This window comes from Micromonospora sp. RTGN7, from assembly GCF_033804645.1.
Taxonomy (GTDB): Bacteria; Actinomycetota; Actinomycetes; order Mycobacteriales; family Micromonosporaceae; genus Micromonospora.
Genome location: NZ_JAPZLF010000003.1, coordinates 1 through 114,674 on the forward strand (window position 1 = coordinate 1; position 114,674 = coordinate 114,674).

General features: G+C 72.6%; 96 protein-coding genes and 1 pseudogene (1 of these 97 running past the window's edge). 57 read left to right on the plus strand and 40 right to left on the minus strand.

Features of this window, described 5'->3' with window-relative positions:
* Window positions 1–255: 255 nt before the first annotated feature.
* The 3 genes from SNR22_RS05540 to glgA form a co-directional block, all read right to left on the minus strand.
* Entirely contained in the window at window positions 256–1,086 is an 831-nt protein-coding gene (locus SNR22_RS05540) for an MBL fold metallo-hydrolase (protein ID WP_320065372.1), read from the minus strand.
* A complete protein-coding gene (locus tag SNR22_RS05545) occupies window positions 1,083–1,535 on the minus strand; it encodes a thioesterase family protein (RefSeq protein ID WP_320065373.1) in 453 nt (150 codons plus the stop codon). The genes SNR22_RS05540 and SNR22_RS05545 overlap by 4 nt, the downstream gene beginning before the upstream one ends.
* Window positions 1,536–1,825: 290 nt before the next feature.
* Complete coding sequence (gene glgA / locus SNR22_RS05550) at window positions 1,826–3,076, minus strand: glycogen synthase (RefSeq protein ID WP_320065374.1); 1,251 nt, start codon at window positions 3,074–3,076, stop codon at window positions 1,826–1,828.
* 70 nt (window positions 3,077–3,146) lie between these two features.
* Between glgA and glgC the strand changes: the two genes are divergently transcribed.
* The gene (glgC, locus tag SNR22_RS05555; protein WP_320065375.1) at window positions 3,147–4,379 is read left to right on the plus strand and encodes a glucose-1-phosphate adenylyltransferase; all 1,233 of its coding nucleotides are present in this window, start codon (window positions 3,147–3,149) and stop codon (window positions 4,377–4,379) included.
* A 29-nt stretch (window positions 4,380–4,408) separates the two neighbouring features.
* Window positions 4,409–6,091 carry a phosphoglucomutase (alpha-D-glucose-1,6-bisphosphate-dependent) gene (gene pgm, locus SNR22_RS05560; RefSeq protein WP_413775595.1) on the plus strand — a complete coding sequence of 561 codons (1,683 nt, stop codon included), beginning with the start codon at window positions 4,409–4,411 and terminating at the stop codon, window positions 6,089–6,091.
* 36 nt (window positions 6,092–6,127) lie between these two features.
* Here the strand turns inward: pgm and SNR22_RS05565 are convergent, their stop codons facing one another.
* The gene (locus tag SNR22_RS05565) at window positions 6,128–7,057 is read right to left on the minus strand and encodes an NAD(+)/NADH kinase (protein WP_320065377.1); all 930 of its coding nucleotides are present in this window, start codon (window positions 7,055–7,057) and stop codon (window positions 6,128–6,130) included.
* Window positions 7,058–7,203: 146 nt separating this feature from the next.
* A complete protein-coding gene (locus SNR22_RS05570; protein WP_320065378.1) occupies window positions 7,204–7,701 on the minus strand; it encodes an acyltransferase in 498 nt (165 codons plus the stop codon).
* A gap of 342 nt (window positions 7,702–8,043) precedes the next feature.
* On the opposite strand from SNR22_RS05570, the gene SNR22_RS05575 reads away from it, so the two are divergent.
* The 5 genes from SNR22_RS05575 to SNR22_RS05595 are packed head-to-tail and all read left to right on the plus strand — an operon-like array spanning window position 8,044 to window position 13,598.
* Complete coding sequence (locus SNR22_RS05575) at window positions 8,044–9,084, plus strand: polysaccharide biosynthesis protein (RefSeq protein ID WP_320065379.1); 1,041 nt, start codon at window positions 8,044–8,046, stop codon at window positions 9,082–9,084.
* Window positions 9,078–10,208, plus strand: a complete 1,131-nt coding sequence (locus SNR22_RS05580) for an NAD-dependent epimerase/dehydratase family protein (protein WP_320065380.1) — start codon at window positions 9,078–9,080, stop codon at window positions 10,206–10,208. The genes SNR22_RS05575 and SNR22_RS05580 overlap by 7 nt, the downstream gene beginning before the upstream one ends.
* Window positions 10,205–11,443 carry a glycosyltransferase family 4 protein gene (locus tag SNR22_RS05585; RefSeq protein ID WP_320065381.1) on the plus strand — a complete coding sequence of 413 codons (1,239 nt, stop codon included), beginning with the start codon at window positions 10,205–10,207 and terminating at the stop codon, window positions 11,441–11,443. The genes SNR22_RS05580 and SNR22_RS05585 overlap by 4 nt, the downstream gene beginning before the upstream one ends.
* Window positions 11,440–12,564, plus strand: coding sequence for a non-hydrolyzing UDP-N-acetylglucosamine 2-epimerase (gene wecB, locus SNR22_RS05590; protein WP_320065382.1), 1,125 nt, complete (start codon window positions 11,440–11,442; stop codon window positions 12,562–12,564). Before SNR22_RS05585 ends, wecB begins: the two co-directional genes overlap by 4 nt.
* A gap of 44 nt (window positions 12,565–12,608) precedes the next feature.
* The gene (locus SNR22_RS05595) at window positions 12,609–13,598 is read left to right on the plus strand and encodes a glycosyltransferase (RefSeq protein ID WP_320065383.1); all 990 of its coding nucleotides are present in this window, start codon (window positions 12,609–12,611) and stop codon (window positions 13,596–13,598) included.
* Here SNR22_RS05595 and SNR22_RS05600 read toward each other — a convergent pair.
* A complete protein-coding gene (locus SNR22_RS05600) occupies window positions 13,582–14,937 on the minus strand; it encodes a hypothetical protein (protein WP_320065384.1) in 1,356 nt (451 codons plus the stop codon). The genes SNR22_RS05595 and SNR22_RS05600 overlap by 17 nt on opposite strands.
* Window positions 14,938–15,356: 419 nt before the next feature.
* On the opposite strand from SNR22_RS05600, the gene SNR22_RS05605 reads away from it, so the two are divergent.
* Entirely contained in the window at window positions 15,357–16,469 is a 1,113-nt protein-coding gene (locus tag SNR22_RS05605) for a glycosyltransferase family 4 protein (protein ID WP_320065385.1), read from the plus strand.
* 73 nt (window positions 16,470–16,542) lie between these two features.
* On the opposite strand, the gene SNR22_RS05610 is transcribed toward SNR22_RS05605, so the two are convergent.
* The 4 genes from SNR22_RS05610 to SNR22_RS05625 all read right to left on the minus strand — a co-directional run bounded on the left by SNR22_RS05610 (window position 16,543) and on the right by SNR22_RS05625 (window position 20,753).
* Complete coding sequence (locus SNR22_RS05610; protein WP_320065386.1) at window positions 16,543–17,169, minus strand: sugar transferase; 627 nt, start codon at window positions 17,167–17,169, stop codon at window positions 16,543–16,545.
* Window positions 17,166–18,221, minus strand: coding sequence for a GNAT family N-acetyltransferase (locus SNR22_RS05615; protein WP_320065387.1), 1,056 nt, complete (start codon window positions 18,219–18,221; stop codon window positions 17,166–17,168). Before SNR22_RS05615 ends, SNR22_RS05610 begins: the two co-directional genes overlap by 4 nt.
* Window positions 18,218–19,426, minus strand: coding sequence for a DegT/DnrJ/EryC1/StrS family aminotransferase (locus SNR22_RS05620; RefSeq protein ID WP_320065388.1), 1,209 nt, complete (start codon window positions 19,424–19,426; stop codon window positions 18,218–18,220). The genes SNR22_RS05615 and SNR22_RS05620 overlap by 4 nt, the downstream gene beginning before the upstream one ends.
* A gap of 121 nt (window positions 19,427–19,547) precedes the next feature.
* Window positions 19,548–20,753, minus strand: coding sequence for a hypothetical protein (locus tag SNR22_RS05625; protein ID WP_320065389.1), 1,206 nt, complete (start codon window positions 20,751–20,753; stop codon window positions 19,548–19,550).
* 306 nt (window positions 20,754–21,059) lie between these two features.
* On the opposite strand from SNR22_RS05625, the gene SNR22_RS05630 reads away from it, so the two are divergent.
* Window positions 21,060–22,046 carry a DUF389 domain-containing protein gene (locus tag SNR22_RS05630; protein WP_320065390.1) on the plus strand — a complete coding sequence of 329 codons (987 nt, stop codon included), beginning with the start codon at window positions 21,060–21,062 and terminating at the stop codon, window positions 22,044–22,046.
* Window positions 22,047–22,052: 6 nt separating this feature from the next.
* Here the strand turns inward: SNR22_RS05630 and SNR22_RS05635 are convergent, their stop codons facing one another.
* On the minus strand, window positions 22,053–22,481 hold the full coding sequence (locus SNR22_RS05635; protein ID WP_320065391.1) for a hypothetical protein: 429 nt from the start codon (window positions 22,479–22,481) through the stop codon (window positions 22,053–22,055).
* Between the two features lie 84 nt (window positions 22,482–22,565).
* The gene (locus SNR22_RS05640; protein ID WP_320065392.1) at window positions 22,566–25,034 is read right to left on the minus strand and encodes a Tex family protein; all 2,469 of its coding nucleotides are present in this window, start codon (window positions 25,032–25,034) and stop codon (window positions 22,566–22,568) included.
* Window positions 25,035–25,169: 135 nt separating this feature from the next.
* Here SNR22_RS05640 and SNR22_RS05645 point away from each other — a divergent pair, with 135 nt between their 5' ends.
* Window positions 25,170–26,681, plus strand: coding sequence for a dGTP triphosphohydrolase (locus SNR22_RS05645; protein WP_320065393.1), 1,512 nt, complete (start codon window positions 25,170–25,172; stop codon window positions 26,679–26,681).
* Here the strand turns inward: SNR22_RS05645 and SNR22_RS05650 are convergent.
* The 3 genes from SNR22_RS05650 to SNR22_RS05660 all read right to left on the minus strand — a co-directional run bounded on the left by SNR22_RS05650 (window position 26,609) and on the right by SNR22_RS05660 (window position 29,933).
* The gene (locus tag SNR22_RS05650; protein WP_320065394.1) at window positions 26,609–27,277 is read right to left on the minus strand and encodes a GNAT family protein; all 669 of its coding nucleotides are present in this window, start codon (window positions 27,275–27,277) and stop codon (window positions 26,609–26,611) included. The genes SNR22_RS05645 and SNR22_RS05650 overlap by 73 nt on opposite strands.
* Before the next feature lie 195 nt (window positions 27,278–27,472).
* Entirely contained in the window at window positions 27,473–28,612 is a 1,140-nt protein-coding gene (locus tag SNR22_RS05655; RefSeq protein WP_320065395.1) for an MBL fold metallo-hydrolase, read from the minus strand.
* A 136-nt stretch (window positions 28,613–28,748) separates the two neighbouring features.
* On the minus strand, window positions 28,749–29,933 hold the full coding sequence (locus SNR22_RS05660) for a zinc-dependent alcohol dehydrogenase (RefSeq protein WP_320065396.1): 1,185 nt from the start codon (window positions 29,931–29,933) through the stop codon (window positions 28,749–28,751).
* Window positions 29,934–30,142: 209 nt separating this feature from the next.
* Here SNR22_RS05660 and SNR22_RS05665 point away from each other — a divergent pair, with 209 nt between their 5' ends.
* Complete coding sequence (locus SNR22_RS05665; protein WP_320065397.1) at window positions 30,143–31,111, plus strand: peptidoglycan DD-metalloendopeptidase family protein; 969 nt, start codon at window positions 30,143–30,145, stop codon at window positions 31,109–31,111.
* Window positions 31,112–31,150: 39 nt separating this feature from the next.
* Here the strand turns inward: SNR22_RS05665 and SNR22_RS05670 are convergent, their stop codons facing one another.
* Genes SNR22_RS05670 through SNR22_RS05680 form a run of 3 tightly spaced genes read right to left on the minus strand, consistent with a single transcriptional unit; the run spans window position 31,151 to window position 34,538 of the window.
* Entirely contained in the window at window positions 31,151–31,912 is a 762-nt protein-coding gene (locus tag SNR22_RS05670; RefSeq protein ID WP_320065398.1) for a succinate dehydrogenase/fumarate reductase iron-sulfur subunit, read from the minus strand.
* On the minus strand, window positions 31,909–33,846 hold the full coding sequence (locus SNR22_RS05675) for a fumarate reductase/succinate dehydrogenase flavoprotein subunit (protein ID WP_320065399.1): 1,938 nt from the start codon (window positions 33,844–33,846) through the stop codon (window positions 31,909–31,911). Before SNR22_RS05675 ends, SNR22_RS05670 begins: the two co-directional genes overlap by 4 nt.
* A gap of 2 nt (window positions 33,847–33,848) precedes the next feature.
* Window positions 33,849–34,538 carry a succinate dehydrogenase cytochrome b subunit gene (locus SNR22_RS05680; protein ID WP_320065400.1) on the minus strand — a complete coding sequence of 230 codons (690 nt, stop codon included), beginning with the start codon at window positions 34,536–34,538 and terminating at the stop codon, window positions 33,849–33,851.
* A gap of 71 nt (window positions 34,539–34,609) precedes the next feature.
* Between SNR22_RS05680 and SNR22_RS05685 the strand changes: the two genes are divergently transcribed.
* Both SNR22_RS05685 and rfbB read left to right on the plus strand, forming a co-directional pair.
* Window positions 34,610–35,542: a LysR family transcriptional regulator gene (locus SNR22_RS05685; protein ID WP_320065401.1), complete on the plus strand. Its 933-nt coding sequence runs from the start codon at window positions 34,610–34,612 to the stop codon at window positions 35,540–35,542.
* 236 nt (window positions 35,543–35,778) lie between these two features.
* A complete protein-coding gene (gene rfbB / locus SNR22_RS05690) occupies window positions 35,779–36,819 on the plus strand; it encodes a dTDP-glucose 4,6-dehydratase (RefSeq protein WP_320065402.1) in 1,041 nt (346 codons plus the stop codon).
* Window positions 36,820–36,883: 64 nt separating this feature from the next.
* Here the strand turns inward: rfbB and hrpA are convergent, their stop codons facing one another.
* Complete coding sequence (gene hrpA / locus SNR22_RS05695) at window positions 36,884–40,978, minus strand: ATP-dependent RNA helicase HrpA (RefSeq protein WP_320065403.1); 4,095 nt, start codon at window positions 40,976–40,978, stop codon at window positions 36,884–36,886.
* 99 nt (window positions 40,979–41,077) lie between these two features.
* Here hrpA and SNR22_RS05700 point away from each other — a divergent pair, with 99 nt between their 5' ends.
* From SNR22_RS05700 to SNR22_RS05720, 5 genes are all read left to right on the plus strand, one after another.
* Window positions 41,078–41,521: a cytidine deaminase gene (locus SNR22_RS05700; protein WP_320065404.1), complete on the plus strand. Its 444-nt coding sequence runs from the start codon at window positions 41,078–41,080 to the stop codon at window positions 41,519–41,521.
* A gap of 173 nt (window positions 41,522–41,694) precedes the next feature.
* Complete coding sequence (locus SNR22_RS05705; RefSeq protein ID WP_320065405.1) at window positions 41,695–42,741, plus strand: iron ABC transporter permease; 1,047 nt, start codon at window positions 41,695–41,697, stop codon at window positions 42,739–42,741.
* The gene (locus SNR22_RS05710) at window positions 42,738–43,802 is read left to right on the plus strand and encodes an iron ABC transporter permease (protein WP_320065406.1); all 1,065 of its coding nucleotides are present in this window, start codon (window positions 42,738–42,740) and stop codon (window positions 43,800–43,802) included. Before SNR22_RS05705 ends, SNR22_RS05710 begins: the two co-directional genes overlap by 4 nt.
* 176 nt (window positions 43,803–43,978) lie before the next feature.
* Complete coding sequence (locus SNR22_RS05715; RefSeq protein WP_320065407.1) at window positions 43,979–44,830, plus strand: ABC transporter ATP-binding protein; 852 nt, start codon at window positions 43,979–43,981, stop codon at window positions 44,828–44,830.
* An 11-nt stretch (window positions 44,831–44,841) separates the two neighbouring features.
* Window positions 44,842–45,783, plus strand: coding sequence for an iron-siderophore ABC transporter substrate-binding protein (locus SNR22_RS05720; protein WP_320065408.1), 942 nt, complete (start codon window positions 44,842–44,844; stop codon window positions 45,781–45,783).
* A 118-nt stretch (window positions 45,784–45,901) separates the two neighbouring features.
* Here the strand turns inward: SNR22_RS05720 and SNR22_RS05725 are convergent, their stop codons facing one another.
* From SNR22_RS05725 to trmB, 4 genes are all read right to left on the minus strand, one after another.
* Window positions 45,902–46,216: a hypothetical protein gene (locus SNR22_RS05725; protein WP_320065409.1), complete on the minus strand. Its 315-nt coding sequence runs from the start codon at window positions 46,214–46,216 to the stop codon at window positions 45,902–45,904.
* Between the two features lie 222 nt (window positions 46,217–46,438).
* Complete coding sequence (locus SNR22_RS05730; protein WP_320065410.1) at window positions 46,439–47,086, minus strand: hypothetical protein; 648 nt, start codon at window positions 47,084–47,086, stop codon at window positions 46,439–46,441.
* A gap of 120 nt (window positions 47,087–47,206) precedes the next feature.
* Window positions 47,207–49,720, minus strand: a complete 2,514-nt coding sequence (locus tag SNR22_RS05735) for a DEAD/DEAH box helicase (protein ID WP_320065411.1) — start codon at window positions 49,718–49,720, stop codon at window positions 47,207–47,209.
* A 123-nt stretch (window positions 49,721–49,843) separates the two neighbouring features.
* The gene (gene trmB, locus SNR22_RS05740; protein WP_320065636.1) at window positions 49,844–50,476 is read right to left on the minus strand and encodes a tRNA (guanosine(46)-N7)-methyltransferase TrmB; all 633 of its coding nucleotides are present in this window, start codon (window positions 50,474–50,476) and stop codon (window positions 49,844–49,846) included.
* A 216-nt stretch (window positions 50,477–50,692) separates the two neighbouring features.
* Here trmB and SNR22_RS05745 point away from each other — a divergent pair, with 216 nt between their 5' ends.
* The 3 genes from SNR22_RS05745 (at window position 50,693) to SNR22_RS05755 (ending at window position 52,493) form a co-directional block, all read left to right on the plus strand.
* Window positions 50,693–51,382 carry a hypothetical protein gene (locus tag SNR22_RS05745; protein ID WP_320065412.1) on the plus strand — a complete coding sequence of 230 codons (690 nt, stop codon included), beginning with the start codon at window positions 50,693–50,695 and terminating at the stop codon, window positions 51,380–51,382.
* 68 nt (window positions 51,383–51,450) lie between these two features.
* Window positions 51,451–52,140 carry a class F sortase gene (locus tag SNR22_RS05750; protein ID WP_413775603.1) on the plus strand — a complete coding sequence of 230 codons (690 nt, stop codon included), beginning with the start codon at window positions 51,451–51,453 and terminating at the stop codon, window positions 52,138–52,140.
* 167 nt (window positions 52,141–52,307) lie between these two features.
* On the plus strand, window positions 52,308–52,493 hold the full coding sequence (locus tag SNR22_RS05755; protein WP_320065638.1) for a DUF397 domain-containing protein: 186 nt from the start codon (window positions 52,308–52,310) through the stop codon (window positions 52,491–52,493).
* 244 nt (window positions 52,494–52,737) lie between these two features.
* Here the strand turns inward: SNR22_RS05755 and SNR22_RS05760 are convergent, their stop codons facing one another.
* From SNR22_RS05760 to SNR22_RS05770, 3 genes are read right to left on the minus strand one after another with little or no spacing between them, the layout of a single operon-like run.
* Window positions 52,738–53,058, minus strand: a complete 321-nt coding sequence (locus SNR22_RS05760) for an antibiotic biosynthesis monooxygenase (protein WP_320065413.1) — start codon at window positions 53,056–53,058, stop codon at window positions 52,738–52,740.
* 39 nt (window positions 53,059–53,097) lie between these two features.
* On the minus strand, window positions 53,098–53,895 hold the full coding sequence (locus SNR22_RS05765; protein ID WP_320065414.1) for an exodeoxyribonuclease III: 798 nt from the start codon (window positions 53,893–53,895) through the stop codon (window positions 53,098–53,100).
* A gap of 38 nt (window positions 53,896–53,933) precedes the next feature.
* Window positions 53,934–54,854, minus strand: coding sequence for a PAC2 family protein (locus SNR22_RS05770; RefSeq protein WP_320065415.1), 921 nt, complete (start codon window positions 54,852–54,854; stop codon window positions 53,934–53,936).
* A 426-nt stretch (window positions 54,855–55,280) separates the two neighbouring features.
* Between SNR22_RS05770 and SNR22_RS05775 the strand changes: the two genes are divergently transcribed.
* The 3 genes from SNR22_RS05775 (at window position 55,281) to SNR22_RS05785 (ending at window position 57,346) form a co-directional block, all read left to right on the plus strand.
* On the plus strand, window positions 55,281–56,273 hold the full coding sequence (locus SNR22_RS05775; RefSeq protein ID WP_320065416.1) for a peptidase M23: 993 nt from the start codon (window positions 55,281–55,283) through the stop codon (window positions 56,271–56,273).
* Between the two features lie 100 nt (window positions 56,274–56,373).
* Entirely contained in the window at window positions 56,374–56,520 is a 147-nt protein-coding gene (locus tag SNR22_RS05780) for a hypothetical protein (RefSeq protein ID WP_320065417.1), read from the plus strand.
* 46 nt (window positions 56,521–56,566) lie between these two features.
* Entirely contained in the window at window positions 56,567–57,346 is a 780-nt protein-coding gene (locus tag SNR22_RS05785; protein ID WP_320065418.1) for an EcsC family protein, read from the plus strand.
* Window positions 57,347–57,372: 26 nt separating this feature from the next.
* Here the strand turns inward: SNR22_RS05785 and SNR22_RS05790 are convergent, their stop codons facing one another.
* Window positions 57,373–58,221 (minus strand): GDSL-type esterase/lipase family protein, encoded by an 849-nt coding sequence (locus SNR22_RS05790; RefSeq protein ID WP_320065419.1) that lies wholly within the window; start codon window positions 58,219–58,221, stop codon window positions 57,373–57,375.
* Window positions 58,222–58,455: 234 nt separating this feature from the next.
* Between SNR22_RS05790 and SNR22_RS05795 the strand changes: the two genes are divergently transcribed.
* From SNR22_RS05795 to SNR22_RS05820, 6 genes are all read left to right on the plus strand, one after another.
* Complete coding sequence (locus tag SNR22_RS05795; RefSeq protein WP_320065420.1) at window positions 58,456–58,719, plus strand: DUF6343 family protein; 264 nt, start codon at window positions 58,456–58,458, stop codon at window positions 58,717–58,719.
* Between the two features lie 12 nt (window positions 58,720–58,731).
* Window positions 58,732–60,147 (plus strand): NADP-dependent succinic semialdehyde dehydrogenase, encoded by a 1,416-nt coding sequence (locus SNR22_RS05800; protein ID WP_320065421.1) that lies wholly within the window; start codon window positions 58,732–58,734, stop codon window positions 60,145–60,147.
* A 40-nt stretch (window positions 60,148–60,187) separates the two neighbouring features.
* On the plus strand, window positions 60,188–61,165 hold the full coding sequence (locus SNR22_RS05805) for a TIGR03885 family FMN-dependent LLM class oxidoreductase (RefSeq protein ID WP_320065422.1): 978 nt from the start codon (window positions 60,188–60,190) through the stop codon (window positions 61,163–61,165).
* Window positions 61,166–61,176: 11 nt separating this feature from the next.
* The gene (locus tag SNR22_RS05810) at window positions 61,177–62,748 is read left to right on the plus strand and encodes a Na+/H+ antiporter (RefSeq protein ID WP_320065423.1); all 1,572 of its coding nucleotides are present in this window, start codon (window positions 61,177–61,179) and stop codon (window positions 62,746–62,748) included.
* Window positions 62,748–63,005 carry a UBP-type zinc finger domain-containing protein gene (locus tag SNR22_RS05815; RefSeq protein ID WP_320065424.1) on the plus strand — a complete coding sequence of 86 codons (258 nt, stop codon included), beginning with the start codon at window positions 62,748–62,750 and terminating at the stop codon, window positions 63,003–63,005. The genes SNR22_RS05810 and SNR22_RS05815 overlap by 1 nt, the downstream gene beginning before the upstream one ends.
* A 144-nt stretch (window positions 63,006–63,149) precedes the next feature.
* On the plus strand, window positions 63,150–64,346 hold the full coding sequence (locus tag SNR22_RS05820) for a snapalysin family zinc-dependent metalloprotease (RefSeq protein ID WP_413775596.1): 1,197 nt from the start codon (window positions 63,150–63,152) through the stop codon (window positions 64,344–64,346).
* A 183-nt stretch (window positions 64,347–64,529) separates the two neighbouring features.
* Here SNR22_RS05820 and SNR22_RS05825 read toward each other — a convergent pair whose 3' ends face one another.
* The gene (locus tag SNR22_RS05825) at window positions 64,530–66,365 is read right to left on the minus strand and encodes a thiamine pyrophosphate-requiring protein (protein WP_320065425.1); all 1,836 of its coding nucleotides are present in this window, start codon (window positions 66,363–66,365) and stop codon (window positions 64,530–64,532) included.
* A 61-nt stretch (window positions 66,366–66,426) separates the two neighbouring features.
* Between SNR22_RS05825 and SNR22_RS05830 the strand changes: the two genes are divergently transcribed.
* Window positions 66,427–67,305, plus strand: coding sequence for an RNA methyltransferase (locus tag SNR22_RS05830; RefSeq protein ID WP_320065640.1), 879 nt, complete (start codon window positions 66,427–66,429; stop codon window positions 67,303–67,305).
* Window positions 67,306–67,443: 138 nt separating this feature from the next.
* Here SNR22_RS05830 and SNR22_RS05835 read toward each other — a convergent pair whose 3' ends face one another.
* Window positions 67,444–68,556, minus strand: coding sequence for a hypothetical protein (locus SNR22_RS05835; RefSeq protein ID WP_320065426.1), 1,113 nt, complete (start codon window positions 68,554–68,556; stop codon window positions 67,444–67,446).
* A gap of 300 nt (window positions 68,557–68,856) precedes the next feature.
* On the opposite strand from SNR22_RS05835, the gene SNR22_RS05840 reads away from it, so the two are divergent.
* Window positions 68,857–70,749, plus strand: a complete 1,893-nt coding sequence (locus tag SNR22_RS05840; RefSeq protein ID WP_320065427.1) for a PucR family transcriptional regulator — start codon at window positions 68,857–68,859, stop codon at window positions 70,747–70,749.
* A gap of 233 nt (window positions 70,750–70,982) precedes the next feature.
* On the opposite strand, the gene SNR22_RS05845 is transcribed toward SNR22_RS05840, so the two are convergent.
* Complete coding sequence (locus SNR22_RS05845; RefSeq protein ID WP_320065428.1) at window positions 70,983–72,332, minus strand: hypothetical protein; 1,350 nt, start codon at window positions 72,330–72,332, stop codon at window positions 70,983–70,985.
* A gap of 89 nt (window positions 72,333–72,421) precedes the next feature.
* Here SNR22_RS05845 and murD point away from each other — a divergent pair, with 89 nt between their 5' ends.
* Window positions 72,422–73,789 (plus strand): UDP-N-acetylmuramoyl-L-alanine--D-glutamate ligase, encoded by a 1,368-nt coding sequence (murD, locus tag SNR22_RS05850; protein WP_320065429.1) that lies wholly within the window; start codon window positions 72,422–72,424, stop codon window positions 73,787–73,789.
* 292 nt (window positions 73,790–74,081) lie between these two features.
* Here the strand turns inward: murD and SNR22_RS05855 are convergent, their stop codons facing one another.
* Complete coding sequence (locus SNR22_RS05855; protein ID WP_320065430.1) at window positions 74,082–74,255, minus strand: winged helix-turn-helix domain-containing protein; 174 nt, start codon at window positions 74,253–74,255, stop codon at window positions 74,082–74,084.
* A 641-nt stretch (window positions 74,256–74,896) separates the two neighbouring features.
* Between SNR22_RS05855 and tmk the strand changes: the two genes are divergently transcribed.
* Complete coding sequence (gene tmk / locus SNR22_RS05860; protein ID WP_320065431.1) at window positions 74,897–76,993, plus strand: dTMP kinase; 2,097 nt, start codon at window positions 74,897–74,899, stop codon at window positions 76,991–76,993.
* A 370-nt stretch (window positions 76,994–77,363) separates the two neighbouring features.
* On the opposite strand, the pseudogene SNR22_RS05865 reads toward tmk, so the two are convergent.
* From SNR22_RS05865 to SNR22_RS05880, 4 genes and pseudogenes are all read right to left on the minus strand, one after another.
* Window positions 77,364–77,957: pseudogene (locus SNR22_RS05865) on the minus strand (IS256 family transposase); the annotation flags it as partial.
* Between the two features lie 53 nt (window positions 77,958–78,010).
* Window positions 78,011–78,790: a DUF6114 domain-containing protein gene (locus SNR22_RS05870; RefSeq protein ID WP_320065432.1), complete on the minus strand. Its 780-nt coding sequence runs from the start codon at window positions 78,788–78,790 to the stop codon at window positions 78,011–78,013.
* Window position 78,791: 1 nt separating this feature from the next.
* Window positions 78,792–79,421, minus strand: a complete 630-nt coding sequence (locus tag SNR22_RS05875; RefSeq protein ID WP_320065433.1) for a DUF6230 family protein — start codon at window positions 79,419–79,421, stop codon at window positions 78,792–78,794.
* A gap of 226 nt (window positions 79,422–79,647) precedes the next feature.
* Window positions 79,648–80,430 carry a TetR/AcrR family transcriptional regulator gene (locus tag SNR22_RS05880; protein WP_320065434.1) on the minus strand — a complete coding sequence of 261 codons (783 nt, stop codon included), beginning with the start codon at window positions 80,428–80,430 and terminating at the stop codon, window positions 79,648–79,650.
* Between the two features lie 537 nt (window positions 80,431–80,967).
* Between SNR22_RS05880 and SNR22_RS05885 the strand changes: the two genes are divergently transcribed.
* Window positions 80,968–81,627, plus strand: a complete 660-nt coding sequence (locus SNR22_RS05885) for a Tat pathway signal sequence domain protein (protein WP_320065435.1) — start codon at window positions 80,968–80,970, stop codon at window positions 81,625–81,627.
* Window positions 81,628–81,685: 58 nt separating this feature from the next.
* Here the strand turns inward: SNR22_RS05885 and SNR22_RS05890 are convergent, their stop codons facing one another.
* Window positions 81,686–82,666, minus strand: a complete 981-nt coding sequence (locus SNR22_RS05890; RefSeq protein WP_320065436.1) for a hypothetical protein — start codon at window positions 82,664–82,666, stop codon at window positions 81,686–81,688.
* A 269-nt stretch (window positions 82,667–82,935) separates the two neighbouring features.
* On the opposite strand from SNR22_RS05890, the gene SNR22_RS05895 reads away from it, so the two are divergent.
* Entirely contained in the window at window positions 82,936–84,264 is a 1,329-nt protein-coding gene (locus tag SNR22_RS05895; protein ID WP_320065437.1) for an aspartate aminotransferase family protein, read from the plus strand.
* Between the two features lie 20 nt (window positions 84,265–84,284).
* Window positions 84,285–85,769 carry a CoA-acylating methylmalonate-semialdehyde dehydrogenase gene (locus SNR22_RS05900; RefSeq protein ID WP_320065641.1) on the plus strand — a complete coding sequence of 495 codons (1,485 nt, stop codon included), beginning with the start codon at window positions 84,285–84,287 and terminating at the stop codon, window positions 85,767–85,769.
* On the opposite strand, the gene SNR22_RS05905 is transcribed toward SNR22_RS05900, so the two are convergent.
* On the minus strand, window positions 85,741–87,117 hold the full coding sequence (locus SNR22_RS05905; RefSeq protein ID WP_320065438.1) for an acyltransferase: 1,377 nt from the start codon (window positions 87,115–87,117) through the stop codon (window positions 85,741–85,743). The genes SNR22_RS05900 and SNR22_RS05905 overlap by 29 nt on opposite strands.
* Before the next feature lie 204 nt (window positions 87,118–87,321).
* Here SNR22_RS05905 and ngcE (SNR22_RS05910) point away from each other — a divergent pair, with 204 nt between their 5' ends.
* From ngcE (SNR22_RS05910) to SNR22_RS05920, 3 genes are read left to right on the plus strand one after another with little or no spacing between them, the layout of a single operon-like run.
* The gene (gene ngcE / locus SNR22_RS05910) at window positions 87,322–88,737 is read left to right on the plus strand and encodes an N-acetylglucosamine/diacetylchitobiose ABC transporter substrate-binding protein (protein WP_320065439.1); all 1,416 of its coding nucleotides are present in this window, start codon (window positions 87,322–87,324) and stop codon (window positions 88,735–88,737) included.
* Window positions 88,734–89,642, plus strand: a complete 909-nt coding sequence (locus tag SNR22_RS05915; protein WP_320065440.1) for a sugar ABC transporter permease — start codon at window positions 88,734–88,736, stop codon at window positions 89,640–89,642. Before ngcE (SNR22_RS05910) ends, SNR22_RS05915 begins: the two co-directional genes overlap by 4 nt.
* Window positions 89,639–90,544: a carbohydrate ABC transporter permease gene (locus SNR22_RS05920; RefSeq protein ID WP_413775597.1), complete on the plus strand. Its 906-nt coding sequence runs from the start codon at window positions 89,639–89,641 to the stop codon at window positions 90,542–90,544. Before SNR22_RS05915 ends, SNR22_RS05920 begins: the two co-directional genes overlap by 4 nt.
* 426 nt (window positions 90,545–90,970) lie before the next feature.
* Here SNR22_RS05920 and SNR22_RS05925 read toward each other — a convergent pair whose 3' ends face one another.
* A complete protein-coding gene (locus SNR22_RS05925; RefSeq protein ID WP_320065441.1) occupies window positions 90,971–91,960 on the minus strand; it encodes an N-acetylglucosamine kinase in 990 nt (329 codons plus the stop codon).
* A 199-nt stretch (window positions 91,961–92,159) separates the two neighbouring features.
* Here SNR22_RS05925 and SNR22_RS05930 point away from each other — a divergent pair, with 199 nt between their 5' ends.
* From SNR22_RS05930 to SNR22_RS05960, 7 genes are all read left to right on the plus strand, one after another.
* Entirely contained in the window at window positions 92,160–93,113 is a 954-nt protein-coding gene (locus SNR22_RS05930) for a MurR/RpiR family transcriptional regulator (RefSeq protein ID WP_320065442.1), read from the plus strand.
* Window positions 93,110–93,859: an SIS domain-containing protein gene (locus SNR22_RS05935; protein ID WP_320065443.1), complete on the plus strand. Its 750-nt coding sequence runs from the start codon at window positions 93,110–93,112 to the stop codon at window positions 93,857–93,859. Before SNR22_RS05930 ends, SNR22_RS05935 begins: the two co-directional genes overlap by 4 nt.
* 25 nt (window positions 93,860–93,884) lie before the next feature.
* Complete coding sequence (gene ngcE / locus SNR22_RS05940; RefSeq protein ID WP_320065444.1) at window positions 93,885–95,321, plus strand: N-acetylglucosamine/diacetylchitobiose ABC transporter substrate-binding protein; 1,437 nt, start codon at window positions 93,885–93,887, stop codon at window positions 95,319–95,321.
* A 13-nt stretch (window positions 95,322–95,334) separates the two neighbouring features.
* Window positions 95,335–96,243, plus strand: coding sequence for a sugar ABC transporter permease (locus tag SNR22_RS05945; protein ID WP_320065445.1), 909 nt, complete (start codon window positions 95,335–95,337; stop codon window positions 96,241–96,243).
* 2 nt (window positions 96,244–96,245) lie between these two features.
* Complete coding sequence (locus tag SNR22_RS05950; RefSeq protein WP_320065446.1) at window positions 96,246–97,166, plus strand: carbohydrate ABC transporter permease; 921 nt, start codon at window positions 96,246–96,248, stop codon at window positions 97,164–97,166.
* A 176-nt stretch (window positions 97,167–97,342) separates the two neighbouring features.
* Window positions 97,343–99,022, plus strand: coding sequence for a bifunctional 3'-5' exonuclease/DNA polymerase (locus tag SNR22_RS05955; RefSeq protein ID WP_413775598.1), 1,680 nt, complete (start codon window positions 97,343–97,345; stop codon window positions 99,020–99,022).
* A 161-nt stretch (window positions 99,023–99,183) separates the two neighbouring features.
* Window positions 99,184–99,777, plus strand: coding sequence for an NTP transferase domain-containing protein (locus SNR22_RS05960; protein ID WP_320065644.1), 594 nt, complete (start codon window positions 99,184–99,186; stop codon window positions 99,775–99,777).
* 72 nt (window positions 99,778–99,849) lie between these two features.
* Here the strand turns inward: SNR22_RS05960 and SNR22_RS05965 are convergent, their stop codons facing one another.
* Window positions 99,850–100,545 (minus strand): methyltransferase, encoded by a 696-nt coding sequence (locus SNR22_RS05965; protein WP_320065447.1) that lies wholly within the window; start codon window positions 100,543–100,545, stop codon window positions 99,850–99,852.
* A gap of 731 nt (window positions 100,546–101,276) precedes the next feature.
* Here SNR22_RS05965 and SNR22_RS05970 point away from each other — a divergent pair.
* From SNR22_RS05970 to SNR22_RS06015, 10 genes are all read left to right on the plus strand, one after another.
* Window positions 101,277–102,410 carry a glycine amidinotransferase gene (locus SNR22_RS05970; RefSeq protein ID WP_320065448.1) on the plus strand — a complete coding sequence of 378 codons (1,134 nt, stop codon included), beginning with the start codon at window positions 101,277–101,279 and terminating at the stop codon, window positions 102,408–102,410.
* 186 nt (window positions 102,411–102,596) lie between these two features.
* The gene (locus SNR22_RS05975; RefSeq protein ID WP_320065449.1) at window positions 102,597–103,910 is read left to right on the plus strand and encodes a peptide ligase PGM1-related protein; all 1,314 of its coding nucleotides are present in this window, start codon (window positions 102,597–102,599) and stop codon (window positions 103,908–103,910) included.
* A 14-nt stretch (window positions 103,911–103,924) separates the two neighbouring features.
* Complete coding sequence (locus SNR22_RS05980) at window positions 103,925–105,139, plus strand: DegT/DnrJ/EryC1/StrS family aminotransferase (protein ID WP_320065450.1); 1,215 nt, start codon at window positions 103,925–103,927, stop codon at window positions 105,137–105,139.
* Window positions 105,132–106,892 (plus strand): carbamoyltransferase, encoded by a 1,761-nt coding sequence (locus SNR22_RS05985; protein ID WP_320065451.1) that lies wholly within the window; start codon window positions 105,132–105,134, stop codon window positions 106,890–106,892. Before SNR22_RS05980 ends, SNR22_RS05985 begins: the two co-directional genes overlap by 8 nt.
* Window positions 106,892–107,569 carry a PIG-L deacetylase family protein gene (locus tag SNR22_RS05990; RefSeq protein WP_320065452.1) on the plus strand — a complete coding sequence of 226 codons (678 nt, stop codon included), beginning with the start codon at window positions 106,892–106,894 and terminating at the stop codon, window positions 107,567–107,569. Before SNR22_RS05985 ends, SNR22_RS05990 begins: the two co-directional genes overlap by 1 nt.
* Before the next feature lie 28 nt (window positions 107,570–107,597).
* Window positions 107,598–108,608, plus strand: coding sequence for a UDP-N-acetylglucosamine 4,6-dehydratase (inverting) (gene pseB, locus SNR22_RS05995; RefSeq protein WP_320065453.1), 1,011 nt, complete (start codon window positions 107,598–107,600; stop codon window positions 108,606–108,608).
* Entirely contained in the window at window positions 108,605–110,254 is a 1,650-nt protein-coding gene (locus SNR22_RS06000) for a hypothetical protein (protein ID WP_320065454.1), read from the plus strand. Before pseB ends, SNR22_RS06000 begins: the two co-directional genes overlap by 4 nt.
* On the plus strand, window positions 110,221–111,009 hold the full coding sequence (locus SNR22_RS06005) for a protein phosphatase 2C domain-containing protein (RefSeq protein WP_320065455.1): 789 nt from the start codon (window positions 110,221–110,223) through the stop codon (window positions 111,007–111,009). The genes SNR22_RS06000 and SNR22_RS06005 overlap by 34 nt, the downstream gene beginning before the upstream one ends.
* A gap of 52 nt (window positions 111,010–111,061) precedes the next feature.
* Window positions 111,062–112,753 (plus strand): ABC transporter ATP-binding protein, encoded by a 1,692-nt coding sequence (locus SNR22_RS06010; protein ID WP_320065456.1) that lies wholly within the window; start codon window positions 111,062–111,064, stop codon window positions 112,751–112,753.
* Window positions 112,750–114,519, plus strand: coding sequence for an ABC transporter ATP-binding protein (locus SNR22_RS06015; RefSeq protein ID WP_320065457.1), 1,770 nt, complete (start codon window positions 112,750–112,752; stop codon window positions 114,517–114,519). The genes SNR22_RS06010 and SNR22_RS06015 overlap by 4 nt, the downstream gene beginning before the upstream one ends.
* 60 nt (window positions 114,520–114,579) lie before the next feature.
* Here SNR22_RS06015 and yicI read toward each other — a convergent pair whose 3' ends face one another.
* Window positions 114,580–114,674, minus strand: partial view of an alpha-xylosidase gene (gene yicI / locus SNR22_RS06020; protein ID WP_320065458.1) — the final stretch only. It continues 2,185 nt past the right edge of the window; only the last 95 of its 2,280 coding nucleotides appear in the window; its start codon lies off the right edge, out of view; it ends in the stop codon at window positions 114,580–114,582.

Here is a 114,674-nt window from a genome sequence, read left to right on the forward strand (position 1 = left end):
CCCGCCCACCCGCCCACCCGCCCACCCGCCCACCCGCCCACCCGCCCACCCGCCCACCCGCGCGATCTTGCAGTTGCGGCCCGGGCAAAAGTGGTGAATGCCCCGTTCCCGGGGCCCCAAGTGCAAGGTCGCGCGGGGTGCGGGGTCGGGAGTGCAGGGTCGTGCGGGGTGCGGGGTCGTGCGGGGTGCGGGGTCGGGAGTGCAGGGTCGTGCGGGGTGCGGGGTCGGGAGTGCAAGATCGTGCGGGGTGCGGGGTTAGGCGGGGTTGTCGAGTTCGGCGTAGCCGCGGCGGGCCGCGATCAGGGCGGAGCGGGCACCGAAGGGCGCCTCGGCGGCCACTCGTTGCGGCGGGGCGCCGCCGGCGTGACCGGCCCGGATCAACCGGGCCAGTTCGGCCAACTCGCCGTGTTGGGCCCGGACGAACTCCGGGTCGACCAACTCGCCGTGTCCCGGCACGACGACCGTCCCCGGGGTGGTCAGCCGGAGCAGATCGGCGACCGCGTCCGGCCACCGCAACGGGTACGAGTCCTCGAACGCCGGCGGTGCGCCCTGCTCGACCAGGTCGCCGGCGACCAGCACGTCCGCGTCCGGCACGTGCACCACCAGATCGGCGTCGGTGTGTCCGTGTCCCGGGTGGCGCAGCACCACCCGCCGCCCCCCGATGTCCAGCGCCGTCTCCCCGCGCACGACGTGTGTCGGGGCCAGCAGTTGCGTGCCGGCCAACTCGGCGGCGAGCCCCGGCTGTTCGTCGCGCATCTCCTCGTACGCGGCCCGGCGCAGCTCGTCGGGGCGCTCACGCAGCGCCGCGGCGGCGACTTCGTGGGCGTACACCGGGCGGGCGGGGTCGGCGGCGAGGGTGGCGTTGCCGAAGCAGTGGTCGAAGTGGTGGTGGGTGTTCACCACCGTCCACGGGTGTGGGGTCACCGCCCGGGCTGCCACGGCCAGCTCGGCGGCCTGCCCGGCGGTGGAGAGGGTGTCCACCACCAGCGCCGCGCCGTCACCGACGACCAGGGTGACGTTGACGTCGAGCAGCGGCTCCCGCAGCACGTGCACCCGGTCGGCGACCTCGACGAACCGTAGCGTCACGATCCCGCGGGATCGTGGTCGCCGGGATGCCCGGCCGGGGCGTCGGCCAGGACGCCGCCGGCCCGCTCGACGAAGCGCTGCCGGTCGACCAGCACCCGGTCCACCCGCCCCCGCGCGACGGCCTCCCCGCCGTCGGTGACGCTCACCTCGAACCGCAACCGTCGCCCGTCGACGTCGGTGAGTCGGGCGTGTGCCACCACCGTGCGGCCGACCGGGGTGGGGGCCAGGTGGTCCAGCTCGACCCGGAGCCCGACCGTGGTCCGGCCGGGCGGCATGTCACCGGCGGTCGCCGCGACCGTGGCCGCCTCGACCAGGGCCAGCACCCGCGGGGTGCCCAGCACCGGTACGTCGCCGGAGCCGACGGCCTGCGCGGTGTCGGCATCGGTCACGGTCAGCTCGACCCGGGCCGCCAGGCCCGGGGCGAAGGGTTGCTCCGACTGCTCCTGCATGCCGCACAGCCTAGTGTTCCGCTGTCACCGGGCTTCGGCTCGTCGTCGAGGCCGGGCGGACGAACCCGGCGGACAGCACCCGGGCGGCGTTGGTCGTGGCGGGGCGGGGCGGGCACCGGGGACGCCACCGCCCGATGATCTTCGATGGTGAACATCATCATCGGCTGCCACGCCGCCGCCCCGGCCGGCCTGGCGCGGCTCGCCGCCACCCGGCACGTCACCCGACGGCGGCCTTGCCCCCTCGGCGCAGCCCGTCACCCGACGGCGGCGTCACGGCAGCAGCGGGAGCGTCACACCAGTAGCGAGCGGTAGATGTCGATGGTGCGGGCGGCGATGGTGTCCCAGGAGAAGTGCGCGACGGCGCGGCGCCGCCCGGCCCTGCCCCGCTCGGCGGTCTTCTCCGGGTCGGCGAGGAGGGCGTTGATCGTCGCCGCCAGGTCGGCCACGAACCGCTCCGGGTCCAGTGGCCGGCCGCTGCCGTCGGTGGCCTGCTCGATGGGGACCAGCAGCCCGGTCTCGCCGTCGGCGACCACCTCGGGGATGCCGCCGGTGGCGGTGGCCACCACGGCCGTCTCGCAGGCCATCGCCTCCAGGTTGACGATGCCCATCGGCTCGTAGACCGAGGGGCAGGCGAAGACGGTGGCGTGGGTGAGGACCTGGATCACCTCGTGCTTGGGCAGCATCTCGGCCACCCAGATCACCCCGGAGCGGTTGGCGCGCAGCTCGGCCACCAGGCCCTCCACCTCGGCGGCGATCTCCGGGGTGTCGGGGGCGCCGGCGAGCAGCACGAGCTGGGTGTCGGCCGGCAGATCCCGGGCGGCCCGCAGCAGATAGGGCAGCCCCTTCTGCCGGGTGATCCGCCCCACATAGACGACGCTGGGGCGGGCCGGGTCGATGCCGAGCCGGTCCACCACGTCGGTGCCGCTGTCCGGGGCGTACTGGACGGTGTCGATGCCGTTGTGGACCACCCGCACCCGGTCCGGGTCCACCGCCGGGTACGCCGCCAGGACATCCGCGCGCATCCCCGCGCTCACCGCGATGATCGCGTCGGCCGACTCGTACGCCGTGCGCTCGCTCCAGGAGGAGAGCGCGTAGCCGCCGCCGAGTTGCTCGGCCTTCCAGGGCCGCAGCGGCTCCAGGCTGTGCGCGGTGACCACGTGCGGGACACCGTGCAGCAGCTTCGCGGTGTGCCCGGCCAGGTTGGCGTACCAGGTGTGGCTGTGCACCACGTCGGTGCCGGCGCAGCCCGCGGCCATCTCCAGCTCCACGCCCATGGTGCGCAGCGCGGCGTTCGCGCCGGCCAGGCCGGCCGGTTCGGCGTACGCGGTGACGCCCGGCCCGGTGCGCGGCGCGCCGAAGCAGTGCACCCGCACGTCGGCGAGCCTGCGTAGCTCACGGGCGAGGTACTCGACGTGCACGCCGGCCCCGCCGTACACCTCCGGCGGGTATTCGCGGGTGAGCAGATCGACACGGAGCGCCCCGGTGGCCGGGGAAGGATCGCTGACCGGGGAGGAATCGGTGGCCGGGGAGGAGTCGGTCATGCCCGCACCCTAGTGCAGAAGTGTTCCCGTCCGAGTGGTGAAGTGGCGGGGGGATGGTTAGCGTCTGGTCATGGCTGACAAGGTGCTCGCGATCGTCCTGGCCGGTGGAGAGGGCAAGCGCCTGATGCCGCTCACCACGGATCGGGCGAAGCCGGCCGTCCCGTTCGGCGGGATGTACCGCATGGTCGACTTCGTCCTGTCCAACCTCGCCAACGCCGGTTTTCTCAAGATCGTTGTGCTGACCCAGTACAAGTCCCACTCACTGGACCGGCACATCACCAAGACGTGGCGGATGTCGACCCTGCTCGGTAACTACGTCACGCCGGTACCGGCGCAGCAGCGCCGGGGCCCGTGGTGGTTCGCCGGCTCCGCCGACGCCATCTACCAGAGCTTCAACCTCATCCACGACGAGCAGCCGGACCATGTCATCGTCTTCGGCGCCGACCACATCTACCGGATGGACCCCCGGCAGATGGTGGAGGACCACATCGCCTCCGGTGCGGGGGTGACCGTCGCGGGCATCCGCCAGCCGCTGTCGATGGCCGACCAATTCGGCGTGATCGAGGTCGGCTCCGACGGCCGGCGCATCCGGGCGTTCCGCGAGAAGCCCACCGACGCCGTCGGCCTGCCCGACGCCCCCGACCAGGTCTACGCCTCGATGGGCAACTACGTCTTCACCACCGAGGCGCTCTGCGAGGCCGTCGAGCGTGACGCGGAGGACAAGACCAGCAAGCACGACATGGGCGGCAGCATCATCCCGATGCTGGTCGAGCGCGGCGAGGCCAACGTCTACGACTTCCGCGACAACGAGGTGCCGGGCAGCACCGACCGCGACCGCGGCTACTGGCGGGACGTGGGGACGCTCGACTCGTTCTACGACGCGCACATGGACCTGATCAACGTGCACCCGGTGTTCAACCTCTACAACTTCGAGTGGCCCATCTACACCGATCAGCCGCCGTACCCGCCGGCGAAGTTCGTCCACCAGTGGGGCGAGCGGGTCGGCCGGGCCGTCGGCTCGATGGTGTCGCCCGGCGCGGTGATCTCCGGTGGCCTGGTGGAGAACTCGATCGTCTCGCCGAAGGTCAAGGTCCACTCCTGGGCGCACGTCGACGGCGCGGTGCTGATGGAGGGGGTGGACATCGGCCGGCACGCCGTGGTCCGTCGAGCCATCCTCGACAAGAACGTGATCGTCCCCGAGGGGGCCGAGATCGGCGTCGACCTGGAGAAGGACCGCCAGCGCTACACCGTCTCCGACAACGGCATCGTGGTGATCGGCAAGGGCCAGCGGGTCGAGCCCTGAACCACGTGTGACCCCGGCCGCCACCGGGAATGAGTCTGTTGTCCGTACCGTCCCTGGAGGTTTCCGCAGTGGCCCATCCCCGTGCCGGCCAGCCCGCCGAGCCCGCCGACCTGGTCGACGTGCCCCGGCTGGTCACCGCCTACTACGCCGAGCACCCCGACCCGGACGATCCGGCGCAGCAGGTCTCCTTCGGCACGTCCGGGCACCGGGGGTCGAGCCTGCGTAACGCGTTCAACTCCGACCACATTCTCGCCGTCACCCAGGCGCTCTGCGACTACCGCCGGGAGCGTGGCCCCGACGGGCCGCTCTTCCTCGGCCGGGACACCCACGCGCTCTCCGCCCCGGCGGCCGTCGACGCGCTGGAGGTGCTCGCCGCCAACGGCGTCACCGTGCTGCTGGACAGCCGTGACGGCTACACCCCCACCCCGGCGGTGTCGCACGCGATCCTCGCCCACAACCGGGGCCGCACCTCCGGCCTGGCCGACGGAATCGTCATCACCCCGTCGCACAACCCGCCCGACGACGGCGGCTTCAAGTACAACCCGACGCACGGCGGGCCGGCCGACACCGACGCCACGAAGTGGATCCAGGACCGGGCGAACGCGATCCTCGCGACCGGGCTCAAGGAGGTCAAGCGCATCCCGTACGCGCGGGCCCGTGCCGCCGACACCACCGGGGAGTACGACTTCCTCGCCCGCTACGTCGACGACCTGCCCACCGTCCTCGACCTCGACGCGGTCCGCGACGCCGGGGTACGCATCGGCGCCGACCCGCTCGGCGGGGCCAGCGTCGCGTACTGGGGGGAGATCGCGCAGCGGCACCGCCTCGACCTCACGGTGATCAACCCGACGGTCGACCCGACCTGGCGCTTCATGACCCTCGACGGCGACGGCAAGATCCGGATGGACTGCTCCTCACCCAACGCGATGGCGTCGCTGATCGCCGCCCGCGCCGACTACCAGGTCTCGACCGGCAACGATGCCGACGCCGACCGGCACGGCATCGTCACCCCCGACGGCGGCCTGATGAACCCCAACCACTACCTGGCCGTGGCGATTGGCCACCTGTTCCGTACCCGGTCCAACTGGGGCCCGAACGCCGCGGTCGGCAAGACGCTGGTCTCCTCCTCGATGATCGACCGCATCGCCGCCGACCTGGGCCGGCCGCTGCTGGAGGTGCCGGTGGGCTTCAAGTGGTTCGTGCCGGGCCTGCTCGACGGGTCCGTCGGCTTCGGCGGGGAGGAGAGCGCCGGGGCGTCGTTCCTGCGCCGCGACGGGAGCACCTGGACCACCGACAAGGACGGCATCCTGCTCTGTCTGCTCGCCTCGGAGATCATCGCCAGCACCGGGAAGACCCCCAGCCAGCACTGGGCCGAGCTGGCCGAGCGCTTCGGGGCGCCCTCGTACGCCCGGATCGACGCCCCGGCCAGCCGCGAGGAGAAGGCCGTGCTGGCCAAGCTCTCCCCGGAGCAGGTGACCGCCACCGAGCTGGCCGGTGAGCCGATCACGACGACGCTGACCACCGCCCCGGGCAACGGCGCGGCGATCGGCGGGCTCAAGGTGACCACCCGATCGGGCTGGTTCGCCGCCCGTCCCTCCGGCACGGAGGACGTCTACAAGATCTACGCCGAGTCCTTCCAAGGCCCCGACCACCTGACCCAAATCCAACAGGAGGCAAAGGACCTGATCTCCGCAGTCCTCACCCACCCCTAACCTCCACCCCCGTGCCGGGCGCGACCGGGGTGGGGGTTAGGGGGTGGGTGGGGGTTGGCGGCGGTCGAACTCGTCGCGCAGTGGGGCGGGCAGCAGCTCGCGGAGCTGTTCGGGCAGCAGTGGCAGGTCCAACAGGCTCAGCCGGAGCTGGCTGCGCTCCCGGTGCCGGCGCGGATCCATCCGGACCACCAGGCCGGCGTTGCGCCGGTACCGGACCTCGATCGCGCCGTCGTCCTCGATGTGCTTGATCACCCGACCGTCCACCTCGACGGCGGCCCGCGCCGAGTCGGTGTGCAGCTCCAGCCGGAGCACCTCGTCGGAGGAGAGCACCACCGGGCGGGAGATACCGGACATCGGCGCCGACGGGGTGACCACCACGGCCTGGGCGGCCGGTGACACCAGCGGACCGCCGGCCGCGTAGCTGTACGCGGTCGAACCGGTGGGGGTGCTCACGATCAACGAGTCGCAGCGGTAGTAGCCGTACTGCTGCCCGTCGATGGCGAGGGTCGCGACCACGAATCCCTCGCCCGGGTGGCGGCCGAGCACGATGTCGTTGAAGGCCACCACGTCGTCCCCGCAGACGGTGCAGGCCAGGCAACTCTGTGGTTCGACGGTGAACTGACCTTCGAGCAGCCGGTCCAGCGCGGCCGGCAGCCCCTCCGGCTGCACCTCCACCAGGAAACCGAACTGGCCAAGGTGCACGCCGAGCACCGGGACGGGGTGTTCCACGGCCAGCCGCAGCGTGCCGAGCATGGTGCCGTCCCCGCCGATACTGATCAGCGCGTCGCATCCGGTGGCGAGGGCGGTGGACGGCAGGGCCGCCACCTGCGGCGGGACCCGGGCCTTGTCCTCGGCGCGGACGACGAGGCCGACACCGTGCCGGCCGGCCCAGTCGACGATGGTCCGGACCACCCCCGACACGTCGCGGGTCGGGTGCAGCGTCAGTCCCACCCGGTACGAGTCCACGGGTACCAGCTCATCACACGCCGGGCCGGTTCCAGCCCGGCGTACCGGATCCGGCACGAGTCGAACGCGGGCCGGCGTTTCCGGACGTGCTGCCCGGCGGCCGAGCGGCGGCCGGGTGCCGACCGAGGCGGTCGTGCTCCTGTGTCTCAGGGGCGCAGCGGGCGGAGGTCGGTGGCCCGCGGGCCGAAGTACAACGAGTTCGGTGGCACGTCCGCGCGCACGATGGCCCCGGCGGCGACGACGGAGCCCGCGCCTATCCGGCACGGCCCGACCAGGACGGCGCCGCCGCCGATCCAGCACCCGTCCTCGACGGTCACCTCCGTCGACCGGGCGGCCCCCGCCCGGCACCGGCTGTCGGCCATCTCGTGGGTGCCGGCGAAGACCCGGACGTCCGGTCCGACGGCGCAGCGCTCGCCGATGGTGAGCCGGCTGGCCGAGCCGCCGTACACCTGGAAGTGGTGCCCGACGAAGGACTCCGCGCCGATCGAGACGTCGCGGATCAGGAAGCAGGCGCTGGCGGTGACCTGGGCGGTCGGGTGGACGTCGAACCCCTGCGCGGCGAGCAGCGCCCGGCGTAGCGGGTACCACCGGGTGGCCGGGGTCAGCCGGGTCACCGTGCGCAGCACCACCTGCCGGGAGTTCACGCCAGGCCCCCGAGGTCCGATCTCGCACCACGCCGTGCCCCACCACGCCGTGCCCCACTGCGCGTGCCCATGGCTGGCTCCACCCTTCGCCTCGCGTCCCCGCGTTCGGGGGTCTGGATCCTCTCCATGGACGAACGAGGCGCGGCACGACAGGTCGCGGGGCACGCGCCCTCGGATCGATGGTTGTCCGTTTGACGCTTTTTGAGTTGCTAGTTCCCTATGCGTAACTAAGGCTCGGATTTTGTCGTTGATCCGAGTGCTGTTCAGGCGGACCACTCCGGATCGCGTGCGCTCCGCCACTGCCCCACGAGGTCTGCCCGCCGGGCGACGAACGGGAGAGACATGAGCGTGACGACTGCGGGCCGCCGGGTGTTGATCACCGGTGGCACCGGCTCCTTCGGCCAGACCATGACACGTCGGCTGCTCGGCCACGGCGTCGGCGAGGTACGCATCCTCAGCCGCGACGAGGCCAAGCAGGACGCGATGCGCCGCACCCTGGGCGACGGCCGGGTGCGCTACCACGTCGGCGACGTCCGCGACCGGGACACCGTCGAACGGGCCACCCGCGAGGTGGACTTCGTCTTCCACGCGGCGGCCCTCAAGCAGGTGCCGTCCTGCGAGTTCTTCCCGCTGGAGGCGGTCCGGACCAACATCATCGGCAGTGCCAACGTGGTCGAGGCATCCGCACGCAACGGGGTCGGCTCCGTGGTCGTGCTCAGCACCGACAAGGCCGTCCACCCGGTCAACGCCATGGGCATGAGCAAGGCCCTGATGGAGAAGGTGGCCCAGGCGCACGCCCGTAACAACCCCCGCAGCGCCACCACGGTCTCCTGCGTGCGGTACGGCAACGTGATGTACTCGCGCGGCTCGGTCATTCCGCTCTTCGTCGAGCAGATCAAGGCCGGCCGGCCGCTGACGGTCACCGACCCGGGCATGACCCGCTTCCTGATGTCGCTGGCCGACTCGGTCGATCTGGTGGAGCACGCCTTCCACAACGCCCAGGCCGGCGATGTGTTCATCCGCAAGGCTGCCGCCGGAACCATCGCGGACCTCGCCGAGGCCGTCTGCCGGCTCTTCGAGGTGCCGTGCAAGCTCGAGGTCATCGGCGTACGGCACAGCGAGAAGTGGCACGAGACGCTGGCCACCCGCGAGGAGCTGGCCCAGGCCGACGACTTCGGGGAGTTCTTCCGGGTGCCGCTGGACGCGCGGGACCTCAACTACGCGCTGTACGTCTCCGAGGGCGAGCTCGGCGAGATGCCCCGGGAGGACTTCAACTCGGCCAACACGTCTCAGCTCGGCGTACCGGAGATCATGGATCTGCTGCGCACCCTGCCCGAGATCCGGGCGGAGCTGGCCCTGCGGGACCCGGTGCTGGCGTGCTGAGGCTGGCGATCACCGGTGCCGGTGGCTTCCTCGGCTGGCACGTCCGGACGTTGCTGCGCGCGCTGGGCCGGCCGGAGCCGATCATCGTGACCCGGGCCGACCTGACCGACCCGGACGCCGTCGCCGCGAAGATCGACGGGGCGGACCGGGTGCTGCACCTGGCCGGCGTGAACCGGGGCGACCCCGCCCAGGTGGCTGCCGGGAACGTCCAGCTTGCCGCGCAACTCGCCCGGGGGCTGCGGTGCTGCCCGACCCCGCCGGCGGCGGTGGTCTTCGCCAACTCGGTGCAGGCCGGCAACGGCACCCCGTACGGCGATGCCAAGGCCACCGCGGCAAACCTCCTGGCCGGCACCGGCGTCGCCCTCGACGACCTGCTGCTGCCCAACCTGTACGGCGAGCACGGCCGGCCCTTCTACAACTCGGTGGTCGCCACCTTCTGCCGGCTGCTCGCCTCCGGCGGCGCCCCGGAGGTGCAGAACGACCGGGAGATGGTGCTGGTGCACGCCACCGACGCCGCCGCCCGGCTCGTCGGCGTGCCCGCCGGTGGCTCCTGGGACCCGGCCATGCCGTCGCTGCGGACCGGGGTGGGCGAACTCGCCCAGCGGCTGAGCGGCTTCGCCGACGCCTACCGCCGGTCGGAGATCCCGTCGCTGTCGGACCGGCACGACGTGCGGCTTTTCAACACGTACCGCTCGCATGTCTTCCCGGACCACGCGCCCATGCCGCTGCCCCGCCGGGCGGACGCCCGGGGCGAACTGGTGGAGACGGTCAGGGTGCACGACGGCGGCGGGCAGACCTTCTGCTCCGGCAGCCACCCCGGCGTGACCCGGGGAGAGCACTTCCACCTCGCCAAGATCGAGCGCTTCGTCGTGCTGCGCGGGTCGGCGGAGATCGCCCTGCGCCGGGTCGGCGACGCCGACGTCGTCCGCTTCGCGGTCGCCGGCGACGAGCCGGTCGCGGTGGACATGCCGACGATGTGGGCGCACCGGATCACCAACACCGGGCCCGGTGAGCTGATCACCCTGTTCTGGACCAACGAGCTGTTCGACCCGGGCCGGCCCGACACCTACCCCGAGCCGGTGGACCTGCCGGCCCTGGTGCCCGGCGTGGTGATGGCCGGATGAGGATCGGCCTGGTCACCCAGTGGTACCCCCCGGAGAGCATCTTCATCACGGAGAACCTGGCGACGGAACTCGTCGCCCGCGGGCACGAGGTCAAGGTGCTCACCACCTACCCGAGCTATCCGTTGGGTCGGGTCTACCCCGGGTACCGGCAGCGCTGGAACGACCGCACCCGCACCGGCAACCTGACCGTACGTCGGGTGCCCTCCTACCCGAGCCACGACCGGTCCCCGGTGCGGCGGGCCGCCAGCTACTTCTCCTTCGGAGCCACGAGCGCCGTCGCCGGGGTGCGCTACCTCGCCGATGTCGACGTGACCTACGTCTACCACCCGCCGCCGACGTCGGTCGCCCCAGCCGCCGTCGGCAGGCTGCTCCGCGGCACGCCGGCCGTCCTGCATATCCAGGACCCCTGGCCGGAGTCGGTGCTGCACTCCGGGATGGCGCCGCAGGGGCACGCGGGCCGCCTGCTGGACAGGGCGGTCGCCGGGGCGATGCGCCGGATCTACCGATCGGTCACCGCCATCGCGGTGATCTCGCCCGCGATGGCCGAACTCGTCATCGAGCGGGGTGCGGACCCGGACAAGGTGCGCGTCGTCTGGAACTGGACCGACGACGTGCTGTTCCGGCCGGTGCCGGCCACCGACGCGGCCCGTGCCGCCATCGGCCACACCGGACGGTGCACGATCATGTTCGCCGGGAACATGGGGCTGCTCCAGCGGATCGAGACGGCGGTCCGGGCCGCCGCGGCGACCCGCGACCTCGTCGACCTGGTGCTGATCGGCTCCGGCATGCAGGAGGAGAGCGCCCGCCGGCTCGCCGCCGAACTCGGCGCGGACAACGTTCGGTTCCTCACCCGCCGCCCGCCCGAGCAGATGGCCGAGCTGTACGCCGCTGCCGAGTACCAGCTCATCTGCCTGCGGGACGCGGCGGGTCTGCGCGGCACCGTACCGTCGAAGTTGCAGGCGGCGCTCGCCTGCGGCCGCCCGGTGATCGTCTCGGCGGGTGGCGACGCGGCCCGGCTGGTCAGCTCCGCCCGGCTCGGGTTCACCTGCCCCCCGGAGGACTGGCGGGCGCTCGCCGACCGGTTCGTGGCGGCCGCGACGCAGCCCGTCGCCGAGCGGCGGGCGATGGCCGAGCGCGCCCGTGAGGTGTACCTGGACCGCATGTCGCTGCCGGTCGGGGTCGACCAGTTGGAGGACATCCTCACCAAGGCCGCCGGCCAGGGACGGCGGCGATGACGCGGATCATGACGGTGGTCGGCACCCGGCCGGAGATCATCCGGCTGTCCCGGGTCGTCGCCCGGCTCGACCGGACCGTCGACCACGTGCTGGTGCACACCGGGCAGAACTGGGACCCGGCCCTCTCCGACGTCTTCTTCACCGAGTTGCGGCTACGCCGCCCGGACCGCTACCTCGGGGTGGACACCTCCTCGCTGGGCAGCGTGCTCGGCGGCGTGCTGACCGGAGTGGAACGGGCGATCCGCGACCTGCGGCCGGACGCCCTGCTGGTGCTCGGCGACACGAACAGCTGCATCGCGGCGCTGATGGCCCGGCGGATGCGGGTGCCGGTGTACCACATGGAGGCCGGCAATCGCTGCTTCGACCTGAACGTGCCGGAGGAGACGAACCGGCGGTTGGTCGACCACGTGGCCGACTTCAACCTGGTCTACACCGAGCACGCCCGGCGTAACCTGCTGGCCGAGGGGCTGCACCCCCGGCGGATCCTGCACACCGGCTCACCGATGCGGGAGGTGCTGGAGCACTACCGCGCCGAGATCGACAAGTCCCGGGTCCTGGAGCAGTTGGCGCTGACCCCCGGCGGCTACTTCCTGGTCAGCGCCCACCGGGAGGAGAACGTTGACGACGCGTCCCGGCTGGCCCGGCTGCTGGACTGCCTGCGGGCGGTCCGGGACCACTGGGACCTGCCGGTGCTGGTCTCCACCCATCCCCGGACCCGCCGCCGGCTCGCCGAGTTGGCCCCCGACCCGGCCGATCTGGACGGCATCACCTTCCACGAGCCGTTCGGCCTCTTCGACTACGTGCGGTTGCAGTCCCAGGCCCGGTGCACCCTCTCGGACAGCGGCACGATCAGCGAGGAGGCCGCGATCATCGGCTTCCCGGCGGTGACGCTGCGCAGCTCCATCGAGCGCCCGGAGGCCCTGGACAGCGGCGGCATCCTGCTCACCGAGCTCGACCCGGACGCGGTGCGGGAGGCGGTCGCCGTCGCCACCGCCCAGGTCGCCTCCGACGGCATGCCCTGCCCGTCGGACTACCAGGTCACCGACACGTCCCGCCGGGTCGTCAGCTTCATCCTGTCCACGGTGCGGGTGCACCACGACTGGGCCGGCATCCGGCGCTGACCGGGCGCGGCCGGCCCACCGGAACCAGTGAGGACGCGACGTCGATGACCGCAGAATCCGTCAGGAATGCCCCCGTGCCGTCGCAGCGCACCGTGCTGCTCGACATCGCCGGCAGTGAGATCGGTGGCGCCGCCCGATGGCGGGCCGAGCTGGAGCAATACCTGGCGGCCCGCCCGGACGCCGCGACGGTGGTCGGCCAGGGCCGGCGGATCACCTCGTCCTGGCTGCTCAGGCGGGAGCGGTTGGCCCACGGGTACGGCCTGGTGGTGGCCCCGAACAACCTGTCCTTCGCGATCAGCGGCACCGAGCGCAGGCTGCTCCTGCGCAACGCCCTGCACTTCCTGTACCCGTCCGAGCGGCACCTGCTGGCGCGGATGCCCCGGGCGTTCCAGGCCAAGATCCCGGTGGTCCGCCGCCTCGTGGCCCGGGCCGACCTCGTCGTCGTGCCCTGCTCGGCGATGGCGGAGCGGGTGGTCCGCCGGTTGCCGGCGGTGGGCCCTCGACTGGTGGTACGTCCGCACCCGGTCACTCCGGTGGGGCCCCGGTGCCCGACGGAGACGCCGACGATCCTCGTCCCCGTCGTGCCCGGCCCGTACAAGAACCTGGTGCCGCAACTGCGGATACTGGTCGGGATGGCTGACCGGGTCCGGTACCCGGCCCGGATACTCGTCACCGCCGCCCCGGCCAGCCTCCCCGCCGACCTGCGGGAGCACGAGCGGATCGAGGCGGTGGGCATCGTGCCCCACGACCGTCTGGCCCAGCTGTGGCGTACGGCGACGGCCGCCTTCTACCCGTCGGTGCTGGAATCGTTCGGCTATCCACTTGCCGAGGCGAGGGCGTACGGGGTGCCGGTCCTCGCGCCGGTGAGTTCGCAGTCCGTGGAGATCGCCGGCCTGGCCCTGCGCGGGTACGAGCCGAACAACCCGCGCAGTCTCGGCGACGCGCTGGCCAGGATCGCGGAACCCGTGGTGGCCGAGCCCCGGGCCTTCGACCGCGACGACTACTTCGACTTCCTGCTCACCCCCGGGTCGTGACCGGCGGCCGACCGGCCGAACCGAGCGGACCGGGCGGGGCTTCGTGCGCGAGCGGGCCGGTCCGGCCTTCGCCGGCCGGCGGATCGGTGGCGGCCAGCGGCACCCGACCGGGGCGGACGGAATGTGTCTGCGGCAGGTGTACCAGCAGCCAGAACAGCACGCAGAAGACCAGGCCGCCGGTGAAGAGCCACGGCTCGAAGATGTTGTCGACCAGTGTGCCGACGACCAGCGCCCGGTACAGCGGGCTGGCCCGAACGACGGTGGTCGCCAGGACGATGACGAAGCCGGCGGCGAGCGCGGTGCCGACCAGGCCCGTGGTGGCCAGCAGGTACGGCCACAGCCCGCCGATCGTCCCCGGTGGCAGCGCCCCCGCCCCGACCCCGAGCAGCGGGTGCTCGCGGAAGTGCTGGAGACCGTCGGCCCAGGTCGCCTCCCGCGAGTTGTTGGTCCGCAGCAGCGGGAGGGCCGGCGCGGTCCAGGACTGCACCGCCTCCCGGATGTACCAGGCGCCCACCCCGGCCGCCGCCAGGGTGCCGAGGATCCTGGTGTTGCGGGCCCGGCCGGCCATCGCGAACACCATCAGCTCGAGGGCGAAGGCGGCCGATCCGGCCCGGGAGGCGCTGAACACGCAGAGCGCGCCGAGGACCGCAGCGGCGGGCCACCGCATGACGGTCAGCCGGCTCAGCACGATCGGTGCCGCCACCACCACGAACGCGGCCAGCGAGTTCGGGTGGTCGAAGATCCCGTACAGGCGATTGCCCTTCGTGGCCGACGACGGCGCGAGGAGGAAGTAGAGCACGCTCGCGGCGACGACGATCCAGGTCAGCACCGCCACCGCGCGCAGCAGTGGAGGCACCCCGACGACGCGCGCCGCGCTGTGGCAGAAGACCGCCATGACCAACAACGCGGCGGAGGTGGACAGGGTGCGGCGGGGGTCGGCGCTCCAGAGCGTGCTCGCCAGGGCGAACACCGCGACGGCCGGCAGGGTGTACCGCAGGGCCCGCGCCGAAGTGCTGCGATCGGCCGGCGCGGTCGCCGGCCGGCGACCCGGATGCAGGGCCAGCACGGCCACGAAGGGCAGCAACAGGAACCGGGGGTCGACCGCGCCCATCGACTTCGCGAAGGACGTCACCGCCAGCAGCAGGGCCACCAGGACGGCGACCACCGCCACCATCGGGCGGTACGCCGAGATCAGCAGGAGGCCCAGGTAGATCATCGCGGCGAGCTGGAGGCTTGCGTCGCCCCCGGTGAACACCATGGAGCCGACGATGGCCAGGACGACGACGACCGCGACGGCCATGGGCAGTCGGAAGTCGGTCGTCCGGTCTGGTGCGCGCATCTGGTCTCTTCCGTCGTGGACGAGCTGTGGATCCGGCCGGGCGCCCGGAATCGACGGGCCGGGAGGCGAACGCACGACACGCCCGTGGGCCGGCGTGGCGGTGGTCGGGGCCGCCTGCGGGCGCCACGACGGCACGCGCGACGGCGGGTCCGTCGTGACCAACGACGCCGATCCGGTAAAGTGATGACAATTGCCGCTTTTCTCGCGACCGGCCGCTGATCCCCGGACCGGCGAACGGACCGGCTTCTCTCCCGGTGGGCCGGCCGCCGTCTCTCCCGGTGGGCCATCCTCGTTGTCCCCGGTGTGCCGTACGTACGGGCGCGGTGGTTGTCCGGACGGGCGCGCGACGGACGATGCACCCCGCCGACTCGTAACCCGCCGGCCGGTACCCCGTCGGCCTCTGACAAAAAGGAGCAGGCGTGTCCTCGGTCATCTTCCTGCTGGAGCGGCCCACACCGCAGCGGACACCGACGCTGGACGCGATGTGGCGCGACGGGGTCGACCTGCGGGCCCTCTACCACGACGCGGCGGACGCGCAGCGCGGCTGGGGTCCGGTGGTGCCCCGCCATCCCCACGGCGTCGTCCCGGCCGGGCGGCTGGCGGCGCTGAGGTTCGTCCTGCGACAGCTGCGCGAACCGGACGTCGACGTCCTCTGCTGCTTCGGCTACCACCGGCCGGTGAACATGGCGGCGATCCTGCTGGCCCGTGCACGGGGGATCCGGGTGGTCACCCGCTCGGACAGCAACTGGCTGGAGGAACAGGCGCGGCCGCCCTTCCGCCGGCTCGCCAAGCGGCTGTTCCTGCGGGCGCTGTTCGGCCGCCGTAGCAGGGTGTGGACGGTCGGCCGGCGAAACGACCGCTACTGGGCGGCGATGGGGCTGACCGACCGGGTGCTGATCCCGTACGGCCTGCCGGCGCCGCCGGTGGGACAGCCCGGTTCCGGGGCGCGGTTCCGCCGGCGACACGGCCTCGGCGACGGGCTCGTGGTGCTCAGCGTCGGCGTGCTCGACGCCCGCAAGGGCATCGACACCCTGCTCGCGGCGTTCCGGGCGGTCCCGCACGTGACGGCGCGCCTCGTCGTGGTCGGGCAGGGACCGATGGCCCCGCTGGTGGCGGCCGAGGCCGCCCAGGACCGGAGGATCGTCGCGCCCGGCGCCCTGACCCAGGACGAGCTGGGGCCGGCGTACGCCGCCGCGGACGTCTTCGTGCTCGCCTCCCGTCGGGAGCCCTGGGGTCTCGTGGTCAACGAGGCGAAGGCGAACGGCCTGCGGGTGGTGCTGACCGACGTGATCGGCTGCGCGGCCGACCTCGTCGACCCCGAGGTGGACCGGGTGTTCCCCGCCGGGGACGCGCACGCGTTGGCGCGGATCCTCGTCGAGTTGGCCGACGCCCACGCCTGCGGGTGGCCGCCGGTCGCCGCGCTGCCGCCGTACGACGCCTCCGCCGAGATGGCCGCGCAGCTGCGCACGCTGGGTGCGACCGTGGCACGCACGCGCACCGAGTTGTCGGGGACGGCCCTGCCGGGCCGGTGATCCCGGGCCCGATCCGGCCGGGTTCGGCCGCGCGGGGCCGCAGGTGGCGTACCCGCGGCCCCGCGCGGCGCGGTCACTCGACGCGTTCCAACGGGGGACGCATGAGTTGCACGTCGTCGCGGTCCGCGACGGTCCTGCCGGGGATGTAGCCCGGGCGGAACGGCGTGGCCAGCGTCCGGACGAGGATCTTCAGGTCGAGCAGGGGCGACCAGCGGGTGACGTACTCGACGTCGAGGTCGAGGGTCTGCCCCAGGGTCAGCGCGGACCGCCCGTTGACCTGCGCCAGCCCCGTGATGCCGGGCCGCACCTCGTGACGTCGCGCGTGCCACGGGCTGTAGTGGGGCAGGTACTCCATCAGCAGCGGGCGCGGCCCGACGAGGCTCATCTCGCCCGAGACGACCTGGAACAACTGGGGAAGCTCGTCCAGGCTGGTCCGCCGCAGCAGCCGCCCGAACGCGGTGAGCCGGACCTCGTCGGTGTCCCAGAACCCCTCGCCGGGCCGGATCGGCCGCATCGAGCGGAACTTGCGCAGCGTGAACGGGACGCCGTGCAGCCCCGGGCGGAGCTGACGGAACAGGATCGGCCGGCCCCCGGTGAGCAGGGTGCCGACGGCCGCGACCGCGAGCACCGGGGAGAGCAGCACCAACAGGGCGCAGGCAATGGTCACGTCCATCGTCCGCTTGACGAGCCGTGCGTTCATCTCGACCTTCCGTGACGGTAGGCGGGAAAGAAGCCGCCGGCGGCGAGTTCGTCGACCGGCCGGCCCAGTTCGCGGGCCCGCGCCGCGACGAGGGCCCGGTAGCGCCGGGCGTCGAGGACCACCGAGGCGGTGTGGAGGGTCGACCGGCGACCGCCGAACGACCGTTTGAAGGCGAAGAGCGAGTCGTCGGGGGTCAGCCCGCCGCCGAGGTGCACCAGCGCGCAGCCGGTCTCCGCGGCCCACCGCAGGATGGCCCAGAGCAGTAGGTTGTTCGCCCCGTCCCGGGCGGCCGCCGGGTCGGACCCGGAGAGGTGGTAGTGCGCCCGGTCGCCGTGGCGCAGCACCAGGGCCGCGGCCACCGTCGCGCCGTCGGACCCGGTCACCTCCGCGAGGAGCAGGTCCTTGCCCAGACCCGCAGCCAGGGCCCGGTAGTACGGATCGGTGAAGAGGTAGCCCGGGGCGCCGCCGACCCGGCGCATGGTCTGTTCGTAGAGCAGCCGGAAGGGCGTGCCCGCCGCCACGTCGTCCACGCTGGCGGGCCGGAGGTCGGCGGTGAGGCCGACCCGCTCCGCCTTGCGCACGGCCGTCCGGGACCGCCCGGCCATCGCGTTCCAGACGCCGGCAGCCCCGTCGCCGACCGGCACGGTCACCGTGTCGCCACGCGGGTCCAGGCCGGCCACGCCGGCGGCCCGGACGCGGCTGGCCGAGTGCGGATCGAGTGGGGAGAACCGCAGGAACATGCTGACCATCCCGGCCGTGCGCCAGGCCGACACCGCCTGCGCCCAGAACTCGGCCAGTTCACCGGGCGTCGTGTCGGGGCGCACGTACACCCCGCAGTAGCCGTACGGGCTGATGCCGTCGTTGGTGTCGGCGTCGACGCGCCGGACCAGGTACGGCACGAGAATGCGGTCGTGCCAGTGCACCAGGCGCCACTCGGCCTCTTCGGCGAGGGCGGACGCGGTGCCGTAGCCGGGGCCGAAGTAGACGTCCGGCCAGGCGAGGTCGAGCGTCGCGCAGCTCCGGGCGGTCGCGGTCGTCAGCCGTACGCTCATCGGCCGTCCAGGAACCGCGCGATGGCGGCGGCGACCCGGTCGATGTCGCTGTCGGTCAGCACCGAGCCGCTCGGCAGCGAGACGCTGGTGGCGAAGAGCCGGTCGGCCGCGCCGCTCACCACCGCCTCGCAGGTGGCGAAGACGGGCTGGCGGTGCATCGGCTTCCACATCGGACGGGTGTCGATGCGCCGCCCCGCCAGGTGGCGTCCGAGCTGCGCGGCGTCCCAGCCGGTCACGTCCGGCTCGACCACCAACGAGGTCAGCCAGCAGTTCGCCCCGGGGTCGCCGGCACCGAGGATCCGGGTGCCGGGCACGCCCGCGAAGAGGGTCTCGTACCGGTTTCGCAGCGCGCGACGCCGGTCGATCATGGTCTGCAGGCGGACGAGCTGGCCCCGGCCGAGGGCGGCGAGCAGATTGCTGAGGCGGTAGTTGTAGCCGATGTCGCGGTGTTCGTAGTGCACCACCGGCTCGCGGGCCTGGGTCGACAGGTGCCGGCAGCGTGCGGCGAGGGCGGCGTCGTCGGAGACCACCATGCCGCCCGCCGAGGTGGTCATGATCTTGTTCCAGCTGAACGAGAAGATGGCGCACCGGCCGAAGGAGCCTGCCGCAGCGTCGCCGGAGCCGGCTCCGAGGGCCTGGGCGGCGTCCTCGATCAGCGGCACGCCGGCCGCCTCGCACACCGGCAGGAGCCGGGCGTAGTCCGCGCAGGTGCCGTTGATGTCGACCGCCAGCACCGCCGCCGGGCGTACGCCCGTGCGGGCGAGCCGGCCGAGGAGGTCGGCCAGGAGCGCGGGATCGAGGTTGCCCGTGACTGGGTCGCAGTCGACGAAGACCGGCCGCGCGCCGGAGTACACCACGGCGTTGGCGGTGGCGGCGAAGGTCAGGGTGGGGACCACGACGATCCGATCGGGGCCGGCGCCGAGCCCCAGCAGGGCAAGGTGCAGCGCGGCGGTGCCCGAGCTGACTGCGACGGCGTGCCGGACGCCCACCCGCGCGGCGATCTCCGCCTCCAGCGCCTCCGTCTCCGGCCCCGCCGGTCCGGGCCACCCGGAGCGGAACGCGCGGAGCAGGAAGGACTCCTCCAGTGGCCCGAGGTCGGGGTCGGAGAGGCCGATCCGTGGGCCCGGCGCGGCGTCGCCCCGCGTCGCGGTGCCGGGGGCCGGCACGTTCGCGCGAGCGGTGTGCGTCGACGACGGTGGGTTCATGGCGACAGGCTCCCGAGGAGGCTCGATTCCGACAAAAAGGTTCTAACACGCAAGAAAGCTGCGACGACGCCTTTTGCTGGACGTACTGCCGTAGGCCCGGGGGCGTCGGCGGATCGACCGGTCACCGGTCCGGCGTCACGAGGTCGGGGCGGTGGTCACCGCTGGCCGACCCCGGGCCCGGGGTCACCGGCGACCGGTGGCGGCGCTGCGCGGGGCCCGTACTCCCGGGCGTTTCCGTCGCCGTATCCCCGGGCGGTCCCGCCGCCGTGCTGCTGGGCGTTTCCGTCGCCGTGGGCTGTGGCCTGGCCGTCGGGTGGGCCACCTCGCGGAGCGCGGCGGCGACCCGGTCCATGTCCGTGCTCCCGTAGCGGTGGTCCGTCGGCAGGAAGAGCATCCGGCGGCTGAGATCGAGCTGGGCGGCCGGAGCGGTGTCGGGCAGGGCCCAGAGCACCGCCGGATAGATGTCCCGGGCGACGAGCCCTCGCCGGATCTCCTCGCGCCGGTCGCCGCCGTCGATCTGGCAGACCACCCCCAAGGGGTACGCCCGAACGGTGACCCCGGGCAGGCCGGCGAGTCCGGCGGCGAGCCGGTGCGCGTTGTCGACCCGGGCCGTCCGCAGCTCGTCGGCCGGCAGCGCGGAGAGCATCAGGCGGGTGTGCTCGGAGGCGCCGCTGACCTCCGGCGTCGCCAGTTCCTCCTCGCCGGCCCGCAACAGCGCCAGGTAGGACTCCTTCGGCACCCGGGCGCCGCCCAGGTAGGCCGCCTTCGCCAGCATGCCGGTGAGGATCCGGCCGACGGTGAGCTGATGGGACCGGGTCGTCGCCGTCGGCGCGGGCAGGGACCGGCCGGCCGGCGACCAGAGGAGACCGCCGTCGGGCAGGGGCAGGGTCTTGCGCAGCGACGCGAGGACGAAGTCGGCGTCGAGGTCGGCCAGCCAGGGTGCCCGAGGGTCATGGGTGGCGTCCACCACCAGGGCCGCGCCCCGCCGCGACGGCAGCACGGGCGGCATCCCGAAGTACGACACCGCCACCACCACCTCGGTCGGTCCCACCGTGGTCGGTCCGCTGCCGCCGGCCGGTCCGCCGTCGTACGGCAGCACCGGAAGGACATCGCGGGCCGCCTCCGCGACCGGCGGGCAGAAGTACGCCGGAAGGTGCGCCGCGCTCCAGCCGTGTTTACGCGCGCCGAACCGGAGCAGCGCCACCAGAGCCTGTCGGCCCGAACCGAACAGCCGGGCCGGCGACGGCCACGGGGTGTTGCTCCCGGCGTACGCGGTGGGCAGGGTGAACGCCGAGCCGACCTCCCAGGGCCGGGCGGAACCGGTCACCGGGCCCGGCCCGGGCGGGCCGAGGACGCCGGGGGCGGTCCGCCGGGCGCTCCCACGATGTCGACCACCCGAGGCCCTGCCATCCCCGCGGCTCCTCTCGTCGTCCCGGCCCGAGGCGGTGTGCCTCCGGTCGGGGCGTGGATGCGCGCCGACCGGCGAGCGGACCGGCACTCCGCTTAACCGGGAGGGTCGGCGGAACGTTACGGACAGCGAGGATCAAAACCGCGAAACGCGGCACCGGGGCGGACCTGGGTACAGTGCTGCCGGCCGCGCCGACGCCGCGCCGCGGGCCAGGGGGAGGACAGCATGCTGCACCTGAGGGTGATCGCCCCGCCGGACCAGTCCTCGGCGGTGGCCGACCTGCTGGGCGGGGACCCCGGGGTCACCCACCTGGTCGTGCTCCCTGGCGTCGCCCGCCAGCCCAGCGGCGACCTGATCCTCTGCGACGTGGTGCGCGAGCGGGCCGACACCGTGCTGCACGGGTTGCAGCAGCTCGGCGTCGAGGCACGCGGCGGGATCGCCGTCGACGACGTGGAGCTGACCCTCTCCGCCGCCGCCGACCGGGCCGCCGAGGAAGCGCCGGGCAGCGGCGCGGATGCCGTGGTCTGGGACGAGGTGGCGGCCAAGACCGGTGAGCAGACCGAACTGTCGGGGACCTACCTCGTGCTCATCGTGGTGGCTACCATGATCGCCGGGATCGGGGTGCTGCTCGACCAGCCCATCCTGATCGTCGGCGCGATGGTGGTCGGCCCCGAGTTCGGCCCGCTTGCCGCGCTCTGCGTGGCGCTGCTGCGCCGCAAGCCGGTGATCATCGGTCGTTCGGTGCAGGCGCTGACGGTGGGCTTCCTGGCCGCCATGACCGCCACCGTGCTCAGCACGTGGGCGTTGACCGCCGCCGGCGTGGTGAACCGCGAGATGCTGCTGGCCGAACGGCCGCTGACCGACTTCATCTGGCGGCCGGACGCGCTCTCCTGGGTGGTCGGCCTGCTGGCCGGCATCGCCGGCATGCTCTCGTTGACCTCGAAGAAGTCCGGCTCGCTGGTCGGCGTGCTGATCTCGGTCACGACTGTTCCGGCCGCCGCCAACGTCGCCGTCGCCGTCGCCTACGGGGTGTGGCACGAGGCGACCGGCTCCGCGCTCCAACTGGTGATCAACCTCTGCGCGATCGTGCTTTCCGGCCTCGCCACCCTCGCCGCGCAGCAGCTCTGGTGGTGGAACGTGGCCCGGAACGTGGCCCGGAACGGGGCCCGGCGGTCCCGACGCCGGACCCGGACGGGCGTCGCCGGCCGCTGACCCCGGTCAGTCCCGGCCCTCGCCCTCGTCCAGTCGCCGGGCGAGCAGGGTACGCAGCGGAATCGAGTCGCCGTCGCGCCCGCCCTCACCCACGATCAGGGGTGCGGGGGAGGGCGGCGGATCGGCCCCGAGGAGCCGCGCGCGCAGGCTCGCCGGGACCGTCAGCAGGTACCACCGCCCGGCGGTGTCCACCGCCCGGACCCCGGCCCGGTCGACGTACCAGCCGGTGAGCCGGGTGCGGTAGCGGCCGTGGGCGTCGTATGGCTGGGCGTGCAGCCGCTCCGTCGGCAGCCCTCGCCGGGTCGCCTCGGCCACGAACCACGCCACGATCCCGGCCGCCTCGGCGCGCTCCGCCGCCCGCCGCCGCTCGTCCGCGTCGGCGTGCGCCCGCACCGCCCGCCGCTGCCGTTCCCGCCACTGAAGACCGTCGTCCATGACGGCGAAGGTACGCGCCGCCCGCCGCTGCCGGCCGGCCCGGCACCGGCGGACCGGTGCTGGGCCGGCCGGCGGGTCACCGGCCTACCGCGTCAGGCCGGCCCGGCGCAGTGCCTCCGCCATCGCGTCGTTGACCGGCTGGCCCCCGCCGGACTGGCCCTGCCGGGGTTGACCGCCCCGGGCCGCGCCGCCGGACTGGCCCTGCCGGGGCTGGCCGCCCCGGGCCGCGCCGCCGGACTGGCCCTGCCGGGGTTGACCGCCCCGGGCCGCGCCGTCCTGGCGTCGACCGGCGTCGGGGCGGGCCGCGCGCTCACGGCTCGCGCCGGCTCCCGGCCGGGGCGGCCCGTCGCCGGACCCGGTGCCGGCCGATTCGTCCTCCAGGCGCAGGGTCAGCGAGATCCGCTTGCGCGGCACGTCCACGTCGAGCACCTTGACCCGGACCACGTCGCCGGACTTCACCACGTCGCGTGGGTCCTTCACGAACGTCCGGGACATCGCCGAGACGTGCACCAGGCCGTCCTGGTGCACGCCGACGTCGACGAACGCGCCGAACGCCGCCACATTGGTGACCACGCCCTCCAGGATCATGCCCGGGGTCAGGTCGCCGATCTTCTCCACGCCCTCGACGAACGTCGCGGTCCGGAACTCCGGTCGCGGGTCACGCCCGGGCTTCTCCAGCTCGCCGATGATGTCGGTGACGGTGGGCAGGCCGAAGGTGTCGTCGACGAACTCGGTGGCCTTCAGGCCACGCAGGATGGCGCTCTGCCCGATCAGTGAACGCAGGTCCTGTCCGGTGCGGGTGAGGATTCGCCGCACCACCGGGTACGCCTCGGGGTGCACGCTGGAGGAGTCCAGCGGGTCGTCGCCGCCCGGGATGCGCAGGAAGCCGGCGCACTGCTCGAACGCCTTCGGGCCGAGGCGGGACACCTTCTTCAGCTCCGACCGGGAGCGGAACGGGCCGTTGGCGTCCCGGTGCAGCACGATGTTCTCCGCCAGCCCGGCGCCGATGCCGGAGACCCGGGTCAGCAGCGGCGCGGAGGCGGTGTTCACGTCCACGCCGACGCCGTTAACGCAGTCCTCCACCACCGCGTCCAGCGAGCGGGAGAGCTTCAGCTCGGACAGGTCGTGCTGGTACTGGCCGACGCCGATCGAGCGGGGGTCGATCTTGACCAGCTCGGCGAGCGGATCCTGCAGGCGGCGGGCGATGGAGACCGCGCCGCGCAGCGAGACGTCCAGCTCGGGCAGCTCCTGCGAGGCGTACGCCGACGCCGAGTAGACCGACGCGCCGGCCTCGGAGACCATCACCTTGGTGAGGTTGAGCTGCGGATGCCGCGCGATCAGGTCGCCGGCCAGCTTGTCGGTCTCCCGGGACGCGGTGCCGTTGCCGATGGCGACCAGCTCGACGCCGTGCGCCCCGGCCAGCCGGGCCAGGGTCTCGACCGAGGCGTCCCACTGCCGGCGCGGCTCGTGCGGATAGATCGTGTCGGTGGCCACCACCTTGCCGGTGGCGTCGACCACCGCCACCTTCACGCCGGTGCGCAGGCCCGGGTCCAGCCCCATCGTCGGCCGGGTGCCGGCCGGCGCGGCGAGCAGCAGGTCGCGCAGGTTAATGGCGAAGACCCGCACGGCCTCCTCCTCGGCCGCCTGCCACAGCCGCATCCGCAGGTCCGCCCCGAGGTGGATGAGGATGCGGGTACGCCATGCCCAGCGCACGGTGTCGGCCAGCCACCGGTCGGCCGGGCGACCGTGGTCGGTGACGCCGAAGCGGCCGGCGATCGCCGCCTCGTACCGGCTGGGGCCGGCCGGGAGCGCGTCGGAGTCGCCGTCGGACTCCGGGTCCATCGTCAGGTCGAGCGCGCCCTCCTTCTCGCCCCGGAACATCGCCAGGATCCGGTGCGAGGGCAGCTTCGTGTACGGCTCGGAGAAGTCGAAGTAGTCGGCGAACTTCGCCCCGGCGGCTTCCTGGCCGTCGCGTACCCGGGAGACCAGCCGGCCCCGCGACCACATCTGCTCGCGCAGCGTGCCGATCAGGTCGGCGTCCTCGGCGAAGCGCTCGATGAGGATGGCCCGCGCGCCGTCCAGCGCGGCGGCCGGGTCGGCCACCCCCCGGTCGGTGTCGACGAACCCGGCGGCGGTGGCCTTCGGGTCCTGCGACGGGTCGGCCAGCAGCGCCTCGGCCAGGGGTGCCAACCCCGCCTCGCGGGCGATCTGCGCCCGGGTGCGCCGCTTCGGCTTGTACGGCAGGTAGATGTCCTCCAGCCGCGACTTCGAGTCGGCCGCCATGATCTGCGCTTCCAGGGCGTCGTCGAGCTTGCCCTGGCCACGGATGGACTCCAGCACCGCGGCGCGGCGCTCGTCCAGCTCGCGCAGATAGCGCAGCCGCTCCTCCAGGGTGCGCAGCTGCGCGTCGTCAAGCAGGCCGGTGGCCTCCTTGCGGTAGCGGGCGATGAACGGCACGGTGGAGCCGCCGTCGAGCAGCTCTACGGCCGCCCGTACCTGTCGTTCGGCGACGCCGAGCTCGTCGGCGATCCGCTGGTGCACAGACTGGGTCACGATCTGTTCCGCCTTCGGGAGTTGGTTCCACCCTGCATTGTGCCGGCAACCCCCGACGGCCCGCGCCGCACCCGCCGGTGCGCCGGACGGGACGACCCGTCGTGTGACGCCGCCCGCTGCGCTAGCGTGGCGATCATGGAATTTTCCGCTGACCCGCGGGCGCGGCGGCTGTTCGGCGGTAGCGCGCGAGCCCTCGGCGACCTCGCCAGCAGCCCGTTCCGGGCCGACCGGGACCGGATCGTGGCCTCGCCGTTCTTCACCCGGCTGGGCGGGGTGACCCAGGTGATCAGCCCGGGCGGCTCCGGCCTGCTGGTGCACAACCGGCTCACCCACAGCCTCAAGGTCGCCCAGGTGGCCCGGGCGATCGCCGAGCGGCTCACCGCAGACAAGCGCTGGCGGGACCTGCTGGATTCCCTCGGCGGCTGTGACCCGGATGTGGTCGAGGCCGCCGCCCTCGCGCACGACCTCGGGCACCCGCCGTTCGGGCACCTGGGGGAGCGGGTGCTCGACCGGCTGGCCCGGCAGCGGCTCGGCCTGGCCGACGGCTTCGAGGGCAACGCCCAGTCGTACCGGATCGTCACCAGCACCGAGATCCGGGGTGCGGCGACCACCGGCCTCGACCTCACCGCGGCGGTCCGGGCCGCCCTGCTGAAGTACCCGTGGACCCGGCTGGACCACCCGGACCCGCACCCCCGGCACCTCACCCCGGCGCCCCGGGGCGCCGCCGCGCCGCCGGACGAGCCGGAGAGCGGGTCGTCCAAGTTCGGCGCCTACCGCACCGAGCTGAACGATCTGCGGCAGGCCCGGGAGCCGTTCGCCGGGCGGATCGCCGACTGGCAGCAGACCGTCGAGGCGTCGGTGATGGACACCGCCGACGACATCGCATATGCCATCCACGACGTGGAGGACTTCTACCGGGTCGGGGTGCTCCAGCAGGGGGCTGTGGCCGCCGAGCTGACGGCCTGGCAGCGGGAGAACGGGCACTTCCGGGCGGTCACCGGGCAGGCCCTGGCCGGTGCCGGCCGGCGGCCCGGTGCGGCGATCGAGCGGCTGCGCCGGCAGTTGCGCCACAAGGACGGCTGGATCGCCGACGACGACGCGTTCGCCGCCGCCGTGGAGCACGTCCGCCAGGAGTTGGTGGATGGGCTGCTGGCGATGCCGTTCGACGGCTCGATCGAGGCGGAGCAGTACGTGGCCCGGTTCTCCGCCCGGTGGACCACCCGGTTCGTGGACGCGATCACGGTCACCGACGCCCCGTCGGTGCGCTCCGGGCACGTGCTGCTCGCCCCGGCGCAGTGGCACGAGGTGCAGGTGCTCAAGTTCGTCCACCACCGGTTCGTGCTGGCCCGCCCCGACCTGGCCCTGCACCAGCGCGGCCAGGCCCGGCTGCTGGGCACGCTGGTCGAGGCGCTGTGGGAATGGCTGCTCGACCCGGAGGAGGAGTCCCGGCTGCCGCGCCGGCTGCACGACCTGGTCGAGCTGGCCGAGGCGGAGCTGCACCCGCGCACCCCGGACCGGATCGGCCGGGCCCGGGGGCGGGCGATCATCGACTTCGTCGCCCAGCTCACCGATGGTCAGGCGGTGGCGATGCTCGATGCTCTCTCGGGCCGCTCCGGGGCGCTCTGGACGGACGCGTTCGTGCTCTGAGCGGGGGCGTGGGCCGGCGCCGGGACGCGGGGGCCGCAGACCCGCTCGACGTACTCCTCGGCGTCGGGGAGCGCCTCGAACTCGGGGCGGAGGAGGGCCACCCGAAGCAGATCGTGCCACTCGCCGCGGCGGAACACCGCTTCCCGTTCGCGGCCCTCGATCCGCCAACCGCACTTGCGCACGTAGGCGCCCAGGCTCGGCGCGTTGAACGACAGGATCGTGCTGTGCAGCCGGCGCAGCCCGACCTCGTAGAAGGCCCACGCCATGATCAGCATGATCGAGTCCGTGCCGGCGCCCCGGGGGGCCACCCCGGGCATGAGCTTTACCGCGGTGAGCGCCGACCGGTTGTGCCAGTCGATCTCCCAGAGGCCGGTGAGCCCCAGCGGCTCGTCGGTGGCCCCGTCGGTGACGGTCAGCCGGCGCACCCCGGGGTCGCTCAGCGACCGGCGCAGCCACTCCTCCTGGCCGTCGCGGCTGATCGGCCAGTTCCAGCCCACGACGTGGTGCCGGACCCCGTCCGCGACGGCCAGGTCGGCCAGGAAGTCGAGGTCCGCCACCCGGGTGGGGCGGACGGTGACCAGTCGACCGTTCAGCATGGTGCTTCCTCTGCCGCTGACGACGGCACCCACGGCGGCAGCCGGAACAACCGGCCTCGACCTGTGACGGGTGGTGACGGTGCGGTCACCCAGAAGGTGTATCAGAGGTGGCACCCGATTCCGGGCTTTTTGCGGCCCGGCGGGCGCGTCGTGCCGTCTCCGGGCCCGGCCCCTCGTCGTCCGACGGGCCGCCGGTCAGGCGACGGACTGCCACCAGCCGTCGACCGGCGGCGGGTCGTCGACCACCACCCGCTCGCCGGGGCGGGGCACGGCCAGCCGGACGTCGCGGGCCTCGGCCTCGGCCCAGAGCCGGTCCACCGGCTCCGACCAGTCGTGCAGGGCCAGGTTGAACGTCGCCCAGTGCACCGGCACGAGCAGCCCGCCGCGCAGGTCAACGTGGGCGGCGACGGCCTCCTCGGGGAACATGTGGATACTCGGCCACGCCCGGTCGTACGCGCCGATCTGCATCAGCGTCACGTCGAACGGGCCGTGCTCGGCGCCGATCTCGGCGTACCCGTCGAAGTAGCCGGAGTCGCCGGTGTAGAAGACCCGGCGGTGCGCGCCGGCTACCACCCACGAGCTCCACAGCGTGCCGTCGCGGCGCAACCCCCGGCCGGAGAAGTGCTGGGCGGCGGTGGCGGTGACCGTCAGCCCGCCGACCCGGTGGCTCTCCGACCAGTCCAGCTCGATGATCCGGTGCTCCGGGACGCCCCACCGCTCCAGGTGCGCCCCGACGCCCAGCGGCACCAGGAACGGCGCGGACTGCCGGGCCACCAGTTCCCGCACGGTCGCCATGTCGAGGTGGTCGTAGTGGTCGTGGGAGATCAGGATCGCGTCCACGGCGGGCAGTTCGGCCAGGCCGACCGGTGGCTCGTGCAGCCGGCGCGGCCCGACCAGCGCCGACGGGGAACACCGGTCGCTCCACACGGGGTCGACCAGCACCCGGTGGCCCTCGATCTCGATCAGCGCCGACGCGTGGCCGTACCAGACGATGTGGAGCTCGCGCTCGGTGGCGGCCGGCGCGTCGGTCGGCCGCAGCAGCGGGACGGCGGCGGTCGGCCGACGCTTCTGCTTGCCGAAGATCAGCTCGCGGACCAGGCTGCGGTCCGGCGCACCGGGCGCCGACCGGCTGCCCGCCCGGTTGCGGAAGGTGCCGTCGCGGAACTGCGGCGACCGGGCCGCCCGCTCGGCGCGTGCGCCGGCCAGCCGCCCGCCCAGCGCCGCCGGCACGTCCCGCGCCACCCAGGCCAGGCCGGCCAGCGCGGCCAGCCCGGCCGCGCCGCGCAGCCGCCGCCCGAGTGCCCGCCGCCCGGCCCGTTCCGCTGGTGCCCCCATGGTCGTCCGCCCCCTCCGCCAGGTGTCCCGCCCGTACACGGTAGTCCGCCGTCGCTCCGCGCTGGCAGGCGCAGGACGTCTTCCGAGGGCTTGCCGACGGTCCCGCCGGCCGCGTCGGTGCTGACCACCCGGCGGGTCAGGGCGCGAGGACCACCTTGACGCAGCCGTCCTCCTTCTTCTGGAACATCTCGTACGCCTGCGGTGCCTGCGCCAGCGGCACCCGGTGGGTCCGCAGGTCCTCCACGCCCAACGGGTCGTCGTCGCCGGAGAGCAGCGGGATGATCTCGTCGGTCCACCGGCGTACGTGGCACTGCCCCATCCGCAGCTGGACGCCTCGGTCGAACATCTCCATCAGCGGCATCGGGTCGACCTCCCCGCCGTACACCCCGGAGATCGACACGGTGCCGCCGCGGCGGACGGCCTTGAGCGCGGCCTTCAGCACGGTCAGCCGGTCCACGCCGACCTTGTCGGTCATCGCCTGGGCCAGCTTCTCCGGCAGCAGCCCGGCGGCGGTCTGGGCGAGCTTGCCCGAGGTGGAGCCGTGCGCCTCCATGCCGACGGCGTCGATCACCGCGTCCGGGCCGCGCCCGTCGACCAGGTCGATCAGCGCGTTCGGCACGTCCTCGAGCCGGCTGACGTCGAGTGTCTCGATGCCGTGCCGCCGGGCCATCTCCAGCCGCTCCGGCACCAGGTCCAGGCCAATCACCCGCTCGGCGCCGAGGTGCCGGCCGATCCGGGCGCTGAGCTGGCCCACCGGGCCCAGCCCGAACACCACGAGGGTGCCGCCGCGCGGGGTGTCGGCGTACTTCACTGCCTGCCAGGCGGTGGGCAGGATGTCGGAAAGGTACAGCCAACGCTCGTCCGGCCCGGTCTCGGGGACCTTGACCGGCCCGAACTGGGCGTGTGGCACTCGCAGGTACTCGGCCTGCCCGCCGGGCACGGAGCCGTAGAGCGAGGTGTAGCCGAACAGCGCGGCGCCCTTGCCCTCGGCGGTCACCTGAGTGCTCTCGCACTGGGCGTAGAGCTGCCGCTGGCACATCCAGCAGGCGCCGCAGGAGATGTTGAACGGCACCACCACCCGGTCGCCCGGCTTCAGCCGGGTCACCCCCGCGCCGACCTCCTCGACGATCCCCATCGGCTCGTGCCCCAGGATGTCGCCGGGCTTCAGGTACGGCCCGAGCACCTCGTACAGGTGCAGGTCCGAACCGCAGATGGCGGTCGAGGTGATCCGGACGATCGCGTCGGTCGGCTCCTCGATGCGCGGGTCCGGCACCTCCTCGACCCGGACGTCTCGTTTCCCCTGCCAGGTGAGTGCCTTCATGCCCTGCCGTCCCCTCGTCGGTGCCGTCCACGCAACTGCTACCCGGGTCGGGGCCGTTGAACCGCACGCGCGCGTATCGCAGGCCCGCCCGTCGACCGGCGGGAAGAACTCCGGCATTGATCCTGTCGATATGGAAGATCTACGATGACTGTCGGCTGCCGTCGGATCTTCCACCGGCCACCGCACGCGAGCGAGCATCGGAGAGAACAATGAGCGACGATCCGGAAACAGGCCGCCTATTCGACGTGCCGGCGCGGCGCCGCACCCTGCTCACGGCGCTGGGCGTCGGGATCGGGGTCGGTGCCCTCGGTGTGCCCGGTCCGGCCATGGCGGCGGTCGCCGGCTGGAGCAACCCGACCCTCGGCACGCTGACCTCCGGATACAAGACCTCCAACCGCCCCACCCACACGGGCTGGGATGTGGCGAACAGCCAGGGCACCCCGGTCTACGCGACGGCGGCCGGAACGGTCCGGGACATCAAGACCAACTCGTATCCGGGCGATACGTCGAGCGGCCCCCTGAGCGGTCGCAGCGGCAACAGCGTTCACCTCAACCATGCCGACAGCTACTTTTCCTACTACGGCCACCTCTACCGGGTGCTGGTCAGCGCCGGCCAGCAGGTCAGCTGTGGACAGTTGATCGGTCTGATGGGCACCACCGGCAACTCGACCGGCCCGCACCTGCACTTCGAGATCCACCGGCCCCGGCTGACCTCGACGGACCCCCGGGTCTTCCTGGCCAACCGGGGCATCACCCTCGGCTCGACGGCCCCCGTCGGCAGCACCGGCTACCCGAGCGTCAGCCAGGGCGCCTCGGGGTGGGTGCCCACGGTGATCCAGTACCTGGTGCGGGCGCGCGGCATCTCCGTCGTCGTGGACGGCGTCTTCGGATCGGTCTTCGCCTCGCAGGTCAGGTCGTTCCAGAGCGGCCGGGGACTCTACGCCGACGGCCTGGTCGGCCCGGTCACCTGGACGGCCCTCGTCCTGCCCCTGCGGGAGGGCAACTCCGGTGACCTGGTCCGCGGCCTGCAGACCGCGCTCAACGCCCGGGGTGCGAGCCTCGTCGTGGACGGCGATTTCGGTGCGGTCTCCACCAGCGCGGTGCGTAGCTTCCAGAGCCGCAACGGTCTCGTCGCCGACGGTCTCGTCGGCCCGCTGACCTGGAGCGTGCTGATCTGAACCGCGGCGGCCCGGCCGTCACCCGCCGGGCCGCCGCGGTCACGCGCCCGGGGTGCCGCCGCCCTTGGCGGTCGCCGCCAGGTAGTCGCGGTTGAGCCGGCCGATGGTGTTCAGCGGGATGCCCTTCGGGCAGACCGCTGTGCACTCGCCGGCGTTGGTGCAGCCGCCGAAGCCGGCCTCGTCGTGCGCGTCGACCATGCCGATCACCCGGGTGTACCGCTCCGGCTGGCCCTGCGGAAGCAGCGAGAGCTGGGTGATCTTGGCGGCGGTGAAGAGCATGCCGGAGCCGTTCGGGCAGGCCGCCACGCAGGCCCCACAGCCGATGCAGGCGGCCGAGGAGAAGGCGGCGTCGGCGTCGGCCTTGGCCACGGGGGAGGTGTGCGCCTCGGGGGCGCTGCCGGTTGGCGCGGTGATGTACCCGCCGGCTGCGATGATCTTGTCGAAGGCGTCCCGGTTGACCACCAGGTCCTTGATGACCGGAAAAGCCCGGGCCCGCCACGGCTCGATGTCGATCGTGTCGCCGTCGGAGAACTGCCGCATGTGCAGCTGGCAGGCGGTGGTGCCGCGCTGCGGCCCGTGCGCGTCGCCGTTGATCATCAGGCCGCACATGCCGCAGATACCCTCGCGGCAGTCGTGGTCGAACGCCACCGGCTCCTCGCCGGCCAGGATCAGCCGCTCGTTGAGCACGTCGAGCATCTCCAGGAACGACATGTCGGGGGAGACGTCGTCGACCTGGTAGGTCACCATCCGGCCCTTGTCCTGAGGGCCGCGCTGGCGCCAGATGCGCAGGGTCAGGTTCACTTGTAACTCCGCTGCGTCGGGTGGACGTACTCGAAGGTCAGGTCTTCCTTGTGCAGCACGGCCGGCTCGTCGGCGCTGGTGTGCTCCCAGGCCGCCACGTAGGCGAACCGGTCGTCGTCGCGCTGCGCCTCGCCGTCCGGGGTCTGGTGTTCGGCCCGGAAATGGCCGCCGCAGGACTCCTCGCGGTGCAGGGCGTCGACGCACATCAGCTCGGCCAGCTCGAAGAAGTCGGCCACCCGGCCGGCCTTCTCCAGCGACTGGTTGAGCCCCTCGCCGTCGCCCGGGACGCGGACCCGCCGCCAGAATTCCTCCCGCAGCGCCCGGATCCCGTCGATCGCCTTGCGCAGCCCGACCTCGCTGCGCTCCATCCCGCAGTGCTCCCACATGATCTGGCCCAGCTCGCGGTGGAACGAGTCCACGGTCCGGTCGCCGTTCACCTCCAGCAGCCGCCGGAGACGGTCCTCCACCTCGGTGCGGGCCGCGACGGCCGCCGGGTGGCCGGCGTCGACCCGTTCCAGCGGCCCGGACGCCAGATAGTTGGCGATCGTGGCGGGCAGCACGAAGTAGCCGTCGGCCAGACCCTGCATCAGCGCCGACGCGCCGAGCCGGTTCGCGCCGTGATCGGAGAAGTTCGCCTCGCCGATCACGAACAGGCCGGGGATGGTCGACTGGAGGTCGTAGTCGACCCAGAGGCCGCCCATCGTGTAGTGCACGGCGGGGTAGATCCGCATCGGCACCCGGTACGGGTCCTCGCCGGTGATCCGCTCGTACATCTCGAAGAGGTTGCCGTACTTGGCCTCGATGGCCTGGCGGCCGAGCCGGTCGATGGCGTCGGCGAAGTCGAGGTAGACGCCGAGCCTGGTCGGCCCCACGCCCCGGCCGTCGTCGCAGACGTTCTTCGCGGCCCGGGAGGCGATGTCCCGGGGGACCAGGTTGCCGAAGGACGGGTAGATCCGCTCCAGGTAGTAGTCCCGCTCGTCCTCGGCGATGTCCCGGGGCGCGCGGTCGTCGCCGGTGGCCTTCGGCACCCACACCCGTCCGTCGTTGCGCAGCGACTCGCTCATCAGGGTCAGCTTCGACTGGTGGTCGCCGGAGACTGGGATGCAGGTCGGGTGGATCTGGGTGTAGCAGGGGTTGGCGAAGTACGCGCCCTTGCGGTGTGCCCGCCAGGTCGCGGTGACGTTGCAGCCCTTAGCGTTGGTGGAGAGGTAGAAGACGTTGCCGTACCCGCCGGAGGCGAGCACCACCGCGTCGGCCATCTCGGTGCTGATCTCGCCGGTGACCAGGTCCCGGACCACGATGCCCCGGGCCCGGCCGTCGACGACGACCAGTTCCAGCATCTCGTGCCGGGTGTTCATCTCGACGTTGCCGAGGCCGATCTGCCGCTCCAGCGCCTGGTACGCGCCGAGCAGCAGCTGCTGGCCCGTCTGGCCCCGCGCGTAGAAGGTGCGCTGCACCTGCGCGCCGCCGAACGAGCGGGTGTCCAGCAGGCCGCCGTACTCGCGGGCGAACGGGACGCCCTGGGCGACGCACTGGTCGATGATGTTGACCGACACCTCGGCCAGCCGGTGCACGTTCGACTCCCGGGAGCGGAAGTCGCCGCCCTTGACCGTGTCGTAGAAGAGCCGGTGCACCGAGTCGCCGTCGTTGCGGTAGTTCTTCGCGGCGTTGATGCCGCCCTGCGCGGCGATCGAGTGGGCCCGGCGCGGGCTGTCCTGGTAGCAGTACGACCTGACCCGGTAGCCCTGCTCGGCCAGCGTGGCCGCAGCCGACCCGCCGGCTAGGCCGGTGCCCACCACGATCACCGTCATCCTGCGGCGGTTGGCCGGGTTGACCAGCTTGGCCTCGAAGCGGCGGCGGTCCCAGCGGGCCTCGATCGGGCCGTCCGGAGCCCGGGTGTCGGCGATCGGGTCGCCCTCGGTGAACAGTTCCATGCTCAGGCCACCAATCCGGTGAGTACGGCGAACGGGACCGACAGGTAGCCGGCGCAGAGCGCGACGGCGAAGACCAGCGCGGCGGCGCGCGCCCGGCGCTCGCCTTTCGGGGTCTGCTGACCCAGGCTGCGGAACGCGCTGAACGCCCCGTGGCGCAGGTGGAAGCCGAGCGCCACGATCGCCAGGGTGTAGAGGAGCGTGACGTACCAGCGCTCCGGGGCGAAGTCGGCGACCACGTTGCCGTACGGGTTGGCGGGGTCGCCCGCCGGGTTCAGGTGGCCGGTGGTCAGGTCGAGGATGTGGTAGATCACGAAGAGCAGGATGATCACCCCGCCCCAGCGCATGGTGCGGGCCGCGTAGCTGCCCCGGACCGCCCTGCGGTGGGCGTAGCGCACCGGGCGGGCGGCGCGGGCGCGCCGCGCGAGCACGGTGGCGGCGACGATGTGCCCCAGCACGGCCGCCAGCAGCGCCGTGCGCTGGATCCACAGGAACCAGCTCGACGGGAGCAGCGGCGTGCCGAGTTCGCGCAGCCAGTGCCCGTAGTGGTCGAACGCCGTCTCGCCGGTGAAGATCTTCAGGTTGCCGAGCATGTGCGCGATCAGGAACAGCGCGAGGAGGATGCCCGTCGCCGCCATGACGGCCTTCAGGCCGACGGCGGAACGGATGGGCGACCGCGTTTTCGTGAGTACCACTCGACCGACGCTAGGAGCCCTCCGATCAGTCGTCCAATGCATCGAACTCGCAGTCTTGATAGCCCTAGGCTATGGAGATGCAGCTCCGTCAGCTCCGGTACTTCGTCGCGGTCGCAGAAGTACGACATTTCACCCAAGCGGCCGATCTTGTCGGCATCACCCAGCCGTCGTTGAGTAAGCAAATTCACGCCCTGGAGGCCGACCTCGGGGCCCCGCTGTTCGAGCGGGTGCGGGGCAACATCGCCCTCACCGCCGCCGGCGAGGTGCTGCTCCCCCTGGCCGAGCGCATCCTCGCCGACGTCGACACCGCCACCCGGGAGGTGCAGGAGCTGGTCGGGCTGCGCCGCGGCCGGGTCCGCCTCGGCGCCACCCCGAGCCTGGCCACCTCGCTCGCCCCGCCGGTGCTGCGCCGGTTCCACGACGCCCACCCTGGCGTCGACCTGAGGGTGGAGGAGGGTGGCTCGCAGGACCTCGTCCGCGACCTGCTCCGCGGCGACCTCGACCTCGCGCTGATCATCATGCCCGCCCAGGGCACCGACCCCAGCCTGGACGCCGAGGAGATCCTGCGGGAGAGCCTGGTGGTCGCCTCGCTGGACGAGGTTCCCGGCACCCGCGCGGGCGAACTGCGCATCACCGACCTGCGCGACCAGCCCCTGGTCATGTTCCGCGCCGGGTACGACCTGCGCGACGCCACCCTCCAGGCGTGCCGGGAGGCCGGCTTCGAGCCCACCTTCTCCGTCGACGGCGGCGAGATGGACGCCGTGCTCAGCTTCGTGGAAGCCGGGCTCGGGGTGGCGCTGGTGCCCGGCATCGTGGTGGCCCGCCGTCCCGGCATCCGGGTCACCCGGCTGGCCCCGCCCGGGGTGCGCCGGACCATCGCCGTGGCCCGGCGCCGGGACGTCGTGCCCACTCACGCCGGGCGAGAGCTGCGCCGCATCCTGCTCGACTATGTACGCACCGCGACGGAGCGGGACGACCTGCCGCCCGGCGTGCAGCCCCGCTGACGGCGTGTCCCGGCCCGGCCTGCGGTGGCTGCCCTGTCGGCGGCGCATTCTGTCCGGAAGCGGTAGCCCTTCTCGTCCGCTTGCACCGTTGTTGGTTAAATCGCCCTTAAGCGAGCGTTATACGCCTCGATGGTGCTGTTAGTCCCCTATGGTGAAGCCTTGCGCAGGCGTGACGCCCGTCGGCCTGCGGAGAAGAGAGTCGAACGCGCGGGCTCGCGTGGCAGGGAGGCCACCATATGAGGATCCTGGTTACCGGCGGCGCCGGCTTCATCGGCTCGCACTTCGCCCGGAGCCTGCTCAACGGGGGGTACGTCGGGTTCGAGGACTGCCACGTCACGGTCATCGACAAGCTGACCTATGCCAGTGACCGGAACAACCTGCCCTCCGCCCACCCGCGGCTGACCTTCGTACGGGGTGACATCTGCGACCGACCCCTGCTCGCCGACCTGGTCCCCGGGCACGACGCGGTGGTGCACTTCGCCGCCGAGTCGCACGTCGACCGCTCCATCGACGACCCCGCCCCGTTCTTCGAGACCAACGTGATGGGCTCGCACCACCTGATGGCCGCCTGCGCCCGGGCCGGGGTGAGCCGGGTGGTGCACGTCTCCACCGACGAGGTGTACGGGTCGATCACCGACGGCTCGTGGACCGAGCGCTGCGTGCTGGAACCCAACTCGCCCTACGCGGCGTCGAAGGCGGCCAGCGACTGCCTCGTCCGCTCGTACTGGCGTACCTACGACGTCGACGTGTCGATCACCCGCTGCGCCAACAACTACGGCCCGTACCAGCACGTGGAGAAGGTCATCCCGCGCTTCGTCACCCGCCTGCTCACCGGCGGGGACATCACCCTGCACGGCGACGGCGGGGCCGTGCGCGAGTGGCTGCACGTCGACGACCACTGCCGGGCCATCGCGCTGGTGCTGGCCAAGGGGCGCGCGGGTGAGGTCTACAACATCGGCGGCGACGTCGAGCTGACCAACAAGGCGCTGGCCGAGAAGATCCTGCTGATCGCCGGGGTCGGGTGGGAGCGGGTACGGCACGTCGCCGACCGCAAGGTGCAGGACCAGCGGTACTCGCTCGACTACACCAAGATCTCCGACGAGCTGGGCTTCGAGCCGCAGATCCGGTTCGCCGACGGCCTCTCCGAGGTCTTCCACTGGTACCGGGAGAACCGGGCCTGGTGGGCGCACGCGTACCCGGACGCCCGGGGCGGCGCGCTGGCCAACTCCGTGCGGGGGCTCCCGGTCGGCCGCGCGGTGCCCGCCCCGGTGCACTGACCCGCACGCACATCCGCCCGCCCGGTCCGGGCCCCGAGGGAGACCCCGACGGGCCCTGACCCGGTCACCGCCCCTCGGCGTCGTCCATCGCCCGGTAGATCCGCTGCTCCGAGACCGGGTACGGGGTGCCCAGCGCCTGCGCGAACACGTTCACCCGCAGCTCCTCGATCATCCAGCGGATCTGCCGCACCGCCGCCGAGCGTCGCCGGCTCGGCGGCAGCGCGGCCAGCATGTCGGCGTACTCCTTCTGCACCGCCGCGACCCGGTCCTGCTGCTGGCGGTCCCGCTGCGGGTTGCCCGGCAGCCGGTCCAGCCGCCGCTCGATCGCGGTCAGGTAGCGCAGCAGGTCGGTCAGCCGGGCGTACCCGGTCTCGGTGACGAAACCGGGGTGCACCAGGCCGGAGAGCTGGACCCGGATGTCGGCCAGGGCGGCCACCACGGCCAGGTTCTGGGTCTTGCCGAGCCGCTGCTCCACGGCGTACCCGGCGGCGAGCACCTGCCGGACCCGGCCCATCACCGCGACCACGGTGTCCACCAGGTCGGCACGGACCCGCTCGCGCAGCGCGGCGAAGCCCTCGGCGTCCCAGGCCGGGCCGCCCGCGTCGGCGATCAGCTTGTCGATCGCCGCCCCGGCCGCGTCGGCGATGAGCTCCTGCACGCTGCCGTGCGGGTTGCGGCTCAGCGCCAGCTTCGCCTCGTTGCTCAACCGCCCCTGGAGGAACTTCGCCGGCGACGGCACGGTCAGCCGCAGCAGCCGTCGGGTTCCGGCCCAGTGCGCGGCGGCCTGCTCGGCCTCGGAGTCGAAGACCTTCACCCCGACCGTCGACCCCTCGTCGACCAGGGCCGGGTACGCGGTCACCGCATACCCGGCGCGAACCTGCTCGATCGTGCGGGGCAGGGTGCCGATGCCCCACTCCGTCAGCCCGGTGCGGGCGATGTCCGGCGCGGCGGCGGCCACCACCTGGCGTACCTCCTGGCGGAGCCGGCGCTGCAGGGCCGGCAGGTCCTTGCCCTCGGCGACGGGCTTGTTCTCCTCGTCGAGCACCCGGAAGCTGACCCGCAGGTGGGCGGGGAGCCGCTCCGTGTCCCAGGCGTCCCGGGGCACCGTCACCCCGGTCATCCGGCGCAGCTGCCGGGTCAGCGAGTCCAGCAGTGACTCCTCACTCGGGGTGATCGCCGCGAGCGCGGCCCGGGCATAGTCGGGCACGGGGACGAAGTTGCGCCGGATCGCCTTCGGCAGTGACCGGATCAGCGCGACCACCAGTTCCTCGCGCAGGCCCGGGACCTGCCAGTCGAAGCTCTCCGCCGGCACCTGGTTGAGCAGCGGCAGCGGGATGTCCACCGTCACCCCGTCGGTCGGCGCGGTCGGGTCGAAGGTGTACGTCAGCGGCAGGGTGATCCCCTCGGCCCGCCACTCGTCCGGGTAGTCGGCGTCGTCGACCCCGCCCCGGCCGGCGTTGACCAGCAGTTCCCGGGTGAAGGTGAGCAGTTCGGGCCGCTCCCGACGGGTCTGCTTCCACCAGGCGTCGAAGTGCCGGCCGGAGACCACGTCGGCCGGGATCCGCTCGTCGTAGAAGCGGAAAATCGTCTCGTCGTCGACCAGGATGTCCCGCCGCCGGGCCCGGTTCTCCAGCTCCGCGATCTCGGTCAGCAGGGTCTGGTTGTCCCCCCAGAACTGGTGGTGGGTCTGCCAGTCGCCCTCTACCAGGGCGTGCCGGATGAACAACTCACGCGACAGCGCCGGGTCGATCTGCCCGAAGTTCACCTTCCGGGCGGTGACCAGCGGCACGCCGTAGAGCGTGACCTTCTCGTACGCCAGCACCGCCGCCTGCTTCTTCTCCCAGTGCGGCTCGCTGTAGCTGCGCTTGACCAGGTGCTGGGCCAGCGGCTCCACCCACTCCGGCTCGACCCGCCCGGCGACCCGCCCCCAGAGCCGGGAGGTCTCCACCAGCTCGGCGGCCATCACCCAACGTGGTGGCTTCTTGAACAGCGCCGAGCCGGGGAACAGGGCGAACTTCGCCCCCCGCGCGCCCAGGTACTCGTGTTTCTGTGCATCCTTCAGCCCGACGTGGGAGAGCAGCCCGGCCAGCAGCGACTGGTGCACCCTCGGCGTGTCGATCTCCTCCGGCAGGTCCGCGGTCGGGCCGCGCCGGCCCCCAGCGTCCGTCCCGGTCTCGTTCTCGCCCCGGCCGCCGCCGTCCGCCCCGGCCTCCTTGCCGCCCCGCGCGCCCCGCCCGGAGCCGCCCGGTTCCGGGGTACGCAGCACCTGGCGCACCTGGCTGACGATGTCCTGCCACTCGCGTACCCGCAGGTAGTTGAGGTACTCCGCCTTGCACATCCGGCGGAACGCGCTGGACGACAGGGCCCGCTGCTGCTCCCGCAGGTACCGCCACAGGTTCAGCAGCGCGACGAAGTCCGATTCCTTGTCGGCGAACCGGGCGTGCGCCTGGTCCGCCTGGGCCTGCTTCTCCGCCGGCCGCTCGCGCGGATCTTGAATGGAGAGCGCGGCGGCGATCACCACCACCTCGGTGGCGCAGCCGTTGCGCTCGCCCTCCAGGACCATCCGCGCCAGCCGCGGGTCCACCGGAAGCTGAGCCAGCCGCCGGCCCAACGGGGTGAGCCGCTTGTCCGGGTCGGCCTCGGCCGGGTCCAGCGCGCCCAACTCGTGCAGCAGGTTCATTCCGTCGGTGACGTTGCGTCGGTCCGGCGGTTCGATGAACGGGAACGCCGCCACGTCACCCAGCCCGATCGAGGTCATCTGGAGGATGACCGAGGCCAGGTTGGTGCGCAGGATCTCCGGGTCGGTGAACTCCGGCCGGGAGGCGAAGTCAGACTCGTCGTAGAGGCGGATGCAGATGCCGTCCGAGGTGCGCCCGCAGCGGCCCTTGCGCTGGTTGGCTGACGCCTGCGACACCGGCTCGATGGGCAGCCGCTGGACCTTCAGCCGGCTGGAGTACCGGGAGATCCGGGCGGTGCCCGGGTCCACCACGTACTTGATGCCGGGCACGGTCAGTGAGGTCTCCGCGACGTTGGTCGCGAGCACCACCCGGCGCCCGGTGTGCGGGGCGAAGACCCGGTGCTGCTCGGCGGAGGACAGTCGGGCGTACAGCGGCAGGATCTCGGTGCCGAGCAGCGACCGCTTGGACTCGATCAGCCTGGCCAACGCGTCGGCGGTGTCCCGGATCTCCCGCTCACCGGAGAGGAAGACCAGGACGTCGCCGGGCCCCTCGGCGGCCAACTCCTCGACGGCGTCGCCGATCGCCTGGACCTGGTCGCGGACGTTCTCGTCGTCGTCCTCGTCGTCCTCGGCCCCGCTCACCTCCACCAACGGCCGGTACCGAACCTCCACCGGGTACGTCCGCCCGGACACCTCGACGACCGGCGCGGGCTTCCCCTCCTCCTCGCCGTCGGCCGGCGGGGCGGCGAAGTGCCGGGCGAACCGCCCGGTCTCGATTGTCGCCGAGGTGATGATCACCTTGAGGTCGGGGCGGCGGGGGAGGAGCTGTCGCAGGTACCCGAGGATGAAGTCGATGTTGAGGCTGCGCTCGTGCGCCTCGTCGATGATCAACGTGTCGTACTGGCGCAACATCCGGTCGGTCTGCAACTCGGCCAGCAGGATGCCATCGGTCATCAGTTTCACCAGGCTGCGGTCGCTGACCTGGTCGTTGAAGCGGACCTTGTAGCCCACCACATCGCCCAACTCGGTGCCCAACTCCTCGGCGATCCGGTCGGCCACCGTCCGGGCGGCCAGCCGCCGGGGCTGGGTGTGCCCGATCAGCCCGTGCACCCCCCGCCCTAGCTCCAGGCAGATCTTCGGCAGCTGAGTGGTCTTGCCGGAGCCGGTCTCGCCGGCCACGATCACCACCTGGTGGTCGCGGATCGCGGCGGCCAGGTCGTCCCTGCGCTCGCTGACCGGCAGGCCGGCCGGGTAGGTGATCGTCGGCACCGCCGCCCGGCGCTCGGCGAGCCGCTGCTCGGCCCGGTCGACGTCGGCGATGATCTCGGCGAGCGCAGCCTCCCGCCGCTGCGGGTCGCGCAGCCGCCGGACACCGTCGAGGCGTCGCTGGAGCCGACGCTGGTCGCGGAACATCAGGGCGGGCAGGCGGCGGTGCAGCTCGCGGACGGTATCGGGCGCGGCGGGTGCGGCTGGATTCTGCATGTCGTCGCCAAGGATAGGCAGCCCGAGTGGCGGGCGCCCCCCGGTTACCACCGGTCTAGAGTTGACGGCCGACCGACACCGACCACGGGGACGCCGACAATGACCATGCGAGACACCGACCGGGCGCTGGTGCAGGCCGCCACAGCCGTCGCCAAGCTGCGCTGCCGCAGCGTCAACCACACGGTCGCCGCCGCCGCGCGAACCGCCGACGGCAGGGTCTTCAGCGGCGTGAACGTCCACCACCCCACCGGCGGGCCGTGCGCCGAGATCGTGACGATCGGCACCGCCGCCACCCAGGGCGCGGGCGAGTTGGAGACCATCGTCGTGGTGGGCGACCGGGGGCGGAGCGTCATCCCGCCCTGCGACCGGTGCCGACAGGTGCTGCTGGACTACTTCCCGTCGATCCGGGTCATCGTCGGCCCGACGGACGCGCTGCGCGCCGTGCCGGTCGCCGAGCTGCCGGCCGGCCCGTACGCCGGGGCCGACCACCAGCTCGACGCGGGCGCCGGGATGCCGATGCCTCGCGAGGGCGCCGCCGGCTGACCACCCCGGCGGGCCGCGGGACACTCCGGCCCGGCCGGTGAGACGGCCATCGGGGCCGCCGCCGTGGGCGCGGGGATGCAGTACGGCACCCGTGATCCCGGATCGACATCCGCTGGTTAGGTGGGTCTGAGCAGCTCAGCTAAGGTGAGGCGAACCTAAGTTGAGGGAGTTTCGTGATCACCGTCGCCGCGCGGCCGATCCGGGCCGCCAACCGGCCCGCCCGCGGGCCGGGCCGACGGGTGGCGGTCACCGTGGGGGCGGCGGCGGTGCTGGCGCTCGCCGTGCTCGCCAGCTTTGCCCTCGGCAGCCGGCCGCTCGCGCCCGGTGACGTGTGGCACGCGCTGGTCGCCCCCGACGGCGGGGACGCCACCACCATCGTCCGCGAGCTGCGGATGCCGCGCACCACCCTGGGCATCGTCGTCGGTCTGGCCCTCGCCGTCGCCGGGGTGCTGTTCCAGGCGCTGACCCGCAACCCGCTGGCCGATCCCCGCATCCTCGGCATCAGCGCAGGCGCGTCGTGCGGCGTGGTGCTGGCCATCGCCGTCTTCGGCGTCGGCAGCCTCGCCGGGTACGTCTGGTTCGCCGTCGCCGGGGCGCTCCTGGCCGGCCTGGCCGTGTTCGCGGTCGCCAACCGGACCCGTGAGGGCGCCTCGCCGGTCACCCTCGCGCTGACCGGCGCCGCGCTCGACGCCAGTCTCGGCGCCGTCGTGTACGCGCTGCTCAGCATCGACGCCCGCACCTTCGAGGAGTACCGGTTCTGGGTAGTCGGCGGGCTGACCGGCCGGGACATCGGGGTCACCGGTCAGGTGCTGCCCCTTGTCCTCGCCGGGCTCCTGCTGGCCGTTCTGGTCGCCCGGGGCCTGGACGCGCTGGCCCTCGGCGACGACGTGGCCCGGGGGCTGGGCCACCGCATCGGACTGGTCCGCCTCGGCGGCGGCGCGGCCGGGGTGCTGCTCACCGGGGCGGCCGTGGCGGCGGCCGGGCCGATCGCGTTCGTCGGGCTCGCCGTGCCGCACCTGGCCCGTGCCCTGGTCGGCGCGGACCACCGGTGGACCCTCGCCGTCGCCGCCCTGCTCGGGCCCGCCCTGCTGCTCGGCGCCGACGTCGTCGGCCGGCTCGTCGCCCCACCCGGCGAGGTGCCCGCCGGGGTGGTCACCGCGCTGATCGGCGCCCCGCTGCTGGCCTTCCTCGTCCGCCGCGCCCGGGTGGTGACCGCGTGAGCGCCCTGCTCACCGGCACCCGCCCCCGATCCGCCCCGCCCGGCCGGTCCCTGCTGCGCCTCGGCCCGCTGCGGGTGCCGGTACGCCGCCGGCCGGTGCTGGTCGCCGCCGCACTGACCGGGCTGCTCGTCGCCGCCGGGGTGCTCAGCCTCTCCCTCGGCACCCCGTACGTCGCCACGACCGACGTGCTGCGCGCCCTCTCCGGGGCCGGCACCCCGTACGACCTGGTGGTGCTCGACCTGCGGCTGCCCCGACTCGTGCTCGCGGCGGTGGCCGGCGCGGCGTTCGGCGTCGCCGGCACGCTGATCCAGAGCGTGGCCCGCAACCCGCTGGCCAGCCCGGACGTCATCGGCATCACCCAGGGCGCCGGGCTGGCCGCCACCATCGCCCTCACCGGCGGGGCCGCCGCCGTCCTGGTCGCCCCGGCGGCGCTGCTCGGCGGGCTGGCCGCGGCGGCGCTGGTGCTCGCCCTCGGTGCCCGGCACGGGCTGGCCGCCCAGCGGTTCGTCCTCGCCGGGGTCGCGGTGGCCTTCGCGTTGCGGGCGCTGATCGAGGTGGTCCTGATGACCGTCGACCCGATCGACGGGATGCGCGCCCAGATCTGGCTGGTCGGCACCCTCGCCGGAAAGGGGTGGACGGAGGCGGCGTGGATCGCGGTCACCCTGCTGGTGCTGCTGCCCGTGCTGCTCTGGGCCGGTTGGGCGCTGAACAGCACCGCCCTGGACGACGACACCGCACGCGGGATCGGTGTCCGCCCGGTCGCCCGCCGGATCGGCCTGGCCGGCACCGGCGTGCTCGCCGCCGCGATGGTCACCGCTCAGGTCGGCGCCGTCGACTTCGTCTCCCTGGTCGCGCCCCAGCTCGCCCGCCGGCTGGTCCGGGCCGAGCGTCCCCCACTGCTCTGCTCCGCCCTGCTCGGCGCGCTGCTGTTGGTCCTCGCCGACCTCGCCGGCCGCCGGCTGCTCGCCCCCACCCAGCTCCCGGCGGGCGTGCTGACCGCCGCGATCGGCGGGCCGTACCTGATCTTCCTGCTGCTGCGCGGACGCCGGAGGCCGTCCTGACGCCCACGACCGGACCCGACCCCGCCGCCCTGCCAGCGCCGTCCACCGGACCCGCCACCATCGGCGCGCCCCGGCCCGCCGCCCCACCCACGTCATCGCCTGACGTCTCCGCGGGTGTCCCCGTGTCGCCCGACGTCTCCGCATCCCCGTCCGTCGCACCCTCCCGAGGAGCCGCGATGCTCTCCACCCGAGACCTGGTCGTCGGCTACGACGAGCGGACCGTCCTGGACGGCCTCGACCTCACGCTGCCCGCCGACGCCTTCACGGTCGTCGTCGGACCGAACGCCTGCGGCAAGTCGACGCTGCTGCGCACCATGGCCCGGCTGCTCACCCCCCGCCGGGGTGCGGTGCTGCTCGACGGCACCGCGATCCGGGACCTGCCGACCCGGGAGGTCGCCCAACGTCTCGGCGTGCTGCCGCAGAGCCCGCTGGTGCCCGAGGGGGTCACGGTCGCCGACCTGGTTGGCCGGGGCCGGCAGCCGTACCAGCGGTGGTGGCGGCAGTGGTCGGAGCGGGACAGCGCCGCCATCGACGAGGCGATGGCGCTCGCCGACGTGGCCGACCTCGCCGACCGGCCGGTGGACACCCTCTCCGGCGGGCAGCGGCAGCGGGTCTGGATCGCGATGACCCTGGCCCAGGACACCGAGGCGCTGCTGCTGGACGAGCCGACCACCTTCCTCGACCTGGCCCACCAGGTGGAGGTGCTGGACCTGCTGCACCGGCTGCGCGCCGAGCGGGGCCGGACCGTGGTCGCCGTGCTGCACGACCTCAACCAGGCCGCCCGGTACGCCGACCACCTGATCGCCATGCGCTCCGGCCGGGTGGTGGCCGCCGGTCCGCCCCGGGAGATCCTCACCGTGGAGCTGGTCCGCGACGTCTTCGGGCTCGACTGCGTCGTCGTGCCCTGCCCGGTGACCGGCGCGCCCCTGGTCGTGCCGGCCCTCACCAGCCCCTCCCTGGCCGCCCCCGCTCGGGCCGCCTCCTCCGTCAGCTCCTCCGCCGGCCCACCGGCCGGCGGAACCCTCTGAAAGGAACATCGATGCGTCGTCTCGCCGCCGTGCTCACCGTGGCCGTCGCCCTCAGCGTTGGACTCACCGCCTGCGGAGAGAGCGATCCCGTCGCCGACACCGCCACCGGGGACACCCGGGAGATCGTCCACGCCATGGGCACCACCAAGGTCCCGGCCGACCCCAAGCGGGTCGTGGTCCTCGACACAGACAAGATCGACACAACACTCTCGCTGGGCATCACACCTGTCGGTGCGGCCACCGCAGGCGAGGCGAAGGGCTGGCCGACCTACTTCGGCGAGGAGAAGCTCGCCGGGATCAAGGCTGTCGGGGTGCTCACCGAGCCCGACCTGGAGGCGATCAACTCCCTCAAGCCCGACCTGATCCTGGGCAGCAAATTCCGTCAGGAGAAGTTCTACGACGAGCTGGCCGCCATCGCCCCGACGGTGTTCACCGAGCAGGTGGGCATCACCTGGAAGGAGAACCTCCTCCTCGACGGCAAGGCGCTCGGCAAGGAGGAGCAGGCCCGTGAGCTGCTCACCACGTACGAGAAGCGGGCTGCGGACTTCGGCGCGAAGCTCGGCGACGCCGCTCAGCGGAAGATCTCCATCGTTCGCTTCATGCCCGGCGCGATCCGGGTCTACGGTCCGGACTCCTTCTCCGGCATCGTGATCGGTGACACCGGGCTGGGCCGCCCCGAGCGGCAGCAACTCGCCAACAAGGAGGACAAGCGCTTCGACGCGGTCAGCCCCGAGCGGGTCAACGAGGTCGACGCCGACGTCATCTTCGTGACCGCGTACGGCGAGAAGGCCGCCGCAGAGCAGAGCACGGTCTCCGGCGGCACGCTGTGGAAGGGCCTGTCCGCGGTCAAGGCCGGTAAGGCGTACCCGGTCTCCGACGAGGTCTGGATGACCGGTATCGGCGTCGGCGCCGCCCACAAGATCGTCGACGACCTCGAAAAGCACCTCTCCTAACCCCCACCCCACCACCACCCCCCACGCACGCCCTCCCACCCCCCGAGGGCGCGCAAATTCCCAGAAAGAGTGGCTGTTCCGCCGGGAACAGCCACTCTTTCTCGGTAAGAGCAGGGGATCAATGGGCGGAGCGGCGGGCCACGTGGATGAGCAGGCCGGCGAGGGGGCCGAAGCGTGACGTCGGGTCGACCAGCACCTCGACCGGTTCGGGTGGGCCCGGTGCCGGCCCGCCGAGGACGGCGACGGCCGACCTGCCCGCGATGGCAGACCCGGGTGGGAAGAGCCACGATGCCGCGGCTCGGCACCGGGTCAGGTGCGTTATCTCGAGACGCGCGTCGGCATAGACGTTGTGGAGCACCTGTCGCCAGGCGCTGCTGCGCAGGTCGTTCTTGCTCAGCAGGCCGCGCCGAACCGCGTCCCGCGCGAAGAACACCTGTCCGACCAGCTCGGCCGGCCGATGAGGAATACGAGCCCCCTCCACCCTGGCGTACCAACCCCTCCGCCAAAACCCCCTGTGGATAACCCCCTCCCGCCGGTGCTCCCCTGCCCGTACGTACACGGAAAGAGTGGCTATTCCGCAGGGAATAGCCACTCTTTCCGTGAATTTGCGCGGCGGGGCCCGCCGCGCCCTGCGCGCGGGGGGTGGGGGTGGGGGTTAGGCGGCGGTGGACCAGATGGTGCGGAAGGCGGCCGCCTCGCCGGCCAGCCACTGTTCGACCTGGTCGGGCTTGACGCTGCCCGGCATTCGGTGGGTCTCGCCGCGGCGGATGTCGACCAGGACCGGGGCGGCGTGGGGGAGGACGGCGTCCATGTGCCGGGCCATCAGGTGCAGGGTGGCCAGGGCCGCCTCCTCGCTGGGCGGGGCCTCGTCGAAGTGCAGGCGGACGGCCTCGGCGCGGCCGTCCTCGGCGTACCGGAGGCCGAACTGGGGGTTGATCTTGACGGGGAGGTCGCCGAGCATGGCCAGGGCGTCGCGGGTCTGGGCCAGGTCGACGGCGGTCGGCTCGCCGAGGGTGCGCAGCCAGGCCGTCGCGCCCGGCACGAGCGCCTGGTAGAGCGGGCGCCAGCGCGGCTTGACCGCGTCGGCGATCTGCGCCAGGTGGGTGCCGCCGGTGTGGAAGGCGATGTCGGCCTTGAGTGCCTTGACGAACTGACCGTGCGGGTTGAAGCCGTGCCGGCTGGCCCGCTGCTTGCGCAGGCCCCCGACGAAGCTTGCCTTGGTGGGCCCGGTGCGGTCGACGTACCGGGTGAAGCCGAGGAGGGTGGCGTAGGGCGGGAGGGTGCTGGAGATGGGCGCGGTCACGGAAGTCCTCCCAGGTCAGGACTTGGTTTAGTACATACATTCTAATCGACAGGTCTGACATTGCCCAGGGAAAAGGAGGGGCCGTCCGGATACCCGGACGGCCCCTCCCGTGAAGCTCGACTAGAGCTGGCCGACGTCCGTGATCCGGACGACGGCGGCGCCGGCCTCGTCGGAGGCGGCCAGGTCGACTTCGGCGCTGATGCCCCAGTCGTGGTCCTCGTCCGGGTCGTCGATAATTTGCCGGACCGTCCACCGTTCGCGGCCCTGCTCGATCATCAGCAGCGCGGGGCCGCGCGCGTCCGGCCCCACCCCGATCGAGTCGTACGCCTCGAAGTACGGCTCCAGCGCCTCGGCCCACGCGTCGGCGTCCCACCCGTCCGCGCCGTCCAGCTCGCCCAGGTCGTACCAGCGGCGCAGGGCGGCCAGCTCGACCCGGCGGAACAGCGCGTTGCGCACCAGCACCCGGAACGCCCGGGTGTTGCGGGTGACCGCCGGCGGCCGGTCGTCGAGATTGGCGTACGCCTCGGCGGCCTCGGCCACGTCGGACGGGTTCTTCAGCCGCTCCCACTCGTCGATCAGGCTGGAGTCGACCTGGCGGACCAGCTCGCCCAGCCACTCGATGAGGTCGACCAGCTCCTCGGTCTTGGCGTCCTCGGGCACGGTCTGCCGCAGCGTCTTGTACGCGTCGGCGAGATACCGCAGCACCAGCCCCTCGGAGCGGGTCAGCGAGTAGAACTGCACGAACTCGGTGAAGGTCATCGCCCGCTCGTACATGTCGCGGACGACGGACTTGGGGGAGAGCTCGTGGTCGGCGACCCACGGGTGCCCCTGCCGGTACATCTCGTACGCGGCCTCCAGCAGCTCCGCGAGGGGCTTCGGGTGGGTCACCTCGTCGAGCAGCTCCATGCGGGCCTCGTACTCGATGCCCTCGGCCTTCATCGACGCGACCGCCTCGCCGCGGGCCTTGAACTGCTGTGCGGAGAGGATCTGCCGGGGGTCGTCGAGGATCGACTCGATGACGCTCAACACGTCGAGGGCGTACGACGGGCTCTCGCGGTCCAGCAGCTCGATGGTGGCCAGGGCGAGCGGCGACAGCGGCTGGTTGAGCGCGAAGTCGAGCTGGAGGTCGACGGTGAGCCGGATCCGGCGGCCGGTCTCGTCCGGCTCGGGCAGCTCCTCGACCACCCCGCCGGCGCGCAGCGCCCGGTAGACGGCGATGGCCCGGCGGATGTGCCGGCGCTGGGCAGCGGGCTCCTCGTGGTTGTCGGTGAGCAGGTGCCGCATCGCGGTGAACGCGTCGCCGGGGCGGCCGATCACGTTGAGCAGCATCGAGTGGCTGACCTGGAAGCTGGAGGTCAGCGGCTCGGGCTCGGCGTCGACGAGGCGGTCGAAGGTGGGCCGGCCCCAGCCGATGGAGCCCTCCGGTGGCTTCTTGCGGACCACCCGGCGCCGCTTCTTGGGGTCGTCGCCGGCCTTGGCGAGGGCCTTCTCGTTGTCGATGACGTGCTCGGGGGCCTGCACGACGACCCGGCCGAGGGTGTCGAAGCCGGCCCGGCCGGCCCGGCCGGCGATCTGGTGGAACTCGCGGTTCTTGAGCAGCCGGGTACGCACGCCGTCGTACTTGCTCAGGCCGGTGAAGAGCACGGTGCGGATCGGCACGTTGATGCCGACGCCCAGGGTGTCGGTGCCACAGATGACCTTGAGTAGGCCGGCCTGGGCGAGTGTCTCCACGAGCCGGCGGTACTTCGGCAGCATGCCGGCGTGGTGCACGCCGATGCCGTGCCGGACCAGCCGGGACAGGGTCTTGCCGAAGCCGGAGGTGAACCGGAACCGGCCGATCGCCTCGGCGATCATGTCCTTCTCGGCCCGGGTGGCGACGTTGACGCTGGTCAGCGCCTGGGCGCGTTCCAGGGCGGCGGCCTGGGTGAAGTGCACGACGTACACCGGGGCCTGCTTGGTCTCCAGCAGCTCCTCGAGGGTCTCGTGCATCGGCGTCATCGCGTACGAGAAGAAGAGCGGGACCGGTCGCTCGGCCGAGCGCACGACGGCGGTCGGCCGGCCGGTGCGCCGGGTGAGGTCGTCGACGAAGCGGGTGGTGTCGCCGAGGGTGGCCGACATCAGGATGAACTGCGCCTGGGGCAGCTCGATGATCGGCACCTGCCAGGCCCAGCCCCGGTCGGGCTCGGCATAGAAGTGGAACTCGTCCATCACCACCTGGCCGACGTCGGCCCGCGCGCCCTCGCGCAGGGCGAGGTTGGCCAGGATCTCGGCGGTGCAGCAGATGATCGGCGCGTCGGCGTTGACGCTGGCGTCGCCGGTCAGCATGCCGACGTTGTCGGCGCCGAAGACCTCGCAGAGGGCGAAGAACTTCTCCGACACCAGGGCCTTGATCGGGGCGGTGTAGAAGGTGGTCCGGCTGTCGGCCAGGGCGGCGAAGTGCGCGGCGACCGCCACCAGGCTCTTGCCGGAGCCGGTCGGCGTATTCATGATCACGTTCGCGCCGGAGACGATCTCGATGACCGCCTCCTCCTGGTACGAGTAGAGGTCGAGGCCGCGCTCCTTCGCCCAGCCGGCGAACGCGTCGAAGAGGGTGTCGGGGTCGGCGCTTGTCGGCAGCGCGGCGGTGAGCGTCATAGCCCGTCCATCGTGCCTGCCGCAGGCCCTCCCGCGCCAACCGGCCCACCGCCCGCTCCGCCGTGCGGGGTGTTAGGAAGGGCACCTTATACAACGGAATGCGTTAACAAGGTGCCCTTCCTTTCACGCGCCGCGGCGGTGGATGAGGTCGAAGACCGGACGGCCGGCGGTCAGGGCGCGCCGCTCGAACTTGGTGATCGGCCGGTGCGCGGGGCGCGGCGCGTACCCGCCGTGCACGTCGACCAGCCCCGGGTCGGCGGTCAGCGTCTCGCGCATCGACCCGGCGTACTCGGCCCAGTCGGTGGCGCAGTGCAGCGTCCCGCCGGGGGCCAGCCGGGAGCGCAGCAGCGCCACGTGCGCCGGCGCGATGATCCGCCGTTTGTGGTGTCGCGACTTCGGCCACGGGTCGGGGAAGAAGATGTGCACCGCGTCGAGCGAGCCCTCCGGCAGCGCCCGGACCAGGTCCAGGGCGTCGCCCCGCCCGACCCGCACGTTGCCCAGGCCATGGCGCTCCACCAGGCCCAACAGGTTGCCGATTCCGGGCGTGTGTACCTCGACGGCCAGATAGTCTCGGTTCGGGTCGGCGGCGGCCATCTCGGCCGTGGCGTCCCCCATTCCGGAGCCGATCTCCAGCACCACGGGTGCCCGGCGGCCGAACAACGCCGCCAGGTCCACCGGCGCGGCGAGGTCGTCGGTGATCGTCAGGCCGTACGCCGGCCAGAGCCGGTCCAGGTCGTCGACCTGACGCTCGCTCATCCGGCCGCGTCGGGGGTGGAAGGTGCGGATCGGGGCCGGGTGCGACGGTGGCACGGTCGCGGCGGGGTTCGGGTCGATGGAGGTCACAGCGACCCGAGCGTACGCGACGGCCGCGCCGGATCGGATGTGATGTACGACCGGGGATGAGAGGATTCATCCCGTACGGGAGGCCGGGCGACCGCTGCTCGGCGTCGCGCTACCGCGCCGGGAGGGGTCATGGGGTCAGCCACACGCCTCGGCACCGCGCTGGCGGTCGCCGTGGCGGTCGCTTCGCTCGCCGGCCCGCTCGCGGGGGTCGAGCCCGCCGCCGGTGCGCCCGCGCTCGCGCTGGCCCCCGAGCCACCCGGTGGTGCCCCCGGCGGCGAGCAGCCTGGCGGCCCCGGCGGCGAGCAGCCCGGCGGCGTCCCGCCGCCCGGCTGGCGGGTCTTCGTCGAGATCAGCCCCGGCACGGTGCAGCCCGGATACCTGGTTGGCATCCGGGCGAGCTGCCACGACAACTCGGTGCCGGCCATCGTGTTCTCCGACGCCTTCGGCCGGATCGCCGTGCGACCGCAGCAGGGGCTGCTCACCGCGTCCCCGATGGTCCGCGAGCGGGTCTGGCCGGGCAACTACCGGGTGAAGCTGGAGTGCCGGGGCGGGGAGACCGCGACGACGATGCTCCAGGTGGTGAAGAAGGTGCCCTCGCCCTCGCCCAGGCCTACCCACAAGCCGACGCAGCAGCCGGCTCCGCACCCGCCGCGCCCCACCGCGCAGCACCCGAGCCGGGGGCCGAACACCGGCTTCGGCGGCACCGCCGGGGGCGGCGTCGACGGGCTGTTGCTCCCCGGGGGCGTGGCCCTGGCCGTGGCCGGGGTGACGATCGGCGTGGTCACGCGACGTCGGCCCCGCGCCGCGTCCCGCCGCTGAGGCCGGCCGTGGCGTCCGTGCGCGTGGCCCGGTCGGCGGTGGCGTCCGCGCGGGTGGCCCCGCCGCCCGTGGCGTCCGCGCGGGTGAACCGGTCGGCCGGAACGTCCGCGCGCGCGGTGCCGTCGGCCGGCCCGGGCCGGCGGCGCTGGTCGGTGCCGGTGGCCGTGGTCATGGTGCTGGTCGGCATTTTCGCCACCGGCGCGGGGCTGGGCCGCACGGCCGGGCCGTTCGAGTGGGCCGCCGATGCCGCCGGCCGGCCCGCCTCCGCAACCTCCGTCGCCGACGAGCCGGGGCTCGTGGCCAGCCGCCCCGTCCGCCTGAGCGTGCCCGCGATCCAGGTGGCCGCGCCCGTGGAGCCGGTCGGGCAGGCCCCCGACGGGTCGATCGACGTGCCGCCGCTGGGAAGGGCGGACGAGACCGGCTGGTACGACCGCGGCCCGACGCCCGGCGAGCCGGGCCGGGCGGTCGTCGTCGGACACGTGGACACCAAGAGCGGCCCGGCAGTCTTCTACGAGCTGGGCAAGCTGAAAATTGGCGACCGGATCGAGGTGACCCGGGACGATCGCACGGTGGTGGTCTTCGCGGTGGACTCGGTCGAGCACTTCGGCAAGGACGAGCTGCCCGCCGACCGGGTGTACGGCGACGACGGGCCGCCGGAGCTGCGGCTGATCACCTGCGGCGGCCAGTGGGTGGGGGGCCGGACGGGCTACGCCGACAACGTCATCGCCTTCGCCTCGTTGGTCGCCGCAGAGAGGTGACGGCGACAACGCCGCTCCGTGCTACCAGGCGGCCACGCAGCGCGCGCCCCCGTCAGGGGCGGCGGCCGGGGGCATCCGACGTGTCCTGGGCCGTTCATCATCGCCACGACCGATGACGGCGACGTGGCCTACCTGGACGATCAGGCGGCGGGGCAATCATGGCTGACCTGACTCGCGCCCGGTGGCGCACGAGCACCCGAAGCAGCTCCAACGGCGGCGACTGCGTCGAGGTTGCCGACAATCTCTCCGCCGTCGTCCTCGTCCGCGACACGAAGGACCGCGACGGCGCAACGCTGGCCTTCACGCCGGCCGCCTGGCGCGGCTTCGTCGACCTGGCGAAGCGCGTCGGCTGACCCCGCTCGACCCGCAGGCCCTCGGTTCACGCCGGGGGCCTGTTCCGTGGCCGGATCGGCACGATGGACGGTGGCCGGCGACGGTGCGCCGCCCCAGCCGACCGCCGGGAAGGCCGGCGTGCCGAGGGGCGGCAACTATCAGCGGTGGCACTTCGGTTACGCGCCTGGCGGGCGGGGAAACGGCGCCAGGCACGTAACCGATGCAAGCCGGATGGGCGGCCCGCACCACCCGCGCTAACTACCGTCAGGGCCGGGGCGGCACCTGCAGGACCACGTCGAACTCCAGCAGGCTCGCGCCGGAGGCGACCGGACGCCGCTGCTCCCCACCCTCGCCCCCGGCGTGCGCGGCCCGCGACGGCCCGGCCGCCCACGCCTGGTAATCCTCTTCCGTCTCCCACTTCGTATAGACGAAGTAGCGCTTCTCGCCGGCGACCGGGCGCAGCAGCTCGAAGCCGAGGAAACCGGGGGAGCCCTCCACCGCGCCGGCCCGGGCGGCGAACCGCCGCTCCAACTCCTCGCCCGCGCCTTCGGGGACATCGATTGCGTTGATCTTCACGACTGCCATGGCCCCACCCTAACCGCCGCCGAACCAACCCGGCCGGGATCAGGGCGTCGGTGCGACCGGGCTCAGGTCGGCATCCACCACGATCGGGGCGTGGTCCGAGGGGCCCTTGCCCTTGCGGGCCTCCCGGTCCACGTAGGCGGCGCGGACCGCCCCGGCGAACGGCGCGGACGCGTACACCAGGTCGATTCTCATGCCCTTGTTCTGGTGGAACATCCCGGCCCGGTAGTCCCAGTACGTGTAGGGGTGCGGGCCCTTCATCGGGGTGGGCACCACGTCGCGCAGCCCCAGGTCGCGCAGCGCCGCGAGGGCGGCCCGCTCCGCCGGGGTGACGTGGGTGGAGCTGGCGAAGAGCGCCGGGTCCCAGACGTCGGCGTCGGTCGGGGCCACGTTGAAGTCGCCGCAGACCGCCAGCGGCGGCCCGCCGGTCAGCTCGGCCTCCAGCGCGTCGCGCAACCCGGCGAACCAGGCCAGCTTGTACGCGTAGTGCGGGTCGTCGACGGCGCGGCCGTTGGGCACGTACACCGACCAGACCCGCAGCCCGGCGCAGGTGGCCGAGATGGCCCGGGCCTCCGGTTCGGGAAAGCCCGGCTCCCCGGGGAAGCCGACCGTCACGTCGGCCAGCCCGACGCGGGACAGGATCGCCACCCCGTTCCACCGGCCGTCGCTGTGGCTGGCCACGGTGTAGCCCAGCTCGCCGACCTCGGCCACCGGGAAGGCCCCGTCGGGGCACTTGGTCTCCTGGAGGCAGACGACGTCGGGGCCGGTGGCGGCCAGCCAGTCGAGCAGCCGGGGCAGGCGGGCCTTCACCGAGTTCACGTTCCAGGTCGCCAGGCGCATGCCTACCAGCCTGCCCCATCCCCGCCCCGGCCGTCGGGTCAGCTCCCCGGGGTGTCGCCCGGTCGGCCTTGCTCGGCCAGGAACCGCTCCAGCTCGGCGCCCAGCTCGTCGGCGGTCGGCAGGGGACCGACCTCGGCGGCCAACAGGTTCTTCTCGCCCCGGCCCCGGGCGAACGCGTCGTACTGCTCTTCCAGGGCCGCGACGAGGGCGGCGGCGTCCTCGGTCTGGGCGACCTGCCGGTCGATCTCGACCCGCACCACCTCGGCGGCCGAGCGCAGCGCGTCGCGGGGCAGCAGTAGCCCGCTGCTGCGCGACACGGAGGCGAGCAGCACCTCGGCGGCGGCCGGGTACTCGGCCTGGGCGATGTAGTGCGGCACGTGCGCGGAGAAGCCGAGCGCGTCGCGGCCCTGCTTGCCGAGGCGGTACTCCAGCAGGTGCCCGACGCTGCCGGGGACCTGGACGCGCTGCAACCACGGCTCGTGCCCGGAGATCAGCTCGGGTCGGGTGGCGTGCGCGGTCACCCCGGTCGGGCGGGTGTGCGGCACCGCCATCGGGATGGAGTTGAGCCCGATGGTGAGCCGGACGTCGAGCCGGGCGGCGAGCCCGCCGACGGCGGCCACGAACCGCTCCCACTGCAGGTCCGGCTCGGGGCCGGTGATCAGCAGGAACGGGGTCTCGTCGTCGTCGCGCAGCAGGTGCACCTCCAGCTTGGGGCCGTCGTACTCCTCCCAGTGGTCCTCGACGAAGGTCATCGGTGGGCGCCGGGACCGGTAGTCGTAGAGCTGGTCGACGTCGAAGCGGGCGACCGGGCGCGCGTCGAGGGAGGTGAGTAGCTGCTCACGGGCGAGCCGGGTGGCGCTTCCGGCATCGACGAAGCCGGTGAGGGCCTGGATGAGGACCGGCTGCCCGAGGTCGGGCAGTTCGTCGGAGAGCTCGTAGAGATCGTGTGGGTCGAGCACCGGTGCGGACCTCCCTGGAATGTGCCTACGGAGCGCCGTGTCGCGCACGGCTCCCGGTTCGGGAAACGTACCCGCCATCCTCGTGCATTCCTGCCGCGGAGGATCCGTCCGAAGGTTCATGATCACAATTGGGTGAACCCCGGCTCCCGTCCCGCCCGGCCGAACGGGCGACCCGGCGGGGGCTGAACGGGGGAGGGAGGGGTTGCGCATCCGCCCCGGGTGGTGACGACGCCGGCCGGCGGGGGCGGGGGCGTTAACTGCCCCGCTCGGCGGCCGACCGCCGGAGGCGGAGGTTGGTCCGGTCCGCCCGGCTCGTGTCGGTCCCGACCGTTGGCTGCCGGGGTGCCCGGCGGGAACGCCGAAAGTGTGGCGAGGGACACCGGGTGAGCCCGGATCATCCGGCTCTGACCTGCCTAGCCTCGGCAGATGTGTGACGACGGCACCCTCGGCGACCAGCAGAGACCGAACACGGCGGTTGGCCGTTCGGACGTTACCCCCTCGTCCGAACGGCCAGCTACCACCACCACCGATGGCACCCGCCCCGAATGCCACCGGAGTTCTTCCCTTGACAGCACCCGTACCCGCTCCCGGCGGTTGCGTAACCTCCTGAGCCCCGGCCGTTCCGGGTCGGACCCGACCGGCGCCGAGAAGACCCCTCCGGCGCGTCGGAGGGGGCGGGTCGCGGTGGCGCTGGCCGCCAGCGTGACCTGTTGCCTCGGGCTGACCGCTCTCGCCCAGGCCCGGCAGGAGACGGCGGCCTCCGACCGGGCCGCCGCCGCGGCCGGCGCCGACCTGGCACGCCGGGCCGCCGCCGAAACGGCCTCCCGCTCGCGGGACCGCGCCCCGGCCCCCACCCCGCCCCCCTCTCCGTCCGCCTCCCCGTCCGCCGCCGCACCCTCGCCCACCGCCGCACCCTCCGCCCCGGCTGCCGCCCCCAAGCGGGCCGTCCGCGCGCGGCCGGCCCGCTCCGCCGACCCCGCCCCGGTGGTCGGGCTGACCAGGGCGCAGATGGCCAACGCGAAGGTGATCGTGCAGACCGGCCGGGAGATGGGTGTGCCCCGGCGCGGGCTGCTCATCGCCGTGGCCACCGCGATGCAGGAGAGCAACCTCTACAACGTCGCCAGCGGCGTGCTGCCCGAGTCGCAGAACTACCCGCACCAGGGCGTCGGCTGGGACCACGACTCGGTCGGGCTGTTCCAGCAGCGGACCAGCAGCGGGTGGGGCGAGGTGGGCCAACTGATGGACCCCGCGTTCGCCACCCGGCAGTTCCTCAATGCGCTCGCGGACATCCCTGGCTGGCAGCAGCTGCCGCTGGCCGTGGCGGCCCAGGCCGTGCAGATCTCGGCCTATCCGGACCTGTACGCCCAGCACGAGTGGCGGGCGGCGGAGGTGGTCGGAGCGTTCTTCCCCGTCGGGTAGTGACCGGCGGGTCTGCGGTGTCCTCCCAACGACCGGAATGACCGGTTGAGACTTGCGCCGGCAGGGTACACAGGGCGGAGGCAACCAACAGGAGGACGACATGTCAGCACTGGTGCAGCGGATCACCCAGTTCCTCCGGTCCCCGAAGGGGCAGCAGCTCGTCGCCCGGGGTCGGCGCGAGATGGCCAAGCCCGAGACCCAGCGCAAGTTGAAGCAGGTGGCGTCCCGCCTGTCCTCCAAGCGCTGACCGCCGACGCCGTCGTACCCGCACCTGACTGACCCCGGGAGCCCTCGTGATCGACCCCGCCCCTGCCGATGGCCAGCCCGTCACCCCCACGCCGCAGCCCACCGTGTCGCCCCCGCCCGCGGCGGTGCCGGTCGCCCGGGAGACACCGGACGCCCCGGAGGCACCGCCGGCCCGGTTGTGGGACCGAATGCGCGAGGATCCCCAGTACGCCCCGGAGCACCTCGCCCTGGAGGCGGTACGCCGGCTCGGGCCCGAGGCGGCGCAGTGGGCGTCCTGGGAGCGGGCGCAGCGGCCGAACGTGTCCGCCGAGGAGTTGGCCGAGCAGGCGGTCCGCAAGTTCGTCAACCGGGCCAGGCTCTCCGGAGCGGTCTCGGGCGCGGCCGGGCTGCCCGGCGCGGTGCTCGACGTCGGGGTGCTGGCCTGGACGCAGGCCCGGATGGTGCTGCACATCGCGGCGGCCCACGGGATCGACCCGACGCATCCCGACCGGGCCACCGACCTGCTGGTGCTCCAGAAGGTGCACCGGGTGGCCGAGACCGCCCGGCTGGCGCTGGGGGTGGCCGCCGGGCGGGAGCGGGCCGGCGCGCTCTTCGGCTCCGGCAGGCAGACCGCGATGGGGAAGGTGATGATCCGGTTGGGCGTACGGCTGGCCCAGATGGCCGGCGTGCGGGCGGCGAAGCGGCTCTTCGCCAAGGCGATCCCGGGCGCGGCGATCGTCCTCGGCACCTGGGCCAACTCGTCGGCCACGAAGGATCTCGCCGAGCGCTCCCGGCAGCTCTACCGCAACTGGGGCCCGGCCGGGGGCGTCCCGCGGCCCCGCACCTGAACCGACCCTGGCACCCGCGCAGTCAGTCAGTCGAAGCCCGCGGCGCGCCAGGTCGCGTCGGCCAGCCGGCCCTGCCCGGCCACGTTCGGGTGGAACCAGTCCAGCGCGTTGACCAGGTCCAGGGTGAACCGCACCCGGTGCACGGCTCCGCCGTCGTGCCGGCAGCGCGAGCCGTACGCCCGGCAGGCGGCCTTCAGCTGGGCGTTGTAGGCGTCGATCCGCTCCCGGACCCGGGCCCGGCGGGCCACGTCGGCGGGCGCGGTCGAGGTCGCGTCGGCCAGCAGCGCCGGGCAGATCCCGTGCCGCCACACCCGCACCGCCCGGGGTTCGGTGTGCCCGACCTCCCACAGCCGGTACAGGTCGGGGATGCTGACCACCAGCACCCGCGCCTTCGGGAGGCCCTTGCGCATCACCCGCAGGCCCTGGTCCACCTGGCTGCGGAAGGTCGCCACCGGGGTCATCGCGTCGACGTTGTCGCGGCACACGTCGTTGGCGCCGATCAGCACCGTGACGTAGTCCGCGCGGTCGCGTACGGCCGCCTCGGCCTGCCCGGCCAGCGCCGTGGCCCGCGCCCCCGGCACCGCGTGGTTGTGCGCCTTGCCGCGCAGCTTCGGGTTGCGGTCGACCAGCCGCTGGTAGTGGCTCTCCACCCGCAGCCCGTCCCCGGTCGACCAGGAATTGCGCTCGCACGAGCTGAGCATCAGGCAGGAGCCGAAGCCGGCGGTGATCGAGTCGCCGAGCGCCGCCATCACGGTGGGCGTGCCGCGCGCCGGCGGCCCGTCCGACGGCTTGGGCCCGGCGGTGCCCCCGCTCTCGCAGGCGAGCGCGACCAGGCCGAACAGGCAGGCGACGGCGGCGACCCAGCGTCGAGGCATTATTCCCCAGTCCCGCGGCGGAGTGCTACAGCGCGGTAACCCTATGCGGAGCGCCGGGGCGGGCGGGGGCCTGCTGTCGGGTTTCCGGCAGTCGAGGGCCACCGGTGCCACCGCCGTGGTACCGCTCGCTCGGCGGCACGCGCCACGGGGCTGACCGGCCGGGCGGCCACCGGTACGGGGCCCGGGTGACAGCCCGGGCCGGTTAACCGCGCCGATCGGGGGTAGCCCGATGGGATGACGAGATCCCAGCCCCGGCGTGCCCGCGGGACGGTGGGCCACGCGTACAGCGCGCTCAACCTCCGCCTCACCCTCGCCGCCTTCGGGCTGGTGGCCATGGTGGTCTTCGCCGTGCTGGCGTTCCGGGCCGACCTGGTGTGGCTGGGCGTGGTCTGCGCGATCTTCGCCGTCGTCGCCGTGGTCGACCTGGTCGTCATCCAGCGTCGCCGGGCCGCGCGCCGCCGGGAGGAGCCGGGCGCGCGGCACTCGCTGTTCGAGTGACAGGAGTACGAGATGCCCATCGCCACCACCAACCCCGCCACCGGGCAGCTGCTCAAGTCCTACGACCCGATGTCGGACGCGCAGGTCGACGCCGCGATCGAGCGGGCGGACCTGGCCTTTCGGGAGCTGCGCCGGAGCACCACCATCGCCGAGCGCGGGCGGTGGCTGACCGCCGCCGCCGACCTGCTCGACGCCGAGCGCGACGACACCGCCCGGCTGATGACCACCGAGATGGGCAAGACGTACACCGCCGCGAAGGCCGAGGTGACCAAGTGTGCCGCGGCGTGCCGGTTCTACGCCGACCACGCTGCGCGGATGCTCGCCGACGAGCCGGCCGACGCCGGCGCTGTCAAGGCCATCCGGGCCTTCGTCCGCTACCAGCCGATCGGGCCGGTGCTCGCGGTGATGCCGTGGAACTTCCCGCTCTGGCAGGTCATGCGGTTCGCCGCGCCGGCCCTGATGGCCGGCAACACCGGGCTGCTCAAGCACGCCTCCAACGTGCCGCAGACCGCGCTGTACCTGGAGGACGTGTTCCGCCGCGCCGGGTTCGGCGAGGGCGCGTTCAGCACCCTGCTCGTCGGCTCGGACGCCGTCGACCGCATCCTCAGCGACCCCCGGGTCCGGGCCGCCACCCTCACCGGCAGCGAACGCGCGGGCCGGTCCATCGCCCAGATCGCCGGCCGGGAGCTGAAGAAGGTCGTGCTGGAGTTGGGCGGCAGCGACCCGTTCGTGGTGATGCCCTCGGCCGACGTGGAACGGGCCGCCGAGGTCGCCACCACCGCCCGCTGCCAGAACAACGGCCAGTCCTGCATCGCCGCGAAGCGGTTCATCGTGCACACCGACGTCTTCGACGCGTTCGCCGAGCGGTTCGTCGCGAACATGGCCGCGTTGCGCGTCGGTGACCCGATGGACTCCGCCACCGACGTAGGGCCCCTGGCCAGTTCCGGCGGCCGGGACGAGGTGCACGCCCAGGTGCGCGACGCGGCCGAGAAGGGCGCCGCCGTGCTCTGCGGGGGCGAGAAGCCGGCCGGCGACGGCTGGTTCTACCCGCCGACCGTCGTCACCGACCTGCGGCCGGGGATGCGGATGTGGTCCGAGGAGGTCTTCGGCCCGGTCGCCGGGCTGTACCGGGTCTCCTCGTACGACGAGGCGATCGAGGTGGCCAACGGCACCGCCTTCGGCCTCGGCGCCAACGCCTGGACCACCGACCCGGCCGAGCAGGAGCGCTTCGCCACCGACCTGGACGCCGGCAACGTCTTCGTCAACGGGATGACCACCTCCTATCCGGAGCTGCCCTTCGGCGGAGTGAAGAACTCCGGATACGGCCGGGAGTTGTCCGCGCTGGGCATGCGCGAGTTCTGCAACATCAAGACCGTCTGGGTCGGGAAGGGCGAGGCGTCGGCCGGTGCCGGCGCGCACGCCGAGTAGTCGCGGTTGACCGGGCACCGTCGTGGGTAGAGGTGCGCCCATGACGGTGTTCGGCTTCCACGCCTCCCACGAGCAGATCCATCCGGCGAAACTGCTGGAGGCGGTGATCCACGCCGAGCAGGCCGGTTTCGACGCCGCCATGTCCTCGGACCACTTCTCCCCGTGGAGCGCCCGGCAGGGCCAGTCCGGGTTCGCCTGGTCCTGGCTCGGCGCCGCCCTCCAGGCCACGAAGCTGCCCTTCGGCGTGGTCAACGCGCCCGGCCAGCGGTACCACCCGGCGATCATCGCCCAGGCGATCGGCACCCTCGGGGCGATGTACCCGGGCCGGTTCTGGGCGGCCCTGGGCACCGGCGAGGCCAGCAACGAGCACATCACCGGCGACGGCTGGCCCCGCAAGGACGTCCGCTCCGCCCGGCTGCGCGAGTGCGTCGACGTGATCCGGGCGCTGTTGGCCGGCGAGGAGGTCAGCCACGACGGCCTGGTGACGGTCGACCGGGCGAAGCTGTGGACCCGCCCCGAGGAGCCACCAGCGCTGATCGGCGCGGCGGTCAGCGTGGCCACCGCCCGCTGGTGCGCCGAGTGGGCCGACGGCCTGATCACCGTCAACGCCCCGACCGACCAGCTGCGGCAGATGATCGACGCGTACCGGGGCGCGGGCGGCCGGGGGCCGCTGCACCTGCAGGTGCACGTGAGCTGGGCGCCCGGGCAGGCCGAGGCCGAGGCGGTGGCGTACGACCAGTGGCGCAGCAACGTCTTCGCCCCGCCGGTCTGCTGGGACCTGGACATGGCCGAGCACTTCGACGTGGTCTCCGCCGACGTGCCGATGGAGAAGATCGCCTCGGCGGTCAACATCTCCGCCGACCTCGGCCGGCACGTCGGCTGGCTGGAGGAGTACGTGGAACTCGGCTTCGACCAGATCGCCCTGCACCACGTCGGGCAGGAGCAGCGGGCCTTCATCGACACCTTCGGCGCCGACGTGCTGCCGAAGCTGCGGGGCGCAGGCGGGGGCGCGTCCTAGGCTCGTACCCCATGGACTCCCTGTTCGACGCCGTCGTCATCCTCGCGGTCGCGATGCTCGGCGCGGCGCTGGCCCGCAGGTTCGGCCTGCTCGCGCCGATCCTGCTGGTGGTCGTCGGCCTCGGGCTGTCCTTCGTGCCCGGCTTCCCCGAGGTCCGGCTCGACCCGGACCTGGTGCTGGTGGGCATCCTGCCGCCGCTGCTGTACATGGCGGCCCTGGAGACGTCGGTGCCGGCGTTCCGGCTCAACCTGCGGCCGATCCTGTTGCTCGCCGTCGGGTTGGTGATCTTCACAGCGTTCGTCGTCGGCCTCGTCGTGCACCTGCTGCTGCCGGCGGTGCCGTTCGCGGTCTGCCTCGCGTTGGGCGCGGTGGTCGCCCCGCCCGACGCGGTGGCGGCCACCGCGGTCGCCCGGCGGATCGGGCTGCCCCGCCGGGTGGTGACCATCCTCGAGGGCGAGAGCCTGATCAACGACGCCACCGCGCTGGTGCTGCTCCGGGTGGCCAGCATGGCGGCCATCGGCGCGGCCGTGGGGGTCGGCGACGTGGCCCGGGAGGTGCTGGTCTCCGCCGGCGGCGGCATCGTGGTCGGGGTGGCCGGCGTGGTGATCTTCGGATTCCTGCACCGGCGGATCAGCGACGCCGTGCTGGACAACGCGCTGTCGCTGCTCATCCCGTTCGCGGTGGTCCTCACCGCCGAGAAGATCCACGCCTCCGGGGTGGTCGCGGTGGTGGTGACCGGGCTCGGCATCGGCCACCGGATGCCGCTGCTGATGTCGGCGGCCTCCCGGCTCCAGATCGGCGCGTTCTGGCGGCTGGCCCGCTTCCTCCTGGAGGGGCTGGTCTTCCTGCTGGTCGGCCTCCAACTCCGCGAGGTGGTGCGGAACCTCGACGAGCCGTTCGGGTCCCTGGCCGGGATCACCGCCGCGGTGCTGGCCACCGTCGTCCTGGCCCGGTTCGTCTGGCTCTTCCCGGCCACCTACCTGGCCCGGCTGGTGCCCCGGGTGCGACAACGGGACCCCGCGCCCCTGGCGAAGTTCCCGATCGTCATCGGCTGGGCCGGCATGCGCGGGGTGGTCACCCTGGCCGCCGCGCTGGCCCTGCCGCTCACCCTCGCCGACGGCCGCCCCTACCCCCGGCAGTTGTTCATCTGGCTGGCCTTCGCGGTGATCGTGGTGACGCTGGTCGCCCAGGGGGCCACCCTGCCGGCGGTCGCTCGCCGAATCAAGCTGCCGCCCGATGACCCGGTGCAGGACGCGCTCTCCGCCGCCTCCGTGCAGCAGCAGGCCAGCAGCGCGGCCCGGGAGCGGCTCGACGTGCTGGCCGAATCCGCGCCGAAGGCGGTCGTGGACCGGCTGCGCCGGGTGCTGGCGGAGCGCACCAACCTGGCCTGGGAGCGGTTGGGCGGTGCCGAGCGGGAAACGCCGTCCCAGGCGTACGGTCGGCTGCGGCAGGAGATGATCGACGCGGAGCGGGAGGTGTTCCGGGCCGCCCGCGACGCCGGTCGAATTCCTGAGGAGGTGCTGGTGCGGGCCTACCGTGACCTGGACCTGGAGGAGTCGTTGCTGCGACGGGAGAGTGACTGATGAGCTGCGCGCATCTGGCCCAGGCGGGCACCGCCGAGCCGCTGACCATGTCGGAGTGCCCGGACTGCGTGGCCGTCGGCAACGACGATTGGGTGCACCTGCGGGCGTGCCTGGACTGCGGGCACGTGGGCTGCTGCGACTCGTCGCCGTACCAGCACGCGTCGAAGCACTTCGAGGCCGCCGGGCACCCGGTGATGCGCTCGGTCCAGCCCGGGGAGTCGTGGCGCTGGTGCTTCGTTGACGAGGAGATCGGCTGACGCGCGTCACCGGCGGAGAATCGTGGCTCCCTCGACGCGGCTCGTATGACGCAGGCGCTATGCGGCGGGCCGGCCAGACTTGACCTAGGATCGATCCACGTAAATGTGGAGGCGGCGGTGCCGCCGTGATCCAGGGGAGTGCGTGTGATCCGACGACGTCTGCTGCGCGCGGCGGGAGCGGTGGCCGCGGTGGTCCTGTCCGCGGCCGGCATGCTGGCCGCGACCGGAACCAGTGCGTCCGCTGTCCGGACCGTCTACTACGACGCCAGCCGAACCGGCGAGTTCCGCACCAACTTCGACCAGGCCGCCCAGATCTGGAACAGCAAGGTCAGCACCGTCCGGCTGCTGCCGGCCACCCCCGGCAACATCACCATCTACGTCGACAACGGCTGGCCGCGGGCGCAGACGACCTCGCTCGGCAACGGTCGGGTCTGGATGGGCTGGGAGGCGGTGAACCAGGGCTACAACCGGACCCGGATCGCCACCCACGAGATCGGCCACATCCTCGGTCTGCCGGACAAGCGCACCGGACTCTGCTCCGACCTGATGTCGGGCAGCAGCGCGCCGGTCTCCTGCACCAACGCGAACCCCAGCGCCGTCGAGGCGTCCCGGGTCAACTCGCTCTTCTCCGGCAGCCTCGCCGCCGAATCGACCACCGAGAAGACGTACGTCTGGAACGGTGAGGAGGCCGACGGGGACATCACGCCGAACATCGTCGGCGGCGTCACCGCCTCGGAGAACTACTCCTTCCTGGTGTACAGCTCCGGCTGCACCGCCTCGCTGATCAAGGCCAACTGGGTGGTCACGGCGAAGCACTGCCCGACGCCGGCCTCCGTACGGGTGGGCAGCACCAACCGCACCAGCGGCGGTACGGTCGCCAGCGTGAGCCGGGCAGTCAGCCACCCGTCGATCGACGTCAAGCTGTTCCAGCTCGCCACCTCGGTCAGCCACGCGCCGGCCCCGATCCCGACCACCTCGGGCGCGACGGGCACCGCCACCCGGATCATCGGCTGGGGCCAGACCTGCCCGACCAGCGGCTGCGGCTCCGCGCCGACGGTGGCCCGGCAACTGGACACCTCGATCGTGGCCGACAGCCGGTGCAGTGGCATCAACGCCGCCTACGAGATCTGCACCAACAACACCGGCGGCGTCGCCGGCGCCTGCTACGGCGACTCCGGCGGCCCCCAGGTCCGCAAGATCAACAACGTGTGGAACCTGATCGGCGCGACCAGCCGGGCGGGCAACAACAACTCCACCTGCGCCACCGGCCCGTCCATCTACGGTGACCTGTCGTCGATCCGCCCCTGGATCAACACCCAGGTCGGCGGCCTGCCCGCCTGAGCCTGCCCCTGCCGCGTCACCGCCGGGGCGCCCGATTCCCGCGACGGGAACGGGCGCCCCGGTCGTGCCGGTCAGCGCGACGAGCCCGGGACCCTGCGCAGCCCGGCAGCCCACCCACTGCGCGCCCCCGGCGTGCGCCCCGGCGCATGGTGCGGGGACCGCTCGGGAAAGGTGCCCCCGCTGTCACCGGCGGCGGGGACGCCAGGTGGCGACCGCGCTGGGCAGGCCGCGCCGGACGATGCCCGCCCGGTCGGGGTCGCGCAGCACCGCCGCGGCCGTCTTGCGGGCCTGCTCGGCGGTGAAGTGCGGGGGAAGCATCAGCTCCGCCGGGTCCACCATCGCGTTGATCACCGTCGGCCGGTCGGCGGACAGGGCCTGCTGCCACACGTCAGGCGCCTGGTCGGGGGAGTCGACCAGGACGCCGTGCAGACCGAGCACCTCCGCCCACCGGTGGTAGTCGACGTCGGGCAGGTCCTGGCTGGCTGGGAACATCGGCGTCCCCTCGTCGGAGCGCTGCTCCCAGCTGACGAAGGCGAGATCCCGGTTGTTCAGCACCAGCACCACGAACCGAGGGTTCGGCCAGCTCCGCCAGTACTTCGCGACGGTGATCAGCTCGTTGACCCCGTTCATCTGCATCGCGCCGTCGCCGAGCAGCGCCACCAGCGGCCGGTCCGGGTGGGCGAACTTCGCCGCGATCCCGTACGGCAGGCCGCCGCCCATGGAGAGCAGGGTGCCCGAGAGGCTGGCCAGCATCCCGGGGCGAACCCGCAGGTGCCGGGCGTACCAGGCGGTGCTGGTGCCGCAGTCGACCGAGATCATCGCGTCGTCGGGGAGCTGGTCGTCCAGCGCGGTGAACAGCGACTGCGGGTTCACCGGGTCGGCGGGCTGGGCGGCGACCTCGCGCTGGGAGCGCCGCCACGCGGAGGTGGCGTCGGCGATCGTCTCCCGCCAGGCGCTCGGGGCCGGGCCGGGGCCCAGTTCGCGCAGCAGCGCCCGCAGGGTGGGGCCGGCGTCGCCGGTGAGGTTGACCTCGGTGGGGTAGCGCAGCCCCATCCGGGAGCCGTCCACGTCGATCTGCACCGCCCGGGCCTGCCCCTCGGGCGGGTAGAACTCCGAGTACGGCATGTTGCTGCCCACGATGAGTAGCCGGTCGCAGTCGCGCATGAGCTGCCAGCTCGGGCGGGTGCCGAGCAGCCCGATCGCGCCGGTGACCCATGGCTCCCGGTGGTCGACGGCGGTGAAGCCGAGCAGAGCGGCGGCCACCCCGGCGCCGAGCCGGTCGGCGATCTGACGTACCTCGTCCTCGGCGCCCAGCGCGCCCTGGCCGACCAACATCGCCACCCGCTCGCCGCCACGCAGCACCTCCGCCGCTCGGCGCACGTCCGCCTCCGGCGGCACGGTCGTGGCGCTGCTCGGCGCGGCGCTGGTGTGGTAGTAGCCGTGCGCGTGCGGCGGGTCCGGCACCGCCGGGCGGTCCTGCACGTCCGAAGGGAGCACCAGCGCGGTGACGGTACGCCGGGCCAGCGCCGTCCGGCAGGCCCGGTCCACCAGGTGCCGCACCTGGGACGGGTCGTCGAGCTGGACCAGGAACGCCGAGGCGACGTCCTTGTAGAGGGCGAGCAGGTCGACCTCCTGGTAGTAGCCGCCACCCTCGGCGGTCAGCGCCGTGTGCCCGACCAGGGCCACCACCGGCTGGTGGTCCAGCTTCGCGTCGTACAGGCCGTTGAGCAGGTGGATCGCGCCGGGGCCGCTGGTGACCAGGGCGCAGCCGAGCGGACCGCCGCCGTACTTGACGTGCGCCGACGCGGCGAAGCCGGCGGTCTCCTCGTGCCGCACCTGGACGAACTGCGCCCGCCCGGAGACGCGTTGCAGCGCCGAGGTCATGCCGTTGATGCCGTCGCCGGGGTAGCCGAAGTACCGGTGGACGCCCCACTGCGCCAGCCGGGCCACGATATGGTCGGCGACGGTGGCCTTCTTCGGCAGCGTGACCCGCCCGTCCGGTGTCTGGTCTGCGCCCATCTGTCGGGTCCCTCCGGTCGCGTCCGTGTTCCCCGGGGCGACTTCCCCTTCGTACCGTCGGATAACGCCGCACCGGCGACCGGCGCGCGGGGCCGGCGGCGCGGTCCGGCAGAATCGCCGGGTGCCCGTCCACCAGATCACCGACCCCGACGACGACCGGATCGCCGACTACCGCGCCCTCACCGACGTGGAGCTGCGCACCCGGTGGGAGCCGCCGCACGGCCTGTTCATCGCCGAGGGGGAGCTGGTGCTGCGGCGGGCGCTGCGGGCCGGCTACCCGGCCCGGTCGTTCCTGGTCGACGCCAAGCGGGTCGACCAACTCGCCGACCTCGACACCGGCGACGCCCCCGTGTACGCGGCCACCCCCGACGTGCTGCAGCGGGCCACCGGCTTCCACGTGCACCGGGGGGTGCTCGCCTCGTTCCACCGCAAGCCGCTGCCCGAGGCCGCCGAAGTGCTTGCCGCCGCCCGCCGGGCGGTGATCCTGGAGGACGTCAACAACCACACCAACCTCGGCGCGATCTTCCGGGCCGTGGCCGCGCTCGGGGTGGACGCGGTGCTGCTCTCCCCGTCCTGCGCCGACCCGCTCTACCGGCGCAGCGTCCGGGTCAGCATGGGGGAGGTCTTCGCCGTGCCGTACGCCCGGCTGGCGCCCTGGCCGGACGCGCTCGCCGACGTGCGGGCGGCCGGCTTCGCCGTGCTGGCGATGACGCCCGCGCCGGACGCGGTGCCGATCCAGCGGCTCGACGCCGCCGCCCGGGCCCGCTCGGCGCTGCTGCTCGGCGCGGAGGGCGCCGGGCTGAGCCGGGCGGCGATGCAGGCCAGCGACGTACGGGTGGTGATTCCGATGCGGCGCGGGGTGGACTCGCTCAACGTGGCCGCCGCCACCGCCGTGGCCTGCTGGGAGCTGAGCCGCGACGACCCGGCCCCAGGTTCCTGAGCTCGTCCTGGAACTCCGCCTCCCTACCGCGTAGTCCGTCGCACCACCAGCCCAACTCGGCCGTACCCTCGCCGCTCTGCGCGCGTTGCTGTCGCTTCAGGGACAGGACAGCAAACGCGCACAGCCGAGGAGGAGGTGTCAGCCCTTGATGGAGTTGGGTACCACCGGAACGCAGATCGAGGTGCCCGCGCCCCTGGTGAGGTCTGGCAACTGGATGCGGGTGATCTGGATCTCGGGTCGCGTGGTCCGCTTTCCGACGCTGTCGGCCTCCCTCTTGACCGGGAAGAACGGCAGTTCCAACCAGAACTTCGCGAACGCACGCCACGCGGCGGTCTCGCGCTCCGTGAGCTCGGCCACCTTGTCACTGTCGTCGAAGTCCTCGGCGATGTCCTGCTCACCAGCGATGTTGAGCGCCTTGGCGAGGATGAGCAGCATGGCTCCGAACCTGTCGCCGGGAATGGCCTTGCCGAGGCCCCATTCATTCCGGGTATCGTTCAGCCGGATTCGGTCCGTCTCGGTGATCGTCTTGTCCTGTTCACGGCCGATGATCAGACCGTCGTTGTCCTTGCCCGTCCACCAGTTGGCGAAGTAAGCACCCTGGTAGCCCTGACACAGGTAGCGATTCCTGTTCGAGTGGATTTCAAGGACGAACGTGTGAACCATGGGAAAGGTGCAGTCGAGGAGCAGGATCTGCCCTTGTGGCGGCACTGCGCTGAGAGCCTGCGTCGCCTCTTCGCCCTTGCCGGCCGGGACCGTCAGCCGCTTCCCGCTCGTGATCCCTTCCGCGAGCTCAGGGTGGAGTTTCTTCAGCTCGAACAGGATGTTGTCGGAGGTCTTGCCGCAGTTGGCCCAGTTGACGCTGCCCATGGCCATGTTGAAGCCATCTTCGCTGTGGGCTTTCACCTCGTCCATGTGGCTGGCCCCGAGGAGACCACCGGTCCTGATAATGGCGTGAGCGGCGCGTATCGTCGCCGACCAGGATGGGAAAGTTTCCTTCTTCCCCGGCCCGGACCACGCGATCAACTGGTCGCGAACCGCTTGTTTGGCGGGATTGTCGAGGGTGTCTCCGGTTGATTCCGTGAACTTGGTGAATGCGCTCTCGATATCTTGAGCGTACGGAGCCGTCGCGCCCTCGACGCTCAGGTCGGGGATCAGCAACTTGTTGATGTAGAGCAATTCAGCTCCTCGGGGTGACGTCTCGACGTTGGTGCTCGCCGACAATACCGAACAGCGACGGACCTTGGCCTTCACGAATCAATTTCTGTCGAGAATCCGTCCACAGGCCACAAGAGATCCACTCGGGATTCCCGGCAACCGCGGCGACGCGGGACCTGCCGCCGGTTGTCTCGACCCTGATCACCACCGCGATTCGCGACCTGAGCGGGCTGATGGTCGAGGCCCGTGCCCAGCTCGTCCAGCTCAACACCGAACGCGCCCTCGACCTGTGGGAGCGCTTCCTTACCTGGGCGCGCGCCCGAGACTGAGCGGCGGCCTGTGCGGGATCAGCGGTTGGGCGACGGGCGGTGCGGATTTGATATCACGGACGGTAGCGTGTCGCCCGTGTTTCCTACCGTCCGTGAGGTCCTCGCGCTCGACCCGGTTCGCCACGGCGCGCCCCGCCTGGTCGCCGGGAAGGCCGGCCTGGACCAGCCGGTGCGCTGGGTGCACGTGACCGAGGTGCCGGACATCGCCACCCTGCTGCGCGGGGGCGAGTTGGTGCTCACCACCGGCATCGGGCTGCCCGCCGACGATGACGGCCTGCGCGCATTCATCGGCGCGCTGGCCGACGTGGAGGTCTCCGGGCTGGTGGTCGAGTTGGGCCGCCGGTACCTCAGCGGCGTGCCCCGGGTGATGGTCGCCGCCGCCGAGCGGCGCGGGCTGCCCCTGGTCGAACTGCGCCGGGCCACCCCGTTCGTGCGAGTCACCGAGGCCGTGCACGCGCTGATCGTCGACGCCCAGCTCACCGAGCTGCGGGCGACCGAGGAAATCCACCAACGGTTCACCGAGCTGTCGGTCGAGGGCGCCGGCCCGGCGGAGGTGGTCCGGCAGGCCGCCGAGCTGTCCGGCTGTCCGGTGGTGCTGGAGAACCTGTCCCGGCAGGTGCTCGCGTACGACCCGGCAGGGGAGAGCGCCGAACTGCTACTGGACGGTTGGGAACAGCACTCGCGGCGGATCAGCGTGGCCGGGCGCACCGCGTACGACCCGGACAGCGGTTGGTTGGTGACCACCGTCGGGGCCCGGGGGCAGGACTGGGGTCGGCTGCTGCTGCGCTGGCCGGCGAGCGGCGAGCTGACCACCCCCGGTTGGCTCCCCGACGCGGTGACGGACCCTACGTCGGAGCACCCCGAATCGTCGCCGGGCGTCCCACCGACCCGGCTGACCATCCTCGTCGAACGGGCCGCGTCCACGCTCGCGCTGGGCCGGCTGATCCGGCGCGACGCGGAGGGGCTGGAGCGGCAGATCCACCGGACTCTGCTCACCGCCCTGCTGGACCACTCCCGCCCGGTGGACGAGGTGGCCCTGCGGGCTCGGGCGCTCGGCGTGGTGCTGGACCGCCGGCACCTGGTCGGCGTGGTGGTGCGCTACCGGGCCGACGACCCCGCTGCGGGGGGCGTACCGGGGGAGTCGGGTCCGATCGACCCGGAGGCCGGCCCCGCCCGGCTGCGCGACCTCTCCGAGGCAGTCGGGCAGGCCCTACACGATGCGAAGCTGACCGGGCTGAGTAGCGCCGTCGACGACCACGCCGTCGGCGTACTGCTCGCCCTGCCCGACCCGGCGGCCGAGGACCGGGCGCTGGCCGGGTTCGCCGCCGCGCTACGCCGCAACCGGTTGGATGCCGCCCCGCCCCGCCCGTCCGGTCCCGCCCCGTCCCGCCTCGTCGCGACCACCGCAGCCCGCCCTGCCGGGTCCGCCACCGCCGCTGCCGGTCCTTCTGGTTCTGCGGCTATCCCCGTCCCCGCCGTTGCGCCCCCGATGTCCCGGCTCACCGGGACCGGCGCGGTGATCGTCGCCGCAGGCTCCGGGGTGGGCAGCCTGCGGGAGGCCCGCCGCTCGCTGGCCGAGGCGCGGCAGGTCGCCGAAGCGGCCCGCCGGGACCGCCGGGATCTGCCGATCTTCCGGTTGCCGCACGTCGGGCTGGCCGGTCTGCTGCACCTGCTGCGGGACGAGCCACGGTTGCAGACGTTCGTCGAGCGTGAGCTGGGCGCCCTGCTGGCGTACGACGCCCGGCACCCCCGGGAGCAACTACTCGGCACCCTGCGGGCGTACCTGGAGCAGGGCCGGAACAAATCGGCGGCGGCCGTGGCGGCGCACCTGTCCCGACCCGCCTTCTACGAGCGGCTGGCCCGCATCGCCCGCATCCTCGACGCCGACCTCGACTCCGTGGAGGCATGCCTCTCCCTACACGTCGCCCTGCTCGCCCTAGACGCGGTCCGTACCCCCTGACCCACCCCGGTCCGGCTCTCACCCGGGCCCCACCCCGGTCCGGCCCCGTCCCACCCCGGTCCGGCTCTCACCCGGGTCCCACCCCGGTGATCATGAAGTTATTGTCACGACACGCCGAACCGACGGGCAATAACTCCATGATCACCGGACCGGACCGGACCGGACCGGACCGGACCGGGGCCGGGGCGGGGCCGGGGCGGACCGGGGCCGGGGCGGGGCCGGGGCGGGTGGGGTCAGGTTAGGGCGGTTAGGGCTTTGGCGTAGGGGGTGGGGATGTGGTTGGGGCCGCCCGGGGTGAAGACGTCCGAGGTTGCGGCCGCTGACCAGGCTGTTTCCGGGACTGCGTTGACGAGGGCGCGGATCACCGGGGCGTCGCGCCACTGGTCCTGCTCGGCCAGCAGGCTGAGTGCCACCACCGATTCCTCGACCTCGCCGACGCACTCGAACGGCTTGTGCCCGTCCACGCCGAGCAGTTCCCGGTACCCGGGGATCTGGGATTCGTCGGCCAGTAGGTCGCCGCCGAAGATGTGGGTGACCCGCTCGCGGGGCATGAACGGCGCCATGGCGAGGAAGACGAAGCGGCACTTGGGGCAGTTCCGGCACCAGCGCGCGCTTGCGTCGTGCAGCTTGAACGCGGCGTTGCAGCTGGTCACCACGTCGTCGTAGCGGGTGAACTCGGCGAAGAGCCGGGCGATGTGCAGCTCGGACAGCGAGCGCAGCAGCGAGAAGTACGGCTCGGTCAGCCCCGCGTGCTCGGCCAGCGCCGCCCGCAGCAGCCCCTCCGCCTCAACCCCCTTGGACCACTGGTGGTTGATTTCGTGCCCGTTCCAGACCAGGTTCGGGTCGGACGCGGAGCGCTCGTTGGACATCACCACCGGGCCGAGCCCGTTGAGTACCGCCGTGGCGACCGCGATCAGCGAGTTGATCGCGGTGACCGGAATATGCCCGTTGCGCGCGCCGGCGGCGTTGAGGTCGAACAGGGCCGGGTCGATCCGCCGCCGGGCGGCGAGGGGGGCCAGCCCGGACGCCTCGTTGATCGAGACGATGACGTGGTTCGGGTTCACCGAGAACGGCACCGGGTCGAGGCCGGCCCGGCGCAGTGCCTCCAGGCTGACGATGGAGTCCTTGCCGCCGCCGACGGCCGACAGGGGGCGCCGGTCGGAGTTGTCGTACTCGCGGGCGGGCGACACCGTGCCCGGGGGGACCTGCGGGGTCAGCTCCAGCACGTGGGGGAGCTGATTGCGGTACGCGTACTCGGCGAGGCCCTTGGTGTAGACGGCGGTGACCAGCTCAGCGGCGGCCGGGCCGAGCGGTGCCGGCAGCACCAGCCGGGGCGGGGCGGCGGCCTTGTAGTAGCTGACCCCGGCGACCACGTGCAGCAGCTCCAGGACCCGGCCCAGGGTCGCCACCGTGGCGTCCGACGGCGGCTCGGCCGGCAGCGGCAGGGTGATCACCTCGGTGAACCGCTGCTCGCCGTCGGGGCCGGTCAGGGCGTAGTCGAACAACGCCTCGCCGGTGGCGAGGTCGATCGAGTAGGACGGAAAGGTGAAGGCGTCCATCCGCCGGAGCTGCTCGTTGGGCACACGCCATACTAGGCCCTGGTTCGTCCGGCCGTGTCCGGCTGCGCCGGACCGGGCCGCCCCACCGACCCCTGAGCCCGAGGAGAACTTCTGTGCGCCTGTCTGACCTGCGCGGACGTACCGTCGCCGTCTGGGGGGCCGGCCGGGAGGGCCGGGCGGCGGTGACCGCGATCGCCGCGCACGGCCCGGCCGGCCTGGTCGTCGTCGACGACAGCGCCAACTTCCTCGCACTGCCGTGGGAGGGTCCGCTGGCCGAGGCGGCCCCGCTGGTCACCGGCGAGGAGGGCTTCGCCCGGCTGGCCGCCGCCGACGTGGTGGTCCGCTCGCCCGGTGTGCCGAACACCCACCCGTGGGCGGTCGAGCTGCGCCGCCGGGGCGTCACGGTCACCCAGGGCAGCGCGCTGTGGATGGCCGACCACGCCCGGCGCACCGTCGGGGTTACCGGCAGCAAGGGCAAGTCCACCACGTCGAGCCTGATCAGCCACCTGCTCACCGCAGTCGACCGGCCGAACGTCTTCGGCGGCAACATCGGCGTGCCCCTGCTCGACCTGCCGGAGGCAGACCTGTACGTGCTGGAGCTGTCCAGTTACCAGTGCACCGACCTGACCGACTCGCCCCGGATCGCGGTGGTCACCGCGCTCTTCCCCGAGCACCTGGACGCGCACGGCGGCGAGCGGGAATACTACCGGGACAAGCTCAATCTGCTGGCACACGAGCCGGAGACGGTGGTGGTCAACGGAGCCGACCCGCGGCTCGCGGCAGAGCTGGGCGACCGGCCGGCCGTGCGCGCTGGCTCCCCGGACACCACCCACGTTGCCCCCGGGCCGGACGGCGCGCCCTGGTTCCACCTCGGCGGCCGGCCGCTCTTCCCCCGCGCGGTGCTGCCCCTGGTGGGGCGGCACAACGAGGGCAACCTCTGCGTCGCCCTCGCCGTGCTCGACGCCCTCGGCGTCGACGTGTCGGCTCGCAAGGACACCCTCGCCGTGGCGGTCGCCGGGTTCCAGGGACTGGCCCACCGGCTCACCGAGATCGTCGACCCGTCCGGGCTGACCTTCGTCGACGACACCCTGGCGACCAGCCCGTACGCGGCGATGCACGCGATCGACGCGTACGAGGGGCGGCCCTTGACGGTGATCGTCGGGGGCGCTGATCGGGGGCTGGACTACACGCCGCTGCGGGAGCACCTGGCCGAGCGGGAGATCACCGTGCTCGGCGTTCCCGACAGCGGGGAGCGGATCGTGGCCGCACTCGCCGGGTTGCCGCAGGTGCGTACCGAGGTGGTGGAGGACCTGGTCGCCGCGGTGCGCCGGGCCCGGGAACTGACCCCCGCCGGCGGGGTGGTGCTGCTCTCGCCGGCCGCGCCGAGCTACGGCCGGTTCCGCAACTTCGAGCACCGCTCCGAGGTATTCGCCGAGGCGGTCCGGGACACCGCCGTGGACCCTGCGCGCTACAGATCTTGAATGGTCAGGTCGTGTCGGGTTCGAGTGTCAGGCCGGTGTGAGCGAGAAAGCTGTCGAGTAGGTCGTTGTGGTACTGGATGCTCTTGAGTCGGTTCTTGATGATCGCGAGGAGCTGGTCGACGCTGGCCGGGCCGGTAACAGGTCAACCCGGCGATCGAGACGCGGCCGGAGCCCTTGCCCGACACCGGAACCACGGGGGTGTGCCCGCGCCGTCCCCAGGTGCGTGCCTTCGATGGGCGAAGCGTCTGACCGGCCTCGTCTTCGAAGACCAGCCACGCCTGCCGCTGCGCCGCTACCGTTTTCCCGCCGGCCACGTCTCCCGCCGCCAGGTGACGATCGCGGCCTCGTCCCGCTCGACCGCACGACGCGCGGGGACCTGCACCGACCAACCCAACCGGTACATGACGTTCGCCGTGCCACGCAGCGTGTACCGGGTGTGGAACATCCGGGCGATCAGGTCCGACACCCGGGCCAGGGTCCACCGCTGATCGGTGCCGAAACCGTGCGTCGCCGGCCCTCCTGAAGGGCATCAGCCAGCCGCCGCAACCGGCCCTCATCCAGACGGCACCGAGACCCACCCGGCCCCTTCGACGCCAATGCCTGCTCACCACCAGCCCGCCACCGTTTGCGTCACCCGTACACCGCCGTCTGCGACACCCGCAGCCGGCGGGCGACCTCCGACACCGACACACCCTGGGCGAACCACCCCGGCCGCCTGATGTCGTACCGCCTCACGCTCGCCCGCCCCCGCGCGGACAACCCGCCTCCATCGGGATACCTCATCCCATCGATCTACCCAGCCCACACCCGTCACACCAGACCACATCGGACGAACCTGGCCACCAAGCCAGCCGAAAGATCAAGTGACGTTGGAGTACTAGGCTCAGTGAGCAGGTGAATGTCGCGGGTGGGGTGGCTCCCCACCGGGGCTAGAGTGTTCCACCGGGGGGGCCCAGCGATGGGCCGGCATGTGGAGGTACGGCCATCGAAAGCCAGAACAGTGGCGAGTCGCACGGCGTGTCGCGCTCAAGCAACCAGTCGGGCACCGCCGCCAACCCGTCCAGCGGTGGTCAGGTAGATCCGTCCGGTTATGCCGCCATCCGGTCCGTGTTGCGCATCCAACCGTTCCGCAGGCTCTGGATCGTGCTCGGCGCGGCCTCTTTCGGCGACTGGTTCGGCCTGCTGGCCACCTCGGTCTTCGCCGCCTCCCAGGTCCAGGGCAGCACCGCCCAGGGCGCGGCCTTCGGTGGCGTCATCGCCATCCGGCTGCTGCCCGCGCTGGTGCTCGGGCCGATCGCCGGCGTGCTCGCCGACCGGTTCGACCGCCGCTGGACGATGGTCATCTGCGACCTGCTCCGGTTCGTGCTCTTCGCCTCGATCCCGCTGGTGGCGCTCTCCGGCGTCAGCGGCGGGATGGTGGTCCTCTGGGCGACCGTCGGCACCTTCTTGATCGAGTCGATCACCCTGATCTGGATCCCGGCTAAGGAGGCCGCGGTTCCCAACCTGATCCCGCGCGCCCGGCTGGAAGCGGCCAACCAGCTCACGCTGATCACCACCTACGGCCTCACCCCAATCCTTGCGGCGCTGGTGGCCGCGGCGCTCGACCGCAGCGTCCGGGCCGTCGCCGGCGGCGACCTCGGCTGGGCGGAGCCCGCCCAGCTCGCGCTCTGGGTCAACTCCTTCTCCCGGCTAGCCACCGCCCTCGTGGTGGCGTTCGGGATCAAGGAGATCAGCGAGGCCCAGCGCGGCGAGACGGAGCGTGCCGAGCAGAGCATGTTCCGTCAGTTCTCCGAGGGCTGGAAGTACATCGGCCAGACCCCGCTCGTCCGCGGCCTGGTGCTCGGTATCTTCGGCGCGTTCGCCGGCGGCGGCATCGTGATCGGCACGGCGAAGTTCTTCGCCGCCTCGCTCGGCGCCGGCGACGCCGCCTTCTACCTGCTCTTCGGCGCCATCTTCATCGGCCTGGCCCTCGGCCTCGGCCTCGGCCCGATGATCGTCAAGGAAATGTCCCGGCGACGCTGGTTCGGCATGAGTATCGTGCTGGCCAGCGCATCCGTGATGACCCTCGCCTTCGCCGTCCACCTGTCCATGGCGATCGTCGGCGCGGTGCTGGTCGGCGCGGGCGCCGGCATGGCCTTCCTCGCCGGCACCACGCTGCTGGGCGGCGAGGTCGCCGACGAGGTGCGCGGCCGGGTCTTCGCGGTGGTGCAGATCGGCACCCGGCTGGTGCTGATCCTGGCCATCGGGCTGAGCAGCCTGCTGGTCGGCGTCGGTGGCTCGCGCCGGTTGGCCATCGCCGACCTCGGCATCTCCGTGTCCTCCACCCGGCTGCTGCTGCTCGCCGCGGGCGCGGCCGGCATCTTCGCCGGGATCAGCGCGTTCGGCCAGATGGACGACAAGAAGGGCGTGCCGGTCCTCGCCGACCTCTGGGGCTCCATCCGTGGCCGCCCGCTGATGCCGGCCGAGCCGTTCGTGTCTGCCGGGCTCTTTGTGGTCTTTGAGGGCGGCGAGGGCGCCGGCAAGTCCACCCAGCTCGCCGCGCTCGCCGAGCGGCTGGGCGGCCGGGGCCGTGACGTGGTGGTCACCCGCGAGCCGGGGGCGACCGCGATCGGCCAGCGGATCCGGTCGCTGGTGCTGGACACCTCAGGCGCCGAGGCGCCGTCGGCGCGCGCCGAGGCGCTGCTCTACGCCGCCGACCGGGCGCACCACGTGGCCGCCGTGGTTCGGCCCGCGCTGTCCCGGGGTGGGGTGGTGATCAGTGACCGGTACGTCGACTCGTCTCTGGCCTACCAGGGCGCTGGGCGGACGCTCCCGGTAGACGAGGTCTCCTGGCTTTCTTCCTGGGCAACCGGAGGGCTCAAGCCCGACATCGTGGTGCTGCTGGACATCGAGCCGCAGACCGGCCTGTCCCGGGTGGCCACCCGCAGCCGGAGCGCCGACCGGCTGGAGGCTGAGTCGGTCGCCTTCCACGACCGGGTCCGGTTCGCTTTTCTCGACCTCGCAGCCACCGACCCGAAGCGCTACCTGGTGCTTGACGCGTCCCGTCCCGCTGAAGAGATCACCGGGCTGGTGGTCAGCCGGATCGAGGAGATGCTCGGCACGCCGGGCGGCATCGTGCACCCCCGTCCGGCCCAGGGCCCCGACACCTCGGTGCAGCCCGAGTTATCCGACGCGGAGCTGGTGACGCTGGAGCATCGGACCTGATGCCCGACGTCTTCGCCGACCTGGTCGGTCAGGACGAGGCGGCCGTTGGTCGGGTTGTAGCGGCGGCGCAGGATCCACAGGCATCGCTACAGGAGCGTAGGGGGTCTGTGGATCTAAGGGCCCTGTCTCACATTCGGCTCTGTCTCATATTCGGTGGTGACGGAGGGTGCTGCTATCCGAGGAGGATGCGGTGGCGGAGCAGGGTGAAGCCCGCTCGTCCGTGCATTTGACGTGCGATCCGTTTGGTTTTGGTGTTGAGGGGGTCACGTCCGCGCTGGTGGTGTAGGAGACGGCCATCGCGGGATCCGGTTTGATGTTGGGCGGCGATCGGGGTGGGTTCGGCCTGGTCGGTGGCGTGTTGGTGTGGTGGGACGATGACGAGTCGGGCTTTGGCGAGGATTTCCAGGCCCATGTAGCGGCGTCCTTCGATCCACTCATCGGTCTGTTCGGCTAGGACTGCGCCGACGAGGCGGATGATCGCGGGCCGGTTGGGGAAGATCCCGACGACGTCGGTGCGGTGGCGGATTTCCTTGTTCAACCGTTCCTGAGGATTGTTCGACCAGATCTGCCGCCAGATCTCACGCGGGAACCCGGTGAAGGCCAGCAGGTCGTCGCGGGCGTCGGCGAGGTGCTCGGCGGCGGCCGGGAACTTCGCCTCGATGGTGGTCACGACCCGCTGGAACTGGGCGTGGACGGCCTCGGTGTCGGGCTGGTCGAAGATCGTCCGCACGAGGGTCGCGATCCATGGCTGCGCTGATTTCGGGACCTTGGTGAGCAGGTTGCGCAGGTAGTGGGTGCGGCAGCGTTGCCAGGCGGCACCGGGCAGGGCGGCGCCGACCACGCTGACGAGACCGCGGTGGGCGTCGGAGATGACCAGTTGGACATCGGTCAGACCACGGGCGGTCAGGCTGCGTAGGAACGCCAGCCAGCCGGCGCCGTCCTCTTCGGAGGCGTCGACGAGGCCGCCGCCCGTCCCGTGCGCGGTTGCCGTGGCAGCGCCACGGGACGGGCGGCCGGCTACGTCTGGTCGGTCACCCGCCGGTGCCGCCTGTCCTCGCCGATGTCGGGCCTGGTGCCGGCGTATGACGTGGCACCGGGGTACGGCGTGGTGCCGGGCGCCGGCCGCGAGGAGCCCACCCATTCCGCCTGCGGGGCCGGGGCCGACTCCCGGAACGGGCTCTGCTCGGCGGTGATGTCGTTCCCCGACCCGGCGTTCGTACCGGGAATCGTGCCGGGTGCGGCGACCGTGCCGGGGGCCGAGTCGGCGTCCGTACCAGGGGCCGTGCCGGCGTCGGCACCGGCGGCCGAATCCGTCGTCGAAACCGTTTCCGTCCGGCGCGCAGGACGGGCTGACTTGACCGGGGTCCAGGCGAACGCCAGGCAGCCGCCCACCAGGGCGAGCAGCATCCCGACGAAGAACCCGCCCAGGTTCGAGGTCAGCCAGGAGACCAGGGCGAGCACCAGGGAGATCAGCGCATAGAAGACCCGCTGGGGCGGGTGGGCCACCAGCAGCACGCCGCAGAGCAGCAGGATGACCGGCACGAGGTAGCCGGCCAGCCCCTGCGGCCCGATGTGCAGGATCACCGGCAGCGGCGCGCGTAGGGTCACGAGCATCTCGGCGCCGCCGAGGACGACCAGGAACCCGCCCCAGAAGGGGCGGGTGCGCCGCCAGGCCCGAAACCGGCCTTTCGCCCGGCCACTGCGCGCCGTGCCGTTTCCGGCGGTGTGCACCCTGCCGTTTCCGGCGGTGTACACCGTGCCGTCCTCGGCGGTGCGCGCCGCGCCAGCGTCGGTCATCTCAGCACCCTTCGGAGGTGAACCGCATCCGCAGGTTCGGCAGGGTGAAGACCGCCGCCGTGGTTGCGTAGTTGTTCTGCCGAAGGTCGTTGATGACCACCGTGTCCGCCTGCTGGCCGAAGACACCCGGGTTGCCCCGGACGCCGGGAACCTTGTCCAGGGTGCTGGCGTCCTGACCGATGCTGATCTTCTTGAACGAGGCGTTGCCGGCGATTTCGTCCGAGTCCACGACCAGGGTGCGGGCACTCACCGGCTTTCCGTTGTTGCCGGCGGTGATCTTCATGTACATGCCGCCGAGGTTGATGCTCTGGCAGAGATTGGTCAGCTCGGCCTTGTCGATCGCCGAAACGATCACGATGACCTGGCCGCCCGTATCGCCCTGGTTGGGGCTGTCCTCGATCATCTCATCGAGGGTGGCGAACTGCTCGAACCCGGTTCCGTCGAGCTTGTCGGCGGTGACGACGAAGGGCATTCCGGAGATCGCGAACTGCGCGCCGAGCACCCCCTGGGCGGTCAGCAGCACCATTCCGGCGGCACCCACGCCGACGGCTGCCAGGCTGACTGCGAACCGCCGCCAGCGCACGCCGCTCTGGGGCGGGCCCGGCTCGATGGATACGGTGTCGTCCGACATGACGGCTCCTCTTCGAGATCGAGTTATCCCCGACAATGCGAGCGACGCCGCCGATCGCGGGGATGATCTGATTTGCCTGCACGTTGTGCGGTGAGGTCGGTGCACCGCGAAGTTACCGCCGAGTAAACGTCGGGTCAACTTCGATGCCCGGTGGATCCGGTCGATCTGCGAAATATTGCCAATGGTGAGAAACCGCGGCGGTTTCTGATCGAGATCGGCGGTTCGGTCAGGCGTTCCGCCGGGGCGGGCGTGCCGGGTCGGCCGCGCAGGGTGCGGTGACACCGGGCGTGGCGTCCGCGTCGGCGGCCCGGGCGGCCCGCCCGCCGGCGGCCGGGCCGAGGAACGGGGCCGTCATGGCGTACGTCAGGGCCGGCAGGAGTTGGGGCAGTTCCGCGGCGCGCCCCTGGGCGACCCGCTGCCGGACGGTGGTGTGGATACCACCGACCACCGCCGTCACCAGCAGTTCGCCGTCGGCTTCGGACAGCGGCGCGCGGGGGCGGGCCGGGCGGAAGAACCGGTGGAACTCCGCCAGCAGCAGATCGCGCTCACCCCGGGCGGCCGGACCCGCGGCGTCGATCTCCACGAGCGCCATCCGGGCGAAGCCGGGGACGCTGGCCAGCACCTCCAGCAGCGTCCGAAGGGCGGCCCGGGCGGCGTCGGTCCACTCCGGCCCCGCCTCGTGGTACGCGTCGTCCATCAGGCGCAGCAGAACGGCCGTGCCGTGCCGGTAGGTGGCCAGAAAGGCGTCCTCCTTGCCGGCGAAGAGGGCGTAGAAGGCGGGCCGGGTCACCCCGGCCGCCCGGCAGATGTCGGTGACCCGCGCGTTGTCGTACCCGCTGGCCGCCACCTCGTGGACGAGCCCGTCGAAGAGTCGGTCGCGTTGGGTCGCCGCGACCGCCTCGGCCGACAGGCGGCGCGGACCGCGTTTGATCGCCCGCTCAGGATCACGCCCGAGGCGGGCTCCCGGCAGTGGCGTCGTACCAGGCGCCGGGTGCGGTGCGACCGACATTTACATCGACCTTCCTGAATATTGACTTTGCGACTCTCGGGGGTTTATAACTTCATCACGTTCAGTTCCCGCTAGCTAACCCATGGTCATCTTTGCCGGATGGCCGCACCGGGCAGTGCCGAGGGAGGGCTCGATGGTCGTCATTATCGCTGACGGCAGGCGCGTCCCCAAGGGCGGAAAGACGCAGGTGGCGCGGCTGCGTCGCAGTGCGCCAGCCGGCCTCGGTCGCTGACCGGCCAGGGCCGTCGGACCGGCTTGCCGGGTTCCGTCGCATCGGCCCGCCGACCCCGTACCCGATCTCTACCCGTCGCCCACCCCGGGCGGCGTCGATCCCGTCGCCCGCTCCAGGCGGCGTTCACCCCGTCGCCCCACACCGGGCGGCGTTCACCCCGTCGTCGCCGTTCCCGGCGACGGGCCACCGGCCGCGGGCGTCTCCCGAGGCCGCCCGTCAGCGGTCGTCCGGCCGCGCCCGGTTCGTGCCGGGCGTGATGATCCGCCGGTCCGACCGTCATCCCACCACCCCCGGAAGGAACCACCATGATCAAGTACGGACGCGCCGCCGTCGGCCTCGCCGCCGTCGCGCTGCTCGGCTCCCTCGTCGCGGCGGCCCCCGCTGCCGCCGACCCGTCCCTCGCCAGCAACGTGCTCACCACCGGCAGTGCGGGCGGCACCGCGGTCGCGGTCGGGGACACCCTCCAGGCCAACCTGCAGGCCAGCAGCTTCGCCACCTTCTACTCGTCCGCCACCGGCACCAGCGGCGTGAAGTGCGCCGCGTCCGCCTTCACCGCGAAGGTGCTGACCAACCCGATCAAGCCGGGGACCGCCACCGAGAGCCTCACCGGGCAGACCTTCGGCACCTGCACCACCAACGTGATCGGCACGCTCGGGGTGAACAGCGTGGTCATCAACAACCTGCCGTACTCCGTCTCCGTCACCAGCGCCGGCGTGGTCACCCTCACCGGCTCGATCCAGAGCACCGTCTCCCTGCGCACCCTGCTCGGCAACATCACCTGCGTCTACAAGGCCAGCAGCATCACCGGGGCGGCGGCCAACGCCACCACCTCGATCGCCTTCACCAACCAGCCCTTCACCAAGTCCACCGGGCCGGGCACCTGCTTCGGGACGGCGTACTTCAGTGCGACGTACTCCCCGGTCAAGGACACCACCCAGGGGGGCGCGACCGTCTACGTGAACTGATCGCACACCCACGGCCGGCGTCCGACACCCCGTCGGGCGCCGGCCCGTGCCGTGCCGGTCAGCCGGCGGCGAGAACGGCGTGCAGGGCACGCATCGACCGGACCGTCGAGCGGATCTCCTGGAGGTGGCGGCCGGGGGTGAGCGTCGGCTCGGGCAGCCGGGCCAGGTCGGGCACCGCCGGGTCGACGCCGACGGTCTCGATTCCACATCCGTACGGCACGGCGAGGGTACGCAGCGCGTCGCAGTGCTGGAACGGCACGTAGATCGGCGCGGTGACCGTCAGCACCGGGTCACCGGGGGAGAGTCGCACGTGCTCGGCCCAGAACCGCTGGGTGTCGGCCGTGTGTGCCCTGCGGCGGTCCGGCTCGCTGGACGGGGCGGCGAGCACCCGCACCGGAGGTAGCCCTGCCGGCCAGTAGGTCCGCCAGGACCAGCAGTGGTGGGGGTGCCCGGCGTCCACCCCGTCGGACGCGGCCGGCTCGGCCACCCCGAACGCCAACCGGACCGCCGCGTCGAGGGCGTCGACCTCGGTGTCGCAGCCCGCGACGCCCGCCTCGGCCAGCATCCGCAGCTCGGCCTCCGACAGCGGCCGGAAGCTGCCCAGCACGGCCACCTCGCCGGCCACCTCTGTGCCGGAGCGCAGCAGGTGCGCGGCGTAGGCGACCCGCCGCAGGCAGGCGTGCGCCAGCCCGCCGAGCACGGCCAGGTGGGCGTACGCCGGGCGGTTCGGCGGGACGGGGCGGACCAGGCCGAGCGCGGCCGACACGGCGAGCACCAGCCGCGCGGTCCGGGGAGCGAGAGCCGGCTCCCGCGCCTCGGGACGTTCCCGGCCACCCCGGAAGTCCCAGTGCCCGGCGGAGAAGTCGTCCAGCCCGGTGAGCACCGTCGCGAGGTCACCGGCCGGCCAGGTCCCGCCGAAGTGCCCGACCAGCTCGCGCAGCGGCGCCGACGTCACCCAGGACCGCACGCCGTCGAGGATCTCCGTCGGGGTCGTGCCCGCCTCGCCGTTCGGCAGTGGCACGTCGGGGATGATCCGCACCCGGCGGATCGTACCGGCGATCGGGGGCCCGGTCGTGACGGCGGCGTGCGGTCGGCGTGCCGCCGGCCACCCGCTGCGGATCGAGTCGCCGAATCCACCACCGGCCACCGGAATCGCCAACGAAGTAGCCATCAGGCCCCGGAAATCGTGGCGACCGGTTGACGCCCTGTCAGGCGGTGACCGGGCGTGCACTACACAGTGGCAGTTGTCTCCGCCCTGCCGCGATGGGAGTGTGCGGGGACCGCCAACCGCCCTTGGAGGGTGCGACGATGACCGACGATCTGCTGGCCCGACACCGGGCTGTGCTGCCGTCCTGGATGCCGCTCTACTACGCCGAGCCGATCGAGTTGGTCTCCGGCTCCGGTCGCCGGGTCACCGACGCACGGGGCCGCAGTTACCTGGACTTCTTCGGTGGCGTGCTGACCAACATGATCGGCTACGACATCCCGGAGATCCGCGAGGCCGTCGAGCGGCAGCTCCGCACGGGCATCGTGCACAGCTCCACCCTCTACCTGATCCGCCAGCAGGTCGAGCTGGCCGAGAAGATCGCCCGGCTCTCCGGCATCCCGGACGCCCGGGTCTTCTTCACCAACTCCGGCACCGAGGCCAACGAGGCCGCCCTGCTGGCCGCCACGAACCACCGCCGTTCGCACCAGATCCTCGCCGTGCGTAACAGCTACCACGGCCGGTCGTACGCGACGATGGGCGTCACCGGCAACCGGGGCTGGTCGGCCAGCGCGCTCAACCCGCTCCAGGTGGCGTGGCTGCACTCCGGCGAGCGGCTGCGCGGCCTGCTGGCCCGGCTCGACCCCGCCGACCGGGTCGCCGCGGCGGTGGAAGATCTGCGCGAGGTCCTCGCCACCCAAACCACCGGGGACGTCGCCTGCCTGATCGCCGAGCCGATTCAGGGGGTCGGTGGCTTCGTGCACGGCCCGGACGGCCTCCTCGCCGCCTGGAAGGAGGTGCTCGACTCCCACGGCATCCTGCTGGTCTGCGACGAGGTGCAGACCGGGTGGGGGCGCACCGGCGAGCACTTCTGGGGGTACGAGGCGCACGGCGTCACCCCGGACCTGATCACCTTCGCCAAGGGCATCGGCAACGGCTACGCGCTGGCCGGGGTGGTCGGTCGCGCCGACGTCATGGAGTCGGTGCCGGCGATCAGCTTCTCCACCTTCGGCGGCAACCCGGTCTCCACGGCCGCCGGCAACGCCGTCCTGGACTATCTGCTCGACCATGACCTCCAGGCCAACGCGGCCCGTACCGGCGCGATCCTCGCCGACGGCCTGCGCGCCGCCGTGGCCAGCCTCGACCACGTCGCCGAGGTGCGCGGGAAGGGCCTCATGCTCGGCGTCGAGTTCGTCCGGCCGGGCACCACCGAGCCCGACCCGACGCTGACCGCGCGGGTCTTCGAGGCGTGCCGGGCCGGGGGCCTGCTCGTCGGCAAGGGCGGGCTGTACGGCAACGTGCTGCGGATGGGCCCGCCGCTGACCCTCACCGAGGACGAGGCCCGCGAGGGCCTGGCCATCCTGGTCGACGCGATCCATACCGCGACCGGCACCGCGACCGCGACGACCGCCACGGCGAGGGTGACGGCGTGACCGCACCGGCAGGCGGGCCGTTGATCGGCCACTTCGTCGACGGCAGGCGGGTCGACGGCACGTCCACCCGGCGCGGGGACGTCTTCGACCCGGCCACCGGCCGGCGTACCGCGCAGGTGGCGCTGGCCTGCGCCGCGGACGTGGCGGTCGCGGTGCGGGCTGCCGGCCACGCCGCGCGGACCTGGCGGGACGCCTCCCTGGCCCGGCGGACGGCCGTGCTGTTCGCCTTCCGTGAGCTGGTCGCCGCCCGCCGGGACCGGCTCGCCGAGGTGATCACCGCCGAGCACGGCAAGGTGCTCGCCGACGCCGCCGGCGAGGTGCAGCGCGGCCTGGAGGTCATCGAGTACGCCTGCGGCATCTCCTCGGCCCTGCGCGGCGGGTTCAGCGAGAACGTCTCGACCGAGGTCGACTCGTACAGCCTGCGCCAGCCGCTCGGGGTGGTGGCGGTGATCTCCCCGTTCAACTTCCCGGTGATGGTGCCGCTGTGGTTCGTCCCGGTCGCGGTGGCCTGCGGCAACGCGGTGGTGCTCAAGCCGTCCGAAAAAGATCCCGGGGCGGCGCTGCTGCTGGCCGAGTGGTTCGCCGAGGCCGGCCTGCCCGACGGGGTGCTCAACGTGGTGCAGGGCGACGCCGAGGCGGTCGACGCGCTGCTCGACCACCCCGACGTGCGGGCGGTGTCCTTCGTGGGCTCCACCCCTGTCGCCCGGTACGTGCACCAGCGCGGCACCGCCGCCGGCAAGCGGGTGCAGGCCCTCGGCGGGGCGAAGAACCACATGGTGGTGCTCCCCGACGCCGACCTGGACCTGGCCGCTGACGCGGCGGTCAGCGCCGGGTTCGGCTCGGCGGGGGAGCGGTGCATGGCGATCTCCGCGCTGGTCGCGGTCGAGCCGGTCGCCGACGCCCTGGTGGCACGGATCGCCGAGCGGATGGCCCGACTGCGCACCGGTGACGGGCGGCGCGGCTGCGACATGGGCCCCCTGGTGACCGCCGCGCACGCGGCGAGGGTGCGCTCCTACGTCGAGGCCGGGGTGGCCGCCGGGGCGGTCCCCGTGGTCGACGGGCGGGACGTCACCCCGGACGGGGACCCCGACGGGTTCTGGCTCGGCCCGACGCTGTTCGACCGGGTCACCCCCGACATGTCGATCTACACCGACGAGATCTTCGGCCCGGTGCTCGGCGTCGTCCGGGTCAGGTCGTACGACGAGGCGGTTGACCTGGTCAACGCCAACCCGTACGGCAACGGCACGGCGATCTTCACCAACGACGGTGGCGCGGCCCGGCGCTACCAGCACGAGGTGGAGGTCGGCATGGTCGGCATCAACGTGCCGATCCCGGTGCCGATGGCGTACTACTCGTTCGGCGGCTGGAAAGCTTCCCTCTTCGGCGACCTGCACGCCCACGGCGCAGACGGGGTGGCCTTCTTCACCCGGGGCAAGGTGGTCACCAGCCGGTGGCTGGATCCCCGCCACGGCGGGGTCAACCTCGGCTTCCCCACCCAGACCTGAGTAGTCGCAGCAGCCCCGCCCCGGCCAGGTACGCCACCAGCGCCGGGGCGGGTAGCCCCACCGGCTCGGGCGTGGCCTCCGGGGTGATGCTGTTGACCAGCAGGCCCGCCGTCACGGCGACGTACCCGGCGGCCACCGGCGTCATCCGGGCCGGGCGGCCAGTCGCCCCGCCCTCGGCCGGGGGGTGCCGGCCGGACCGTGCCTCGATCGGCCCGAAGACGGCGATCAGCCCGCCCAGCACCACGGCGAGCAGCAGCAGCCACGGCACCCGCCAGGCGAACCACGCCGCCGTCCCGACCGCCGGGGTGGGCAGCAGGCCGACCGCGTCCAACAGCCCGATCAGCAGCAGGGCGGCGGTGAGGTGCCAGAGGAACACGGTCAGCACCACGGAGTTGACCGCGATCACCGCCCGCCACGGGCCGGGCCGGCGCAGCCACCGCTCCGCCGGGTTCCGAAGCAGCAGGATCAGCCCGAGCTGGGCGGTGGCCAGGGCGAGCAGCGCCAGGCTCGGCGGGCTGGTGTTGTCCGGCCGCTGGCCGGGCACGTGCAGCATGGTCACCGGGTACGGCCCGAGCGTGGTGAGCAGCAGCAGCGCCCCGAACCCGCCGACCAGCAGGGCCACCGCGGCCCGCCGAGAGGTCGGCAGGGGGTGCCGGGCGCGGCCCGCTTGCCGGCCCTCGGCGGGGCGGGTGCCCGCATACGCGTCGTACCAGGCGAAGCCGATCTGGTGCACGGCGAGCCAGCCGGCCAGGTAACTGCCGGTGGCCAGCGCCGTCGGGCCGGTCAGTCGCCCCAGGTCGCCGAGGGCGACCAGGCCCACCAGCGCCACCGGCACGGCCAGCCCGAAGCGGCGGTGCAGCGCGTGCGTCAGTGGGGTGAGGGCCACCGCGGCCAGGTAGGGGATGAGGAACCACAGCGGGATGGTGGCGGACCAGACCACCTGGCGGAGCTGGGCTGCCTCGATGCCCCACAGGCTGGCTCCCGCCGCGCCGATGGCCAGGACCACCAGCAGGGCGGTGGTCGGTGCCACCAGCCGGGCGCTGCGGTCGAGCAGCCAGCCGGAGGCGTCGCCGCCCCGGGCCCGGCGCGCGGTCAGCGAGGCGGCGTTGGCGAACCCGCCGACCAGGAAGAACACCGGAAGCACCTGGGCGACCCAGGTCAGCGGGTATGCCCACGGCAGGTCGCCGAGCGCCGAGTGGCCGGTCGGTCGGCCGGTGGCGTCGCGGCCGACGACCGTGACGCTCCAGTGACCGATGACGACCATGACGATCGCGACCGCGCGGAGCAGGTCGACGTAGCGCTCGCGCCCGGCCGGCGTGTGGTCGGCGAGCTGCCGGAGCCGGCGCATGGGCCCAGGCTATGCCAGGGCGGCGTGGCCGGTGGTGATAACGGTTCGGCGGACAGGCTTGAAGTCGACGCCCTCCTGTCGTAGAAATTCTTCAGCAGCATCTGCTTAGTTGAAGACAACCAACAGATACCCCCACCGCACGCCTCGTCCGGAAGCCGCCACCCCCTTGATCGGCGGCCACCCGTAACGACCCGAGGAGAGACCATGAACAGGCGCGACATCCTTCGGCGCAGCGCCGCCGCCGGCCTGCTTGCCACCCCCGCCGCCGGTTTGCTCGCCGGCTGCGCCTCCTCCGGCGGCGACGACTCCGCCGACGCGAAGGCATACAAGGGCACCAAGTCCGCGCAGAACCCGCTCGGGGTCGCCGAGGACGCCCCGCTCGAGGTGGTGATCTTCAACGGCGGTTTCGGCGAGGACTACGCCAAGGCCCACGAGGCGATGTACACCGCGAAGCACCCGAAGGCCAAGATCAAGCACTCGGCCACCACGGAGATCAGCAAGACCCTCCAGCCGCGCTTCGTCGACGGCACCCCGCCGGACGTGGTGAACAACTCCGGCGCCGGCCAGATCGACTTCAACGGCCTGGTCTCCCAGAACGCCCTGGCCGACCTGGGCGAGCTGCTGGCCGCCCCGAGCCTCGACATCCCCGGCAAGACCGTCAAGGACACCCTGCTGCCGGGCGCGGTCGAGGTCGGCTCGTACGACGGCCGGTTCCTGGTGATGAACTACACCTACACCGTCTACGGCATCTGGCACTCCACCAAGCTCTTCGCCGACCGGGGCTGGGAGTACGCGAAGACCTGGGACGAGCACATCGCCCTGTGCAAGAAGATCAAGGCCGCGGGCATCGCCCCCTGGACGTACGCCGGCAAGCACCCCCGCTACATGAGCTGGCCGGTGATCTCCACCGCGATCAAGTTCGGCGGCCCCTCGGTCGCCACCGCGATCGACAACCTGGAGCCGAACGCCTGGAAGTCCGACGGGATGAAGGCCGCGGCCGACGCCTGGCACCAGATCGTCAAGGACAAGTTCATCCTCGACGGCACGCCCGGCCTGGACCACGTCCAGTCGCAGACCGCGTGGTGCCAGGGCAAGGCCGCGTTCATCTCCTGTGGCTCCTGGCTGGAGAGCGAGCAGAAGGCGGTCACCCCGGCCGGGTTCAACATGACCGTGGCGCCGACGCCCAGCCTGGGCAGCGGCGACAAGCTGCCGTTCGAGGCGGTCCGGGGCACCGCCGGCGAGCCGTTCATGGTGCCGGCCAAGGCGAAGAACGTCGCCGGCGGCCTGGAGTACTTCCGCACGATGCTGTCGAAGCAGGGTGCCCAGGACTTCACGAAGAAGGTCTCCAGCCTGACCGTGGTCGCCGGGGCCACCGAGGGCGTCGAGCTGCCGTACGGGCTGACCACCGTGGTCAAGGCCCTGGAGGCGTCCGGCGGCAACGGGTTCAACTGGGTCTACAACAACTACTACCGCAAGCTGGAGCGCAACCTAGTCGACGCCGCGTGCGGCGAGTTCTTCAGCGGGCGGATCGGCCCGGCGGAGTTCCTCGACCAGTGCCAGAAGGGCGCCGACTCGATCGCCGCCGACACCTCGATCAAGAAGTACAAGCGGTCGGCGTGAAGCACGGCCGCTACCCCCTGATCGTCACCTTCCTGGTGCCGCCCCTGCTGCTCTATGTCGTCTTCGTCGTGTCGCCGTACCTGCAGGCGTTCCAGATCTCCACCACCGACTGGCTCGGCTACTCGGCCGAGTCCAACTCGGTGGGCCTGGCCAACTTCAAGGCACTGTGGCACGACGACTACGTGTGGAACGCGCTGAAGAACAACGCGATCCTGCTCGCCCTGGTGCCCGTGTTCACCATCGCGTTCGGGTTGTTCTTCGCCACCATGCTCAGCATGGGCGGGCGCCGGGGCCGGGCCGGGGTCACCGGGGTGCGCGGCGGCGCGTTCTACCGCACCGTCTACTTCTTCCCGCAGGTGCTCTCGGTGGTGATCATCGCGGCGCTGTGGAAGGAGGCCTACCACCCCACGAGCGGCCTGATCAACGGCATCCTGGGGACGGTGGGGGTGTCCGGGCCGGCCTGGCTGGGTGACCCGGGCACCGCCTTCTGGGCCGTGCTGGCGGTGATGGTGTGGTCCAGCGTCGGGTTCTACGTGGTGCTCTTCGGCGCCGCCATGTCGGCGATCCCGAAGGAGATATACGAGGCGGTGCTGCTCGACGGGGCGTCCCGGTGGGCCACCCTGCGCCGGATCACCATCCCGCTGCTCTGGGACACCGTGCAGGTCGCCTGGATCTACCTGGCCGTCGCAGCCCTGGACGGGTTCATCCTGGTGCAGCTCATGACCAACGGCGGCCCCAACTTCTCCTCGGACGTGATCGGGGTGCGGATGTACGACACGGCGTTCGGCAGCGAGACCAAGTTCGGCTACGCGTCGGCGATCGGCGTGGTGATGTTCTTCCTGACCCTGTCGGTGGCCGTCCTGGCGCTACGGGTCAGCCGGCGGGAACGGATCGAGCTGTCATGACCGCTCTGGACAGGCCCGTCGACGTGGTTGTCGACGGTGACCGGGAGACCCGGGAACCCCGGCCGGTGCGCCGCGAACGGGGAGTCGTGAATTTCCTCTCGCACGGCTTCCTGCTGTTCTGGGGCGCGCTGACCGTGCTGCCGCTGCTGTGGATGTTCATCAGCTCGTTCAAGAGCAACGCCGAGATCATCGCCGACCCGTGGGGCCTGCCCGGCGCGCTGCGGTTCGACAACTGGTCCCGGGCCTGGACCGGGGCGCACATCGGCCAGTACTTCCTCAACAGCGCCGTGGTGGTCACCGGCTCGGTGGCCCTCACCATGCTGATGGGGGCCACCGCCGCGTACGTCTTCGCCCGGTACGAGTTCCGAGGCAGCCAGTTCGCCTACTACCTGTTCGTCGGTGGGCTGATGTTCCCGGTCTTCCTGGCCCTGGTGCCGCTGTTCTTCGTGGTCCGCAGCGCCGGGCTGTTCGGCACCTGGACCGGGCTGGTGCTGGTCTACGCGGCGTACTCGTTGCCGTTCACGGTCTTCTTCCTCACCGCGTTCTTCCGCACCCTGCCCACCTCGGTCGCGGAGGCGGCGCTGGTCGACGGGTGCGGCCACTTCCGGCTGTTCTTCCGGGTGATGCTGCCGATGGCCCGGCCGGGACTGATCAGCGTCGCCATCTTCAACTTCCTCAGCCACTGGAACCAGTTCCTGCTGCCGCAGGTGCTGCTCCAGGGTGACGAGTCGAAGTGGATGCTCGCCCAGGGCCTGGCCGCCCTGTCGATCAGCCAGGGGTACGCCGGCGACTACGCCCAGCTCTTCGCCGGCCTCACCATCGCGGTGATCCCGGTGCTCGTGGTGTACCTGATCTTCCAGCGTCAGGTGCAGTCCGGGCTCACCGCCGGCCAGCTCAAGTAGTTCACCGGTAGCCGCTACGAGCGGTTTTGGCGCGGCGGCCGCACCCACCGCGCGGCGGGCCGGCCCGGCTGACATGGTGCCGGCCGACCCGCCGCGCGGTCTGCTTACCCGGACTGCCGTCGCTGCCAGCCGGTTCGGGGGCCGTCCGGGTCCAGTTCGGCGCAGACCAGCTCATCGAGGCTGGCCCGGACCCCGGCGGCCATCAGGTCGTGAGCAGAACCCGGTCGAATGGGATACGTCGGCCACCTGGGGGACGTCCAGAGGGTGCCGTTCAGGCCGGCGCCCCCGCGTACGGATGGAAACGGGTGGTGAATCTGATGACGAAGCTCTTTCAGTAATTCCGGATTGAATCGCTCCGGCTGCTCGGGAAAAACGGGGGAGCAGCCGGAGCGCCGGCGGGCGTGGAGTCGTGCTCGACCGGCGCTGTCATGTCGTCGGCGGCACCAGCAGCGGATGAAGGGCCGCCGGGTCGGTGACCTCGGGCAGGTCCCGGGCGGCGAGCCAGGCCGCCGCCGCGGCCCCGTCGCCGGCGGTGCGCAGTGGCGCGTCCGGCCATCGCCGGCCCAGCTCCGCCCGAACCGCGATGGCCAGCGGGGTGTCGCCGGTGAGGAGGCCGCCGCCGAGGACCACCGGGTCGACAGCGCCGGGCGGACGGATCCGTCCGGCGCTTTCCGTCAACTGCCAGGCGGCCTCGTCGAGCAGCCCGGTGGCGACCGGGTCGCCCGCGACGGCGGCGGCCACCACCAGCGGCGCGAGCCGGGCCAGTTCCACCGGCGGGCGGCGGGTTACGGCCTGGACCAAACTGTCCACGGTTTCCCGGGGGCGGGCGGCCACCCGGTCGGAGCCGACCAGTTCGGTGAGCACCCGGGCGCCCAGCGGCCCTGGTGCCCGCGCGGAGTCCAGGTCGGCCAGCAGCCGCCGGACCGCCTCCCGGCCCAACCAGAAGCCCGAGCCCGCGTCGCCGAGCAGCCAGCCGTGTCCGTCGGCCACGCGATCCAGCCGCAGGTCACGGACCTGCGCGGCGATCGCGCCGGTGCCGGCGATGAGCACCGTGCCGTCCGGGCTGGCGGTGCCCGAGGCGTACGCCACCAGGGCGTCGCCGAGTACGGTGCAGGGGCAGCGCAGCCCGGCGTCCCGCCAGGCCCGGTCGAAGGCGGCCTTCCCGGCCGGGTCGGCGAGCAGCCGCCCCGCCCCGGCAAGCCCGATCGTGCCGGCCCGCACCCGGGTCGGGTCCACTCCCAGCAGCGCCCCGCGTAGGGCGGTCAGCAGTTCCCCGGCGGCCCGCTCGGCGCCGTGGCTGGTCGGGTTGCCCCCGCCGGCCCGCCCGGTGCCGAGGCGTTCCCCGGTCAGGGTGAGGGCGAGCGCCCGGGTCGACGTACCCCCGACGTCGAGACCGACCACGACGGTGTCGGACATGCGCTGGGCCTCCCTGTAGCTGTGCCAGCCGGCGGGTTCATGCTGGTCGACCCGGGTGCGCGAGGCAAGAGGTCGGGCCCCGCCCGCGGTCGTGGCTCAGGTAACAGTTTGAAAACTTCGCCCACGGTCTTGACACGGGGGGGTCTTTAGTAAGAAATTTTACCACTAACAGTTAACACTCTTTCCGAAAGGCCATCGCATGGATCACGAGGTAGACGTCCCCACGGGGACCGTCGTGGTCGATGCAGCCGTTGCCGACCGGCGAAGCGGGCGTCCCGCCGACGGCGTGTTGCTCCGGGTCCGGGCCGGCGCGGAGGAGCTGACGGGGGCGCTGCGCCGGGTCGCCGAGCACGTGCTCAGCGACCCCGAGGCTGCGGCCCGGGCGACCATCGTAGAGCTGGCGGAGCGCAGCGGCACCTCCCCGGCCACCATCACCCGGTTCTGTCGGGCGATGGGCTTCGAGGGGTACGCGGACCTGCGCCTCGGCATCGCCGCCGAGACCGGCCGGGCCCGCTCCGCGGGCTGGACCGTCGACATCGGCAGGGAGATCCAGCCCGGCGACCCCCTGGAGCGGGTGCTCGGCCAGATCATGGCCGCCGACACCCGGGCCATGCACGACACCGCGGCGCTGCTCGACCTCGCCGAGGTGGAGCGGGCGGCGGTGGCCATCGCCGGCGCCAGCCGGGTCAACATCTTCGGCGCCTCCGGCAGCGCCCTGGTCGGCGCGGAGATGCAGTTCAGCCTGCACCGCATCGGGGTGGCCGCCTGGGCGTGGAGCGACGTGCACGAGGGGCTGGCCAGCGCCGCGCTGCTGGGCCCCGGCGACGTGGCGCTGGGCGTCTCGCACACCGGGCAGACCCGGGAGACCATCGAGATGCTCGCCGAGGGGGGCAGCCGGGGCGCGGCCACCATCGCCCTCACCGGCTTCCCCCGCTCGCCGCTGGCCGAGCTGGCCGACATCGTGCTGCTCACCGCCAGTCAGGCCACCACCTTCCGCCCGGACGCGCTCTCCGCCCGGCACCCGCAGCTCGTCGTGCTCGACCTGCTCTACATCGCCGTGGCGCAGCGCACCCACGACCGCGCCCACGCGGCCTTCCGGCGCACCGCCCAGGCCGTTGACGGGCACAAGGCCGCGAAGAGGACCACCGCATGATCAGCGCCCAGGGGTACGCCGACGCCGTCCGACCGGTCCTCGACCGGCTCGTCGACTCCCAGGCCCCGGCGGTGGGCCGGGCCGCCGACCTGATCGCCGCCGGCCTGCGCGCCGGCGGGGTGCTCCAGACGTTCGGGGCCGGGCACTCCGAGGCATTCGCCGCCGAGCTGGTCGCCCGGGCCGGCGGGCTGGTCCCCACCAACCGGATCACCCTGCACGACCTGGTGCTGCACGGCGACGCACCCCGCGACGTGCTCGCCGACCCGAAGCTGGAACGCGACCCGGCCGTCGCCCACCAGCTCTACGCCCTGGCCGCCCCGCAGCCGGCCGACGTCTTCCTGATCGCCTCCCAGTCCGGCATCAACGGCTCGGTGGTCGAGCTGGCTACGCTGGTCACCGGCAACGGCCATCCGCTGATCGCGGTCACCTCCGTCGAGCACACCACGCGGGTCGCCCCCCGGCACCCGTCGGGGCACCGGCTCGCCGACCTCGCCGACGTCGTGCTGGACAACGGCGCGCCGTACGGCGACGCACTGCTGCCGCTCTCCGGCGGCGGCGCGGTCTGTGCGGTCTCCTCGGTCACCGCGGCGCTGCTGGCGCAGCTGCTGACCGCCGAGGTCGTACGACGGTTCCACCAGGCCGGAGAGGTTCCCCCTGTCTACCTCTCCGCCAACGTCCCCGGTGGGGACGAGCACAACCTCGCCCTCGAGTCGCGGTACGCCGGGCGTCTCCGACGTACCGCCTGATTCGACACCATAAGGAGTGACAAAGATGTCGGTTACCCCCGAGCACCCGGCCGACCTGAGCCGGCGGACCCTGCTGCGCCGCGCCGCCGCCGTGGGGCTGCTCGCCACCCCGGCCGTCGGCCTGCTCAGCGCCTGCGCGACCAGCGAGCCCGACAAGGAGAACAGCAAGGCCGAGACTGGCACCAAGAGCGCCACCAACCCGTTCGGCGTCAAGGACGACGCCCTGCTGGAGGTGGTCATCTTCAACGGCGGTTACGGCGAGAAGTACGCCACCGAGGTGCACGAGCCGCTCTACAAGAAGGCGTTCCCCAAGGCGGAGGTCAAGCACCAGGCGACCCAGGCGGTCTCCACGGTGCTGCAGCCCCGGTTCGCCTCCGGCAACCCGCCGGAGTTCGTCAACAACTCGGGCGAGAAGCTGATCGACTTCGGCTCGCTGGTCGCCGACGGCCAGCTCCAGGACCTCACCGAGCTGTGGGACGCCCCGTCGGTCGACGACCCGAGCAAGAAGGTCCGCGACACCGTGGTCCCCGGCACCGTCGAGGCCGGCTCGTTCAACGGCAAGCCGTACGTCCTCTACTACGTCTCCACCGTCTTCGGCATCTGGTACTCGGGCAAGCTGTTCAAGGACAACGGCTGGGCCCCGGCGAAGGACTGGACCGAGTTCACCGCCCTGCTCGACAAGATCAAGGCCAAGGGCATCACCCCGTACGGCTACGCGGGCGCGAACGCCGCGTACTACCAGTGGAACGTGATCCTCACCCACGCCGCGAAGATCGGCGGCGCGGACGTGCTGAAGAACATCGACAACCTGGAGGACGGCGCCTGGCAGCAGGACGCCGTGAAGCAGGCCGCCGCGGCATGGGCCGAGGTCGGCGCCAAGTACGTGGACAAGAGCTTCGAGGGGCTCAAGCACACCGACATCCAGCTCCGGCACAACCAGTACAAGGTCGCCTTCTACCCCAGCGGCGACTGGCTGGAGGGTGAGCAGAAGAAGGACACCCCGGCCGGCTTCGAGTACCAGCTCATGCCGGTGCCGAGCCTGTCGGCGTCCGACAAGCTGCCGGGCACGGCCCTGCGCGCCACCGCCGGTGAGGGCTACTTCGTCTCGGCCAAGAGCAAGAACCCGCGCGGCGGCATGGAGTACATGCGCCAGATGCTCTCCACGGCCGGCGCGAAGGGCTTCACCGAGGTGGTCAAGGCCCCGACGGTGGTCACCGCCGGCTCCGATGGATACGCCTTCCCGCCCGGCGTGGCCAGCTCGCAGACCGCGCTCAAGGCGGCCGGCCAGGACGTGTTCAACATCTACTTCGACGGTTGGTACAAGGAGCTCGACACCGAGGCGCGCACCGCCACCAACGAGCTGATGTTCGGTCGGATCAAGGCGGACGCCTTCGTGGAGCGGGTGCAGAAGCGCGCCGACGCCATCAAGAAGGACAGCTCCGTCACCAAGTTCAAGCGCTGATCGGAGCGGGGTTATGCGGCACGGCAAGTATCCGTTCGTGATCGGGTTCCTTTTCGCCCCGGTCACGCTGTACGTCGTCTTCGTCATCGCGCCGTACGCCCAGGCGTTCCAGATTTCGATGACCAACTGGCGGGGCCTGTCCGCCCCACAGTGGGTGGGCTTCGACAACTACCGCAGGCTGCTGGAGGACGGCAGCTTCTGGAAGGCGGTCCAGCACCACGGCGTACTGCTGCTTGCCCTGCCGCTGATCACGATCGCCATCGCGCTGTTCTTCTCCTTCCAGCTCAACGTGGGCGGTAGAAGCGTCGGCGGCCAGCGTCAGGGGGTCTGGGGGTCGAAGTTCTACCGGGTGGTGTTCTTCTTCCCCCAGGTCCTGGCCGTGGCGATCATCGCGGTGCTGTTCCAGATGGTCTACCGGCCCAACGAGTCCGGGCTGATCAACGGCGTGCTCATGGAGTTCGGCTTCGACCCGGTGCTGTTCCTGGTCAAGCCGAACCTGGCGCTCTGGTCGATCATCGCGGTGCTGGTCTGGCAGGCCGTCGGCTTCTACGTGGTGCTCTTCTCGGCCGGGATGGCCTCCATCCCCGGCGAGATCTACGAGGCCGCCGAGGTGGACGGGGCGACCCGGGTCACGCTCTTCTTCCGGGTCACTCTGCCGCTGCTCTGGGACACCCTCCAGGTGGCCTGGGTCTACCTCGGCATCGCCGCGTTCGATGCCTTCGCCATCGTCGCGGTGCTCTCGGTGGACAGCGGCGGCCCCGACGGCGCCACCACGGTGCTGGCGAACGAGATCTACCGCAACGCGTTCGTCTACTCGAAGTACGGCTACGCCTCGGCGATGGGCGTGGCGCTGTTCTTCTTCACCCTCACCTTCGCGGCGCTGACGCTGCGGCTGACCAAGCGGGAAAGCGTGGAGTACTGACAATGAAGACCACGTTGCCGTCGGCGCCGGCGGTGCCGACGCCCCCTGTCGGGAAGTCCACCGCGACCGGATCGGCCGCGAAGGCCCGTCGTTCGGAGGTGCGATTCCTCTCCGGCCTCGGCCACATCGCGCTCGCCGTCTGGGCGGTGATCGTCATCGTGCCGATCCTCTGGACGTTCCTCGCGGCGTTCAAGAACACCGGCGAGATCTTCAGCAGCCCCTGGACCCTCCCGGCCGAGCTGCGCTGGGAGAACTTCGGCCGGGCGTGGACCAAGGCGCACGTCGGCCGGTACTTCGTCAACAGCGTCATCGTGGTCGGGTGCAGCACCTTCGGCACCATGCTGCTCGGCTCGATGGCCGCGTACGTGCTGGCCCGCTACAAGTTCTGGGGCAACCGGGCGGTGTACTACCTGTTCGTCTCCGGGCTGGCGTTCCCGGTCTTCCTGGCCCTGGTGCCGCTCTTCTTCGTGGTGAAGAACCTGGGCCTGCTGGACACCCACACCGGGGTGATCCTGGTCTACACCGCGTACTCGCTGCCGTTCACCGTGTTCTTCCTCGCGGCGTTCTTCCGGACGCTGCCGAACTCGGTGGCCGAGGCCGGGATGATTGACGGCTGCTCGCACACCCGGCTGTTCTTCCAGGTGATGCTGCCGATGGCCAAGCCCGGCCTGATCAGCGTCGCGATCTTCAACATCATCGGCCAGTGGGCGCAGTACCAGTTGCCGTTGGTTCTGCTCTCCAACGCCAAGGACAAGTGGGTGCTTACCCAGGGCATCGCCGACATCTCGGTCAACGCGGGGTACGAGGCTGACTGGTCCGGCCTCTTCGCCGCCCTGACCATCGCCATCCTGCCGATGATCATCGTCTACGCCATCTTCCAACGCCAGATCCAGTCCGGCCTAACGGCCGGCGCAGGCAAATAACCCCCCACCCCACCCCGCCCCACCTCCTGCGGGCGCAGATTCACGGAGAGAGTGGCCATTCCGTCGCGAATGGCCACTCTTTCCGTGAAAGTGGGGCCGGCCAGCGGGCCGGCGGTGTCGGGTTTCGGGTGTCGGGGCGGCGTGGGGTGTCATAGGGGTGAGGGAGGATCGCGTTCGTGGTGGTGGCGGTGGTGGTGGGTGAGCGGGGTGGGGGAGTGTTGCAGGACCTCGAGCCCGCCGGCCGGGTCGTCGGTTCGGCCGAGCCGGTGGTTGACCTGGCCGCCGCGGTAGGTGCCCGGGAGGCCGCCGAGCATCCCCGCTGGGTGTGGAGCTCCGGCGCCGCCGTCTACCCGGCACTGCTGCGCGCCGGGGTCCGACTCGACCGTTGCCACGACGTCGAGCTGACCGAATCGCTGCTGCTCGGGCACGCCGGCCGCTGGGGCGAGCCCCGCTCGTTGGCCGCCGCCTGGGCCCGGCTGACCAATGCCCCGGTGCCGCCGGACCCGCCGCCCCGACCCGCCGACCCACCCGGCCAGGGCCAGGGCGCGCTCTTCGACACGCTGCCCGGCCCGCCGGGCCCCGGCATCGAGGCCCTCACCCGGGTGTACGCCGATCAGGTCGCCCGGATCGCCGCGACCGAGCACCCCGGCCGGTTCCGGCTGCTGGTGGCCGCCGAGTCGGCCGGCGCGCTGATCGCCGCCGAGATGGGCGCGATCGGGCTGCCCTGGCGGGCTGAGGTGCACGACGAGATTCTCACCGAGCTGCTCGGCGAGCCGTCCCCGGTCGGCGGCCCGCCCCGCCGGCTGGTCGAGTTGGCCGCCCGGATCGCCGAGGCGTTCGGGGTGCGCCAGTTGCACGCCGACTCCCCGGCCGAGCTGCTGAGGGCGTTCGCCCGGGTCGGGTTCGAGCTGCCCAACACTCGGGCCTGGGTGCTGCGCGGGGTCGACCACCCGGCGGTGCCGCTGGTGCTGGAGCGCAAGGAGCTCTACCGGATCTGGACGGCGCACGGCTGGGCCTGGCGGGACACCTGGGTGCGTGGCGGCCGGTTCCACCCGGAGTACGTCCCCGGCGGGGTGGTCTCCGGACGGTGGGCCACCCGGGGCGGCGGTGCGTTGCAGATCCCGAAGGTGATCCGGCGCGCGGTGGTGGCCGACCCGGGCTGGCGTTTCGTCGTCGCCGACGCCGGTCAGCTCGAGCCGAGGGTGCTCGCCGCCGTTTCCGGTGACGCACGACTCGCCGCGGCAGGCGGGGCCGGCGACCTCTACGCCGCCCTCGCCCGGGACTCCTTCGGCGGGGATCGGGCACGGGCCAAGGTGGCCCTGCTCGGCGCCATGTACGGGCAGACCGGCGGGATGGCCGTCCCCGCCCTGGCGGTGCTGCGGCGCAACTACCCGACTGCCTTCGCGTACGTCGAGGCGGCGGCCCGCACCGGCGAGGCCGGCGGGCTGGTCCGGTCCTGGCTGGGGCGGACGTGCCCGCCCGGCGTGCTCGGCTTCGCCGACGGCGAGGACGCCGGGGTCGAACCCGGCGCGGTGGCCGACCCGCAGGGCCCCCGGGCCCGGGCGGCGCGCTCGCGGGGCCGGTTCACCCGCAACTTCGTCATCCAGGCCACCGCCGCCGAGTGGGCCTCGACCCTGCTGGCCACCCTGCGGGCGGCGCTGGCCGACACTGCCGCCGAGCTGGTCTTCTTCCAGCACGACGAGGTGGTCGTGCACTGCCCGGCCGCGCAGGCTGACGCGGTGGCGCGGGCGGTGCGCGCCAGCGGCGGGCGGGCCACGGCCCTGCTCTTCGGCGACACCCCGGTCCGGTTCCCGCTGGACGTGTCGGTGGTCGACTGTTACGCCGACGCCGATTGACCGGCGGGCGGGCGGGCCTGCCTGGTCGGGTGGGGTGCCTCCAGCCGGCGCGGTGACCACCGCAGGTGCCGGAGGCGGTGTTGACCTTTGCGGCAAATACCCGTTCCGCCCCGACACTCATCCACCGAGTACTCGTTGCACCCGGTGTGCGTATCGCAGGAATGATCATCGCGGCGGGCGGGGGACGCCGTCTCGGTGGCCCCGAGGCGCTGCTGCACCAGGGCGAGCGGCCCCTCGTGGACCGGATGATCGACACGATGACCGAGGCCGGCTGCGACCAGATCGTGGTGGTGCTGGGCGCGGCGGCCGACCAGGTCCGGCAGACCGCCGACCTGTCCCGCGCCACGGTGGTGGTCAACCGGGCCTGGGGCACCGGGGTCGGCTCGTCGATCCGGGCCGGCCTCGCGGCGCTGACCGACGAGGCCGTCGAGGCGGTGGTGGTGGTCCCGGTGGACATGCCGGGGCTCACCCCGACGGCCGTGCGGCGGGTGGTCGCGCTGCCGTTTCCGGACGTGCTGGTCTGCGCCACCTATGACGGGCTGCGCGGGTACCCGATGCTCTTCGGCCGCCGGCACTGGCCCGGGATCGCCACCCTGGCCAGCGCGGACGTGGGCGCCCGGCCGTACCTGTTGGCGCACAAGGAGCAGATCGTGGACATCGCCTGCGACGCGGTGGCCGACGGCAGCCGGGTGGACAGCCCGGAGCTGATGGCCCTTTACGGGCTGACCGTCCCGCCCCAGCGCGTTGGCGTGTGATCCGGCCCGCCGCGTCGGCGGGTGATCCCCCCGCCGGCCGCCGCGTCACGAGGGGACCCACCCCGGGTTCGGCTACTCCTTCGTCGCCACGACGAGGCCGTGCTCGTACGGCAGGCCGGTGAACGAACTGACCCCGCCGAAGCCCGCCTGCCGCGCCCACTGCTCGTAGTCGCCGACCGGGTACGTCATGCCGGCGCCGGTGGCGAGCACGTTGAGGTAGAGCGACAGCCGGGCCGAGTAGACGCCCTCCTCCTCGTCGTCGGAGGCGGGGAAGCCGTAGATGAACAGCCGCCCGCCGGCCGGGAGCACCGCGTGCGCCTTGCTCAGCAGGGTCCGGATCTGCTCGCCGGAGAAGACCTCCAGGACGTGACTGAACAGCACGGCGTCCGCGCCGACCGGCAGCGGGTCGGCGAACAGGTCCCCTGGATGGAGCCGGACCCGGTCGCCATCGGGGGTGTCGACGAGCCGGGTGACGCTCGGCATGTCGAAGATCGTGACCTCGGCCGACGGGTACCGCTCGGCGAACGCCCGCGCGGTCGTGCCGTCACCGCCGCCGACGTCCAGCAGATGCCGGACGGTGGCGACCTCCGGGTTGTCCAGCAGCCCCGGCATCGTCCGTAGCGTGAACGCGGCCATCGAGCGGTGCAGCAGGGTGAAGACGCCCAGGTCGAGCCCGGTGACGACGGCGCTGAACAGCGCCGGGCCGTTCACGATGAGGTGGAACCGCTCGTACGCCGATTGGTCCTGCGGAGCCTCTGCGGGGGACATGCTGTTCCTTTCGACGAGGGGTGGGGGCCGCCGGTCACCAGGTGACCGGCAGGTGGTGGACGCCGTAGAAGCCCATGTCGCCGGAGAGCCGGACATCCTGCGGCGGCACGGCGAGGCGCAGGGTGGGGAACCGACGCAGCAGGGCCGGGTACGCGACGCGTAGCTGGAGACCCGGTTTGTCACGTCGCGCTCGCTCCTGATCGCCGATCGGGCGTGGTCACGGGGCGTCGGCAGGCCCGCAGTCGCAGGCCCGCCCACCACCGCAGGACGCTGCCGGAAACGCCGAGGGGGCGCTCTCGGAAGCCATCGGAAAGCCACCGTCCGGTCGCGCGGCCGGTGCCGCGCAGGGCGTAAGGATCAGTGGCCCACGTTTCAGTGGTAGCCGTAACTAATTCCCCGTTCAGTGCCGGAGCGTATGGCTTGGAAATCAAGCACGCCAATGCCTTGACGGGGAGGGGTGATCCAGTTAGCGTTCCTAACAGTTGCTGCTGACGTTCCACGGGGGGGCGTGCCATGCATTTGTCCGAGCGTGTTCCGTGGTGGCCTGAGGGTCCCGGAGCTGGTCGAACACTCCCTTCGGTTTTGGGCATCCAGCCCTGATTGCCAACCCTTCCGGTTGCTGGGCGGCGGTCTCAAGCGCCGTCCGGCCATCGCTGGTGCTTAGCGTCATCGACACGTGCCGCCCCTGGGCTCGTGCCGCGTATTAGCCTGCGCATCTTCAGGAGGAGTCGATGAAGCTCAATAGCTATGATGAGTGGTCGCCGCTCAGGGAGGTGATTGTCGGATCTGCTGAGAATTACACCTCACATGAGCGTGAACTGTCGTTCGATCTGTTTTTCCACGACAACATCGTACGGACGGAATGGTATTACCCGAGGCTGTCGACGGCCTCGGCCTCGACGGCGGGGCCGACCCGGTCGACGATCAAGCAGCGCTACGTCGAGGAGCTCACCGAGGACATCGAGGGCATCGTGAAGACCTTGGAGTCGCTCGACGTGCGGGTGCACCGGCCGCTGCGCCTGGACGCGGCCACCACGCAGGTCCGCACCCCCGCCTGGTCCGCGGCGGTGGTGCCGCCGCTCAACGTTCGGGACAACAGCATCATCCTGGGCGACGAGATCATCGAAACCCCGCCGATGATCCGGTCGAGATACTTCGAGACCCAGTTCCTCACCCCGGTGTTCGCCGAGTACTTCCGCCAGGGCGCCCGCTGGACCGTCATGCCCCGGCCGATCATGACCGACGCGTCGTTCGACCTCTCGTACGCCAACAGCACCGCCGGCGGCCCGACCGAGGTGATCGAGGACCCGGAGGAGTCCGCCTACGACGTCGGCTACGAGATGATGTTCGACGGCGCCCAGTGCCTGCGCCTCGGCCGCGACATCGTGGTGAACATCTCGACCGCGAACCACGCGCTGGCCTGCGACTGGCTGGAGCGCCACCTGGAGGGCCGCTTCCGCATCCACCGGGTCCACCGGCTTAGCGACAGCCACATCGACAGCATGGTCCTGGCGCTGCGCCCCGGTGTGCTCCTGGTGCGCTCAGAGGCCGTCGCGCAGGCCCTGCCGGAGCCACTGCGCACCTGGAAGACGATCGTCCCGCCGCCGCCGACGGAGAACACCTTCCCCCGGTACGACGACGACGACCTCGTCCTGACCAGCCCCTTCATCGACCTGAACGTGCTGAGCGTCAGCCCGGACACGGTCCTGGTCAACGACGCCTGCCCGGACCTCATGCGGACCCTGGAGCGGCACGGGTTCACCGTGGTGCCGGTCCGGCACCGCCACCGGCGGCTCTTCGGCGGCGGCTTCCACTGCTTCACCCTCGACACCGTCCGCGAGGGCGGGCCGGAGGACTACCTGTAGCGGGTTTCCACCCCGACGGCGGCGGCCTAACCGGCTGCGGCTGTCCTCTAGCTACCTGACCCCGGACCGGATCGAGGAGGGCGTCGCCCGCCTGGCCCGGTTCCTGCGTCGGCTGCCCCCGCGCCACGACGGGCCCGGCGCAGCCGCGCGGCCAACCACCAACCGGACGAGTGAGGATGTGACGCGGTGAGACTGCTCATCGGCAACAGCACGAACATCGACCTGGTCGGTGAGTTCGAGAAGGCCGGGGCGGCCTGGTGGGCCCAACGGCTGGTCTGGTTCGCCCGCGACGGCGACGTGCTGGTGCTGCCTGCGCTGCCGGAGGACGACTACGTCGACTACGTCACCGGCGTGCTCGGCGTCGACCGGGGGTCGCTGCGGCTGCTGGTGCCGCCGCCCGGCGTCGACGGGTCGGCCCGGCTGACCGGGGACCGCCTGGCCGACCCGTCGTTCCTGGCCGACCTCGGGGCGGCCCTCGCCGGGCGTACCGTCGAGCAGGTCCTCGCGACCTGGCCCGACGCCTCCGTGGTCGCCCTCACCCGCCGGGTCGGCCTGCTCGACACGCTGCCCGGCCAGGCGTTCACCAGTCAGGGCGGCGGCACCCTGGTCAACAGCAAGGCGGTCTTCCGGGCCGTCGCCGCAGGGGCCGGCGTGCCGATCCCACCGGGGGCGGTCTGCGCCAACCCGACCGACGCCGAAGGGGCGATCTGGGACCTACTCGTCGAGGACCGCACGGTAATCATCAAGCACGAGTTCTACTCCGGCGGCGTCGGCAACCACATCCTCAGCCGGGTCGAGGGGGTCGAGCCCTACGGCGCTCCGCGCGTGTCGGTCGTGCCGGACCGCGCGGCGGTCGCGAAGTTCCTCGTCGCCGAGTGGGACAGCTTCACCAGCGCGGGCCGGCACCGCCTCGTCGTCGAGGAGTACTTCCCGGGCAGCCGGGCGGTCTTCTCCGAGCTGCTGATCACCGACGGCGGGATCCAGTTCGGCGCGGACGGCGAGATGTTCTACGTGCCGATCGCCAACGCGCAGGCAATCCCGGCGCCGAACCAACCGGCGGGGCGGATGGCCGAGGTCACCGGGCACGCCCGGCGGCTGTGCGAGCCGCTGCGCGCGATGGGCTACCGGGGCTGGCTCTCCGCCGACGCGATCGTGACCCCGGCCGGCGCGGTCTACTTCACCGAGTACAACGGCCGGGTCACCGGCTCCACGCACCTGCACGAGATCCTCGGCCGTCGGGTCGTCGGGCCGGACTTCGCCCGCGACCGGGTGCTCTTCGAGCGGGTCGGCTGGCGGGCGCCGTCGTTCCGGCAGGCGCGCGAGGCAGTCGAGGCCGCCGGGTTGGCCTACGACCCGGCCACCCGCACCGGTGCGCTGTTCTGCAGCGCCTACGACCCGGACGCGGGGTCGGTCTGGTACTGCGCCGTCGCCCCCGACATGGACGCGATCCGGGTGCTGGAGGAGCGGCTCGCGTCGCTGTTCCCGCAGGACCCGAGCTGAGAGGGGACGCCACGATGTCCGTCGACAAGCCGGTGCTGCTCGGCGGTTCGCCGCTGCTCACCGAGACGCCGCCGCTGGCGCGGCCCCCGCTGCTGCGCGAGCACGGCGACCTCCTGGCTGTCTTCGGCGAGATCGTCGCCGGGGGCACCCTGACCAAAGGTGGTCACCTCGCCGCGTTGGAAGCCGAACTCGCGGAGTTCCTCGGCGTCGCGCACACGGTGGCGGTGTCGAGCTGCACGAGTGGGCTGATGCTGCTCATGCGTGTCCTGGGCGCGGGCGGCGAGGTCGTCATGCCCAGTTTCACATTCATGGCCAGCGCGCACGCCGCTCGCTGGAACGGCCTGCGGCCGGTCTTCGCCGACATCGACCCCGGCGGCTTCGGCCTGTCGGCGGCGGCTGCGGCGCAGGCGACCGGCGACCGTACCGTGGCGATCCTCGGGGTGCACGTCTTCGGCACCCCGTGCGACGCCGACGCCCTGGCCGAGGTCGCCGCAGCGCGCGGGGTGCCGCTGCTGCTCGACGCGGCCCCGGCCTTCGGCGCGGTCTACCCCGACGGCACGCGGGTGGGTGGCAAGGGACTCGCCGAGGTGTTCAGCCTCAGCCCGACCAAGCCGTTCACCGCCGGTGAGGGCGGCATCGTCACCACCTCCGACGAGAGCCTGGCCCGGGAGCTGCGCATCGCCCGGGAGTACGGCAACCCGGGCAGCTTCGACAGCCTCTTCGTCGGCCTCAACGCCCGGATGCCGGAGCTGTCCGCAGCGCTGGCCCGGCACCAGCTACCCGGCTTCCCGGACCTGCTGGCCCGCCGGCTGGCGCTCGTGCAGCGGTACCGCGCCGCCCTCGCCGACGTGCCTGGGATCGAGTTCCCCCGGGTGCCGCCCGGCGCGACGAGCACCCACAAGGACCTCTCCCTCACGGTCGACCCGGCGCTGTTCGGCATCGAACGCGACACCCTCGTCGTCGCGCTGCGCGCGGAGAACGTGCCGACCCGCAACTACTTCGACCCACCCGTGCACCGCCAGACCGCCTACCGCGAGGCGGTGTCCGGGCCGCTGCCGAACACCGAGGCCCGCGCTTCGGCGGTGTTCGCGGTGCCGCTGTACAGCGGGATGACCGACGACGTGGTGGACAGGATCTGCGCGGTTATCCGCCGCGTCCAGGCCCACGCCGACAGCGTCGCGCAGGCCGTCCGGCCCACCCCGCAGATGAGGAGTGTCGAGCATGTCTGACCAGGTTTTTCTCGGCATATCCACCGCCGAGGTCGATCCGGCGGTGGCGGCGGTCGTCGACGGCCGTGTCGTCGCGTACGCCGAGGAGGAACGGTTCCTGCGCACCAAGCACGCGCCGGGCCGCTATCCGGACCGGGCGCTGCGCTACTGCCTGGCAACCGCCGGGGTACGGCTCGAAGAGGTCGCCTCGGTCACCGTCGGTTACGACCTGGCCGCCTACACCGACGGCCGGATGCGGCGGTTCTTCGACGGCATGGCGCAGGAGTGGCCGCTGGACCGGGCCACCCTGGACTGGCAGCGCGGCTGCCTGCGCGAGTTCGACATCGCCGGGCAGACGGCGAAGCACCACTACCACTGGCGGCGGCAGTACGGCGACATCGCGTTCCCGCCGATCCGCTTCGCGCCGCACCACTACACCCACGCGTTCCAGTCGGCGATGGAGTCGCCGTTCGAGTCGGCCGTCGTGCTGACCCTGGACGGCTCCGGCGACCAGCACACCACCGTCCTGTGGCTCAAGCGGGGCGCGGAACTCACGCCGCTGCGCGAGGTGTGCATGCCGCACTCCCTCGGCTGGTTCTACGCCGCGTTCACCGAGTATCTCGGGTTCGACGCCTACGACGGCGAGTACAAGGTGATGGGCCTGGCCGCGCACGGAGGGCCCGACCCGGCCCTGGCGGACCTCGTCGGCCAAGTGCTGCTCCCGGCGTCCGACGGGGTGGAGTACCGGCTCGACCCGTCCTACATCCACTACGGGGAGCACTCCTACTCGCGGCGGTTCACCGACAAGCTCGTCAAGCTGCTCGGCGGGGCACCGCGCCTGCCCCGTGACCCGCTCACCGGCTGGCACATGGACCTCGCCTTCGCGGTGCAGCAGGCGCTGGAGGACGCGGCCTGCCGGTTGATCCGCTGGGGGGTCGCGCAGACCGGCGTCTCCGAGGTGTGCATCGGCGGCGGGGTCGGGCTGAACGTGAAGATGAACTCGCGGATCTTCGCGCTGCCCGAGGTCACCGACGTCTTCGCCCACCCGCTCTGCGCCGACAACGGCCAGGCGGCGGGCGCCGCGCTGGTCACCTGCCACCGGGAGACCGGTGCGCTGCCACCGCCGCTGACGTCCGTCGCCTGGGGCCCGGAGTCCGACGACGAGGAGATCGAGGCGGTCCTGCGTAACGCCGGCGTCGCGTACACCCGCAGCGACGACATCTGCGAGACGATCGCCGCCGACCTGGTCGCGGGCCGGCTCGTGGCCTGGTGCCAGGGGCGGCTGGAGGCGGGCCCGCGCGCCCTCGGGCAGCGCAGCATCCTCGCCGACCCGCGCGGCGTCGAGGTGCGCGACCGGGTCAACGCGGCGGTCAAGCAGCGGGAACTGTGGCGTCCGTTCGGCCCGTCGATGACCGCCTCGGCGGCCGGGCGCTACTTCACCCGCCACACCGATTCGCGGTACATGACCATGGCGTTCCCGGCGAGCGAGGCGCTGCGCCGTGACGCACCGGCGATCGTGCACACCGACGGCAGCTCTCGGGCGCAGATCGTGCATGAGTCGGCGAACCCCCGCTACCACCGGCTCATCGAGCGCTTCGGCGAGCTCACCGGCGTTCCGGTGGTGCTCAACACGTCGTTCAACGTGCGCGGCGAGCCGATCGTGTCCAGCACGGAGGACGCGCTGCGGACGTTCTTCGCCACCGGGCTGGACGTGCTGGCCGTCGGCGACTTCGTCGTGCGCAAGGACCGGACCGACGAGACAGGAGAGAGCTGATGGCACGGCGGCGCATCCTCGTGGTCGCGGCACACCCCGACGACGAGATCCTCGGCATGGGCGGGACCATCGCGAAGCACGCGCTGCACGAGGGCGCGGAGGTCGCCGTGCTCTGGGTCTCCGAGGGCAGCTCGACGCAGTACCCGGGCGACGAGCGGATCGCCCAGCAGAAGTTCCGGGAGGCCGAGGCGGCGGCGAAGACCCTCGGGGTGACGCACTGCGTGCAGCGCACGCTGCCGGACATGCGCCTGGACACCGTCGGCCACGTCGAGGTGAACCGGGTCGTGGAGGACGCGGTCGACGAGTTCGGGCCCGACACCGTCTACACGGTCCACCCGGACGTCAACATGGACCACCGCACGGTCTTCCACTCGGTGATGGTGGCGACGCGCCCCTACGCCGGCGGTTCGGTGCGGCGGGTGCTCAGCTACGCCACCACCTCGGGCATCGAGTGGACCCCCCCGTTCGAGGCGTCGTTCGCGCCGAACGTCTTCGTTGACGTCACCGCCACCATCGAGGACAAGGTGTCCGCGTTCTCCTGCTACCAGACGGAGACCCGGCCGTGGCCGCACCCACGGTCGTCGCGGGCGATCAGGTCCAACGCGGAGAGCTGGGGCAGCGGCGTCGGCTGGGCCTACGCGGAGCCCTTCGTCCTGATCCGTGAACTGTGCACCTGACGGGCCGGCCCGAAAAGGAATGATGTCCATGAGCGTCCTTCGTAACTCCACCATCCTCGTCACCGGCGGAACCGGGTCGTTCGGCAAGGCGTTCGTCCAGCACGCGCTGGCGTTCCTGGACCCCGAGCTGGTCCTCGTCTATTCCCGCGACGAGCTCAAGCAGTACGAGATCCGCCAGCACTTCCCCGCTGAGCCTCGGCTGCGTCCGGTCATCGGCGACATCCGCGACCGCGACCGGCTCACCCACTGCATGCGCGGCGTGGACTTCGTGGTGCACGCGGCCGCGCTGAAGCAGGTCGACACGGCCGAGGGACAGGGCTTCGAGTTCGTCAAGACCAACGTCGTGGGATCGCAGAATGTCATCGACGCCGCGCTGGCCAACGGCGTGCGGCAGGTCGTGGCGCTCTCGACCGACAAGGCGTCCAGCCCGATCAACCTCTACGGCGCGACGAAGATGGTCGCGGACAAGCTCTTCACCTCCAGCGACGGCGGGCCTACCCGCTTCTCCGTGGTGCGGTACGGCAACGTCATGGGCAGCCGGGGCTCGGTCATCCCGCTGTTCCAGCGGCTGGGGGCGCGCACCGGCGCGAGCCTGCCCATCACCGACAAGCGAATGACCCGATACCTCATCACCCTCGACGAGGCGGTCCGGTTCGTGGTGGAGACCTTCGACGTGATGCGCGGCGGCGAGCTGTACGTGCCGAAGATCCCGAGCGTGCGCATCTCGGACCTGGCCGAGGCCATCGCGCCGGGCTGCCCCACCTACGAGGTCGGCATCCGCCCGGGGGAGAAGGTGCACGAGGAACTGATCGCCGCCGAGGACAGTCAGCGTACGTTCCAGTCCGCCGACCGGTACGTCGTCATGCCGACCATCCGGCGGGTCGGCTACCTCGCACCGGAGGGGTGCCGGCGGGTCGAGGAGGGCTTCCGCTACCGCTCCGACCTCAACTCCGACTGGCTCGGCGTCGAGGAGCTGCGGGCACTGGTCGAGCTCATCGACGGGCCCGGGGAGCCGTGCGCCGTGGTGGCCCCGCGGTGAGCGCGGCGATCCGGCTCACCGGCGGGGTCATGGCACATCCGCGCCGGCTCGGGCCCGGCCGGGAGCTGCTGGCCACCACCCCGCCGGGGCTGCTGGAGCTGGTGCTCGACCCGCAACCGGACGGGCCGCCGACCGGGCTGCGTACGGCGATGCGGGCGTGGTCGTCGATTCCCGCCGGCTCGACGCACCACGTCGTGCTGGAGGACGACGCGCTGTTGGTGCCGGGCTTCGCCGAGCACGCCGTGCGGGCCGCGACCGGGGCGCCGGACGCGGCCGTGGTGTTCCACGCCAACTGGTGCTCCCGCACCGGCGCGGCGGTCCGCCTCGGCGCGCTGGCCGGGGCCCGGTGGGTGCGCGCGGCGCGGGAGTACACCCCGACGGTCGCACTGATGTTGCCGGCGGCCGTCGGGGCGGGGTTCGCGGCGTTCGCCCGGCAACACGCCGGTGACTGGGCCGGTGACGTGGTGATGGCCCGCTACCTCGCGGCACGGGGTGTCCGGACGTACGTGACCGTGCCGAACCTCGTCGAGCACGGCGACTTCCCCAGCGTCGCGGAGAACGACGCCCACGGGTTGCGGCTCTCGGCGTGCTACGGAGAGCCGCCGCCGGGCGCGGACTGGTCGATCACCGGCGCGGTGGAGCCGGCGGCGTTGCCCTTCTACAAGTTCGGACTCGCGCTCTGTGCCGTGCGCGGCGACGCGGGCCGTTGGTCGACTGTCGGCCCGCAGCGCTGGGCCCGCCGGCTGGGCGTCGACGTCGACGACTGCGCCACGACCTTCGCCGCCGCCCTGGCCCGGTCCGCCGTGTTGCGCGAGCGGTTCGACGACGACGTGCTGCTCGGGGTGTGGCGCACGGCGTACGCGACGGGCGCGGTGGGCCGTCGGCCCGGACAGGACGTGTCCGCGCTGGCGGCGGACCCGCTGGTGGTGCGGGCCGCGCAGTCGATCGGCCCGGGGGGCCTCTGCCTGAGTGTCGGCGGGCACGAGCTGCTGGCGCTGCGGCAACCGCTCGGTGAGCTGGCCCTGGCCGGGGTCGTCGCTGGGCTGCGCGCCCCGGCGGGGGTCCGCCCGGCGGCGGGGCGTCGCGCCGGTGGCCGGCACCGGCGGGTGGTCGTCGTGCCCTGCGCGCCGCCCGTGGCGCCGTCGCTCGGGCAGGCCCTGGCCGGCGAGCTCGCCGACCGGGGCCACGACGTGACGGTGGTGGCGGCCGACGACGCCGTCCGGGTGACGGGCACGGGCCCGCAACCGGGGACCGTGACCCTGCGCACCGGCACGCCGTACGGCCCGGGTGTGCCCTGCCAGCCGCTCGACGACTACGTCGCCCGGTCGCTCGTCGCCCAGCCGATCGTTGTGGACCGCGACTGCCGGGCGACCTCCTACTCACACGTGTGGGACATCGCCGCCGAGGTCGCCCGGGCGCTCGACGGCACGCCGGTCGACCCGCCCGACGCGGGATCGCTCGTGGACCCGGCGGAGCTGGCCGTGCTGGTCTCGCGGACGGTCAAGCCGGTGCCGGTCCTGGACGGCGACACCCCGCTGACCGCCCCGCCGGGGACGGCGGGGCGGGACGGGCCCGGGATCCGCCTCACCGACGGCATCCGCACGGTCGGTCAGTGGCTGGCCTACGAGGCGGACGGGTGGCGGTGAGCATGGAGGTGACGATGTGCAGCCGCGCCGCGCCCGACGTCGACAACGAGGACGCCGTCGCGGCCGGCGACACGTTCGCGGTGGCGCTTGACGGCGCGACCGCCGAGCCGGGGGTTGCCTCCGGCTGTCGCCACGGGGTCCGCTGGTTCGCCCGCTCGGTCGCGGGGGAGCTGGGCCGGCTCCTCGGCGCGGACGCCGCCGGGCCGCTGCCGGTGCTCCTGAGTGCCGCCGCCGGGGCGGTCCGCACGGCCCACGTCGACACCTGCGACCTCGACGACCCGCGCAGCCCGTCGGCGACCGTGGCGATGCTGCGGCTGCGTGACGATCGGGTCGAGCACCTCGTCCTCGGCGACGCCGTGCTGCTGCTGCGCGACCGGCGGGGGGCGGTCACGGTGGTCACCGACGACCGGCTTCGCCGGTTCCACCACCTGCCCTGGTCGCAGCTGCACGGCAGGCGCAACGTGCCCGGCGGCTTCTGGGTCGTCGGGGCGCGGCCGGACGCCGCCGCCGAGGCGCTGACCGGCTCGGTGGCGGTCGCGGAGCTGGACTGCGCCGCCGTGCTCACCGACGGGGCGGCCCGGCTCGTGGAGCGCTTCGGCTGGACGTGGGGCGACCTGCTCGCCGTACTCGGGCGGGGTGGTCCGGCTGCGGTGATCGCCGCGACCCGGGCGGCGGAACGGGCCGATCCCCCCGTCGACCCGGACGACAAGACACACGACGATGCGAGCGCGGCCTTTTGCCGCTTCCATGTTTGAATAGTGAACATTCTTTCCTGTCACCGTCCGCTTCTCCCTGATAAGAGGGTGCGTGCGAAACTTCCCGGAACCCCCAGTCGTCACCCCGGATTGCCGATCGTCGCTGCGATATCTGTGCTGGCTCGCCAGCGGATTCCGTACCCCGATTTTGCTCGGCGCCGTCGCCGGAATCGCCTGCACCGTCGCGCAGGCACTGATCCCGGCGGCCCTCGGCGAGGCCATCGACGCCGGCATCGTTGGCCGCGACCGGCCGGCACTGCTCTGGTGGGGCGGCGTGATCCTGGTCCTCGGCGTGGTGCAGGCGTTGACAGGGCTCGGGCAGGACCGCTGCGGACTGACCGCGTCGCTCGGTGCCGCGTACCGCACGCTGCAACTCGTCACCGCGCAGGCCGCCCGGCTGGGCGGCACGCTGCGCACGGTGGCATCCACCGGCGAGGTCGTGAGCGTCGGCGTCGCCGACATCACCCAGCTCGGTGCCGCGCTGGAGACGACGGGCCGGTTCGCCGGCGCCGTCGTGGTGATCGTCGTGGTGGCCGGCATCATGCTGAGCGCGTCCTGGCAGCTGGGGCTCGTCGTCCTCGTCGGGGTGCCGGCCATGCTCTGGGCCGTCGGGCTACTCCTGCGCCCCCTGCACGGCCGTCAGCAGCACCTGCGTGACCAGCAGGCCGAGCTGACCATTCACGCCGTGGACATCAGCAGCGGCCTGCGCGTCCTGCGCGGCATCGGCGGCGAGGCCGAGTTCTCCCGCCGCTACCGGCGGATGTCGCAGCGGGTACGCGGCGCCGGTGTCCGGGTGGCCGGCGTGGAGGCGGCCCTGGACGCCGCCAAGACCCTCCTGCCAGGGCTGCTGTTGGTCGCCGTCGTCTGGCTGGGCGCGGAGTCGGTCCTCGACGGCCGGCTCAGCGTCGGGCAGCTCGTCGCCTTCTACGGTTACGCGGTCTTCCTCGCCACCCCGCTGCGCCGCGTCGCCGACGGCGCCGACCAGTTCACCAGAGGAAACGTCGCCGCCGCGCGGGTGGTCCGGCTGCTGAACATCGAACCCGAGCACGCCTCGGGCACGACCGCGCTGCCGGACGGCCCGCTGGAGCTCGTCGATCCCGACGCCGGTCTCACCATCCAGCCCGGCCGGTTCGTCGCGGTCGCCTGCGCGACCCCGTCCGACGCTGCGCTGCTCGCCGACCGGCTCGGCCGACACACCGGCACGGCCGTCACGTTCGGCGGGGTGCCGTTGCGCGACGTGCCGCTGGAACAGGTCCGCGCCCGCATCCTGGTCACCACCAACGAGGACCGGCTCTTCGCCGGCCCGCTACGCACCGAACTCGACCCCGCCGACCGCCCCGACGGGCTTCCCGCCGTGCTCGAGGCGTCGTCGTCGCGGGACATCATCGAGGCACTGCCCGACGGCCTAGACCAGGCGGTCGTCGGCGCCGGGCAGGAGTTCTCCGGCGGGCAGCGGCAGCGGTTGCGGCTGGCCCGCGCGCTGAACGCCGACCCCGAGGTGCTCGTGCTCGTCGACCCGACCAGCGCCGTCGACGCGCACACCGAGGCGCGCATCGCCGAGCGTCTGCGCCAGGCCCGCGCTGGGCGCACGACCGTGGTCTTCACGACCAGCCCGATCATGCTCAACGCCGCCGACCGGGTCGCCGTCGTCGTCGACGGCAGGGTCGTCGCCGAGGGCGCCCACCAGGGGCTGCGCGGCGACGCCCGGTACCGACCGATCATTGCCAGGGAGGACGAAGCGTGAACACCGGCGACCCCGTGCCCACCCTGCCCGTCGCGTCGGCGCGGGAGGTCCGGGCCCAGGCCCGCCGCCTCGCCGTCCAGCACCGTGGCGCACTGCTCGGCGCGCTCGCCCTGCACGCCTGCACCGCCGCGTCCGGCTTGGTCGCGCCGCGGCTGCTCGGTGACCTCATCGGCGAGGTCTCCCGGGGCGCCGCCGACGTCACCCACGCCGTTGTGCTCATCCTCGTGTTCGTGATGGCGCAGGCGGTCCTGCTGGCTGCCGCCGTCTACGCCTCCGCCCGCCTCGGCGAGAGCGTCCTGGCCGAGCTGCGCGAGGAGTTCGTCGACAACGTCCTGGCGCTGCCCCTGGCCACGGTCGAGCGGGCCGGCACCGGCGACCTGGTCAACCGCACCACCCGGGACGTCGACCTGCTCTCCCGGGCGGTGCGCCAGGCCGTGCCGGACACGCTCTTCGCCGGCACGACGATCGTGCTGACCGTCGGGGCGCTGATCCTCGTCGACCCGCTGCTGGCCCTGCCGTGCCTGGTCGCGGTGCCGGTGCTCTGGGCGGCGACCCGCTGGTACCTGCGCCGGGCCCGCGACGGCTACCTGCGGCAGAGCGCCTCGTACGCGCGCATCACCGACGGGCTGACCGACACCGCCGAGGGCGCCCGCACCGTCGAGGCCCTGCGCATCGCGCACCGCCGTACGGCCCGCGCCGACGCCGACATCGCCGAGTCCTACCAGGCGGAGCGTTACACCCTTCATCTGCGCTCGGTGTTCCTGCCGATCTGCGACGTCGCGTACGTGCTGCCCGTCGCGGCGACCCTGGTGCTCGGCGGCGTGTTCTATCTCGACGGCCTGGTCACCCTGGCCGCGGTCACCACCGCCACCCTCTACGTGCAGCAGGTCATCGTCCCGGTCGACATCCTGCTGTACTGGATGAACGAGCTGCAGATCGGCGGCGCGTCGCTGGCGAGGACCCTCGGCGTACGCGGCGCGGCCCCGGCCGGCGCGTCGCTTCCGGTGGCCCCGGCCGGCGCGTCGGTTCCGGTGGCCCCGGCCGGTGGCGGCGGGGTGACGCTGGACGGGGTCAGCTTCGCCTACCGGGCGGGCCACGACGTCCTGCGCGACGTCACCCTGCACGTCGAGCCCGGTGAGCGGCTCGCCGTCGTCGGCCCCACCGGCGCCGGCAAGTCGACCCTCGGCCGGCTCGTCGCCGGGATCGCGCCGCCGACGTCCGGCACGGTCACCATCGACGGCGCTGTCCTGGCCGACCTGCCCTTGGCCGACCTGCGCAGCCGGGTCGCGCTCGTCACCCAGGAGCACCACGTCTTCGCCGGCACCCTGCGCGAGAACCTCGTCATGGCGAAGCCGTCGGCGACCGACGAGGAGCTGGAGAAGACCCTCAAGGCGCTGGACGCCGGGGACTGGGTCGCAGGGCTGGGCCTGGATGCCGCGGTCGGCGCGGGCGGGGTGGCCCTGTCACCCGCGCAGGCCCAGCAACTGGCCCTGGCCCGGCTGGCTCTGGCCGATCCGCAGGTGCTGGTCCTGGACGAGGCGACGTCGCTGCTCGCGCCGAGGACCGCGCGGCACGTCGAGCGGTCCCTGTCGGCGGTCCTGGCGGGGCGCACCGTCATCGCCATCGCCCACCGGCTGCACACCGCCCACGACGCCGACCGCATCGCGGTGCTCCAGGAGGGCCGCGTGGTGGAGCTGGGCAGTCACGACGAGCTGGTGCGGGCCGGCGGCGTCTACGCGGCCCTCTGGCGCTCCTGGCACGGCTAGCCGTGCGGCGCTCCCGACCCGGCCGGCCGTGCGGCGCTCCCGGCCCGGCCCGGCCGGACGTCACTCCTGGCCGGTGGACCGGCCCGAGGACACCGGGCCGTCCCCGGCCGCCGGGATCGCGCCCACCACGTCGCAGTCGTACCCCGTCGACCTGC

What these genes read in the sequence shown, in the direction of transcription:
- SNR22_RS05545 (WP_320065373.1), bottom strand. Translation starts at nt 1,535, where the DNA reads ATGCAGGAGCAGTCGGAGCAACCCTTCGCCCCGGGCCTGGCGGCCCGG.
- glgA (WP_320065374.1), bottom strand. Translation starts at nt 3,076, where the DNA reads ATGACCGACTCCTCCCCGGCCACCGATTCCTCCCCGGTCAGCGATCCT.
- glgC (WP_320065375.1), top strand. Translation starts at nt 3,147, where the DNA reads ATGGCTGACAAGGTGCTCGCGATCGTCCTGGCCGGTGGAGAGGGCAAG.
- pgm (WP_413775595.1), top strand. Translation starts at nt 4,409, where the DNA reads ATGAGTCTGTTGTCCGTACCGTCCCTGGAGGTTTCCGCAGTGGCCCAT.
- SNR22_RS05575 (WP_320065379.1), top strand. Translation starts at nt 8,044, where the DNA reads ATGAGCGTGACGACTGCGGGCCGCCGGGTGTTGATCACCGGTGGCACC.
- SNR22_RS05585 (WP_320065381.1), top strand. Translation starts at nt 10,205, where the DNA reads ATGAGGATCGGCCTGGTCACCCAGTGGTACCCCCCGGAGAGCATCTTC.
- wecB (WP_320065382.1), top strand. Translation starts at nt 11,440, where the DNA reads ATGACGCGGATCATGACGGTGGTCGGCACCCGGCCGGAGATCATCCGG.
- SNR22_RS05595 (WP_320065383.1), top strand. Translation starts at nt 12,609, where the DNA reads ATGACCGCAGAATCCGTCAGGAATGCCCCCGTGCCGTCGCAGCGCACC.
- SNR22_RS05600 (WP_320065384.1), bottom strand. Translation starts at nt 14,937, where the DNA reads ATGCGCGCACCAGACCGGACGACCGACTTCCGACTGCCCATGGCCGTC.
- SNR22_RS05610 (WP_320065386.1), bottom strand. Translation starts at nt 17,169, where the DNA reads ATGAACGCACGGCTCGTCAAGCGGACGATGGACGTGACCATTGCCTGC.
- SNR22_RS05615 (WP_320065387.1), bottom strand. Translation starts at nt 18,221, where the DNA reads ATGAGCGTACGGCTGACGACCGCGACCGCCCGGAGCTGCGCGACGCTC.
- SNR22_RS05620 (WP_320065388.1), bottom strand. Translation starts at nt 19,426, where the DNA reads ATGAACCCACCGTCGTCGACGCACACCGCTCGCGCGAACGTGCCGGCC.
- SNR22_RS05630 (WP_320065390.1), top strand. Translation starts at nt 21,060, where the DNA reads ATGCTGCACCTGAGGGTGATCGCCCCGCCGGACCAGTCCTCGGCGGTG.
- SNR22_RS05635 (WP_320065391.1), bottom strand. Translation starts at nt 22,481, where the DNA reads ATGGACGACGGTCTTCAGTGGCGGGAACGGCAGCGGCGGGCGGTGCGG.
- SNR22_RS05645 (WP_320065393.1), top strand. Translation starts at nt 25,170, where the DNA reads ATGGAATTTTCCGCTGACCCGCGGGCGCGGCGGCTGTTCGGCGGTAGC.
- SNR22_RS05650 (WP_320065394.1), bottom strand. Translation starts at nt 27,277, where the DNA reads ATGCTGAACGGTCGACTGGTCACCGTCCGCCCCACCCGGGTGGCGGAC.
- SNR22_RS05655 (WP_320065395.1), bottom strand. Translation starts at nt 28,612, where the DNA reads ATGGGGGCACCAGCGGAACGGGCCGGGCGGCGGGCACTCGGGCGGCGG.
- SNR22_RS05660 (WP_320065396.1), bottom strand. Translation starts at nt 29,933, where the DNA reads ATGAAGGCACTCACCTGGCAGGGGAAACGAGACGTCCGGGTCGAGGAG.
- SNR22_RS05665 (WP_320065397.1), top strand. Translation starts at nt 30,143, where the DNA reads ATGAGCGACGATCCGGAAACAGGCCGCCTATTCGACGTGCCGGCGCGG.
- SNR22_RS05675 (WP_320065399.1), bottom strand. Translation starts at nt 33,846, where the DNA reads ATGGAACTGTTCACCGAGGGCGACCCGATCGCCGACACCCGGGCTCCG.
- SNR22_RS05685 (WP_320065401.1), top strand. Translation starts at nt 34,610, where the DNA reads ATGGAGATGCAGCTCCGTCAGCTCCGGTACTTCGTCGCGGTCGCAGAA.
- rfbB (WP_320065402.1), top strand. Translation starts at nt 35,779, where the DNA reads ATGAGGATCCTGGTTACCGGCGGCGCCGGCTTCATCGGCTCGCACTTC.
- hrpA (WP_320065403.1), bottom strand. Translation starts at nt 40,978, where the DNA reads ATGCAGAATCCAGCCGCACCCGCCGCGCCCGATACCGTCCGCGAGCTG.
- SNR22_RS05700 (WP_320065404.1), top strand. Translation starts at nt 41,078, where the DNA reads ATGACCATGCGAGACACCGACCGGGCGCTGGTGCAGGCCGCCACAGCC.
- SNR22_RS05715 (WP_320065407.1), top strand. Translation starts at nt 43,979, where the DNA reads ATGCTCTCCACCCGAGACCTGGTCGTCGGCTACGACGAGCGGACCGTC.
- SNR22_RS05720 (WP_320065408.1), top strand. Translation starts at nt 44,842, where the DNA reads ATGCGTCGTCTCGCCGCCGTGCTCACCGTGGCCGTCGCCCTCAGCGTT.
- SNR22_RS05735 (WP_320065411.1), bottom strand. Translation starts at nt 49,720, where the DNA reads ATGACGCTCACCGCCGCGCTGCCGACAAGCGCCGACCCCGACACCCTC.
- trmB (WP_320065636.1), bottom strand. Translation starts at nt 50,476, where the DNA reads ATGAGCGAGCGTCAGGTCGACGACCTGGACCGGCTCTGGCCGGCGTAC.
- SNR22_RS05745 (WP_320065412.1), top strand. Translation starts at nt 50,693, where the DNA reads ATGGGGTCAGCCACACGCCTCGGCACCGCGCTGGCGGTCGCCGTGGCG.
- SNR22_RS05760 (WP_320065413.1), bottom strand. Translation starts at nt 53,058, where the DNA reads ATGGCAGTCGTGAAGATCAACGCAATCGATGTCCCCGAAGGCGCGGGC.
- SNR22_RS05765 (WP_320065414.1), bottom strand. Translation starts at nt 53,895, where the DNA reads ATGCGCCTGGCGACCTGGAACGTGAACTCGGTGAAGGCCCGCCTGCCC.
- SNR22_RS05775 (WP_320065416.1), top strand. Translation starts at nt 55,281, where the DNA reads ATGTGTGACGACGGCACCCTCGGCGACCAGCAGAGACCGAACACGGCG.
- SNR22_RS05780 (WP_320065417.1), top strand. Translation starts at nt 56,374, where the DNA reads ATGTCAGCACTGGTGCAGCGGATCACCCAGTTCCTCCGGTCCCCGAAG.
- SNR22_RS05790 (WP_320065419.1), bottom strand. Translation starts at nt 58,221, where the DNA reads ATGCCTCGACGCTGGGTCGCCGCCGTCGCCTGCCTGTTCGGCCTGGTC.
- SNR22_RS05795 (WP_320065420.1), top strand. Translation starts at nt 58,456, where the DNA reads ATGACGAGATCCCAGCCCCGGCGTGCCCGCGGGACGGTGGGCCACGCG.
- SNR22_RS05800 (WP_320065421.1), top strand. Translation starts at nt 58,732, where the DNA reads ATGCCCATCGCCACCACCAACCCCGCCACCGGGCAGCTGCTCAAGTCC.
- SNR22_RS05805 (WP_320065422.1), top strand. Translation starts at nt 60,188, where the DNA reads ATGACGGTGTTCGGCTTCCACGCCTCCCACGAGCAGATCCATCCGGCG.
- SNR22_RS05810 (WP_320065423.1), top strand. Translation starts at nt 61,177, where the DNA reads ATGGACTCCCTGTTCGACGCCGTCGTCATCCTCGCGGTCGCGATGCTC.
- SNR22_RS05815 (WP_320065424.1), top strand. Translation starts at nt 62,748, where the DNA reads ATGAGCTGCGCGCATCTGGCCCAGGCGGGCACCGCCGAGCCGCTGACC.
- SNR22_RS05825 (WP_320065425.1), bottom strand. Translation starts at nt 66,365, where the DNA reads ATGGGCGCAGACCAGACACCGGACGGGCGGGTCACGCTGCCGAAGAAG.
- SNR22_RS05870 (WP_320065432.1), bottom strand. Translation starts at nt 78,790, where the DNA reads ATGACCGACGCTGGCGCGGCGCGCACCGCCGAGGACGGCACGGTGTAC.
- SNR22_RS05875 (WP_320065433.1), bottom strand. Translation starts at nt 79,421, where the DNA reads ATGTCGGACGACACCGTATCCATCGAGCCGGGCCCGCCCCAGAGCGGC.
- SNR22_RS05880 (WP_320065434.1), bottom strand. Translation starts at nt 80,430, where the DNA reads ATGTCGGTCGCACCGCACCCGGCGCCTGGTACGACGCCACTGCCGGGA.
- SNR22_RS05885 (WP_320065435.1), top strand. Translation starts at nt 80,968, where the DNA reads ATGATCAAGTACGGACGCGCCGCCGTCGGCCTCGCCGCCGTCGCGCTG.
- SNR22_RS05895 (WP_320065437.1), top strand. Translation starts at nt 82,936, where the DNA reads ATGACCGACGATCTGCTGGCCCGACACCGGGCTGTGCTGCCGTCCTGG.
- SNR22_RS05905 (WP_320065438.1), bottom strand. Translation starts at nt 87,117, where the DNA reads ATGCGCCGGCTCCGGCAGCTCGCCGACCACACGCCGGCCGGGCGCGAG.
- ngcE (WP_320065439.1), top strand. Translation starts at nt 87,322, where the DNA reads ATGAACAGGCGCGACATCCTTCGGCGCAGCGCCGCCGCCGGCCTGCTT.
- SNR22_RS05920 (WP_413775597.1), top strand. Translation starts at nt 89,639, where the DNA reads ATGACCGCTCTGGACAGGCCCGTCGACGTGGTTGTCGACGGTGACCGG.
- SNR22_RS05925 (WP_320065441.1), bottom strand. Translation starts at nt 91,960, where the DNA reads ATGTCCGACACCGTCGTGGTCGGTCTCGACGTCGGGGGTACGTCGACC.
- SNR22_RS05930 (WP_320065442.1), top strand. Translation starts at nt 92,160, where the DNA reads ATGGATCACGAGGTAGACGTCCCCACGGGGACCGTCGTGGTCGATGCA.
- SNR22_RS05935 (WP_320065443.1), top strand. Translation starts at nt 93,110, where the DNA reads ATGATCAGCGCCCAGGGGTACGCCGACGCCGTCCGACCGGTCCTCGAC.
- ngcE (WP_320065444.1), top strand. Translation starts at nt 93,885, where the DNA reads ATGTCGGTTACCCCCGAGCACCCGGCCGACCTGAGCCGGCGGACCCTG.
- SNR22_RS05945 (WP_320065445.1), top strand. Translation starts at nt 95,335, where the DNA reads ATGCGGCACGGCAAGTATCCGTTCGTGATCGGGTTCCTTTTCGCCCCG.
- SNR22_RS05950 (WP_320065446.1), top strand. Translation starts at nt 96,246, where the DNA reads ATGAAGACCACGTTGCCGTCGGCGCCGGCGGTGCCGACGCCCCCTGTC.
- SNR22_RS05960 (WP_320065644.1), top strand. Translation starts at nt 99,184, where the DNA reads ATGATCATCGCGGCGGGCGGGGGACGCCGTCTCGGTGGCCCCGAGGCG.
- SNR22_RS05965 (WP_320065447.1), bottom strand. Translation starts at nt 100,545, where the DNA reads ATGTCCCCCGCAGAGGCTCCGCAGGACCAATCGGCGTACGAGCGGTTC.
- SNR22_RS05970 (WP_320065448.1), top strand. Translation starts at nt 101,277, where the DNA reads ATGAAGCTCAATAGCTATGATGAGTGGTCGCCGCTCAGGGAGGTGATT.
- SNR22_RS05980 (WP_320065450.1), top strand. Translation starts at nt 103,925, where the DNA reads ATGTCCGTCGACAAGCCGGTGCTGCTCGGCGGTTCGCCGCTGCTCACC.
- SNR22_RS05985 (WP_320065451.1), top strand. Translation starts at nt 105,132, where the DNA reads ATGTCTGACCAGGTTTTTCTCGGCATATCCACCGCCGAGGTCGATCCG.
- SNR22_RS05990 (WP_320065452.1), top strand. Translation starts at nt 106,892, where the DNA reads ATGGCACGGCGGCGCATCCTCGTGGTCGCGGCACACCCCGACGACGAG.
- pseB (WP_320065453.1), top strand. Translation starts at nt 107,598, where the DNA reads ATGAGCGTCCTTCGTAACTCCACCATCCTCGTCACCGGCGGAACCGGG.